Origin of the sequence: Herbaspirillum aquaticum (genome assembly GCF_002213425.1) — a bacterium.
GTDB classification, from domain to species: Bacteria; Pseudomonadota; Gammaproteobacteria; order Burkholderiales; family Burkholderiaceae_D; genus Herbaspirillum; species Herbaspirillum aquaticum.
This window is the reverse complement of record NZ_NJGV01000007.1, coordinates 1-115343: the sequence shown is the minus strand read 5'-3', so window position 1 is coordinate 115343 and position 115343 is coordinate 1. Positions and strand designations below refer to the sequence as shown.

Annotated in this window: 94 protein-coding genes, 1 tRNA gene and 1 pseudogene (1 of these 96 running past the window's edge); 45 read left to right on the top strand and 51 right to left on the bottom strand. The window is 63.0% G+C overall.

What is annotated here, in order from left to right; genetic code table 11:
- The 3 genes from thiL to CEJ45_RS09370 form a co-directional block, all read left to right on the top strand.
- Positions 1-546 carry the 3' portion of a thiamine-phosphate kinase gene (gene thiL, locus CEJ45_RS09380; RefSeq protein WP_088754876.1) on the top strand. 420 nt of this gene lie to the left of the window's left edge, so only the last 546 of its 966 coding nucleotides appear in the window; its start codon lies beyond the left edge, outside the window; the stop codon is at positions 544-546.
- Complete coding sequence (locus tag CEJ45_RS09375) at positions 543-1088, top strand: phosphatidylglycerophosphatase A family protein (RefSeq protein WP_088754875.1); 546 nt, start codon at positions 543-545, stop codon at positions 1086-1088. The genes thiL and CEJ45_RS09375 overlap by 4 nt, the downstream gene beginning before the upstream one ends.
- Positions 1089-1495: 407 nt before the next feature.
- The gene (locus tag CEJ45_RS09370; RefSeq protein WP_088754874.1) at positions 1496-1978 is read left to right on the top strand and encodes a CinA family protein; all 483 of its coding nucleotides are present in this window, start codon (positions 1496-1498) and stop codon (positions 1976-1978) included.
- A gap of 73 nt (positions 1979-2051) precedes the next feature.
- Here CEJ45_RS09370 and pyrF read toward each other — a convergent pair whose 3' ends face one another.
- Positions 2052-2870, bottom strand: a complete 819-nt coding sequence (pyrF, locus tag CEJ45_RS09365; protein WP_088754873.1) for an orotidine-5'-phosphate decarboxylase — start codon at positions 2868-2870, stop codon at positions 2052-2054.
- A gap of 164 nt (positions 2871-3034) precedes the next feature.
- On the opposite strand from pyrF, the gene CEJ45_RS09360 reads away from it, so the two are divergent.
- Genes CEJ45_RS09360 through CEJ45_RS09350 form a run of 3 tightly spaced genes read left to right on the top strand, consistent with a single transcriptional unit; the run spans position 3035 to position 5042 of the window.
- Entirely contained in the window at positions 3035-3628 is a 594-nt protein-coding gene (locus tag CEJ45_RS09360; RefSeq protein WP_088754872.1) for a LemA family protein, read from the top strand.
- An 18-nt stretch (positions 3629-3646) separates the two neighbouring features.
- A complete protein-coding gene (locus CEJ45_RS09355; protein WP_187697652.1) occupies positions 3647-4507 on the top strand; it encodes a TPM domain-containing protein in 861 nt (286 codons plus the stop codon).
- A 1-nt stretch (position 4508) separates the two neighbouring features.
- Positions 4509-5042: a TPM domain-containing protein gene (locus CEJ45_RS09350; RefSeq protein ID WP_088754870.1), complete on the top strand. Its 534-nt coding sequence runs from the start codon at positions 4509-4511 to the stop codon at positions 5040-5042.
- A gap of 62 nt (positions 5043-5104) precedes the next feature.
- Here the strand turns inward: CEJ45_RS09350 and dacB are convergent, their stop codons facing one another.
- Positions 5105-6544 (bottom strand): D-alanyl-D-alanine carboxypeptidase/D-alanyl-D-alanine endopeptidase, encoded by a 1440-nt coding sequence (dacB, locus tag CEJ45_RS09345; protein WP_088754869.1) that lies wholly within the window; start codon positions 6542-6544, stop codon positions 5105-5107.
- A gap of 392 nt (positions 6545-6936) precedes the next feature.
- Here dacB and CEJ45_RS09340 point away from each other — a divergent pair, with 392 nt between their 5' ends.
- Positions 6937-8184, top strand: coding sequence for a diguanylate cyclase (locus CEJ45_RS09340; protein ID WP_241517315.1), 1248 nt, complete (start codon positions 6937-6939; stop codon positions 8182-8184).
- A gap of 212 nt (positions 8185-8396) precedes the next feature.
- Here CEJ45_RS09340 and CEJ45_RS09335 read toward each other — a convergent pair whose 3' ends face one another.
- The gene (locus CEJ45_RS09335; protein WP_006462830.1) at positions 8397-8579 is read right to left on the bottom strand and encodes a hypothetical protein; all 183 of its coding nucleotides are present in this window, start codon (positions 8577-8579) and stop codon (positions 8397-8399) included.
- 889 nt (positions 8580-9468) lie between these two features.
- Between CEJ45_RS09335 and mgtA the strand changes: the two genes are divergently transcribed.
- Entirely contained in the window at positions 9469-12231 is a 2763-nt protein-coding gene (gene mgtA, locus CEJ45_RS09330) for a magnesium-translocating P-type ATPase (protein WP_088754868.1), read from the top strand.
- Positions 12232-12306: 75 nt separating this feature from the next.
- Here mgtA and CEJ45_RS09325 read toward each other — a convergent pair whose 3' ends face one another.
- Positions 12307-13212, bottom strand: coding sequence for a LysR family transcriptional regulator (locus CEJ45_RS09325; RefSeq protein ID WP_088754867.1), 906 nt, complete (start codon positions 13210-13212; stop codon positions 12307-12309).
- A 99-nt stretch (positions 13213-13311) separates the two neighbouring features.
- On the opposite strand from CEJ45_RS09325, the gene CEJ45_RS09320 reads away from it, so the two are divergent.
- Positions 13312-14262: an SDR family oxidoreductase gene (locus tag CEJ45_RS09320; protein ID WP_088754866.1), complete on the top strand. Its 951-nt coding sequence runs from the start codon at positions 13312-13314 to the stop codon at positions 14260-14262.
- Positions 14263-14492: 230 nt separating this feature from the next.
- Here the strand turns inward: CEJ45_RS09320 and CEJ45_RS09315 are convergent, their stop codons facing one another.
- The 12 genes from CEJ45_RS09315 to CEJ45_RS09260 form a co-directional block, all read right to left on the bottom strand.
- Positions 14493-15479, bottom strand: coding sequence for a malate dehydrogenase (locus CEJ45_RS09315; RefSeq protein WP_162292101.1), 987 nt, complete (start codon positions 15477-15479; stop codon positions 14493-14495).
- Between the two features lie 372 nt (positions 15480-15851).
- Positions 15852-16352: a cupin domain-containing protein gene (locus CEJ45_RS09310; protein ID WP_088754994.1), complete on the bottom strand. Its 501-nt coding sequence runs from the start codon at positions 16350-16352 to the stop codon at positions 15852-15854.
- 38 nt (positions 16353-16390) lie between these two features.
- The gene (locus CEJ45_RS09305) at positions 16391-16948 is read right to left on the bottom strand and encodes a TetR/AcrR family transcriptional regulator (RefSeq protein ID WP_088754864.1); all 558 of its coding nucleotides are present in this window, start codon (positions 16946-16948) and stop codon (positions 16391-16393) included.
- Between the two features lie 9 nt (positions 16949-16957).
- Complete coding sequence (locus CEJ45_RS09300) at positions 16958-17428, bottom strand: nuclear transport factor 2 family protein (protein WP_008331044.1); 471 nt, start codon at positions 17426-17428, stop codon at positions 16958-16960.
- Positions 17429-17678: 250 nt separating this feature from the next.
- Positions 17679-18794, bottom strand: a complete 1116-nt coding sequence (locus tag CEJ45_RS09295) for a hybrid sensor histidine kinase/response regulator (RefSeq protein ID WP_088754863.1) — start codon at positions 18792-18794, stop codon at positions 17679-17681.
- Positions 18791-19426: a chemotaxis protein CheB gene (locus CEJ45_RS09290; protein ID WP_088754862.1), complete on the bottom strand. Its 636-nt coding sequence runs from the start codon at positions 19424-19426 to the stop codon at positions 18791-18793. The genes CEJ45_RS09295 and CEJ45_RS09290 overlap by 4 nt, the downstream gene beginning before the upstream one ends.
- Complete coding sequence (locus tag CEJ45_RS09285) at positions 19423-20274, bottom strand: CheR family methyltransferase (RefSeq protein ID WP_088754861.1); 852 nt, start codon at positions 20272-20274, stop codon at positions 19423-19425. Before CEJ45_RS09285 ends, CEJ45_RS09290 begins: the two co-directional genes overlap by 4 nt.
- Positions 20259-23747 (bottom strand): response regulator, encoded by a 3489-nt coding sequence (locus CEJ45_RS09280; protein WP_187697658.1) that lies wholly within the window; start codon positions 23745-23747, stop codon positions 20259-20261. Before CEJ45_RS09280 ends, CEJ45_RS09285 begins: the two co-directional genes overlap by 16 nt.
- A 276-nt stretch (positions 23748-24023) precedes the next feature.
- Positions 24024-24683 (bottom strand): DUF1345 domain-containing protein, encoded by a 660-nt coding sequence (locus CEJ45_RS09275; RefSeq protein WP_088754859.1) that lies wholly within the window; start codon positions 24681-24683, stop codon positions 24024-24026.
- A 107-nt stretch (positions 24684-24790) separates the two neighbouring features.
- On the bottom strand, positions 24791-25009 hold the full coding sequence (locus CEJ45_RS09270) for a hypothetical protein (protein ID WP_088754858.1): 219 nt from the start codon (positions 25007-25009) through the stop codon (positions 24791-24793).
- A gap of 106 nt (positions 25010-25115) precedes the next feature.
- Positions 25116-26555: a sensor histidine kinase gene (locus tag CEJ45_RS09265; RefSeq protein ID WP_088754857.1), complete on the bottom strand. Its 1440-nt coding sequence runs from the start codon at positions 26553-26555 to the stop codon at positions 25116-25118.
- A 16-nt stretch (positions 26556-26571) separates the two neighbouring features.
- Positions 26572-27234, bottom strand: a complete 663-nt coding sequence (locus CEJ45_RS09260) for a response regulator transcription factor (RefSeq protein ID WP_088754856.1) — start codon at positions 27232-27234, stop codon at positions 26572-26574.
- A 365-nt stretch (positions 27235-27599) separates the two neighbouring features.
- On the opposite strand from CEJ45_RS09260, the gene CEJ45_RS09255 reads away from it, so the two are divergent.
- Positions 27600-29822: a TonB-dependent receptor gene (locus CEJ45_RS09255; protein WP_088754855.1), complete on the top strand. Its 2223-nt coding sequence runs from the start codon at positions 27600-27602 to the stop codon at positions 29820-29822.
- 17 nt (positions 29823-29839) lie between these two features.
- On the top strand, positions 29840-30526 hold the full coding sequence (locus CEJ45_RS09250) for a Fe2+-dependent dioxygenase (protein ID WP_088754854.1): 687 nt from the start codon (positions 29840-29842) through the stop codon (positions 30524-30526).
- 7 nt (positions 30527-30533) lie between these two features.
- Here the strand turns inward: CEJ45_RS09250 and mdtD are convergent, their stop codons facing one another.
- From mdtD to CEJ45_RS09225, 5 genes are all read right to left on the bottom strand, one after another.
- Positions 30534-31886 (bottom strand): multidrug transporter subunit MdtD, encoded by a 1353-nt coding sequence (gene mdtD, locus CEJ45_RS09245; protein ID WP_088754853.1) that lies wholly within the window; start codon positions 31884-31886, stop codon positions 30534-30536.
- A gap of 176 nt (positions 31887-32062) precedes the next feature.
- Positions 32063-32917 (bottom strand): ABC transporter permease, encoded by an 855-nt coding sequence (locus CEJ45_RS09240; protein WP_088754852.1) that lies wholly within the window; start codon positions 32915-32917, stop codon positions 32063-32065.
- Positions 32918-32973: 56 nt separating this feature from the next.
- Complete coding sequence (locus CEJ45_RS09235; protein WP_088754851.1) at positions 32974-33801, bottom strand: ABC transporter ATP-binding protein; 828 nt, start codon at positions 33799-33801, stop codon at positions 32974-32976.
- Between the two features lie 125 nt (positions 33802-33926).
- A complete protein-coding gene (locus CEJ45_RS09230; protein WP_088754850.1) occupies positions 33927-34940 on the bottom strand; it encodes an ABC transporter substrate-binding protein in 1014 nt (337 codons plus the stop codon).
- 66 nt (positions 34941-35006) lie between these two features.
- Entirely contained in the window at positions 35007-36062 is a 1056-nt protein-coding gene (locus tag CEJ45_RS09225; protein ID WP_088754849.1) for an ABC transporter substrate-binding protein, read from the bottom strand.
- Positions 36063-36220: 158 nt separating this feature from the next.
- On the opposite strand from CEJ45_RS09225, the gene CEJ45_RS09220 reads away from it, so the two are divergent.
- The 14 genes and pseudogenes from CEJ45_RS09220 to CEJ45_RS09155 all read left to right on the top strand — a co-directional run bounded on the left by CEJ45_RS09220 (position 36221) and on the right by CEJ45_RS09155 (position 50942).
- Positions 36221-36892 (top strand): response regulator, encoded by a 672-nt coding sequence (locus CEJ45_RS09220; protein ID WP_088754848.1) that lies wholly within the window; start codon positions 36221-36223, stop codon positions 36890-36892.
- Positions 36885-38264, top strand: coding sequence for a sensor histidine kinase (locus CEJ45_RS09215; RefSeq protein ID WP_088754847.1), 1380 nt, complete (start codon positions 36885-36887; stop codon positions 38262-38264). The genes CEJ45_RS09220 and CEJ45_RS09215 overlap by 8 nt, the downstream gene beginning before the upstream one ends.
- A gap of 208 nt (positions 38265-38472) precedes the next feature.
- A complete protein-coding gene (locus CEJ45_RS09210; protein ID WP_088754846.1) occupies positions 38473-39744 on the top strand; it encodes an ABC transporter substrate-binding protein in 1272 nt (423 codons plus the stop codon).
- Between the two features lie 77 nt (positions 39745-39821).
- Complete coding sequence (locus CEJ45_RS09205) at positions 39822-40700, top strand: carbohydrate ABC transporter permease (protein ID WP_088754845.1); 879 nt, start codon at positions 39822-39824, stop codon at positions 40698-40700.
- Positions 40688-41500: a carbohydrate ABC transporter permease gene (locus tag CEJ45_RS09200; RefSeq protein WP_088754844.1), complete on the top strand. Its 813-nt coding sequence runs from the start codon at positions 40688-40690 to the stop codon at positions 41498-41500. The genes CEJ45_RS09205 and CEJ45_RS09200 overlap by 13 nt, the downstream gene beginning before the upstream one ends.
- A gap of 9 nt (positions 41501-41509) precedes the next feature.
- Complete coding sequence (locus CEJ45_RS09195) at positions 41510-42547, top strand: NAD(P)-dependent alcohol dehydrogenase (protein ID WP_088754843.1); 1038 nt, start codon at positions 41510-41512, stop codon at positions 42545-42547.
- A gap of 2 nt (positions 42548-42549) precedes the next feature.
- Positions 42550-43770 carry an ABC transporter ATP-binding protein gene (locus tag CEJ45_RS09190; protein WP_088754842.1) on the top strand — a complete coding sequence of 407 codons (1221 nt, stop codon included), beginning with the start codon at positions 42550-42552 and terminating at the stop codon, positions 43768-43770.
- Positions 43706-44587: an AraC family transcriptional regulator gene (locus CEJ45_RS09185; RefSeq protein ID WP_088754841.1), complete on the top strand. Its 882-nt coding sequence runs from the start codon at positions 43706-43708 to the stop codon at positions 44585-44587. The genes CEJ45_RS09190 and CEJ45_RS09185 overlap by 65 nt, the downstream gene beginning before the upstream one ends.
- Positions 44588-44619: 32 nt before the next feature.
- Positions 44620-46101 (top strand): xylulokinase, encoded by a 1482-nt coding sequence (gene xylB, locus CEJ45_RS09180; RefSeq protein ID WP_088754840.1) that lies wholly within the window; start codon positions 44620-44622, stop codon positions 46099-46101.
- 178 nt (positions 46102-46279) lie between these two features.
- Complete coding sequence (locus CEJ45_RS09175) at positions 46280-47506, top strand: type VI secretion system Vgr family protein (protein ID WP_241517314.1); 1227 nt, start codon at positions 46280-46282, stop codon at positions 47504-47506.
- Complete coding sequence (locus CEJ45_RS09170) at positions 47389-48501, top strand: T6SS effector BTH_I2691 family protein (protein ID WP_277622415.1); 1113 nt, start codon at positions 47389-47391, stop codon at positions 48499-48501. Before CEJ45_RS09175 ends, CEJ45_RS09170 begins: the two co-directional genes overlap by 118 nt.
- A gap of 3 nt (positions 48502-48504) precedes the next feature.
- On the top strand, positions 48505-49581 hold the full coding sequence (locus CEJ45_RS09165) for a DUF6708 domain-containing protein (protein WP_088754839.1): 1077 nt from the start codon (positions 48505-48507) through the stop codon (positions 49579-49581).
- A gap of 9 nt (positions 49582-49590) precedes the next feature.
- A pseudogene (locus tag CEJ45_RS09160) lies at positions 49591-50669 on the top strand (DUF6708 domain-containing protein).
- A 9-nt stretch (positions 50670-50678) separates the two neighbouring features.
- Entirely contained in the window at positions 50679-50942 is a 264-nt protein-coding gene (locus CEJ45_RS09155; protein ID WP_034340905.1) for a PAAR domain-containing protein, read from the top strand.
- 31 nt (positions 50943-50973) lie between these two features.
- Here the strand turns inward: CEJ45_RS09155 and CEJ45_RS09150 are convergent, their stop codons facing one another.
- From CEJ45_RS09150 to CEJ45_RS09130, 5 genes are all read right to left on the bottom strand, one after another.
- Positions 50974-52383: a DUF2130 domain-containing protein gene (locus CEJ45_RS09150; RefSeq protein WP_088754838.1), complete on the bottom strand. Its 1410-nt coding sequence runs from the start codon at positions 52381-52383 to the stop codon at positions 50974-50976.
- Positions 52384-52524: 141 nt separating this feature from the next.
- Positions 52525-52599 (bottom strand) — tRNA-Val (locus CEJ45_RS09145).
- Positions 52600-52747: 148 nt separating this feature from the next.
- Positions 52748-53482 (bottom strand): DNA polymerase III subunit epsilon, encoded by a 735-nt coding sequence (dnaQ, locus tag CEJ45_RS09140; protein WP_039784504.1) that lies wholly within the window; start codon positions 53480-53482, stop codon positions 52748-52750.
- Positions 53483-53543: 61 nt separating this feature from the next.
- Positions 53544-53978, bottom strand: coding sequence for a ribonuclease HI (rnhA, locus tag CEJ45_RS09135; protein WP_034340887.1), 435 nt, complete (start codon positions 53976-53978; stop codon positions 53544-53546).
- Positions 53979-54066: 88 nt separating this feature from the next.
- Positions 54067-54861, bottom strand: coding sequence for a class I SAM-dependent methyltransferase (locus CEJ45_RS09130; RefSeq protein WP_088754837.1), 795 nt, complete (start codon positions 54859-54861; stop codon positions 54067-54069).
- A 62-nt stretch (positions 54862-54923) separates the two neighbouring features.
- Here CEJ45_RS09130 and gloB point away from each other — a divergent pair, with 62 nt between their 5' ends.
- Together gloB and CEJ45_RS09120 are read left to right on the top strand one after the other, a co-directional pair.
- Complete coding sequence (gene gloB / locus CEJ45_RS09125) at positions 54924-55718, top strand: hydroxyacylglutathione hydrolase (RefSeq protein WP_088754836.1); 795 nt, start codon at positions 54924-54926, stop codon at positions 55716-55718.
- A 340-nt stretch (positions 55719-56058) separates the two neighbouring features.
- Positions 56059-57591, top strand: a complete 1533-nt coding sequence (locus tag CEJ45_RS09120; protein ID WP_088754835.1) for a transglycosylase SLT domain-containing protein — start codon at positions 56059-56061, stop codon at positions 57589-57591.
- A 150-nt stretch (positions 57592-57741) separates the two neighbouring features.
- Here CEJ45_RS09120 and CEJ45_RS09115 read toward each other — a convergent pair whose 3' ends face one another.
- The 4 genes from CEJ45_RS09115 to CEJ45_RS09100 form a co-directional block, all read right to left on the bottom strand.
- Positions 57742-59331 carry an ABC transporter ATP-binding protein gene (locus CEJ45_RS09115; protein WP_088754834.1) on the bottom strand — a complete coding sequence of 530 codons (1590 nt, stop codon included), beginning with the start codon at positions 59329-59331 and terminating at the stop codon, positions 57742-57744.
- Complete coding sequence (locus tag CEJ45_RS09110; protein ID WP_088754833.1) at positions 59328-60383, bottom strand: ABC transporter permease; 1056 nt, start codon at positions 60381-60383, stop codon at positions 59328-59330. Before CEJ45_RS09110 ends, CEJ45_RS09115 begins: the two co-directional genes overlap by 4 nt.
- Positions 60380-61450, bottom strand: coding sequence for a microcin C ABC transporter permease YejB (locus CEJ45_RS09105; protein WP_088754993.1), 1071 nt, complete (start codon positions 61448-61450; stop codon positions 60380-60382). Before CEJ45_RS09105 ends, CEJ45_RS09110 begins: the two co-directional genes overlap by 4 nt.
- A 70-nt stretch (positions 61451-61520) precedes the next feature.
- Complete coding sequence (locus tag CEJ45_RS09100; RefSeq protein ID WP_088754832.1) at positions 61521-63347, bottom strand: extracellular solute-binding protein; 1827 nt, start codon at positions 63345-63347, stop codon at positions 61521-61523.
- Positions 63348-63719: 372 nt separating this feature from the next.
- Between CEJ45_RS09100 and fabI the strand changes: the two genes are divergently transcribed.
- Positions 63720-64502: an enoyl-ACP reductase FabI gene (fabI, locus tag CEJ45_RS09095; RefSeq protein ID WP_013235368.1), complete on the top strand. Its 783-nt coding sequence runs from the start codon at positions 63720-63722 to the stop codon at positions 64500-64502.
- Positions 64503-64903: 401 nt separating this feature from the next.
- The gene (locus CEJ45_RS09090) at positions 64904-66451 is read left to right on the top strand and encodes a DEAD/DEAH box helicase (RefSeq protein WP_088754831.1); all 1548 of its coding nucleotides are present in this window, start codon (positions 64904-64906) and stop codon (positions 66449-66451) included.
- Positions 66452-66529: 78 nt separating this feature from the next.
- Here CEJ45_RS09090 and CEJ45_RS09085 read toward each other — a convergent pair whose 3' ends face one another.
- From CEJ45_RS09085 to CEJ45_RS09060, 6 genes are all read right to left on the bottom strand, one after another.
- On the bottom strand, positions 66530-66784 hold the full coding sequence (locus tag CEJ45_RS09085) for a DUF2442 domain-containing protein (RefSeq protein ID WP_088754830.1): 255 nt from the start codon (positions 66782-66784) through the stop codon (positions 66530-66532).
- A 4-nt stretch (positions 66785-66788) separates the two neighbouring features.
- Positions 66789-67049: a DUF4160 domain-containing protein gene (locus CEJ45_RS09080; RefSeq protein WP_088754829.1), complete on the bottom strand. Its 261-nt coding sequence runs from the start codon at positions 67047-67049 to the stop codon at positions 66789-66791.
- A gap of 110 nt (positions 67050-67159) precedes the next feature.
- Entirely contained in the window at positions 67160-67795 is a 636-nt protein-coding gene (locus CEJ45_RS09075; RefSeq protein WP_088754828.1) for a PqiC family protein, read from the bottom strand.
- Positions 67792-69420: a PqiB family protein gene (locus CEJ45_RS09070; protein ID WP_088754827.1), complete on the bottom strand. Its 1629-nt coding sequence runs from the start codon at positions 69418-69420 to the stop codon at positions 67792-67794. The genes CEJ45_RS09075 and CEJ45_RS09070 overlap by 4 nt, the downstream gene beginning before the upstream one ends.
- Positions 69417-70178: a paraquat-inducible protein A gene (locus tag CEJ45_RS09065; RefSeq protein ID WP_088754826.1), complete on the bottom strand. Its 762-nt coding sequence runs from the start codon at positions 70176-70178 to the stop codon at positions 69417-69419. Before CEJ45_RS09065 ends, CEJ45_RS09070 begins: the two co-directional genes overlap by 4 nt.
- On the bottom strand, positions 70175-70816 hold the full coding sequence (locus tag CEJ45_RS09060; RefSeq protein ID WP_088754825.1) for a paraquat-inducible protein A: 642 nt from the start codon (positions 70814-70816) through the stop codon (positions 70175-70177). Before CEJ45_RS09060 ends, CEJ45_RS09065 begins: the two co-directional genes overlap by 4 nt.
- A gap of 787 nt (positions 70817-71603) precedes the next feature.
- On the opposite strand from CEJ45_RS09060, the gene leuA reads away from it, so the two are divergent.
- Both leuA and CEJ45_RS09050 read left to right on the top strand, forming a co-directional pair.
- Entirely contained in the window at positions 71604-73307 is a 1704-nt protein-coding gene (leuA, locus tag CEJ45_RS09055) for a 2-isopropylmalate synthase (RefSeq protein WP_088754824.1), read from the top strand.
- Between the two features lie 335 nt (positions 73308-73642).
- Positions 73643-75382 (top strand): methyl-accepting chemotaxis protein, encoded by a 1740-nt coding sequence (locus CEJ45_RS09050; RefSeq protein ID WP_088754823.1) that lies wholly within the window; start codon positions 73643-73645, stop codon positions 75380-75382.
- A gap of 60 nt (positions 75383-75442) precedes the next feature.
- Here CEJ45_RS09050 and egtB read toward each other — a convergent pair whose 3' ends face one another.
- Both egtB and egtD read right to left on the bottom strand, forming a co-directional pair.
- Positions 75443-76822: an ergothioneine biosynthesis protein EgtB gene (egtB, locus tag CEJ45_RS09045; protein ID WP_088754822.1), complete on the bottom strand. Its 1380-nt coding sequence runs from the start codon at positions 76820-76822 to the stop codon at positions 75443-75445.
- 59 nt (positions 76823-76881) lie between these two features.
- A complete protein-coding gene (gene egtD / locus CEJ45_RS09040) occupies positions 76882-77856 on the bottom strand; it encodes an L-histidine N(alpha)-methyltransferase (RefSeq protein WP_088754821.1) in 975 nt (324 codons plus the stop codon).
- A 310-nt stretch (positions 77857-78166) separates the two neighbouring features.
- On the opposite strand from egtD, the gene CEJ45_RS09035 reads away from it, so the two are divergent.
- Positions 78167-80008: an ABC transporter transmembrane domain-containing protein gene (locus CEJ45_RS09035; RefSeq protein ID WP_088754820.1), complete on the top strand. Its 1842-nt coding sequence runs from the start codon at positions 78167-78169 to the stop codon at positions 80006-80008.
- A gap of 97 nt (positions 80009-80105) precedes the next feature.
- Positions 80106-81224, top strand: coding sequence for an NADH:flavin oxidoreductase/NADH oxidase (locus tag CEJ45_RS09030; RefSeq protein ID WP_088754819.1), 1119 nt, complete (start codon positions 80106-80108; stop codon positions 81222-81224).
- Positions 81225-81311: 87 nt separating this feature from the next.
- On the opposite strand, the gene CEJ45_RS09025 is transcribed toward CEJ45_RS09030, so the two are convergent.
- Positions 81312-81953, bottom strand: a complete 642-nt coding sequence (locus CEJ45_RS09025; RefSeq protein WP_088754818.1) for a DedA family protein — start codon at positions 81951-81953, stop codon at positions 81312-81314.
- A gap of 377 nt (positions 81954-82330) precedes the next feature.
- Between CEJ45_RS09025 and CEJ45_RS09020 the strand changes: the two genes are divergently transcribed.
- The 4 genes from CEJ45_RS09020 to CEJ45_RS09005 all read left to right on the top strand — a co-directional run bounded on the left by CEJ45_RS09020 (position 82331) and on the right by CEJ45_RS09005 (position 86352).
- Complete coding sequence (locus CEJ45_RS09020; protein WP_088754817.1) at positions 82331-83116, top strand: SDR family oxidoreductase; 786 nt, start codon at positions 82331-82333, stop codon at positions 83114-83116.
- 53 nt (positions 83117-83169) lie between these two features.
- On the top strand, positions 83170-84102 hold the full coding sequence (gene kce, locus CEJ45_RS09015) for a 3,5-dioxohexanoate:acetyl-CoA acetone transferase (protein WP_088754816.1): 933 nt from the start codon (positions 83170-83172) through the stop codon (positions 84100-84102).
- 162 nt (positions 84103-84264) lie between these two features.
- Positions 84265-85236, top strand: a complete 972-nt coding sequence (locus CEJ45_RS09010) for a thymidylate synthase (RefSeq protein WP_088754815.1) — start codon at positions 84265-84267, stop codon at positions 85234-85236.
- Positions 85237-85290: 54 nt separating this feature from the next.
- Complete coding sequence (locus CEJ45_RS09005) at positions 85291-86352, top strand: NAD(P)H-dependent flavin oxidoreductase (RefSeq protein ID WP_088754814.1); 1062 nt, start codon at positions 85291-85293, stop codon at positions 86350-86352.
- A gap of 15 nt (positions 86353-86367) precedes the next feature.
- Here CEJ45_RS09005 and CEJ45_RS09000 read toward each other — a convergent pair whose 3' ends face one another.
- From CEJ45_RS09000 to CEJ45_RS08985, 4 genes are all read right to left on the bottom strand, one after another.
- Positions 86368-87846, bottom strand: coding sequence for an efflux transporter outer membrane subunit (locus CEJ45_RS09000; protein ID WP_088754813.1), 1479 nt, complete (start codon positions 87844-87846; stop codon positions 86368-86370).
- A 46-nt stretch (positions 87847-87892) separates the two neighbouring features.
- Entirely contained in the window at positions 87893-89092 is a 1200-nt protein-coding gene (locus tag CEJ45_RS08995) for an efflux RND transporter periplasmic adaptor subunit (protein WP_088754812.1), read from the bottom strand.
- 109 nt (positions 89093-89201) lie between these two features.
- The gene (gene mdoH / locus CEJ45_RS08990; protein ID WP_088754811.1) at positions 89202-91868 is read right to left on the bottom strand and encodes a glucans biosynthesis glucosyltransferase MdoH; all 2667 of its coding nucleotides are present in this window, start codon (positions 91866-91868) and stop codon (positions 89202-89204) included.
- A complete protein-coding gene (locus CEJ45_RS08985; protein ID WP_088754810.1) occupies positions 91841-93466 on the bottom strand; it encodes a glucan biosynthesis protein G in 1626 nt (541 codons plus the stop codon). Before CEJ45_RS08985 ends, mdoH begins: the two co-directional genes overlap by 28 nt.
- Before the next feature lie 345 nt (positions 93467-93811).
- Between CEJ45_RS08985 and CEJ45_RS08980 the strand changes: the two genes are divergently transcribed.
- Together CEJ45_RS08980 and CEJ45_RS08975 are read left to right on the top strand one after the other, a co-directional pair.
- Positions 93812-94306: a dihydrofolate reductase gene (locus CEJ45_RS08980; protein ID WP_088754809.1), complete on the top strand. Its 495-nt coding sequence runs from the start codon at positions 93812-93814 to the stop codon at positions 94304-94306.
- 211 nt (positions 94307-94517) lie between these two features.
- Positions 94518-96770, top strand: coding sequence for an arginine/lysine/ornithine decarboxylase (locus CEJ45_RS08975; RefSeq protein WP_034330200.1), 2253 nt, complete (start codon positions 94518-94520; stop codon positions 96768-96770).
- A gap of 76 nt (positions 96771-96846) precedes the next feature.
- Here the strand turns inward: CEJ45_RS08975 and CEJ45_RS08970 are convergent, their stop codons facing one another.
- Both CEJ45_RS08970 and CEJ45_RS08965 read right to left on the bottom strand, forming a co-directional pair.
- A complete protein-coding gene (locus CEJ45_RS08970) occupies positions 96847-97377 on the bottom strand; it encodes a chromate transporter (RefSeq protein WP_088754808.1) in 531 nt (176 codons plus the stop codon).
- Complete coding sequence (locus CEJ45_RS08965) at positions 97374-98006, bottom strand: chromate transporter (RefSeq protein WP_088754992.1); 633 nt, start codon at positions 98004-98006, stop codon at positions 97374-97376. Before CEJ45_RS08965 ends, CEJ45_RS08970 begins: the two co-directional genes overlap by 4 nt.
- A 100-nt stretch (positions 98007-98106) precedes the next feature.
- Between CEJ45_RS08965 and CEJ45_RS08960 the strand changes: the two genes are divergently transcribed.
- Complete coding sequence (locus CEJ45_RS08960) at positions 98107-99033, top strand: LysR family transcriptional regulator (RefSeq protein ID WP_088754807.1); 927 nt, start codon at positions 98107-98109, stop codon at positions 99031-99033.
- A gap of 104 nt (positions 99034-99137) precedes the next feature.
- On the opposite strand, the gene dcd is transcribed toward CEJ45_RS08960, so the two are convergent.
- Entirely contained in the window at positions 99138-99707 is a 570-nt protein-coding gene (gene dcd, locus CEJ45_RS08955) for a dCTP deaminase (protein WP_039784915.1), read from the bottom strand.
- A gap of 110 nt (positions 99708-99817) precedes the next feature.
- Positions 99818-103879, bottom strand: a complete 4062-nt coding sequence (hrpA, locus tag CEJ45_RS08950) for an ATP-dependent RNA helicase HrpA (protein WP_088754806.1) — start codon at positions 103877-103879, stop codon at positions 99818-99820.
- 185 nt (positions 103880-104064) lie between these two features.
- Between hrpA and argA the strand changes: the two genes are divergently transcribed.
- The 3 genes from argA to CEJ45_RS08935 all read left to right on the top strand — a co-directional run bounded on the left by argA (position 104065) and on the right by CEJ45_RS08935 (position 108662).
- The gene (argA, locus tag CEJ45_RS08945; RefSeq protein ID WP_008331208.1) at positions 104065-105378 is read left to right on the top strand and encodes an amino-acid N-acetyltransferase; all 1314 of its coding nucleotides are present in this window, start codon (positions 104065-104067) and stop codon (positions 105376-105378) included.
- 97 nt (positions 105379-105475) lie between these two features.
- Entirely contained in the window at positions 105476-105748 is a 273-nt protein-coding gene (locus CEJ45_RS08940; RefSeq protein WP_008331210.1) for an oxidative damage protection protein, read from the top strand.
- A 148-nt stretch (positions 105749-105896) separates the two neighbouring features.
- Positions 105897-108662 (top strand): M16 family metallopeptidase, encoded by a 2766-nt coding sequence (locus CEJ45_RS08935; protein WP_088754805.1) that lies wholly within the window; start codon positions 105897-105899, stop codon positions 108660-108662.
- Positions 108663-108750: 88 nt separating this feature from the next.
- On the opposite strand, the gene rpiA is transcribed toward CEJ45_RS08935, so the two are convergent.
- The 3 genes from rpiA to CEJ45_RS08920 all read right to left on the bottom strand — a co-directional run bounded on the left by rpiA (position 108751) and on the right by CEJ45_RS08920 (position 112271).
- A complete protein-coding gene (gene rpiA / locus CEJ45_RS08930; protein WP_039784469.1) occupies positions 108751-109431 on the bottom strand; it encodes a ribose-5-phosphate isomerase RpiA in 681 nt (226 codons plus the stop codon).
- 85 nt (positions 109432-109516) lie between these two features.
- Positions 109517-111280, bottom strand: coding sequence for a cation:proton antiporter (locus CEJ45_RS08925; RefSeq protein WP_088754804.1), 1764 nt, complete (start codon positions 111278-111280; stop codon positions 109517-109519).
- A gap of 478 nt (positions 111281-111758) precedes the next feature.
- Positions 111759-112271, bottom strand: a complete 513-nt coding sequence (locus CEJ45_RS08920; RefSeq protein WP_008331218.1) for an Lrp/AsnC family transcriptional regulator — start codon at positions 112269-112271, stop codon at positions 111759-111761.
- 202 nt (positions 112272-112473) lie between these two features.
- On the opposite strand from CEJ45_RS08920, the gene CEJ45_RS08915 reads away from it, so the two are divergent.
- Entirely contained in the window at positions 112474-113616 is a 1143-nt protein-coding gene (locus CEJ45_RS08915) for a branched-chain amino acid ABC transporter substrate-binding protein (RefSeq protein WP_088754803.1), read from the top strand.
- A 243-nt stretch (positions 113617-113859) separates the two neighbouring features.
- On the opposite strand, the gene CEJ45_RS08910 is transcribed toward CEJ45_RS08915, so the two are convergent.
- Positions 113860-114186 (bottom strand): plasmid stabilization protein, encoded by a 327-nt coding sequence (locus CEJ45_RS08910; protein WP_088754802.1) that lies wholly within the window; start codon positions 114184-114186, stop codon positions 113860-113862.
- A 294-nt stretch (positions 114187-114480) separates the two neighbouring features.
- Between CEJ45_RS08910 and CEJ45_RS08905 the strand changes: the two genes are divergently transcribed.
- Positions 114481-114987 carry a hypothetical protein gene (locus CEJ45_RS08905; RefSeq protein ID WP_088754801.1) on the top strand — a complete coding sequence of 169 codons (507 nt, stop codon included), beginning with the start codon at positions 114481-114483 and terminating at the stop codon, positions 114985-114987.
- Positions 114988-115343 lie beyond the last annotated feature (356 nt).

Below are 115343 nucleotides of genomic sequence, written 5' to 3'. Positions count from 1 at the left end.
CAGGCGCTGCGCCGCGATGCCGCCCGCGCCGGGGATGACATCTGGGTCTCCGGCACGCTGGGCGATGCCCGCCTGGCATTGGCCGGCTACCGCCAGGAATTCGACATCAACACCGAAGAACTGCAGCTGGCCGCCCCGCGCATGCATGCGCCCACCCCGCGCGTGGCGCTAGGCCTGGCCCTGCGTGGCATTGCCCATGCCGCGATCGACATCTCCGATGGCCTGACGGGCGACCTCGGCCACATCCTCGAACGTTCACATGTGGGGGCGACGCTGGACGTGGACGCCCTGCCGCCCGGCCCTGCCTTGCAGCAGCGCGACCTGCACCTGCGCCGCCGCTTTACCTTGTCCGGCGGCGACGATTACGAACTGTGCTTCACTGCCCCGGCACGCCAGCGCGAGGCTGTCCTCAAGGCCGCCCAGTCCGCTGGAACCACCGTCACCCGCATTGGCCAGATCGATGCGCAAGCCGGATTGCGGCTGCTCGATGCCGCCGGTGAACCGCTGCAGGACACGCCGGATTCCTTCGATCATTTCCGTTCATGAACCAAGCTTCTTCGCCCTTCCCGCCGCCGCCTTCGGCCTCGCCCCGCAAACGCAAGCCGACCCCGCACTTCATGCTGGCCCATCCGGCGCACTGGATCGCCCAGGGCTTCGGCAGCGGCCTCTCGCCCATCATGCCGGGCACGGCCGGAACCCTCTTTGCGTGGCTGTCCTATGCGGTGCTGTCCACACGCTGGCCGCATGTCTTCACGGCAGCGAACTGGCTGGTGATCATTGCGGCCGGCTTCATCATCGGCATCTGGGCCTGCCACCGCACGGGGCAGGCGCTCAATTCGCCCGATGACGGCAGCATGGTGTGGGATGAAATCATCGCCTTCTGGCTGGTGCTGGTGCTGGTCATGCCGGCCAGCCTGAAGACGCAGTTTGCGGCCTTCCTGGTGTTCCGCTTCTTCGACATGGTCAAACCGCCCCCGATCGCCTGGTTCGACCGCCGCTTCAAGGGCGGTTTCGGCGTGATGTGGGATGACATCGTGGCAGCCTTCTATACGCTGCTGGTGTTTGCGTTCTGGCGCACTTATTGGTAACCGGAAGTGAACAATCGGAGCTTGTCCGATACAACATTTCCTGACATCGGAGTATGCTAGGGCCTGTTCACATTCAATCTGTGAGATGCGTTGCCCCCAGAAGGCGTGTTGGCAAGGCGCGCGTCAGGGCTGGTGGTGGTGCCACCAGCCCTGACGTGCAACGCGGCCAGCGCGCCTTCTGGGGGCAACCCTCCGGGAGAGGCCGCCAAGCGTCGCCTGCCGTTGTTGCAGCTCCTTGCCGTGGCACCACCACGGCGCGTCGCCGCGCCTAGGCAGCCAACGCTTGGCGACCTCTCGCACTCACAGATTGAATGTGAACAGGCCCTAGCCCACGCACTTCGTTGATCAACCGACCGCAGCGCGCCCACCTCCCGGCGCCGACTGCGGCACAGCCGAGGATGACACTCATGGACAGCACCCTGGACCTGGCCACCCGCGTGGGCCACACCCTCAAAGCCAAAGGCCTGCTCCTGGCCACTGCAGAATCCTGTACCGGTGGCGGCATCGCCCATGCCATCACTGAAATCGCCGGATCCTCGGAATGGTTCGATTGCGGTTTCGTGACCTATTCGAACGCCTCCAAGAACGAATTGCTGGACATCTCCGAAGCCCTGATCGCCCAGCATGGCGCGGTCAGCGAGGAAATCGCCGGTGCCATGGCCGAAGGGGCGGTGGCCAACAGCAGTTCGGATGTGGCCGTCTCCACCACCGGCATCGCCGGCCCCGGCGGCGCGGTGCCGGGCAAGCCGGTCGGCACCGTCTGCTTCGGCTGGCGCGTGGGCGACAAGACCTATACGGAGCGCCTGGTCTTCAAGGGCGACCGCCAGCAGGTGCGGGCCCAGACGGTGGAACATTCACTCAAGGGCCTGCTGAAGCTTTTGGCAGACTGACGCGGCGAACATGAAGAAAAAGGCGGCGCTCCCATGGAGTCGCCGCCTTTTTCTTCATCTGTGCTTGCGCAGCTCAGCGGAAGCGGTTGATCGCGTCCCGCGTCTCGATGGCCACCCGGCGCGCCGCAGCGGCGAAATCTTCGCCGGCTTCGGGCTTGGCGTAGAGGATGGCACGTGAAGAATTGATCATCATGCCCGTACCCGAGGCCGTCTTGCCGGCCTTGACCGTGGCTTCCACATCGCCACCCTGGGCCCCCACGCCCGGCACCAGCAGCGGCATGTCGCCGATGATGGCGCGCACCTGGGCCAGCTCGTGCGGGAAGGTGGCACCGACCACCAGGCCGCACTGGCCGTTGGTATTCCACTTCTCGGCCACCAGGCGCGCCACGTGCTGGTACAACGGCTTGCCATCGACTTCCAGGAATTGCAGGTCGGAACCGCCGGCATTGGAGGTACGGCACAGCACGATCACGCCGCGATCCTTCCATTCCAGGTAAGGCGAGACCGAGTCCCAGCCCATGTAGGGGCTGACCGTGACGACGTCGGCGTCATAGCGTTCGAAGGCTTCGCGGGCATACTGTTCGGCGGTGGCGCCGATGTCACCGCGCTTGGCATCGAGCACCAGCGGGATCTCGGGGTAGTTGGTGCGCAGGTAGGCGCAGATGCGCTCCAGTTGCTCTTCCGCACCGAGGGCAGCGAAATAGGCGATCTGCGGCTTGAAGGCACAGGCGGCTTCGGCGGTGGCATCGATGATGGCGCGGCAGAATTCGAAGATCGCGTCCGGCTTGCCCTGCAGCTCGGCGGGGAATTTCTTGAGGTCGGGGTCCAGGCCGACGCACAGCAGGGAATTGCGCGAAGTCCACGCAGCGTTGAGTTTCTCGATGAATGTCACGGTGGTGCCTTTAACTGAAAGATGCGCTATTGTAGCGCGCCGGCCTGCCCAGACCTCGATTTTTGACTGATGTTCAGGGGTTTTCACGGAACATCGGGCACTTCATGAGGTTTGCATGGTCTCATGCGCTCCCTTTGCTTCACTTTTGCTACGAGGAAAACAACATGAAAAAACTCTTCTCCTGGCTGGCCATCGCCATCACCGCCCTCACCCTCTCCGGCTGCGGCTACAACGAATTCCAGGCCAAGGATGAAGCCACCAAGGCCGCCTGGGGCGAAGTGGTCAACCAGTACCAGCGCCGCGCCGACCTGATCCCGAACCTGGTCAACACCGTCAAGGGCTATGCCTCGTACGAGAAGGACACCCTGGAAGCCGTTACCCGCGCCCGTGCTGCGGCCACCAGCTTCCAGATCACCCCCGAAGTGCTCAACGATCCCAAGGCCTTCGCCAAATTCCAGGAAGTGCAGGGGCAATTGTCGTCGGCGCTGTCGCGCCTGATGGCGGTCTCCGAGAATTATCCGCAGTTGAAGGCCGACACCAGCTTCCGCGACCTGCAATCCCAACTCGAAGGGACTGAAAACCGCATCACCGTGGCCCGTCAGCGCTACATCGCCGCTGTGAAGGATTACAACATCCTGGCGCGCAGCTTCCCCACCAACATCACGGCCAAGCTGTTCAGCTATGAAGTCAAACCTTCGTTTACGGTAGAAAACGAAAAAGCCATCTCGACCGCGCCCACGGTCAACTTTGGCAAGTAAGCGCCCGCCCCATTGGCCATGCGCAAACTGCTCCTGACCTGCTGGCTGCTGGCGTGGATCGCGCTGGCCGGACCGGCCCGTGCCGATGACGGCCTGGTGCCGGTACCGCCGCTGACGGCCCACGTCGTCGACCAGATCCACCTGCTGCAGCCGCAGCAGCGCCAGGCCCTCGACGGCGTTCTGGCCGACATCGAACAGCGCACCGGCAGCCAGATCGGCGTGCTGCTGATGTCCTCCACCGCACCTGAAGCCATCGAGCAATACAGCATCCGCGTGGCCGAAGCGTGGAAGCTGGGCCGCAAGGGCGTGGATGATGGCGTGATCCTGATCGTCGCCAAGGACAACCCAAAATCCCTGCGCCGCCTGCGCATCGAAGCCGGGCGTGGCGTACAGGGTAGCCTCACCGATGCGCAATCCAAGCGCATCCTGGAAGACGTGATCGCCCCGCATTTCCGCCAGAACGATTTCTATGGCGGCCTAGCGGCGGGCGTGACGGCCATCACCACCCTGCTGGAACAGGAAAAGCTGCCACCGGCCAAACGATCCTCCGGCGCAGTACAGAGCGACGATGGCGCAGGCTGGATCACGCTGGTGGTGATCGGTCTGTTCCTGGTGGTGTTCTTCACGGTATTGCTCAAGTCGCGCCGCAGCAACCGCAATGCGCTCAACAACAATGACTGGGGACGCGGCGGCAGCACGACCGCCGGGGTCATCATCGGCAGCCTGGTCGATGAGGCCTTGCGGCAGGCCAGTTCCGGCCGGGGCGGTTCGCGTTCGGGTGGCGGCGGATTCGGTGGTGGATTTGGCGGTTCGTCCGGTGGCGGCTTCTCCGGCGGTGGCGGTACATTCGATGGCGGCGGCGCCTCGGGAGACTGGTGACATGGCGCACAACAATGCATCCCCTTCCCTGTTTGCGCGCCTGCTGCGCCACCTGCGCATGACGCGTGCGGCGGCACGGCGCATCTTTCCCTCTTCCACCCTCAAGGCGATCCAGGCCAGCATCGGTGAAGGAGAACGGCAGCACCGTGCGCAAGTGCGCGTGATCGTCGAAGCCGCGCTGACGCTGGGCGCAGTGCGGCGCGGCGAAAGCGCACGCCAGCGCGCGCATGAGCTGTTTTCGCACTACCGCATCTGGGATACCGAGGAAAACTGCGGCGTGCTGGTCTACCTCAACCTGGCCGACCGCAAGGTCGAAATCGTCGCCGATCGCGGCATCAATGCGCGTGTCACGCGGGAGCAATGGCAACAGGTGTGCAGGCAGATGACTGCCGGGTATGCCGCTGGCCACTACGAGGCCAGCACCCTGCAGGCATTGGCCAGCCTGCATGCGATCCTGGCGAAGGCCTTGCCGCGCGCCCCGGATGGCGCCGGCGACCTGCACAACGAACTCTCCGACAAACCCCTGCTACTTTGATGCGATGTGAACAGGCCCTAGTGGGTGGCGGCGGCTGCGATTGAAGCCGCCCGCTGCTCAACTCAACCGTTCTCGTACACCCACTGCAACAAGGCATCCTGCGCCTGCTGCCCATTGGGCGCAGCAGCGTGATTGATCAGGAACACCACCACATAGGTCTTGCCCGAGGCCGCCTGCACATAGCCCGCAATCGAACGCACGTCATTGAGCGTGCCGGTCTTGATATGCGCCTGCCCCGCCACGCTTTGCGTCTTCAGGCGACGGCGCATGGTGCCGTCGTAACCCACCAGCGGCAGCGAAGATACGAACTCCGGCATCAGCGGGGAACGATAAGCCTGCACCAGCACGCTGGCCAGCAGCGCCGGCGTGACGCGCTCCACGCGGGAAAGACCGGCACCGTTCTCGATGGCCAGGCCATTGGTATCGATGCCCTTGTCATTGAGCCAGCCACGCACCGCGCGCGCGGCATTGACGGTGTCCCCGGGCTGGCCGGTCATCTCCGCCCCCAGCGTGAGCAGCACCTGGCGCGCCATCACGTTGTTGCTGTACTTGTTGATGTCGCGGATGACTTCCGGCAACGGTGGCGACTGCACTTCCACCATCAGCCGTGCCGAAGGCGTGACCTGTCCGTTGAGCACGCGTCCGGCAAAACTGCCGCCGAGGTCGGCCCACATCTGTGCAAAACTCGCGCCTACATACTGCACATTATTCATGCGGTAAGGATGGACATACCACACACGCGGCCCGCAATCTGCGCTGTAGCTGCCGGTGAAACTGACGGCGCTGGGGTCGTTGTTCATCTTCAGCTTGCCCTGCCAGTCGCCGCAAGGCTCCTGCGACAGGCGCGGCGGCGTGAGGGTGACACCGGCCATGGGCGGATCCATGCTCACGTTGACCACGCCATTGGCCGCATCCGGTTCAAACCGGAAAGCCTGGGTGCGGTAATTCATCAGCAGCGCATCGGGACCGGCGTTGTAGGGCTTCTGCGGATCCCCATCGAACTGCGAGGGGTCATAGCTGGACTCCGCAAAATAAGTGCGGTCCAGCACCAGGTTGCCGCGAATGTCCTTGATGCCGCGTGCGCGCAACTGGCGCAGGAACAGCCAGAAATTCTCCAGCACCAGCTTGGGATCGCCCCCGCCCTTGAGGATCAGGTCGCCATTGAGCACGCCCCCGGAGAGCGTGCCGTCGATATAGGCCTGGGTCTTCCAGGTATAGGTCGGACCGAGGATCTCCAGGGCCGCATCGGTGGTCACCAGCTTCATCACGGAAGCGGGATTGAAGGGCTGCGCGGTATTGTTGGCCGCCAGCATGCGCTTGCCGCTTTCGGCATCGACCACCACCACCCCCGTGTTCTGCTGCGGGATATGGGCCACCCGCAGCGCGCCGACCACGGCCGGCGGCAGGCCCTGCGCGCAGACGGCACTGCTGGCCAGGAGCGAAACGATGAACGAAGAAAAACCAAACCGGTGACACTGCAGGAGGCGGGGAAAGCGGAGCATGATTCAGACTGGAATGAGGAGCAGGCATTATAGGGGATGCATGGCAGGCCGCTGGCGCGCCCGGTGCGGCCCGCCGTCAGAGGACATCGGCGCGTCACCTTGCCATGCGACACTAGGGCCTGTTCTGGACAGGCCCTGAAGGCTTTACACCTGCCGTTTGCAACAGGGAAGATGCACAAGCCCGGCCTGCCAATGACCAATGCCAGCAGGAAACGGTTCCCCGTGCGCGACCGACCGGGGTCAAGGCAAGGGCAGGCCAGGCTTGCGAAGAGCCGCCGGAAGGCGTTACGCTGCGTGACCGATAATCATGCTTTCCATGTAACCAGTACGTACCATCCGCCTGACCGGCGCGGTCGCCCTGGCAGCACCTGCGGTCCCGACGAAAGAAAAACATGAACATGTCATCCCCCTCCAACCCCGATTGTTCACCCGCGCCCCCGGCCCCTTCAGGGTGGCCGCGCCTGCGGCGCCTGCTGCTCAATCTCGTCGATCCGCTGGCGCTGTATCGCCCGCGGGCAACCGGTACGGTTGAGGCCGCTACAGCCGCACTGGCCGGCAAGGGTGTGCGCTTCGTGCAGCGTATCTATCGTCTGCGGGTGATCGGACTGGGTGTGGGATTTTTCTGCGTCGCGGCCGGTTTTCTGCAACATCCCGTGCCGTGGCCGCTGTGGCTGCTGCTGGCGGCGCATGGCTACGTATGGCCCCACGTCGCCCGCCATTGGGCGCTGCGCAGTGTCATTCCCTATCGCGCCGAGCGGCGCAACCTGGTCATCGATGCCGCCTTCGGCGGCTTCTGGATCGCGGCCCTGCAGGGCAACCTGGTGCCCAGCGCGGTCATCATCTCGATACTGTCCATGGATAACATAGCCGCCGGCGGCCTGCGCCTGTTCCTGCGCGGGCTCTATGCCAGCATCCTTGCCTGCGCACTGGGATGGTGGCTGCTGGGGGCGCACTTCCTGCCCCAGTCGGACCTGACCACCATCCTCGCCTGCCTGCCCATGATGGCGCTCTATCCCTTGGCGCTGGGGCAATCCACCTACCTGATGTCGAAGAAACTGGCAGAACGCTCACGCCAGTTCGAGATTGTCAGCCAGCTCGATGGCCTCACCCTGCTCTTCAACCGACGCTACTGGGAAAGCCTGCTGATGGAAGAATTCGAACGCCGCCATCGCCAGCCATCGGGACAGACCCAGACCTTCCTGCTGTTGCTGGACCTGGACTACTTCAAGAGCATCAACGATACCTGGGGCCACCTGGTCGGTGACGAAGTGCTGCGCAACTTCGCGCGCCTGCTGCGTTCAAGGCTGCGCGAACAGGACTGGATCGGGCGCTACGGGGGAGAAGAATTCGGGGTGATCCTGCGGGACATGCACCCCACCGACGCGCTGGCGCTGGCGCAGGGCCTGGTCGAAGCGGCGCGCCTGCACAATGATATAAACAATTTATATGGCTGCACCGTCAGCGGAGGACTGGTGCCCTTCTCGCCCGACATGGAGGCCCATTTCGTCTGGCTGCAACGGGCCGACCATGCCATGTACTGTGCCAAGGAAAGCGGACGGGACCGGCTGGTGGTCTGGCATCCCGGGCTCGAACGCGCGGCCGGCTCGCCCAATCAAGCGCCGCCGCCCTGCTGCGTCTGAACTGGCGCCGATGAACCCACGAAAACGATGGACGCAAAAAAGGCCGATGTTTTCGGGGCCGCCACGAGACCACTGTGAAAACATCGACCTAGGGAAATCAAGGCGGGGCGATCGGCATGACGGAATGATAGGCGTACTTCCCTAAAAAAATGCCTGCGCCGATGCCCCGGCCACTGCCGCAACGAGCGGCAAAGCGGGCCGCAGAAAGCCCGCTAAATTAGCACTGGCAGTGCTTCCAGTACTAAAAGGGCGAGCAATGCGCCGAAGACCGCGCCCACTGCTCTCAAACTGGTACGGACCATCCTTGAGGCCACCGGAACCTCCCCGCATAGCAACAAACCCGCCAGCGCCATGGGAATAAAGAACATCAGGTTGTTCATGATGAGGTTGGGCATGATGCGTCTCCTGGTCGAGTTTATTGGTTTTGCGCGGGGCTGCTGCGCGTACTCTGTTCGGGCTTGCCTCGTATCGAGTATAGGCCGTACACCATGGAAGACAAGCCGCTGCGCACGAGAATCGGTGCTGCAGAGCAGCGTCCAGGGCGGCAAAAATCAGCTTCCTGATCCCCACCCTGAAGCAGAAAGCTTCCATTCCGGCTTGTTGCAGATGCACAAATTTTCGGCAACGGGGGCGGATTTGCCTTGACCCTGTTTTCCGCGCGGGCGTAGAATTCGCCCGTTCTCATTTTTTGGAGTCCCTCTCATGGGCACTTGTTCGGGTGACAGTTGTTGCCGGTTAATTCCGGGTTAAGCCTCAGCAAGGATTTCAGCAGGACTTCATCCTGTCGTCATCTTGCACCAGGCAGATGACGGCAATTCATGTCGGCAGCGCGCGGTCTTTGCAGATCGGGTTTTCAGCAGCGCCGCTGACAACGACATTCCCTCACAACGACAGATCGACGATCGACCGCCGCAGACACGGCGTCAGAACGCAGCTGCATCGCGACCGCATTGCCCGCTCCTTCGAGCCGGCAACCGGCCGGCCTGATGCCGCGGGCGCCATGGCGCACCGCCTTCCGCATGGCCAGCCGCCATGCGGCTGCACGTCTGCTTGCGCCTTCAGGCGCCGATGACAGGGTCTCCGCTCAACCAGGCGGAGGCTGCAATGCGACTGACACATCCATCATGAACACGCGAAGACCCAGCGCGCCGCGTCCGGCCGCCCGTCTTTGGCGGGGGCCGTCCACACGGCGCTGACCCCGATGCCGGCCTGCCCTGCTGCAGGCCGACGCGATGCAAACCGCTTCGTCCACGGGACGAGGCCCAACAAGAAAAGAAGCACGCCATGAACCTGAACCTGCTGAAAGAAACCTTTGTCAGCTTCATCCGCGCACGCGGTATGGACCGTCACTTCCGCCGCCTGGGCATGGACATGTTCCGCAGCGCCCCGGTGACAAAGGAAGTCCCGCCAACCCTGGCCGAGCAATTGAGCGAAGCCTCCCGCAGCCAAGCCCAGGCGCTGCTGCAGCGCCTGCGGTCGCGCCCCGATGGCCTGACCGAAGCGGAAGCCGATGCCATCCGTGAACACAGCGGCCCCAACGAAGTCGAGCACGAGAAGCCGCTGACCTGGTATGTCCACCTGTGGCACTGCTACAAGAACCCGTTCAACCTGCTGCTGACCCTGCTGGCCGCCGTCTCCTTCTACACCGAGGACATGAAGGCCGCCATCGTCATCGGTACCATGGTGGTGGTCTCGACCTTGCTGCGCTTCGTGCAGGAAGCGCGTTCCAACACCGCCGCCGACAAGCTCAAGGCCATGGTCAGCAACACCGCCACCGTGATGCGCCACGACCAGGTCGAAGAGATCGCCGCCGAAGCGCAGCGTTACTTCGACGTGCTGCTGCACCCCAAGGGCGCGCGCCGCGTCGAAGTGCCCATCCACCAGCTGGTACCGGGCGACATCGTGCTGCTCTCGGCGGGCGACATGATCCCCGCCGACCTGCGCCTCTTGGCCGCCAAGGACCTGTTCGTCAGCCAGGCCGCGATGACCGGCGAATCGCTGCCGGTGGAAAAATTCGTCACCCCAAGCAACCTCAATACCAGCAGCCCGCTGGAGCTGGACAACCTCTGCTTCATGGGCACTAACGTGGTCAGCGGCTCGGCCACAGGCGTGGTGCTGACCACCGGCAAGCGCACCTATTTTGGCGCGCTGGCTGAGCGCGTCACCGCCACCGACCGCACGCCCACGGCCTTCCAGGCGGGCGTCAACAAGGTCAGCTGGCTGCTGATCCGCTTCATGCTGGTGATGACGCCGGTGGTGTTCTTCATCAATGGTTTCACCAAGGGCGATTGGGTCGAAGCTTTCCTGTTCGGCCTCTCCGTGGCCGTGGGCCTGACGCCCGAGATGCTGCCCATGATCGTGACCTCGACCCTGGCCAAGGGCGCGGTGGCGCTGTCGCGCAAGAAGGTGATCGTCAAGCGGCTCGATGCGATCCAGAACTTCGGTGCCATGGACGTGCTGTGCACCGACAAGACCGGCACGCTCACGCAGGACAAGATTTTCCTGGAACGTCATACCGACATCCACGGCGCACCCGACGACGAAGTGCTGCAATACGCCTACCTGAACAGTTATTACCAGACCGGCCTGAAGAACCTGCTGGACGTGGCCGTGCTGGAGCACGCCGAACTGCAACGTGAAATGTCCATCGCCTCGGCCTATCGCAAGGTCGACGAAATTCCTTTCGACTTCCAGCGCCGCCGCATGTCGGTGGTGGTGTCCGAGCGCGAGGATCACCACGAGCTGATCTGCAAGGGTGCGGTCGAGGAAATCGTCTCGGTGTGCTCGCGCGCCCGCGTCAACGGCGAAGTGGTGCCGCTGACCCCGGCCCTGCTGGACGAGATCCGCGCCACCACCGGCAGCCTCAACGCCGAAGGCCTGCGCGTGGTCGGTGTGGCCGCCAAGGACCTGCCGCCGACCAAGGAGGTCTATAGCCTCGCGGACGAATCGGACCTGGTGCTGATCGGTTACATCGCCTTCCTCGATCCGCCCAAGGAATCGACCGCCCCTGCCCTGGCCGCCTTGCGTGCCCATGGCGTGAAGGTCAAGATCCTGACCGGCGACAACGAGCTGGTCACCGCCAAGATCTGCCGCGAGGTCGGGCTGGAGGTCAAGGGCATGCTGCTGGGTTCGTATGTCGAGAAGATGAGCGATGCCGAACTTTCCGAAGCGGTGGAAACGGTGACCGTCTTCGCCAAGCTCTCGCCAGCGCACAAGGAACGCATCGTGCGCGTGCTGCATGACCGTGGCCATGTGGTCGGCTTCATGGGGGATGGCATCAATGATGCGCCGGCCCTGCGTGCGGCCGACATCGGCATCTCGGTGGATACGGCCGTGGATATCGCCAAGGAAGCGGCGGACCTGATCCTGCTGGAGAAGAGCCTGATGGTGCTGGAAGAAGGCGTGCTGGAAGGCCGCAAGACCTTCGCCAACATGCTGAAATACATCAAGATGACGGCCAGCTCCAACTTCGGCAATGTCTTCTCGGTCCTGATTGCCAGCGCCTTCCTGCCTTTCCTGCCGATGCTGCCCTTGCATCTGCTGGTGCAGAACCTGCTGTATGACGTCTCGCAGATCTCGATTCCCTTCGACAACGTCGACAAGGAATTCCTGGAAAAGCCGCAGCGCTGGGATGCCGGTGATATCGGCCGCTTCATGGTCTTCTTCGGCCCGATCAGCTCGATCTTCGACATCACGACCTTTGCGCTGATGTGGTTTGTCTTCGGCGCCAGCTCGCCGGAACATCAAACCCTGTTCCAGTCCGGCTGGTTCATCGAAGGGCTGCTGTCGCAGACGCTGATCGTGCACATGATCCGCACGCGCCGCATCCCCTTCTTCCAGAGCCGCGCCTCGTGGCCGCTGATGGGGATGACGCTGGTCATCATGGCCATCGGCATTGCGATCCCGATGACGCCGCTGGCGCATTACTTCAAGCTGGAGGCGCTGCCGCTGTCTTACTTCCCGTGGCTGGTGGCTATCCTGGTCGCTTATGCGGTGCTGATCCAGGGGATGAAGGGGTGGTATGCCAAGCGGTATGGGTGGCAGTGACATGTAGTTTGAGTGCTGAATTGAAAATGCCTGCTCTTCGGAGCAGGCATTTTTTTTGACCAAGGCGGACGCGCATCAGCCACCACGTATATACGCCCCCAATCCCGCCACCAACGCCGCAAAGGTCACCGCACAACGCGGACTGGCGCGCAGATCCTCATGCATGGCGATCCAGGTTTCCATCTTGACCGAGAATTTCCTGGGCAGCAGGTGCACCAGCGCCTCTTCCCTGGCCGCCACACCGACCTGGCAAATCCCGATACCGAAGCCCGCACGAATGGCCGCCAGTTGCGCCAGGTCACTATCGGCCCGAAACGCAAGGCCGGCGCGCGCGAGCCAAGGGAATTGCTCCAGCACCTTGCGCACGTAGGCGTTCTCCTGGTCGAAGCCGATGAGCGCATGGCCGGCCAGCGCGGCAATCGAATGCGGCACCCCGTGCGCAGCCAGGTAACGCTGGTGCGCATGCAATCCGACTTCGATGTTGCCCAGCCGCTTGGCCACCAGCGCATCCTGGGCCGGCTTGAACATGCGCACGGCAATATCGGCCTCGCGCTGCAACAGGTCATCGGCCCGGTTTGACATCACCAGCTCGATGCACAGCCCCGGATGGCGATGCTTGAGTTCGGCCAGGATGGGCGGCAGCACTTCCACGCTGATGACCTCGCTGGCGGTCAGCCTCACCGTGCCCCGCACTTCCCTGCCATGGCTGCTGGCGACCCGGCGCAGCGCGGCCGAGGTGGCCGCGATGCCGGCCGCATAGGGCTTCAATTCCAGCGCCGCATCCGTAGGCGAAAACCCATCAAAGGAACGCACGAAGAGTTTGAGCCCCAGTACTGCTTCCAGTTGCTCGATGTGGCGGCCGACGGTGGGTTGCGTCAGGCCCATCTCGCGCCCCGCCGCCGAGAGCGATCCCGTTTCCAGGACCTTGAGGAAACTGCGGTACCACTCCCAGTTGGGTTCGATGTCGGCCGGGGTATTCATTTATGTATAGGGGCTAGGCTAAATTATGCAATTTTCATTTATACCGCAATTTTGCATACTGGGGATGTTCGCCCTCATACCCTCACCCAGGAGAACCCCATGTCCAGGATTGCCCTCTTCGGCGCCGCCGGCGCCATCGGCCAAAGCATCGCCTCTGCCATCCGTGCCCAAGGGCAGCCCTACCGCGTGGTCGGGCGCAATGAAACCAGCTTGCGCCAGGCCTTCGGCGCCGATCCCCTGGCCGAGATCATCACCTGGGATCCCGATTCCCCGGCCTCGGTCGAAGCGGCGGCACACGGCATCGATACGCTGATCTACCTGGTGGGCGTGCATTACACGCAGTTCGAACTGCATCCGGAACTGATGCGCAAGACCCTGACCGGTGCCATCCGCGCGGGCGTCAAGCGGATCCTCCTCATCGGTACGGTGTACCCCTACGGTCTGCCGCAGTCCTCGCCGATACGGGAAGATCATCCGCGCCAGCCGCATACCTTCAAGGGCCGCATGCGCAAGGCGCAGGAAGACCTGCTGATGCAAGCGCATGAGGAAGGCCACCTCCGTGCAGCCGTATTGCGCCTGCCGGATTTCTACGGCCCTGGCGTCGAAGCCAGTTTCCTGCATGGCGCGATCAAGGCCGCAGCCCAGGGCGGCACAGCCGACCTGATCGGGCCGCTAGACCGTCCGCACGAGTTCGTCTTCGTGCCCGATGTCGGGCCGGTAGTGGCCAGGCTGGTCAGCACGCCTGCCGCCTTCGGCAAGGTGTGGCACCTGGCCGGTGCCGGCGTGACGACACAGAAGGCCCTGGTTGCGGAAATGGAACGCCAGACCGGACGCAAGCTGAAAAAACGCGTGGCAGGCAAGACCATGCTGCGGCTCATCGGACTCTTCCATCCGATGATGCGCGAGCTGGTGGAGATGCACTATCTGCAGACGCAGCCAGTGATCATGGATGATACGGCGCTACAGCAATTGATCGGGCCGATCAGGAAGACGCCTTATGGTGAGGGGATAAGGATGGCGCTGCAAGCCCAGGGCGGGAGGCGCTCCTGAGCGGGCGACAAGGCCGCACGACTTGATCGCTGGCTGAGCTTGAGCGCGCACCGACGCCATCGCGGGACGCCCCCCCCTTGGATGCCGATAGCGAACGTCTCAAGCATGGCCTGCTTGCGCGACCATCAGCCACCATTCTCACCTTGCCGTGCGTCAGCAAGTCGGCGGCTTGCGAATCGCACGGCATCAAGGCGTTTTTTGGTGACCGGAAGCGGGAAGGACAGAACAGTTCAGCTCTGCAGCAGGTGGCGGATGGCGTCACGCTCTTCCAGCAACTCATTGACGGCACCCTGCAGGCGTTCGCTCGCGAATGTATCGATGGACAGACCATTGACGCGTTCGATACGGCCGTCCTCGCAACGGACGGGCACGCCAAAAAAGATCCCTTCCGGAATCCCGTAATCGCCATTTGAGGGCAGGCTCATCGATACCCAACGCCCCTGGCTGCCGCACACCCAATCGCGCATGTGATCCACCGCAGCACTGGCGGCCGATGCCGCCGATGACTTGCCGCGCGCCTCGATGACCGCACTGCCACGCTGCGCCACCTGGGGGATGAAGATCTCGCGGTTCCATTGCTCGTCCTGGATTCTCAGCGGTGCCGGCTCTCCTCGAACCAACGCGAAACGGTAATCGGCATACATGGTGGGCGAATGATTACCCCACACTACCACCTGCTCCAGGCTGTCCACCGGCTCACCCAAGCGCTTGGCCAGCATGGCGCGGGCGCGGTTATGGTCCAGCCGCATCATCGCGCTGAAACAGGACGGGTCGAGATTGGGCGCGGCGCTCATCGCGATGAGGGCGTTCGTATTGGCCGGGTTGCCCACCACGAGCACCTTCACCGTGCGGCTGGCAACTGCATTGAGTGCACGCCCCTGACGCACGAAGATGTCGGCATTGGCGGCCAGCAGGTCTCGTCGCTCCATGCCCTTCTGACGCGGCTGCGCGCCCACCAGAATCGCATAGTCAACCTGAGCGAAGGCCTGCTCGGCATCGTCGGTACAGACTACGTCGCGCAGCAGCGGAAAGGCGCAGTCCTGCAGTTCCATTTCCACGCCGCGCAGCGCGGCCTGAGCCGCCGGGACATCCAGCAGCCGCAAGCTGACGGGTTGGTCGTGGCCGAGCATGTCGCCGTTGGCGATGCGAAAGACCAGGGAATATCCGATTTGACCGGCGGCGCCAGTGACGGCGATGTGCTTGATAGGTTTCATGATGGGACCCGTTGAATGTGGATGGACTTGCGGTGCGACCTCTCGTGGGCCACACCGTGAGGCCACTCTACGCAAAGAGAACAAAGCTGTAAAACAACTTAATTTTGTTATATCGATCAATAAATCAGGTAGATCAATTTTGCAGTGCCTCTTGACGGCGCCCGCGCATCACCACGTTGGGCTATGTGCATAACCCGCCGGCACCGGTCTGGGTTATCTGATTTTTATATAGCTTTATCCACTGGCACGTCTATTCCCGATCAGGAGCTCCGAATGCAAAAACGCCCGCGATATGCAGGCGCTTTCTTGGAAAGACGAGTTCCGCTTCCGGCCGTCAGCCGACTTCCGTGGCACTTCTGTCGATGAACACCATAGTCACTTCCGCGCCAACCGTTCAATCAGTTCTTTGTGCTGCGACCAGTCTTCCAGCAGCTGATCTGCCTGCGCGATTTCAAACGCATCAAATTCGAAGCCCGGCGCCACCGTGCACCCGACCAGGCTATAGCCCTCCCGAACCGTGCACTCGGCCGCAAACCAGGCGCCTGCCGGGACCAGCGCCTGGAAATGGGCGCCCTCATGCTCCAGCGCATTGCCCAGGCACAAGGTCTGAAGCTCCCCCTGCGGCAGCAGGACATGGACGTGCAGGGGGTCGCCTTCATAGAAGTGCCACATCTCTTCCGAATCGATCCGGTGCCAGGTTGACCTGTCCCCGCCAGCAAGCAGGTAGTAGATGGCCGTCGCCGCCGAGCGGCTCGAACCGCCCGATGAGCGCGCTACACGCTCCGTGCTGCGATGGGTCTCCCGAAAGAAACCGCCCTCCGGATGGGGTTCAAGATTGAGGTGTGAAATCAATTCTTCGAGGCGATGTCGGGACATGTTCTGGGTGATGGACGGGTTGAAGGGGGATATCAATATCAGCTTAAAAGCCGTTTCTCAAAGCGCTTCAATGTCTCCGCAAACACATCGGTACTGTCCAGCGCGCGCGCCAGCACCAGCGCCCCCTGTATTCCCCCCACGACCTCTTCGGCCAGCGCACGGGCTTCCTTGGGCTTGCGCCCGGTGCGTACCAGCGCCGAGGCCAGCGCCTCGATCCAGGCGGCAAAGTAATCGCGCACCATCACCGCAAAGCGGTCGCGCTCATTGCCCAGCGCGAAGACACCCACCAGGCAAACCCGCTGTCCCGACAGGAAATAGCGGCTCACATCGGCGAACATGGCCTTGATGCCCGCGACCGCATCGTCGCTGTCGTTCAACGGATCAAACACATGCCGCCTGAACCACGCATCCACATGGCCCAGCACGGCCTCGGCCATCTCTTCTTTGCCACCAGGGAAAAAGTGATAGATGCTGCCCCTGCCCAGCTTGGTCCCTTCGCTGATGCGCGCCAGGCTCGCCCCCTCGAAACCGTAGGTGCGAAACACCTCCGCCAGCAAGGGGATCACATCGTCTTTTTCCGCAATGACTCTAGCCATTCATTTTCCTCAGATACCGAAATCGCTCAGCCCGGGATGATCGGCCGGGCGTGGGCCGCTATTGTCCCACAGGAATTTGCGTTCTTCCGGCTTGATCGGATGCTCGTTGATGCAGGCGTGACGATGATGCATCAGGCCGTTCTCGTCGAATTCCCAGTTCTCATTGCCGTAGGCGCGATACCACTGGCCGGAATCGTCATGGTACTCGTAGGCGAAACGCACCGCGATACGCGCACCGTCAAAGGCCCACAGCTCCTTGACCAGACGGTAATCCAGCTCGCGCGTCCATTTGCGCTTGAGCAAGGCGGTAATCGCTTCGCGGCCCTGGGCGAACTCGGCGCGATTGCGCCACCAGCTGTCTTCGGTATAGGCAAGCGCGACCTTTTCGGCATCGCGGGTGTTCCAGCCGTTTTCGGCAAGACGGACTTTTTCGATGGCGGTTTCACGGGTGAACGGCGGAAGAGGCGGACGGATCGACATGGTTATTTTCCTTTAGTGTACCGCTCAACACACAATGTACTGTTCGGTCCAGACAATATAGACCGATCAACTTTGATTGGCAAGCATTTTTTCTTGCCATGTCGCATTGGCGACACCTGCTTCGTGAGGCTTTCGGCCAAGCCTGGCGCCTGCTGCAAACGCGCAGCAACGCCAGCAGCAATGAAAAAGGCCTGCTCCGTGGAGCAGGCCTTCATCTCATGCAGTGGCGATCAGCGGGATTGCGCATTGCTCAGCGCCGCGGCAACCTCACCGTCACCATCGTCTGCACCTGGTCATCCGACGTCATGGTGATCGTGCCGCCATGCGCCTTGACGATCTGCTGCGCGATGAACAGTCCGAGGCCCAGCCCTTCCTTGCGGCCGATTTCGCCTCCGCCACGGAAGGGGTCGAAGATCACCGGCAGCAAGGCCGCCGGGATCACGCCGCGATTGGCGATGGTCATGACCACTTCCTGCTCGCTGCGGCCATCGATGCCGATGCACACCGGGCTGCCCGCCACGCCGTGCTGCAAGGCGTTGCCCAGCAGGTTGGCTGCCACCTGAGCCAGGCGGTCGCCGTCCCAATAGCCGTTGTCATCGCCTTCGATGCGGCGCTCCACGACGCTGCCCGGATAAGTGGTCTGGTATTCCTGTACCACCCGTTCGGTAATCTCGCCCAGGCATGCACTGGCACGGGCCAGCGGGATGCCGCCGGCCAGGCGCGCGCGCGCCAGGTCGAGCATGTTCTCGATCAGCTTGGCCATGCGTTTGCCGCCATTGAGGATCTGCTGCGAGGCCTTCTGCGCCACCTCTTCCTTGTAGGTCCGCTGCAGCAGGGTCGCCGCCATCACCACCGAACTCAAGGGATTGCGCAGGTCGTGGCCGAGGATGGCCACGAACATCTCGTTCATGCGCAGGGTTTCGGTGCGCTCCTGCAACTCCAGCGCCAGCAACTGCTTCTGGCGATACAACTGGAAGAACACCTCGGCCTTGTTGCGCAGGATGTGCGGTTCGATGGGCTTGTAGAGGAAGTCCACGGCACCGCTCTCATAGCCCTTGAACAGGCGGCGCTCATCGCGTACGCCGGCCGTGACGAAAATCAGCGGCACGTTGCGGGTACGCTCGCTGCCGCGGATCAGTTCGGCCAGCTCGAAGCCATCCATGTCCGGCATCTGCACGTCCAGGAAAGCCAGCGCCACCTCGTGCTGCAACAGCAGTTCAAGCGCTTCCAGGCCCGAGCGCGCCAGCAGCAGTTCGACATCGTCCCGCTGCAGCAGGGCAGAGAGGGCCAACAAGTTTTCGTCGAGATCATCGACCAGCAGGAATTTCACCCGCGGCAGGTCTCTGTCTTTGTATTTTTCTGTCACCTGCGTTCCTTTTCCTGGTCATTCCCCGATACGCCCAGGGTGCGCAGCAGATCGGCGATCTGCGGGAGCGTGAGCACATAATCGATTTGTCCGAGTGCCAATGCCTGTGCCGGCATGTAAGGCACCTGCGCCTGTTGCGGACTTTGTACCACGGTCACGCCACCGGCGCGCGCAATGGCCTGCAATCCGGCCGCGCCATCATGATTGCCACCGGTGAGCACGATGCCCAGCAAGCGCTCGCGGTAGACATCCGCGGCCGACTCGAACAGCACATCGATGGCCGGGCGCGAAAAATTCACCAGTTCATCATTGGACATGGCCAGCACCGGCCCTTGGTCGCTGCGGTCCACCAGCAGATGATAATCCGGCGGCGCAAAATAGATCACGCCGGGCTGGGCCGGATCCTTGTCCTGCGCTTCCACCACGGGCTGGCCACAGCGGTCAGCAAAGATGGTCGCCAGCAAGCTGGGCCGCTCACGCGGGATGTGCAGCACCACCATGGTCGCCACCTGCGCACCACGGCGCAGCGCCGGCAGGATCTCCGACAAGGCTTCCACGCCACCGGCAGAGGCACCGATGACGATCGCATCAATCGCTCGGCCACCCAGGGCCGGCAGCGGGACGGGGCTCACAGCTCCCCCTTCTTCTGGAAGATGCGGTCTTCCCGCACCACTTCATCGAAGGCCGGACCGTGCGTGGAAAAGCGCATCGACTCCTTCGAACCCAGTCCCAGGAAACCCTTGCGGACCAGCGATTCGCGGAACAGGCCTAGCGCGCGTTCCTGCAAATGGCGGTTGAAATAGATCAGCACGTTGCGGCAGGACACCAGGTGCATCTCGGCAAAGACACTGTCGGTGGCCAGGCTGTGGTCGGAAAAGACCACGTTCTTGCGCAGCGACTTGTCGAAGACGACGGCACCGTACGCGGCCGTATAGTAATCCGAAAGCGATGTCTTGGCCCCGGATTTCTGGTGGTTGCTGGTAAAACCGGGGATACGGTCGAGCTCGTAGACGCCGGCCTCGGCCTTCTTCAGCGCGGCCTGGTTGATGTCGGTGGCGTAAATGATGCTGCGCTCGAGCAAGCCTTCCTCGCGCAGCAGGATCGCCAGCGAATAGACTTCCTCGCCGCTGCTGCAGCCGGCCACCCAGATCTTCAAGGAAGGATAGGTGCGCAGGAGCGGAATGACCCTCTCCCGCAGCGAGAGAAAATAGCTGGGATCGCGGAACATCTCGCTGACCTGCACGGTGAGGTAATCCATGAGCGCCGGAAACACGGTCGCATCATGCAGCACCTTGTCCTGCAATTGCGACAGCGTCTCGCAGCCGAAGCGGATCATGGCCGTGGCCAGGCGGCGCTTCAGCGAAGCGCCGGCATAGCCGCGAAAGTCGCAGTGATATTTGAGGTAGATGGCGTCGAGCAACAATTGCATCTCGATATCGAAATGCTGGTTGGCCAACGCCTGGTTTATTTCGGCATCCATACACGTACCAGGGACAGCAGTTTTTCCACATCCAAGGGCTTGGCGATGTAATCGTTGGCACCGGCGGCCAGGCATTTCTCCTGGTCATCCTTCATGGCCTTGGCGGTCAGGGCGATGATGGGCAGGCGCTTCCAGATGGCTTGCTTGCGGATCTCGCGCATGGCGGTCAGGCCATCCATCTCCGGCATCATGATGTCCATGAGCACCAGGTCGATCGGCGCACCAGGCTGCTCCTGGCTGCGCTGCAGGGCGTCCAGGGCTTCACGGCCGTTGCGGGCGATGTCGACCTTCATGCCCTTGGGTTCCAGCACCGAGGATAGCGCAAAGATGTTGCGCACATCATCTTCCACCACCAGGATGCGGCGGCCTTCGAAGACCGTTTCGCGGTCGCGCGCCACCTTGAGCATGCGCTGGCTCTCCGGCGGCAGTGTCGTTTCCACCTGGTGCAGGAAGAGCGTCACTTCATCGAGCAGGCGTTCCGGCGAACGCGCATCCTTGATGATGATGGAGCGCGAGAAGCGGCGCAGGTGCTGCTCTTCCTCGGCCGACAGCGAGCGGCCGGTATAGACGATCACCGGCGGGAAGGCTACGTGTTCCTGCTCGGCCATCTTCTCCAGCAACTGGTAGCCGGACAGGTCGGGCAGGTTCAGGTCCATCACCATGCAATCGAAGGTGGTCTCGCGCAGGCGGGCCAGCGCATCGGTGGCGGTGCGTACGCCGACCAGGTTGATGTTCTCGCCGGCCAGCAACTGGCGGATGCTGTCGAGCTGGCGCGCATCGTCTTCCACCACCAGCACGTGGCGCAGGCCCTGCAGGAACTTGGCTTCGAGCTTGCGGATGGCGCCGACCAGTTCCTCGCGCTGCACCGGCTTCAATGCGTAGCCGATGGCACCGCGCTCCAGCGCCTCGTGCGAGTAATCGGCCACCGACACCACGTGCACCGGGATGTGGCGCGTCTTGGGATTGCGCTTGATCTGGTCCAGCACGCCCAGGCCGGAGAAGTCGGGCAGGTTCATGTCCATCAGGATGGCACTGGGGCGATACATCTCGGCCGCCGACACGCCTTCATTGGCCGAATGCGTGACCACGCACTGGAAGCCCATCTCGTGCGCCAGGTCGCGCAGGATCATGGCGAAGGCGGTGTCATCCTCGATCACCAGGATCAGGCGGGAGGACGATTCGATGCGGTGACGATCATCATCGATGGCGATGTCCTGCAGTTTTGCCGGCGCGCCCGGCACCACCTGGGGAGCGGGAATGCGCACATCAGGCGCGGTCGCCACTTGTGCCGCCTGCAGGGTCGCAGCCGCCGCCGAAGGGGCGGCCACGGCCGCAGGCGTGCGCATGACGGCCTGCTCGCCACTGTAGACCTGCGGCAGCGAGAGCGTGAAGATGCTGCCCTCGCCCACCCGGCTCTGCACCTGGATGTCGCCGCCCAGCAGATGCGCCAGGTCGCGCGAGATCGACAGGCCCAGCCCGGTGCCGCCGTACTTGCGATGCGTGCTGCCATCGGCCTGGCGGAAGGCTTCGAAGATGAACTGGTGCTGGTCAGCGCCGATGCCGATGCCGGTATCGCGCACGGCGAAGGCGATGCGGCCACCGGCATCCGCATAGATGCGCAGGCTGACCTCGCCCTTCTCGGTGAACTTGATGGCGTTGGAGAGCAGGTTCTTCAAGATCTGGCCCAGGCGCTGCATGTCCGTTTCCATGCGCTGCGGCACGCCCGGATCGACCTCGACCTTGAAGCCCAGGCCCTTCTGCTGGGCCGTCATGGCGAAGCTGGCCTTGAGCTCCTCGGCCATCTTGCTGACCACGAAGGATTCGGAAACGATATCGAGCTTGCCCGCTTCCATCTTCGAGAGGTCGAGGATGTCGTTGATCAGGGCCAGCAAGTCGTTGCCCGCAGAGGAAATGGTCTGCGCGAATCGCACCTGCTCGTCGGACAGGTTGCCCTGCTTGTTGTCGGCCAGCAGCTTGGCCAGGATCAGGGTGGAGTTCAGCGGCGTGCGCAGCTCGTGGCTCATGTTGGCCAGGAACTCGCTCTTGTACTGGTTGGCGCGTTCCAGCTCGGTGGCTTTTTCCACCAGCACCACCTGGGTCTTGGCCAGGTCATCCTTCTGGATTTCCAGCAACTGGGTCTGCTCTTCCAACTGGGCATTGGTTTCTTCCAGTTCGGCCTGCTGGGTTTCCAGGCGCAGTTGCGAGGCCTTCAAGGCCTGGCCCTGCTCTTCCAGCTCTTCATTGTTGACGCGCAGTTCTTCCTGCTGGGCCTGCAATTCCTCGGACTGGCGCTGGGTTTCTTCAAGCAGTTCTTCCAGGCGGGTACGATCCTTGGAAGAGCGCACGGCAATGGCGACCTGGTCCGACAGGCGTGCCAGCAGTTCCTCTTCCTCCGGCCGCACCTGGCGCAAGAAGCCGAGTTCGAATACCGCCTGCACCACGCCATCGGCGGAGGCCGGCACGATCATCAGCTCGCGCGGGGCATGGCGGCCGACGGCGGAGGACACGGTGAGATAGCGTTCCGGCACGTCCTTGATGTGCATGGCGCGATTGAGTTTGGCGGCCTGGCCCAGCAAGCCCTGGCCATCGCGCAGATGCGGCGGCTGGACACTCTCATCCTCTTCCAGCGCATAGGCGGCGAAACGCTCGAAGTCGCCACTGTCGGTGCGCAGGTAGATGGCGCCGACTTGCGCATTCAGGTAGGCCGTCAGGAAAGCCAAAGTATTCTCGCCCAGCGTACCCAGGCGCTGCTCGCCCTGCAGGCGCTCGGCCAGGCCCATCTGGCCGTTGCGGATCCAGGTCTGTTTTTCACGGGCGCGATAATCGCGCGAGGTGGTCATGGCCGCGGCAATGATGAGTACCAGCAGCAAGCCCGAGCCGCCCCAGGCCACGGCAGTGGAAAACACCACGGCGTCGCGCCAGTCCGACTGGCGGCTGGCCAGCAGGTCGCGTTCCTGTTCTTCCATGTCGCGCGTGAGCACGCGCACGCGGTCCATGAACATCTTGCCGCGATCGGATTGCACTACTGCCAATGCGCCCGCCGTATCGCCATTGCGGCGGCGGCTGACGGTCTCGGCCAGTTCTTCAAGTTTGTCGGCGACCACGCGCTCGATCTGCGACAGGCGCTGCAACTGGTCGGGATTGTCGGAGAGCAGCTCGCGCAGCTTGGCGATCTCGCCGGGCAGCGCGGCACGCGCCTGGTTGTAAGGGCTCAGATAGGACTCGGTGCCCGTGAGCAGGAAGCCGCGCTGGCTGGTCTCGGCATCCTTGAGCGTGGAGACCAGTACCTGCAGCTGCTCGCGCACCTTCATGGTGTGCGACACCGCATTGGCGGCCTCGCCGCGGCTGACCGAGGCTTCCCAGGTAAACAGGGCAATGAGCACCACCGCCAGGATGGCGACGGAAAAACCGATCAGCGGCCCCAGGGGCAGCGGTGGTCCGGAAAAGGCGCCCTTGCCCTGGCGCTTCAACATGGCAATACGTTCTTCAGCTTGGCTGGAATAAACCCGCACGGTGCGCTCCGTTGTTCGAATCGTTGGTCGAGCTCTGGGGGTTCTGTGTGTGGCTGTGTCCCCCTCCCCTTGGTCTTGCCTCCGGGAAAGCCGTGGATTATACGGGCGGCTCCCGGTTTGCGCAGAGCACCGATGACGGCGGGCTCAACCCGCTGGCACCTGCCTCCGAACTCGGCTAGGACAAAGCGCTGACAGTTCGGTTCCGCAGCGCTGTCATCCTGGCACTGACACTCGCTTTCAGCTCCCCGCCAGGCCGGCCGCGATATTGATGGACAGGCCGATGATGGCCGCATTGAAGACGAAGCAGATCAGCGAATGGGCCAGCACCGACTTGCGCACTGCGCGCGAGGCTACGCCCACGTCGGAGGTCTGCACGGCCACGCTGATGGTGAAGGAGAAATACAGGAAATCCCAGTAGCCGGGATTGCGGATGCCATCCGGGAAGCGCAGCGGCAGGGCGTCAGGGTCGTCGTCATCGGCATAGAAGAGGCGCGCGTAATGCAGCGTGAAGATGGTGCCGATCAGGGCCCAGGAGCCGAAGACGGTAGAGGCCGTGAAGGCATAGCGCAAGAGCCGGCCGCCCTCGTCGTGATGGCTGCTGCCGCCCAGTTCCAGCAGGATGGCCAGCAAACTCGCAATGGCCGCCACGCAGACCATCACCAGCACCACGTGGGCGCTTTCATCCTCGGTCTCGGCCAGGCGCTTGACGGCCTTGGCATCGGCCCGCAGCATCATCACCCACAGGCTCAGCAAATAGAACCAGAGGCCGGCATTCCAGCCGATCAGGCTGCGGCCGATCCAGGTGCTGGCAGGGATGAGGACGGAGGCGGCGGTCCCGATGCCGATACCGATGAGCAAACGCGGGTGGACCTGGACGATGTGGCGGGCGACGGACATTGTTCTTGTTGATGTTGTGAGTCTTCTGAAAGGGCGCCATCACACTGCACGCCCAAGATGGGCAGGACATTAGCACGCCCTGCCCGCGCCCGCCAGCCATGCGCGCTTCAGAATTCGTGCTCCTTCAGCGCACGCTGCGCGCGTTCGCGGGCACTGGCCAGGGCTTCTTCCTCGGTCGGGAAGAGGCCTACCGGAATGTAGGTTTCCGCAATCTCGGGTTCGCGCGCAAGGCGCACGAAGACTTGCGCCTCGAAGCCTTCATCGGGTTTTTCCACCGCGTCGTAGCGGGCGATATGGGTACCACTTTGCAGGACCTTGTCCGTCATGCTGCCTCCTGTGTCGTTCACGATGAAGCCCGTTTGACACAGGGGCAGGCATGAGGTTCTGCACAAGCGCGATGCCGTGCGGCAAGTGCCGCCGTGGCCGCAGGCGTCAGGCGGCCAGCGGGAAGCGCACCGTGAAGATGGTGCCCTGCCCCTCTTCCTTGCAATCGACCGTGATGACTCCACCATGGTCATGCGCGATCTCGCGCACGATGGCCAGTCCCAGGCCGCTGCCGGCGATCTTGTCGTTGGCGCGGTAATAGCGGTCGAAGATGAGCTCGCGATGCTCGGGGGCAATGCCGGGACCGGAGTCTTCCACCGACAGCACGGTGGCGCCCTCTTCTTCGAGGCAGCGCACCGTCACCGTCCCGTGCTGCGGCGAATAGCGCACCGCATTGTCGATGAGGTTGTCGATCAGGTCGGCGAGCAGGAAACGGTCGCCGCGCAGGCGGGCTGGCTGCAGGTCAAAGCCGAGGTCGATCTGCTTCTTATCGGCCTCTTCGATGAAGTGCTGCACCGACTCTTCCACCAGCTTGTGCAGCGAGAGCTCCTCCAGCTTGCGGCTTTCAAACAGGCCAGGTTCCGAGCGCGCCAGCGCCAGTAGTTGCCGGCTCTGGCGGATCATGCGTTCCACCGAGGAATTCATCATCGCCAGCGAACGGGCCGTATCGGGCTGGTCCTGGTGCTTGTCGTGCAGCAGTTCCAGCTGCAGCTTCAGGCCCGTCAAGGGCGTGCGCAATTGATGGGCCACGTCGGCCATGAAATTCTGCTGCGCCTGTTCGCCCTTGCTGATGCGGGCCATCAGTTCGTTCATGGCCACGATCAGGGGCTGCAGCTCCACCGGCGCACCGATGCCGTCGATGGCGCCCAGCTTGCCGTGGCCGCGCTGTTCCAGGTTGCGCTGCAAGCTCTTCAGGGGACGCAGGCCACGCCGCACGGCGATGAGTACCACCGACAGCGAACCGAAGGTCAGCGCCCCGTCCAGCAGCAGGAAGGACAGCAGGATCGTGTAGTGCGCGCGGTCGCGCTTGCGGATGGTTTCGGCCACGGCCACCGAGATCACGCCGTTCTTGACCCGCACCTGCATGGCTGAAATACGCACCGGTTCGCCGCGCATCTCGCCGTCATAGTTGAAGGGCCGGTCGAAGATCTCGGTCTCGGGCAATTGCGGGAATCCCTTGTCGCCGACCAAGATCTCCCCCTGCGTATTGCGCACGGCAAAGAAGGTGGTGTCGGAATGATTGCTGCGCAGGATCTGCTCGGCCTGCTGGGTCAGCTCGGCGGTGGTGCGCTCCTGGCGATGCCGCACCTGGGCATACAGGCCCCACGTGGAATCCATCAGGTTCTGGTCGAAGGCGTGCTGGGCCGGCAGCCAGGCCAGCCAGTAGGTCAGGCCGGCCCCCACCAGGTTCAGCAGCAGCAGCGGCGCGATCAGCCACTTGAGCAGGTCGCGCCGGATGCTGGCGTGGGTGGCGGCTGGCGGTGTGGCAGGCGCAGCAGTGCCGGCGCTGGCCGCGCTGTTGGCCGGCTGCTGGTTGATGACCGTCATGATGCGGCCTGCCGGCTCAGGTCTCGCTCTTTTCGAGCATGTAGCCGAAGCCGCGGATGGTGCGGATCACCACGCCCGAATCAGCGATCTTGAGGCGGATGCGCGAGACGTAGACCTCCACCGCATTGATCGTGAAATCCTCGCCCCAGGGCAGGACGGCATCGATGATCTGCTGCTTGGAGACCACGCGCGAGGCGTGTTGCATCAGGTATTCCAGCACCGTCCATTCACGCAGCGACAGTTCGATCTTGCGGCCGTCGATGTCGGCGCGCTTGGTGGCGTTGTCCAGCGACAGGCCACCCACGGTCAGCTGCGCAGGCTGCGGCGTACTGCGGCGGATCAGCGCCTTGATGCGGGCCACCAGTTCGGGCGTGGCAAAGGGCTTGACCAGGTAGTCATCGGCGCCCAGTTCCAGCCCGTGCACGCGGTCGGGAATGGTGTCGCGTGCGGTCAGCAGCAGCACCGGGGTGTTGTTGCCGTTGGCGCGCATGCGGCGCAGGACTTCAAAACCGTCGATGCCGGGCAGGCCGATGTCGAGCACCAGCACGGCGGCATTGAAACGCTGCGACAGCGCATCGTTGCCGTTGTTGACGGTATGCACGGTGAAGCCGTGCGAATTGAGTACCCGCGACAGACCGTCGGTGAGTACCGGGTCGTCTTCGACCAGCAGAACATTCATAGGGGACTTCTTGGAAAATAAACAGCGCAAAAACTCTGCGTGACGCTGCATCGTATTGCAGCCCAGGCCATGCTGCAAATCAGGCGGTCCCCCAGGCGGGGCGCGGCACGGCCAGAGTGTTTCTTTTTTGTCACACTCAGTTCTGCGTCAGGCAAATGACAGCATTTTGTCAGGCTCCAGCCTTACTCTTGCCAGCCATGCGAATGAGAATCCAAATCATTAGCATGCAATAAAAACTGGTCACCAGCCAGCCAAACGGACTTCCTTGTTGCCATTGAAGGACGGAGTAGCCAGCCATTCGAGCCGCTCCTGCGCAAGCGGGATCGGCTCATCGTTTCCTACTCCACTTCACTGAAAACAAGAACATGAACCGTCTCACGCCGATTGCCGCCGCATTGGTCGCCACCTTTGCCGCTCCCCTCTCCGTCCACGCACAGCAGGCCTCTGCGCCCAACGCCACCGCAGCCACCGGCAGCCAGCTCGCCCCGGTCACGGTGGAAGGCCGCCGCGATGATTTCGCCAGTAGCGGCACGGCCATCACCAAGCTGCCGGCCGACCTGCACGACGTCGCGCAATCGGTGACGGTGGTCAACAAGGCGCAGATGCAGTCGCAAGGCGTGAGTTCGCTGGCCGATGCGCTGCGCAACGTCTCCGGCATCACGCTGGGCGGCGCCGAAGGCGGCCAGATCGGCAACAACATCAACCTCAACGGTTTCTCGGCGCGGACCGACATCTATCTCGACGGCTTCCGCGACCGTGGCCAGTACTACCGCGATACCTTCGCCATCGAGGAAGTGGAAGTCCTGATGGGCCCGTCCTCGATGCTCTTCGGCCGCGGTTCGACCGGCGGCATCATCAACCAGGTCAGCAAGAAGGCCAACCTCAAGGCCGCCACCGAAATCTCCGGTTCGGTCACCACCAATGGCCTGGTGCGCAGCACGGTCGACGTCAACCGTCCGCTGTCGGATACCTCGGCCCTGCGCATCGAGGCCATGGCCCAGAACGGCGCGGCCAGCACGCGCAACCAGACCGATGTACAGGACTTCGGCCTGGCCGGCTCCTATGTCTGGGGCATCGGCACTTCCACCGAGATCACGCTCTCGGCCCTGCTGCAGCACAACCAGGACCAGCCCGACTACGGCCTGCCGCCGCTCAACGGCCACCCCGTCAATGTCGACCGCAACACCGCCTATGGTTTGAACAGCGACCGCACCATCCAGGATGTGGCCGCGTTCAACGCCGGCATCAAGCACAAAATCGCCCCCGACGTCACACTGCGCAACCAGACCCAGTTCAACTACGTGCACACCAATGCCGTGGAGACTGCGCCCAATACCATCGGTACGGTCTCTTCAAGCGGCTTCACGGCGCTCACCAATGCGGCCAGCAGCCTGCCGCTGTCCAGCCTCTTCGTGCGCGGCCAGAGCCATGACCGCAACATCAACGACTACTCCATCTTCAACCAGACCGAACTGGCCGCCAAGTTCAGCACCGGCAGCGTCAAGCACGATGCGCTGGTGGGCGTGGAAGTTGGTCACGACGGTTACGACAACCAGAATTACTACCGCAACGGCAGCTGCAACGGCCGCTCGCTCAACGCAGCCGGCGCCACCACCGGCTACATGGATTGCGTGAGCCTGGTCAATCCTTCCTACAGCGCGGCCGGCAGCAGCGTGGCCGATACCGCAGGCAACCGCGCCGGCGGCAGTGCCAACACCATCGCCGCCTATGTCGGCGACACCATCGAGCTGGTGCCGCAATTCAAGCTGGTGGGTGGCCTGCGCTATGACCGCTATGTGGCCAGCATCAGCAACTCGATCAACTCGGGCAATACCAGCGGCTCCACCGCGCTGGGCTATGCGCAGCAGAGCGTGAACTTCGTGAGCGTGCGTTCGGGCGCGATCTGGCAGCCCAGCACGGCGCAGTCGTATTACGTTTCCTACGGCACTTCCTTCAATCCCTCGCTGGAGCAATTGACCGGCACCGCCGGCCAGCAGAACCTGGACCCGGAAAAGAACCGTTCCTATGAACTGGGCGGCAAGTGGGATGTGGCCGAAGGCCTGGCGCTGACTGCCGCCGGCTTCCAGATCACCAAGGAAAATGCGCGCAGCCAGGTCGCCACCGGGGTCTACGCGCTGGCCGGCACGGTGCGCGTCAACGGCGCGCGTGCGGGCGCAACCGGCCGCATCACCCGCGACTGGCAGATCGCCGCCAACTACACCTACCTGGATGCCAAGGTGGTCGGCGGTGCCGTGGCCGATACCTCGGTCGGCAAGATCCCGGTCAACACGCCCAAGCACACCTTCACCACCTGGACGACCTATGACCTGGCACCGCACTGGCAGGTCGGCGGCGGCGCCACCTACATGTCGCAGCGCTATGCCAATGCCACCAACACGGTGCAGGTCGGCGGCTACACCCGTTACGACGCGATGCTGGCCTACACCACCAAGGCCTACGACATCCGCCTGAACCTCTACAACCTGACCGACAAGATGTATTACGATGCGCTGATCCAATCCGACGGCGGCCGTTCGGTCCCGGGTTCGGGCCGTACCGCCCTGCTGTCGCTGACCTACCGCATGTAAGGAAAGAGGACGCGTCCATGCTCATCACCATCCCCCAGCTGCTGGACCCGCAAGCCCTGCAGACCGTGCGCAGCCTGCTGGACAACGCAGGACCGGCCTGGGTGGATGGGCGCGTGACGGCGGGCTACCAGGGCGCGCCGGTGAAATACAACCAGCAGATCGACGAACAGTCCGACGTCGCCCTGCAATGCCAGCGCATCATCGTCTCCGCGCTGGAGCGGCATCCGCGCTTCATCAGCGCAGCGCTGCCCAACCTGATCTATCCGCCCATGTTCAATCGCTATGGCGAGGGCATGACCTTCGGCGCCCATGTCGATGGCAGCGTGCGCATCCATCCGCACAGCGGACGCAAGCTGCGTACCGATGTCTCGGCCACGCTGTTTTTGGCCGATCCGGAGGACTACGATGGCGGCGAACTGCAGATCGATGACAGTTACGGCATGCACAGCGTCAAGCTGGCCGCGGGCGACATGGTGCTCTATCCTGCCACCAGCCTGCACACCGTCACGCCGGTCACGCGCGGCGTGCGGGTGGGCTTCTTCTTCTGGGTGCAGAGCCTGGTGCGCGACGACGGCCAGCGCCAGATGCTGTTCGACATGGACAACGCCATCCAGCGCCTGAACCAGACCGATGCCGATGCGCTCGCACGGCGCACGCTGGTGGGCTGCTATCACAACCTCCTGCGCCAGTGGAGCGAGACCTGAGCCGCGCTCAGCTGAAGTAACGCGGATCCATCTTGCGGAACACCCAGGCCGAGACCAGGGTAATGAGCCCCACGATCACGAAGGTGATCTGGAAGCTGGCATTGGTGGCGATGCCCGCCTCGCTCTTGAAGACATTGACCATGGTGCCGCCGATGGTCACGCCCAGGCCGATGGCCAGCATCTGCACCATCGAGAAGAGACTGTTGCCGCTGCCCGCATCTTCCTTGCGCAAGCCCTTGAGCGTGACGCTGTTCATGGCCGCAAACTGCATCGAATTGGACGCCCCGAACACCGCCAGCTGCACGATGGACGCCGCCAGCGGCCAACCCGGCGTGATCAGCGCGAACGATACGATGGACATCCCGACGATGGCGGTATTGACCAGCAGGAAGCGATCATAGCCAAAGCGCTTGACCAGCGGCGCGATCCACGGTTTGGCAATGGTGCCGGCAATGGCCGCCGGCAGCAGCAGCATGCCTGCGTGCAGCGGTGAATAACCCAGCCGCACCTGCAACAGCAGCGGCAACAGGAAAGGCACTGCCGATGAACCGATACGGCAGACCAGGTTACCTGCCAGTCCGATGCTGAAGTTGGGTTCCCTGAACAAACCGAGCCGAAACAGTGGGCGCGGATGAACGGACGCATGGCGCCAGTAGACCAGTACAGTTGATGCTGCCACAGCAGACAGTGCGAAGCTCCAGCCAGTACGGTGGGTATCGAAAGGCACGTCCAGCGCCAGCGAGAAGGCCACCATGCAAGCGGACAGCAAGGCACAGCCGACTAAATCAAAACGGGGTGTACCGGTAAGGCTGTCATCGGGCAGGAAGTACAGTACGGCCCCCATCCCCAGTACACCTACAGGAAGGTTGATCAGGAAGATCCAGTGCCAGGACAGGCTCTCTACCAGCCACCCGCCCAGTACAGGACCGACCACCGGACCGAGCTGCCCGGCAATCGAGATCGAGGCCAGTGCAGCGATGTATTGCGCGCCCGGCACTGCCCGCAGCACGGCCAGGCGCCCGACCGGCAGCAGCATGGAGCCACCCAATCCCTGTATCACGCGAGCGGCCAGCAACATCGGCAGGGTCGGCGCCATGGCGCACAGCGCCGAGCCCAGCGCGAACAGCAGGATCGCCGCGAAATACACGCGGCGCGTGCCGAAGCGATCGGCCAGCCAGCCCGAGGCGGGCGTGAGCGATGCCATCGTCAGCGTGTAGGCCACCACCACCGGATGCATGTTCAGCACCGGCTCGCCCAGGCTGCGCGCCATGGCGGGCAAGGCGGTGTTGACGATGGTGGTGTCCAGCGTCTGCATGAAGAAGCCGGAGGCCACGATCCACAGCAGGGCACGCTGGGTCACGGGATCGTTGAGGGAGGCTGGGGCGGACGGGGTTGCAGCGGGGTCACTCGGGCGAGGCGGCTGGTTGGCGGACATGACGGAAGGGAAGTGGAAACGCGCGGATCAAAACACGGCGGGGACACGTTGCCGTGTCCCCGTTTGCTGGCGTCACATTTTACGCCCTCAGGCGTTTGTCTTCAGAAGGCCTGCGGACGCCACTTCAGCAGGCGCCGTTCCAGCGCATGCAGCAGCCAGTCCGCCGCCAGCGCCACCACGGCCAGCACGATCATCGCCGCAAACACGCCGCTGGCATTGAAGGCGCCCTGGGCGGTGGAGATCAGCAGGCCAATGCCCTGCTTGGAACCGAGGAATTCGCCGACCACCGCCCCCACTAGCGCAAACCCGAAGCTCACATGCAGGCTGGCCAGGATCCACGACAGCGCCGAGGGGATCACCACCGCCATGGTCACCTGGCGCGGCGAGGCGCCGAGGATCTGGGCGTTGGCAATCATGTAGCGGTCGGCTTCCCGCACGCCCTGGAAGGCATTGGCGAACACCACGAAGAACACCATCACCACCGCCAGCGCCACCTTGGAGGCCATGCCCAGGCCAAAGGCGATGACGAAGATGGAGCCCAACACCACGCGCGGGATCGAATTGGCGATCTGGATGTAGAGGCTGAAGACATCCGAGAGCAGCTTGTTGCGCCCGAGGATGATGCCGGCGATGACCCCGGCTACCGAGCCGATCAAAAATCCCAGCACGGTTTCTTCGAGGGTCACGAGGACCTGGGTCCAGAGCGGGCCCTGGGAGGTGCCCTCGACCATCCACTCGACGATCTGCGCCACGATGGCCGACGGTTGCGAGAAGAAGAAGGGATCGATCCAGCCTAGACGCGCGCCGCCTTCCCAGCCGCCCAGCACGATCACCAGGATGGCGATGCGCAGGCCGACGACCAGTTGTTTTCGTGCGCGGATCTTGCGCCGGGCCTCGGCTTCGACGCCGGCGATATCCATCGTCGCGGCGCTGTGGCTGGCTTGTGCTTGTGTCATGGGAGTCCCCTGTATTTCAGAATTGGATAGGCGATGTGGCGCAACGGCACGGGGCATCAGGCGATATGCACTTCCTCGCGCAGATCGGCCCAGATGCGCCGCGAAATATCGATGAAGCGCTGCTCGTAGCGCACCTCCTCCATCACGCGCGGACGCGGCAGGTCGATCGGGTAGACGCTCTTCAAGGTGGCCGGGCGGGCGGTGAGCACATAGACCTTGTCGGCCAGCGCAATGGCCTCCTCCAGGTCATGGGTGACGAACACCACCGAGCCCGAATGCGCCGACCACAGGCGCAGCAGTTCATCCTGCATCAAGGTGCGGGTCTGCATGTCCAGCGCGGAAAAGGGTTCGTCCATCAGCAAAATCTCGGGGCTGTTGATGAAAGTCTGCGCCAGCGCCACGCGCTTGCGCATGCCGCCGGAAAGCTGGTGCGGATAGTGGTCGCCGAACTTGTCCAGGCCCACGCGGCGGATCCATTCGTCGGCCAGCGCATGGGCCTGCTCCCTGGACTGGCCCCGGAACATGGGGCCGGCCGCCACGTTGTCGCGCACGCTGCGCCAGGGAAAGACCGCATCGTTCTGGAACACGAATCCGATACGCGGATCGATGCCGTTGACCGGCTGTCCCATCACCCGCACCTCCCCCAGCGTCGGCTTGAGCAGGCCGGTGATGAGCGAAAGCGTGGTCGACTTGCCGCAGCCGGTGGGGCCGACCACGGCCACGAATTCACCGCGCGCCACGCTCATGGAAAAATCGCGCAGGGCCACCGTCGCCCGGCCATCGGCCGTGATGAAGCGGCAGCTCACGTTGCGCAATTCAATGGCCGGCGTGGCCTGGGCCGCCTGGCCGGCGGGGGTGAAGGCCTGCTGGTTGATGGCGTTCATCGTGGGGCTCTTTCGTGGCTTGGGGTTGAATTCGGGTTGAACGCGCCCCTGACGCGCTGCCGCGCATCATGGCGTATATCGTTTATATAATTTTCAGGAAGACCGGCCCGCAGCCAGTCCCCGCCTCATTTCACGGCGTTGACGAATTCATCCGTGTAGGTCTTGGACAAGTCCACATGCTTGCCCTTGACGTTGGGATTGAAGCCCGACAGTACCGACAGCACCGTTTCCGGCCCGCCCTTGGGCATCTTGCCGTCCTGCGAATACATGGGCAGCGAATTGTTCAGGGCCTGTATATACAGCGCCTTGTTGCTGCCGTAGTAGTCCTTGGGCATCTTCTCGGCGATCTGCTCGGCGCTGTGCGTGTTGATGAACCTGAGCGTCCTGACGAAGGCGCGTGCCAGCTTCTGCGCTTCCTCCTTGTGGCTGTTGAGCCAGCTGCGCTGTACATACACGCTGGAGGCCGGGTACAGCCCGCCGAGCGCCTTGACGGTTCCCTCCACGGTGCGCATGTCCACCAGCACCTGGGCGTCGCCGGTCTTGAGCAGGAGCGAAGCGGTCGGTTCGGTGGTCATGCCGGCGTCGATGCGGCCCTGCTTCATGGCGGCGATGAAGGTATTGTCCGCGCCCACCGGCAGCACCGAAAATTGCTTGGAGCTGATGCCGTGGCGCGAGGCCAGGTATTGCGTCAGGAAGTTGGTGGACGAACCCAGCCCGGTCACGCCCAGGGTCTTGCCCTTGGCATCGGCCATGCTCTGGAAGTGCGGTGCCGCCTTGGTCGAGACCAGTTCCACCTCGCCCGGTACCTGGCCCAGGATGGTGATGGCAGTGATTTCCTTGCCCTTGGTCTGCAGGTCGATGGCGTGATCATAGAAGCCCACGACGGCCTGCACCGCACCGGCCAGCAGTTCGTTCTCGGCATCGACCCCGGCCGGCTGCGACTGCAGCTCCACGTCCAGGCCCTCTTCCTTGAAGTAGCCCAGTTGTTCGGCCAGCTTGGCGGGCAGGTAGACCATCTTGTTGATGCCGCCCACCATGATGGTGACCTTGGCCGCAGCCATGGAGGGGATCGGCAAGGCGGCCAGTACGGTGCCGGCAACGGCCAGCGAGAGCAGGCCACGGCGGAGGTTTTTGTTCACGTCAGCTCCTGGAAATCGATGCGAAAGCCCGTGGATTCTACGGTGCCTTCATATCAGCGGCAAAATTCACTTTACCGCGTCGACAAACTCGTTGGTGTAGGTCTTGGCAAGGTCGATGTTCTTGCCCTTGATGTTGGGGTTGAATCCGGCCATCACCTTCAATACCTGTTCCGGCCCGCCGGCGGGCATCTTGCCATCGGGCGAATACATGGGCAGCGAAGCCTTGAGCGCCTGCACGTAGATGGCCTTGTTGCCGCCGTAATAGTCCTTGGGCATCTTCTCGGCCACGTCTTCGGCCGAATGGGTCTGGATGTATTTCAGGGTCTTGACGAAGGCGCGCGCCAGCTTCTGCGCTTCGGCCTTGTGGCTCATCATCCAGGAGCGATGCACGTAGAGGCTGGAAGCCGGATACAGTCCGCCCAGCGCGGCCTTGGTGCCTTCCACGCTGCTCATGTCGACCAGCACCTTGGCCGCACCCGAGGCCAGCAGGATGGAAGTCGTGGGCTCGGTGGTCCAGGCCACATCCACGCGCTTCTGCTTCATGGCGGCGATCAGGGTATTGCCGGCACCGACCGGCAGGATGGAGTAATCGCCCGCCTTGAGGCCGGCGCGGCTGGCCAGGTATTGCGCCAGGAAGCTGGAGGACGAACCCAGCCCGGTCACGCCCAGGGTCTTGCCCTTGAGGTCGGCCATGCTGCGCACGGTGCCGGCCAGGTCGGCGCGCACCATCTCCATGCCGCCCGGCACCAGCAGCAGCTGGGTGATGGACGTGACTTCCTTGCCCTTGCTCTGCAGGTCGATGGAGTGATCGTAGTAGCCGACCACGGCCTGCACGGCCCCGGCCAGCAGTTCATTCTCGGCATCGACCCCGGCCGGCTGCGACTGCAGCTCCACATCCAGGCCTTCTTCCTTGAAGTAGCCCAGGCTTTCGGCCAGCTTGGGCGGCAGATAGATGAGCTTGTTGATGCCGCCGACCATGATGATGATCTTGTCGGCTGCATGGGCTTGCGGGGCGGCCAGGCCCAGGGCGCAGGCAGCGATGGCGGTGGCGCCCAGGGCCAGCAGGCGGCGGCGCAGGGGCTGTGTTCCGAGGGGCGGGAACACGCGCAGGTCGTGACGCATTATGATTGTCTCCATATTTTGGTTGGATGGTCTGTCGCCATCTCTTGTAGACTGCGGGCCTATTCTAAGAAGCCGAAACCTTCATCCAGCTTTCCAAATTCCGGCTTTCTGCTTTGCAGCGCAACAAAAAAGAACCTCCAGAAACACGAGACCATCGCATGAAATTGCTCCTGATCGAAGACAATCCCCAGCTCGCCCACTGGCTGGAGCAGATCCTCAAGGAACACAAGTTCAAGGTCGATATCGCCGCCGATGGCGAGATCGCCGACCAGGTCCTGCGCGACGAGAACTACGACGTCGTGCTGCTGGACCTGATGCTGCCCAAGCTGCACGGCAAGAACGTGCTGCGCCGCCTGCGCGAACGCCACAACGGCGTGCCGGTAATGATCCTCACCGCCAGCGGCTCCATCGATGAAAAGGTCGAATGCCTCGGCGCCGGCGCCGACGACTACCTGGTCAAACCCTTCGAGATCCGTGAACTGGTGGCCCGCATCAAGGTGCTGGTGCGCCGCCAGACGCCCGACAAGGCCGCCGAGATCCATTGCGGCGACCTGGTCTATGACAGCAACACGCGCCAGTTCGCCGTGGCCGGCGTGACGCTGGCGCTCCCGGCGCGCGAGCATGACGTGCTGGAAGTGCTGATGTTGAAACAAGGCAAGACGGTCTCCAAGACTGCGCTCATGAAGGGGGTCTTCAGCCTTTCCGAAGAACCGAGCGCGGACGCCATCGAGATCTACATCTCGCGCCTGCGCAAGAAGCTGGAACAGTCGAGCGCGGCCATCATGACCCTGCGCGGCCTGGGCTATCTGCTCAAGCAGAAAGATGATTGACAGCCTGCGCCTGCGGCTGCTGTGGTGGCTGCTGATCCCGATGGCGGTCTACGTGGGCCTGTCCACCGGCGACGCGTATGACAATGCCGTCTCCAGCGCCACCCTGGTGCAGGACCGGGCACTGCTGGCCTCGGCCCGCATGATGGCTGGCCAGGTCGGCTGGAACGATGGCGCGCCGGTGGTCTCGATTCCCCCTGCGGCGCTGGAACTGTTCGCTTCCCCGGCGCAGGATGCGGTGTATTACCAGGTGCGCATGGATGACGAGACACTCCTGGCCGGACGCCCCGATTTCCCTGCCGAGCCTGACTTTGCGGCGCTCTATCCGGTCTATACCACGACCACCTTCGAGGGCAAGCCGCTGCGCGTGGTCAGCTACATCCGCGCGCTGTTCGATGAAGGCACGCTGCGCATGGTGGCCGTTTCGGTGGGCCAGACCATGCAGGGACGGCAGGAGATGATCGACGACCAGTGGCACGCCTCGCTGCGGCGCCAGATCGTGCTGCTGCTGCTGGCCATCAGCCTGGTGGTGCTGGGCCTGACGATGGAGTTGCGCCCGCTGCTGGCGCTCAAGGACGAACTGGCCACGCGCGAGCCGGATTCGCTCACGCCGCTGCGTGCCGGCGGCTTGCAGCAGGAATTGCGGCCCATCGTGGAGGCCATCAACCAGTACATCTTCCGCCTCAATGCGCAAGTGACGGTGCAGAAGCGCTTCGTGGCCGATGCCGCGCACCAGTTGCGCACGCCCCTTGCCGTGATCGATTCGCAGATCCAGTTCGCCCGCCAGCTGGACGATCCGGCGCGGGTCAAGCAGGTGCTGGCCTCCTTGCAGGAGGGCAGCCGCAGCATGACCGACCTGACCAACAAGCTGCTGCTGCTCTCCCAGGCCGAAGCCTCCAACAGCAGCGCCTTCCCGCGCGCGCCGGTGGACCTGCTGGCGGTGGCCGCCATGGTGCTGGAGGAACTGGCCGGACTGGCGCTCAAGAAGGGCATCGACCTGGGGCTGGAGACCACGCTGGAGAGCGCCATGGTCAACGGCAACGAGGCGCAGCTGATGGGCTTGCTGATGAACCTGATCGACAATGCCCTGCGCTATACGCCCGAGGGCGGCAAGGTCACCGTGGGACTGGAGAAGAAGCGCAACCAGGTCATCATCACCGTGACCGACAATGGCCCCGGCATCCCGGCCGAGGTGCGCGAGCGCGTCTTCGAACGGTTCTATCGCAATGCCGCGCCGGATCAGCCGGGCTCCGGCCTGGGACTGGCCATCGTGCGCGAGATCGTGCAGGCCTCCCAGGGCGCAATCCGGCTCGACGCGCCGGCCCGGGGCAGCGGCCTGGTGGCCACGGTGAGCCTGCCGGCGCTGGCGAGCTGACACCCCTCTTTCCCATGCGGCGGTAATACAAAAACGCGCCGCCGCCACAACAAACGATCAAAAAGTATCAGCCCGCTGCACGCTTTTGGCGTGGAGCGGCGCGCCCTGCCCTCGTACTCTTGCTCCTGCCTGTGAAGGCAAAGGGTGCTTGCGACTCCCCCCGCATCTGCGTCCGACCTGAACGATAAAAAATACCAGGAGACAACCCGTGAACAAGATCTGCTTGGGCGCCGCGTGCGCCGTCCTTGGCGCTGCCCTGCCCTTGGTGGCATCGGCGCAGTCCTGCAATGTCCCCGTGCTGAAGGTGCTGGCGCAGAAGAGCCTGGGCCTGACGGTGATGGAAAAATCGCTGGCCGATTACCAGAAGCGCACCGGCACCCGCGTGGAGATCAGCTACTTCGGCGAGAACGACCGGCGCGCCAAGTCGCGCCTGGATGCTTCCACCAAGGCCGGTTCCTACCAGGTGTATTACGTCGATGAGGCCAACGTGGCCGAGTTCGCCTCGGCGGGCTGGATCGTACCGCTGCTGAAGTATTTCCCCAAGGAGGCCGACTATGACGACTTCCTGCCCGGTCGCCGGGCGGTGGCCAGCTACAAGGACGTGGCGTATTTCGCCCCGCTGATCGGCGGTTCCGATTTCCTCTTCTATCGCCGCGACCTGCTGGAAAAAGCGGGCCTGCCGGTCCCGCGCACGCTGGACGAACTGGTGGCCGACATCAAGAAACTGCATTCGCCGCCCGGCGTCTATGGCTGGGTGGCGCGCGGCCAGCGCGGCTCGGGCATGAACGTGTGGCGCTGGGCGCCCTTCATGCTGGCCCAGGGCGGCCAGTGGACCGACAAGAACAACCAGCCGGCCTTCAATTCACCGGCCGCCGTCAAGGCCACGCAGCTCTATGCGGAACTGTTCAAGTACGGTCCCCCGGGCGCGGCCACCTATGACTGGAGCAATGCGCTGGAAGCCTTCCGCTCGGGCAAGGTGGCCTTCATGATCGAGTCCACGCCCTTTGCCGACTGGATGGAGGACAGCAGCAAATCCAGTGTGGCCGACAAGGTCGGCTACGCCCGCCCGCCGGCACCGCTGCCCTCGGCCGCCTACGGCCACGGCCTGGCCATCTCCGCCATCGGGGCCAAGGACGAGTGCACGCGCCAGGCGGCCGGCAAGTTCATCGCCTTTGCCACCGGCAAGGAGCAGGAACAGGCACGCCTGCGCGAGAAGGTCTTCAGCGACTACAACCGCACCAGCACCATCCAGAGCGATTACTTCCAGAAGAACGTCAAGCCGCAGATCCTGGCGGGCCTGAAGGACACCACACCGGTCTCCAAGCTGACCATCTGGCCCAGCCCGCAGTGGCCGGACATCGGCGACAACCTGGGCGTGGCGCTGGAAGAAGTCTTCACCGGCACCCAGAAGGATATTCCCCGCGCCCTGGACGAAGCCGCCCAGTATGCGCAGGACGCGATGGAACACCCGCGTAAATAATTTCCTTCATTCAACCGCGTCAAACGATGTAGCCGCCCCGTTCCCGTGCCGGAACGGGGCGGACTCCGGAGTCCTGCATGTTCAATCGTGGAAAGACCTCGCTGCCCTACCTGTTCCTCGGCCCGTCGCTCCTGGTGATGCTGGTACTGGGGCTGGTGCCGACGGTGGCGGCGATCAACCTGGCACTGAAGAACCGCGTGCTGCGCTATCCCGACAGCGACTACGTCTGGTTGCGCAATATCGAGCGGCTGATGTCGGACCGGCGCTTCCTCAACGCCATCGAAGTCTCGGCGATCTGGGAAGTGGTCACCGTGCTGGGCGCTGTGGTGGCCGGCATCCTCATCGCCATCTACCTGTTTGAAAACGTCCATGGAAAATGGCGGCAAGCCATGTGCGTCTTGCTGATCACGCCGGTGCTGCTGCCGCGCGTGTCGGCCGCCTTCATCTGGAAGTTCATGTATTCGCCGCTGACCGGCATCCTGGGCTGGCTGCTGGGGCTGGTGGGCATCCATGACACGGCCTTCCTGTCGGACCCGCTGCTGGCGCTCTATGCGGTGGCGGCCGTGGATATCTGGCAGTGGGGATTGTTCTTCGCAGTGATCGTCTTGAAGCTGCTGGAAACCCTGCCGCCCGAACCGCTGGAAGCGGCGCGGCTGGATCATGCCCGCACCTGGCAGGTGTATGCCTACATCGCCCTGCCGATGTTGAAGGCCCCGCTCATCAGCCTGGTCTTCATCAAGATGGTGGAGTCGCTGCGCTCCTTCGACCTGATCTACGTGATGACCAAGGGCGGGCCCGGTGTGGCCACCGAAACGCTGGACATGTATGCCTATGCGCAAGGCATCGGGCTCTCCGGCAAGGTCTCGTATGCCTCCACCATGGCGGTGCTGATGATGGTGGCTACCACACTGATCTTTACCCTGATCTGGAAACGGGTGAGCAAATGGGAAGACTGATCACACGCTGCGCCGTCTGGGGCGTGGGCATCCTGCTGGTACTGGTGGCGGTGTTTCCGCTGCTGTGGGCGCTGCTCAATTCCTTGAAGACCTTGCTGGACATCGTCACGCCCACGCCGCGTTTCCTCTTCACGCCGACGCTGGAGAACTATCGCCAGGTCATCGGCAGTCCGGAGGTACTGGTGGGCCTGACCAACAGTGCCGTCATCGTCGGTAGCGCCGTACTGCTGGGGACGCTCATGGGCGTGCCGGCAGCCTACGTGATTGCGCGCTACCACGTGCCCGGCAAGCGCGACATCCAGTTCTTCCTGCTCTCGCTGCGCTTCCTGCCGCCGGTGGCGGTGGCCATTCCGCTCATTGCGATCTGGGTCGACCTGGGGCTGTATGACACGCGCTTCTCCATGATCGTGACTTACCTGCTGACCACGCTCTCCACCATTACCTGGCTGTCGATCCCCGTGTTCCAGCGCATGCCGCGCGAGATCGAGGAAGCCGCCACCCTCGATGGCTACGGCCCCTACGCGGTGTTCTGGAAGATCGCCCTGCCCAACTGCGCCGGCACCTTGCTGGGCGGGATCATCTTCAGCTTCGTGCTGGTGTGGAACGAACTGATGATCGCCCTGGCGCTGACCTCCTCCAACAGCGCCACGCTGCCGGTGGTGGCCTCGGCCTTTACTTCCATGGGGCAGGAAGTGCCGTGGGGCGTGATCAACGCGTCCACCGTCCTGCTGGCGCTGCCGCCCCTGATCTTTGTCGGCGTCTTGAGCCGGCTGTTGAATTCCATCCTCACCGGAAAATAAGGAGATCCCATGCAAGCCCTCGTACTCGAAGCCACGCGTGAACTGGCCCTGCGCGACATCGACCTGCCGCAGGAACTGGGTGCCCAGGATGTGCGCATCCGCATCCACACCGTCGGCATCTGCGGCAGCGACCTGCACTACTACACCCACGGCCGCATCGGTCCCTTCAAGGTGGAAGCACCCATGGTGCTGGGGCACGAGGCCTCGGGCACCATCATCGAAGTCGGCAGCGCCGTCACGCAACTCAAGGTCGGCGACCGCGTCTGCATGGAGCCGGGCATCCCGCGCCTGGACTCACCGGCCACGCTGCGCGGCCTGTACAACCTCGATCCCTCGGTGCGCTTCTGGGCCACGCCGCCGATCCACGGTTGCCTCACCGGCAGCGTGGTACATCCGGCAGCGTTCACCTATCGACTGCCGGACAATGTCAGCTTTGCCGAAGGGGCCATCGTCGAACCCTTGTCCATCGGCCTGCAGGCCGCCACCAAGGCGCGCATGAAGCCGGGCGATACGGCTGTGGTGATCGGCGCCGGGACCATCGGCGCCATGACTGCACTGGCCGCCCTGGCCGGGGGCGCGGCGCGTGTGATCCTGGCTGATGTGGTGGCGGAGAAGCTGGCCCATTTCGCCAGCAATCCCGCCGTCATCACGGTGGACGTGACGCAGCAGCACTTGAGCGCGGTGGTGCAGCAGGTCACCGAGGGCTGGGGGGCCGATGTGGTGTTTGAGGCCTCGGGCCATGCCGGCGTCTACCAGACGCTGCTGGACCTGGTCTGTCCCGGTGGCTGCGCGGTGCTGGTGGGCATGCCGCCGGAACCGGTGGCGCTGGACGTGGTGACCATGCAGACCAAGGAAGTGCGGCTGGAATCGGTCTTCCGCTATGCCAACATTTTCCCGCGCGCACTGGCGCTGCTGAGCTCGGGAATGATCGATGTGAAGCCTTTCATTTCACGCAGCTTCCCCTTCTCGCAGGGGATTGAGGCCTTCGAAGAAGCCGCGCGCGGCCTGCCGCAGGATGTGAAGATCCAGATCGAGATGGAAGGCTGACCATGGCCGACATCCACTGCCAGGGCTTGTCCAAGCACTACGCCGGTGGCCCGCCGGTATTGCATCCGCTGGACCTCACCATCGGTGACGGCGAATTCGTGGTCCTGCTGGGCCCCTCGGGCTGCGGCAAATCGACCATGCTGCGCATGATCGCCGGCCTCGAAGAGATCAGCGGCGGCACCCTCTCCATCGGCGGCAAGGTCGTCAACGACCTGCCCGCGCGGGATCGCAACGTGGCCATGGTGTTCCAGAACTACGCGCTCTATCCGCACATGAACGTGTATGACAATATCGCCTTCGGCCTGCGCCGCCTGAAGCGCCCGGCCGACGAAATCGACCGCCGCGTGCGGGAGGTGGCGGCGATGTTGAATCTCGATACCCTGCTCGAACGCAAGCCGCGCGCCATGTCCGGCGGCCAGCAGCAGCGCGCCGCGATTGCGCGCGCCATCATCAAGACGCCGTCGGTGTTCCTGTTCGATGAACCGCTCTCCAACCTCGATGCCAAGCTGCGCGCGCAATTGCGCGGCGACATCAAGCGCCTGCACCAGCGCCTGCGGACCACCACCGTCTACGTTACCCACGACCAGCTGGAAGCCATGACCCTGGCTGACCGCGTCATCCTCATGCAAGGTGGGCAGATCGTGCAGGCGGGCTCGCCAGCCGAACTCTATCGTTATCCGCGCACGCTCTTTGCGGCGGGATTCATCGGCACGCCCGCCATGAACTTCCTCGATGGCGTGGTCGAACGGGATGGCGCAACGCTCTCCGTGCGCTGCGAAGACCAGCGCTGGATCCTGCAAGATGAAAGGTTTTCACGCTTGGTTCCGGGAATGTCGGTAAAGTTGGCGGTGCGTCCTGACTATGTCCGCCTGGCCGGCGAGCAGGACGCCGCCCACAGCCTGACCTGCGCGGTCGATGTGGAACTGGTGGAGATCCTGGGTGCCGATGCCCTGCTCACCACCCGCTGGGGCGCACAGACGCTGACTGCCCTGGTGAGCGCGCAGCACCTGCCGCAGGCGGGACAGCGCCTGCACCTGGCCTTCGATCAGCACGCGTTGCACGTGTTCGATGTACAAAGCGGAGAGAACCTGTCGCTGCCACCCGCCGCCTTCGCGGCCCGCGGCCATGACGACGGCCCGCATGGCAAGGAGACAAAGCATGAGTCCGGATCTGGAGCTGGTCCATACCCGCCAGGACGAATCGTTCAGGGCGTGGGTGCATGACTACCCGCACACGGTGGCCAAGTGGCATTTTCATCCTGAATACGAAGTCCACGTCATCACCGCATCCAGCGGCAAGTTTTTCGTGGGCGATTTCATCGGCGACTTCGGTCCCGGCAACCTGGTGCTGACCGGTCCCAACCTGCCGCACAACTGGGTCAGCAACCTGGGCGCGGGCGAACACGTGGGCGCGCGCGACCTGGTACTGCAATTTTCGCGGCCCTTTGCCGACCGCATGCTGGGCGCCATCCCGGAGCTCTCGCCCTTGCAGGATCTGCTGGAGGGGGCGGCGCGCGGCCTGCAATTTCCTGATGCATTGGGCAGGTCGATCATCCCGCTGATGCAGGACCTGGCACAGGCCAGCGGCGCGCGCCGTGTGGTACTGATGATGAGCGTGCTGGAACAGCTGGCTTCCTGCCGCGAACGCAAGCCCCTGGCCGGGCCGGGCTACGACCTGGATGCCCAGCGGCACATGTCCTCCACCATCAACCAGGTGCTCTCCTGCATCCGCCAGAACCTGGGCGGCAACCTGCGCGAGAGTGATGTAGCCGAACTGGCGGGCATGAGCGTGAGCAGCTTTACGCGTTTCTTCAAGCGGCATACGGGCTGCACCTTCATCCAGTACCAGAACGGATTGCGCCTGAACGAGGCCTGCGAATTGCTGATGTGCACCGAATTGAGCGTCACCGAGGTGTGCTACCGGGTCGGGTTCAACAATCTTTCCAATTTCAATCGCCAGTTCCTGGCCCACAAGGGCATGCCGCCCTCGCGCTTTCGCGCGCTGCACCGGCTCAACGACGAAGTCCGGGCGGTCGCGTAGCGCCTCTCCACTTGCACGCAAAGGAAAATGATTTGAGCTATCTCGGCATCGACCTCGGCACTTCCGAAGTCAAGCTCGTCCTCACCGACGACGACTCCCGCGTCATCGCCACCAGCAGCGCCCGCCTGCGGGTGGACAACCCGCATCCGCTGTGGTCCGAACAGGCACCGCAGGCCTGGTGGAACGCCACGCTCGACGCCATCGCCGCGTTGCGCGCCGAGGCCCCGCAGGCTTTCCAGGCCCTGCGCGGCATCGGCATCTCCGGTCAGATGCATGGCGCCACCCTGCTGGATCGCAACCGCAATGTATTGCGCCCGGCCATCCTGTGGAACGACATGCGCGCCCATGCGGAATGCGTGGAACTGGAAGCGCTGGTGCCGGATGCGCCCGCCATCACCGGCAATCGGGCCATGCCGGGCTTCACGGCACCCAAACTGCTGTGGCTGTCGAAATACGAACCGGCGGTCTACCGCGCCATCGACAAGGTCTTGTTGCCCAAGGATTACCTGGGCTGGAAACTGACGGGAGAATTCGTCTCCGAGATGTCGGACGCGGCTGGCACGCTGTGGCTGGATGTGGCGCGGCGCGACTGGTCCGACCGCATGCTGGCGGCCACCGGGCTGGATCGCAGCCACATGCCGAGCCTGGTCGAAGGCAGTGACGTGGCCGGCCAGTTGCGTGAGGAGTTGCGGCGCGAATGGGGCATCAATGGCCCGGTGGTGGTGGCCGGTGGTGCCGGGGACAATGCGGCCAGCGCGGTGGGCATCGGCGTGATCCAGGCGGGCGATGCTTTCCTGTCGCTGGGTAGTTCGGGCGTCTTGTTCGCCGCCACGGCGCGGCATGCTCCCAATCCGCAGCAAGGTGTGCATGCGTTCTGCCACTGCCTGCCTGGTCAATGGCACCAGATGAGCGTGATCCTGTCGGCAGCAGCCAGCCTGCATTGGCTCTCCGGCGTGACGGCGCGGCCGGTGGCGGAGCTGGTGGCGGGGGCGGAGCGACTGACGGCGACGCAGCAGGCACAGGCGCCCTTGTTCCTGCCGTATCTCAATGGCGAGCGCACGCCGCACAATGATGCGACGGCAAAGGGCGTGCTGTTCGGCATGACGCCCGCGCATGAGACTGCGCATCTGGCCTATGCGGTGATGGAGGGCGTGGCCTTTGCGATGGCCGATGGCTATGCGGCCTTGCAGGCTGCGGGCACCACGCTGGAGAGTGCGGCTTTTGTGGGGGGCGGGTCGCGTAGTGCGTTCTGGGGAGAGTTGTGTGCGACCGCCTTGGGGATGCCTCTGCGGCGGCATGCGGGGGCGGAAGTGGGGGCGGCGTTGGGGGCGGCCAGGTTGGGGAGGTTGGCGCGGACGGGGGAGGATGTGGCCAGCGTGTGCGTCCCGCCCGAGGTACTGGAATGGTATCGCCCTGATGCTGCAAGGCAGGCACAACTGCAGCGCAGGCTGGCACAATATCGGCGCCTCTATCGTAGTCTCGCAGACGAATTCATCGCGTTCTCGCAGTCCTGAAATCGGCGGACTGCCGGCGTCCGGCGGGATCCTCATCCAAACAAATACACGGCATTTATCGAAGCAATTCAACAGACTTCAAGCAAGCCATCGTGCAACATCTGCGCTTCCCGATTTGGCTTGCTGAAGTCTTCCCTGCCTTCTTCGGGACATTCATTTTTCCCGCAGAAGGACACGCATGCATTCCCGCACCACCGGCTGGGACAGCCTGACCCGGCAGCGCCAGCATCACCGCATCCTGCAACTTCACTTCGTCAATGACGATGCCCCCGACGTCGAACTGCTGATCAATCGCCTCGACGCCAGCGAGGCCTTGAGCCGCGATTACGCTTACACGCTCGAACTTCTCAGCAACGACGCCTGCATCCCGCTGGAGGCGCTGATGGGCAAGCTGCTGCGCGTGGCGTTGATTCGCGCAGACGGCACGCCGCGCCATTTCACCGGCCACGTGGACCGCTTCCGCTTTGTACGCACCGATGGCGGCATCGCCTTCTACGAGGCACGCCTGGTGCCGTGGATGGCCTTCCTGGCCGCGCGCCGGAACAATCGCATCTTTCATCATCTCAGCCTGCAAGGACTGAGTACCGAAATCTTCCGCGCCTATCCTTTGCATGCGCGATGGGACTGCCTGCTGCGCCATGGCGACGCACAGCGCACCGAGATGTTCCAGTTCGACGAGAGCGACAGCAACCTCCTGCATCGGCGCTGGGAAGACGCTGGCTGGTACTACCACTACGAACACCAGGCAGACGGCCATCAATTGAGACTGTCGGATGATTCGACCTATGCCCAGCCGATCGACGGCACAGGCCTGGTCCCCTTCCAGCATCATGGAGGCGCCATCGAAGAAGATGGCATGGCCCAATGGTCTGCGGTGCGCCAGTTCCAGCCGTCCAGCACGCGCCTCTCCAGTTACGACTTCAAGGCGGCGCGGCCACAGGATGTTCAAATACCGACCCTGAACAAGCAAGGCGCCGTGCCGCTGGTAGAACATTACGAGTATGCAGGCGCCTATGGCTTTTCCAATCGAGACGACGGCGACCGCCAAAGCCGCTTGCGCATGGAGGAGTTCGAGGCGGCGGCGCAACTCTTCGAAGGTATCGGCAATTGCCGCTTTCTCCAGCCGGGCCGGACCTTCCGCCTGACGGGACATTTTTCGGCGCCCGCCACCTCGCATGATCACGACCGCGATCCGGAATTGCTGATCGTCAGCGTCGAGCACAGTGCGACCAACAATTATCTGCAGGACTCGGATATGCCCGCGCCTTGCTGCTCAACCAGGCAGACATCATCGCGGCTACCGAGACGCAGCTCAAGGGTAGCGACTTCCAGTTCGAAAACATTCTCAACGTCTACAAAGGTGCAATCCTGCGCTTGGACGATCCGAAGCAGGCGGAGCAAATGATTGATCGCTTGGCGCTGACTACAGGCAATGTACTTGTCAAAGCCATTAGCGGGAGCAGTACTGCCCTCGCACGAGCAATTGCACTGACTCACCTTCAGCTTTTGGGTGGAGTTGGCATCAAGGTCAGCAACATGAGCCGTGTCGATGTAGCGCAATGGGCTATCGCACAAGCGAAAGAACAAGGCATAAAACTGGAGACAGACCGTAAAGAAACCAGAGCCGATGCGCGCACCCAAGCGCGAGAGGCTGTCAAGCGGGCCAGAGTTCAGAACCACTTCTACTATGAGCTGGACATCGGCGCTCTTGAAAAGGATGGCCGCATCGCGCCAGGAAGCATCAAGGGCATTGGTATTCCTGGGGTTACCACGGCGAAGAATTGGCTGGGGTCGGGATCACCGCGAGACTTCAAGCTTGGCGTCGTGACCATGATCGTACAAATGGCGGCGCTGAATTTTGCCATGACGGATCTCGATAATAATGATCAGTTCAATCAGTGGGAAACGCGCACAAAAGCTACGTTAGCAATTATCAGCCTGAGTGCAACGATGGTCGAGATTGCGATGGTAAGCGTTGAGAACTCGGTGGAGCACCCGTTGGCAGTATTTATCCGGAATCAATGGGCGGTAGACGCAGAACTCGTTAGCACTATCCTAAAACGTGCTCGTAAAGCCGGAATGGTAGCTGGCGTCTTAGCAGGACTTTATGACCTCTTATTTAATGCTCCGCAAGCATTCAAAGACGAAAACTACCGTCTTATGGCGCTTTATGTACTGAACGGGATATTAGGAATAGGCATCGCCTTGGCAGCCTATTATGCAATCACATCCATATGGGCTCCGCTTCTACTTTTATCCTTTGCCGTAGGAATCGCCCTCGCTTTGGTTAACAACAGTCAGCTAAAGACTTGGATTTCCCGATGTGACTTTTCTCTTGGGGAAAAATATAGTTCTTTCGAGGACCAGATTAAGGCCTTCAACCGGATAGCTGGAACTTGACTTATGGACGAACGCATCTTTTCCTATAAGGCTGGCGCCCCCATTCCAGCTTGGGATTTGAAACACAGGCTATCTGTTCACGAACCAGTCGGTCCGGAATGTAAAGATACTGGCACGGTGTTTAGAGTCAATTCCACGTACATGGATGTTACCGATCAGCCGTATAGAGATAGGCAGTGGCACGCAGGTGGAGTCCTTACCTCCTGCATCGGCGTTGTCGCCCCATTGGGGCTCATCGGCTATATGTTGATCCATCCAGCGAGAGAGTTTGTCTTCAGTTTGGCAATAGTCTGGTTAATACTTCTGGGAAGTTCCGCCGCCTTTGCGTATCTGACTTGGAGGTACGGCAAGGATGAGTTCTTTGCATTGAAACGCCGCCCAATCCGATTCCACCGAAAGGAGAAAATAATATATGCGATCCGTCATCGCCGATTTTTTTCCAAGCCGGGCCAAGGTGATTTCACATGGGAGATTGCTTGGAACGAGAACGCGATCTTCTGCATCCACAAACGGATAGTCAACCACGGGCCCAGCTACCATATAAGGCACTACGAAGTGGACCAAGACGGCAACGTCATTCGCGCCATGGCGATTGGCCGGACGTGGGAGGGGAAACGAAATCTCCAAGGCTTGCTATCGCAGTGGAACTATTGGTGCTGGTACATGAATCACGGACCAGCCGATTTACCCAGGCCGCCGCTCTACTTCAAAGAACGCGAAACCGCGCTGGAGAGCTTCCTGTTCTGCCTTTACGACTTCGGCACACGCGCCAGCGTAGCTTATCGTATTTCGGTAATGCCGTTCGTCCTGCTGATGACCAGTCATCGTCTCATGGCATTGTGGACTTGCCGTGACCCCGTCTGGCCACAGGCCATCGAGGCACTCAGCACCATAGAACCTGGCGATCCTTTCGATGAACCAAAGGGAGGAACACCAACAGGCTGGGGAGAAACCGCGCAGGCCATTGAGCGGGGCGAGTACCCCTATGACCCGAAGAGCGACATGAAGGCATGGCGCGGTCAAAAAGATCCGGCGCGGAATACCTTGCTTTGGGCTGAAGACATTCCTCCCCGGCATTAGGATATTTCCATGGATGAACGCGTGTTCCCACACAAAGCTGACCAGCCTATTCCCGCGTGGGATCTCAGGCATCGTCTACCCATCGATAAGCCGGTCAGTTCAGAGCGCAGAGATACCGCAACCATCTTTAGAATCAACTCGACTTATATGGATGTTACAGATCAGCCATTTAAAGATCGGCAATGGCTGGCAGGCGGGGTATTCATTGCCGCTTTCTTTTCAGCATTATTCGCTGTGACATTAATAAGGATTGTCCTAATTCCTGTACCGTCGATTGGCATAGGGGTAGTTGCTGTCTACTGCGCATTAATCGGCTCATTGATTCGCGTGACATATATGGCGTTCAAATATGGTCGCGACGAATTCTTTTCGCTAACCCGCCGCCCCATACGTTTCAATCGCAAAGAGAAAAAAATCTATGCCATCCGCCGACGGAGATTCTTCTCCAAGCCGGGACAAGGAGATATCACATGGGAAATTCCTTGGGATGAAAATGCCATTTTTTGTATTCACCGTGGCGTGGCCCATCACCGCCGTTTCTACGATATTCGATATTACGAGGTTGACCATGACGGCAACGTCACGCGTACAGTCGCAATTGGTAAAAATGGGAAGACGACGAAAGTCTGGAAGATCTCCTCTCCCAATGGAACTACTGGTGCTGGTACATGAATCATGGTCCGGCAGAATTACCCAAGCCTTTGTTGTTCTTCAAAGAGAAGGAGAACAGCCTGGAGAGCTTTCTGTTCTGCATGTACGGATTCGGCATGCGCGCCAGCGCAAATTATCGCATCTCCATGATGCCGTTCATCTTGCTAATGACCGGATTCCGCCTCATGGCGCTCCGGACCTGCCGCGATCCCATCTGGTCTGAGGCAGTCGCCAAAATCAGCATCATCGAACCCGACGCCCCATTCGATCAACCCGCAGGAGACACGCCAGTGGGTTGGGCGGAAACGGCGCTTGCTCTTGAACGCAACGAGTATCCAGATGGCGACAAAAGAGAAATGAAAAACTGGCACGGCAAAAAAGACCCCGCCGCAAACGCCCGTCTCTGGGCACAAGACGTCCCTCCCCGCCTCCACTGAAAGCCTCACATGAAAGACGAACAAGGCCGCGCCGTCATCCGCCTCGGCGACAAAACCTCCCACGGCGGCGAAGTGATCTCCGCCAGCGACACGCTCAAGGCCATGGGTAAAGGCGTCGCGCTCGAAGGCGACATGACGCAATGCCCCCAATGCAAAGGCCAGTTCGCCATCCAGCCCAACGGCGGCGGCAGCACCCGCAAGCACCACGGCAAGCAGGTCGCCTATCACGGTGACACCACAGCCTGCGGCGCCAGCCTGATCGCTTCCTTATGAAGGAGTCAGCCCCTCACTGCATACGCGACATTCACTCCACGCCGTCCGACTGCTCCTTCTTGACCTCCGCAAACTTCGCCGCCATGGTCGGATTGCCGCGCGTCAGGCGCTTGATGGTCACATCCTGCGCCTTGTCATTGGCCAGCCGCAGGTTGCGGTCGGTGCCGAGCAGAGCTTCCTTGGTCTTCTGCAAGTGGTCGATGGACTTGTCAATCTCGTCGATGGCCGTCTGGAAGCGGCGCGAGGCCAGGTCGTAGTTCTTGGCAAACGCCGCCTTGAAGGTATCCAGCTCGGATTCGAAATTGGTGATGTCGATGTTCTGCGCCTTCACCACCGCCAGCTCATTCTTGTATTTCAGCGAATTGAGCGCGGCGTTCCTCAGCAGCGTGATAATGGGAATGAAGAACTGCGGACGTACCACGTACATCTTCGGGTAGCGGTGAAATACATCCACAATCCCGGTGTTGTACAGCTCGCTCTCCGGCTCCAGCAGCGAGACCAGCACGGCGTATTCGCAGCCCTTCTCTTGGCGGTCCTTGTCCAATTCCTTGAGGAAGTCTTCATTGCGATTCTTGGTCGCGGTGCGATCGCTCTCGTTCTTCATCTCGAACATGATGGAGACGATCTCGGTTCCCCCTTCATCCGTATCACGGAAGATGTAGTCACCCTTGCTGCCGCTGCGTGCATCGTTGTCCTTCTCGAAATACGCACGCGGGAAGGCGGTGGCGCGGATGCGGTTGAACTCCGTCTCGCAGTGCTGCTCCAGGGTCTCGCCCACCATCTTGGTGGAGAGCCGCGCCTTCATGTCGCGCAGGCGCTCGATCATGTCTTCACGATCCTTCAGCTGGGTCTCGTATTTGTCCTTCAGTGATTTCTCGGCCAGCTGCTTTTCCAGCTCGGCGTGCATCAGCTTGCTCTTGAGTTCGTCGCGCTGCTTCTCCACCGCGCCGACGGCTTCGTTGACGGCCAGCTTCTGGGTCAGGGCGATGGAATCCATCTTCGCTTTCAATGCCTGGATTTCGGCATCCTTCTCGCTGGCGGTCTGCAGCAGCTGCTGGGCCAGGCGCGCCTGGGCCAGTTGCTGGTCGGCGAGCTTTTCCTTCCTGGCCTGCTCCAGGTCGTGGGCCAGCTTGTCGCGCTCGCGCTCCACGTTGGCCATGGCTTCGGCCACGGCCATCTTCTGCGCCATCTCGCCGGCTTCCAGGCGCGCTTTCAATTCCTGGATCTCGGCATCGCGGGCCGCGGCCGCCTTCTGCAACTCGGCTTCAGACTTGGCGCGCGCCAGTTCGATGGCGTTGCGCTTGTCCTGCTCGGCCAGTTCCAGACGCTCATGTAATTGCTGCTCGAAGGCGCTGTCGCGCACTTGCGAGAGGATGTCGGCGTAACCGGCTTCATCAATCTTGAAGGCTTTGCCGCAGTGGGGGCAGATGATGTCGTGCATGGCTGTTGGGGTCCTGTTCTTGACGAATGGCCGCTAGCTTAACGGATCACGCCCGCCATGCAGAGAGAGAAAACGTGGAAAGAAAAACGGAAGAAAGCGCAGAAATGCGAAAAGCCCGCACAAGGCGGGCTTTTCTGAATTTGGTGGAAAGTGCAAGGTTTGAACTTGCGACCCCTGCAGTGTGAATGCAGTGCTCTACCACTGAGCTAACCTTCCGTACCTGACTGGCTTTTTGCTGCAGCGCCAATCGAGAAGCGAGATTATGCCAACGTTTTTCGGCCTGCGCAAGTGCTTCGTAAATAATTCTTCATTTTTTATCGACATCGCTGCCGGACGACGACAAAGCCCCCTGCACTGCCTAGCGTCAGGCCGCCTCTGCAGCCGCTTCCGGCGGCGGCGGTTCAAAGCGCCACACGCAGCTGCCACGCGCCTCCTTGTCGAGCTGGTTGAGCACGTCTTCGTGCAAACCCAGTTCTTCCTCGCTGGCCGCCACCACGATCACCTCCGCCAGCGGGGCCAGTTCCAGCTTGCCTTCGCCTTCGCTCACTTCTTCTTCGGCGCCCAGGTCCATGGTCAGCGAATTCTGGCCGCGCGTCATCGACAGATAGACTTCGGCCAGCAGCTCCGCATCCAGCAGTGCGCCGTGCAGCACGCGATGGGCGTTGGAAATGCCGTAACGGTCGCACAAGGCGTCGAGCGAATTGCGGCGGCCCGGGTGCAGCTCCTTGGCCATCTGCAACGAGTCCACCACGTCGGAAACGTGCTCCTTGAACGGTGGCAGGCCCAGCAAGGCCAGTTCCGCATCGAGGAAGCCGACGTCGAAGGGCGCGTTGTGGATGATGATCTGGGCCCCGCGCACATAGTCCAGGAACTCGGCGGCGATCTGCTTGAAAGTCGGCTTGTCGGCCAGGAATTCGGTGGTCAGGCCGTGGACGGCCAGCGCGCCTTCTTCGGAGTCACGCTCGGGATTGATGTAGAAGTGAAGGTTCTTGCCCGAAAGCTGGCGGTTGAGCACCTCCACACAACCGATTTCCAGGATGCGGTTGCCGTTGCGCGGCGAAAGGCCCGTGGTTTCGGTATCGAGGATGATCTGACGCATGCTTGCTCCTGCTGATATGGATGCTGCTAAAACACTGATATGAAAGAAAACGCCGGAACGGTCAGCCTATGCTGTCCACGCCCCGGTTGGCCAGCTGGTCGGCCCGTTCATTGCCGGCGTGGCCGTTGTGGCCACGCACCCAGCGCCATTCCACCTGGTGCTGCTGCTGGGCGGCATCGAGCGCCTGCCACAGGTCGGCGTTCTTGACCGGCTCCTTGCTGGAGGTCTTCCAGCCGCGCGCCTTCCAGCCGTGGATCCACTCGCTGATGCCCTTCTGCACGTACTGGCTGTCGGTATGCACCACCACTTCGCAAGGACGCTTGAGGGCGTTCAGGGCCTGGATCACCGCCATCAGTTCCATGCGGTTGTTCGTGGTGTTGGGCTCGCCACCGAAGATTTCCTTCTCCTTGCCACCGGCCACCAGCAACGCGCCCCAGCCACCACGGCCGGGATTGCCCTTGCAGGCGCCATCGGAATAAATCTCTACTTTGTCCATGCTCTTCACTTCAATCTGGTTGCACATGCGCATTTGCGCATGACAGGCGGGCCGCGATGATACCTGATCGCGCCGACACGCCCTCGTTTCAATCGGTTTTGTGGATGCGGTTGGTCACCGGCACGCCGCGCGGGGCCTTGAGTTTCTGCCGTTGCAGGGCCGGGCCGATCAGGCGCATGCCGGGCACCCGCTTGATGGCCTGGACGATGTAGACCGCACCGAAATACGGCCACCAGCGGTCGCCGGCCTTTTCCATGAAACCGAAGCGGTCCAGCCATTGCGCCGTCTCGCAAGGCGGCGCGTAGCAGCCGAAGTGGCCGCGGTTGACTTCCATGTTCAGCAGCTTCAGCCAGTCCTTCAGGCGCGGCAGGCGGATGAATTCACCATCCTGCGGCAGGAAGTGGGCACCGGTCAGGCGTCCGGCCACCTGGCGCATGCCCCACAGGCTGCTGGGATTGAAGCCGCAGATGATGACCTGTCCTTCCGGGATCAGCACCCGCTCCACCTCGCGCAGCACCTGGTGCGGTTCGGCGGCGAATTCCAGTACATGGGGCAGCACCACCAGGTCCAGGCTCTGAGTGGCAAAAGGCAGTTCGCCGAAATCCTGCGTCACCACCTGGGGAATTTCCAGCTCGGACTGCCCTTCCACCGGCATGCGGTTGTCGGCCAGCCAGCGATAGGGCATGCGGTTGGCCTGCAGGGCGTGGATCTGGGGGGAACCGATCTGCACGGCGTTGAATCCGAAGATGTCGGCCGTGAGCGCATTGAGGTGCTGCTGCTCCCACTGGCGCAGGTAATCGCCGATGGGCGTCTGCAACCAGGCGGCCAGGTCTATAATTTCCGCGTTGTTCGCAGTCACAGCAGTTTCAGCCTTGTCAGCCATCTCTTCTTTCGCGCCTCATGACCCAGCCAGCCAAGCCAGATCAAGCAGATCAGAAAACTTCATTGGACGTCCTGGCCGTACCGGCGTTCGACGACAACTACCTGTGGATCATCCATGACGGGCGCCATGCCGCCGTGGTCGACCCCGGCGACGCGGTCCCAGTCCTGGCCGCATTGCAGGCCGAGGGCCTGACGTTGGCCGCTATTCTACTGACTCATCACCATGCTGACCATGTCGGCGGTGTGGTCGAGCTGGCGCGCAGCGCCGTGAGCGACGAATTCCCGGCCATCCCGGTCTACGGGCCGGCACGCGAGCAATCCCGCATCAAGGGGATGACGGTCCCGCTGCATGGGAACGACGAAGTGAAGATCCCTTCGCTCGGCCTGTCGCTGCAAGTCATTGACGTGCCCGGTCATACGCTGGGCCATATCGCGTATTACTCGCCGCAAGAGCAACTGGTGTTCTGTGGAGATACCCTCTTCGCCGGCGGTTGCGGCCGCCTCTTCGAAGGCACCCCGGCACAGATGGTGGAGTCACTGGCCAAGCTCAGCAGTCTGCCGGGCGATACGCGGGTGTATTGCGCCCACGAGTACACCCTCTCCAACCTCAAATTCGCGGCCGAGGTCGAGCCCGGCAATGCCGAGCTCAGCACCCGCATCCAGCGCGAGCGTGCCAAGCGGGACCAAGGGGAAGCCACTGTGCCGACCAGCATCGCACTGGAGCGTGCCACCAATCCCTTCCTGCGCGCAAAGGAAAAAGAAATTCAGGAATCACTGCAAAAGGCTGGCCGTTTGACGGAGTTGAATGAAGTTAGCAGCTTTGCAGCCCTGCGCGAATGGAAAAATACCTACAGATAACGCCAAATTGAGGGCCAGTTAGCCGCAAAAACCAGCGAAATCAAGGACTTGGCTTTGTAACAGAGGCCAATTTCTGCTTGACTGGCGAAAAGGGTCTTCCGTACACTCCCTCAATTCCCCAAAATGGGCACCAGCGTTTTTACGAACTTTTACGAAACGCTGTCCTCTCTGCACCACGCCGGGGAAACTCGCAGCTTCCGACCTTGCATTACCGTCAACCTGCACGCGCCCGTGATCGGACTGATCCGGACTCCGCCGGCAGGAGGTGTTGAGCTTCATCACAGCTCTGCAACGGAAGCGCCGCACCCAACTTTTGCCTCTGGCACAGGATATCGCCCACATGCAGCGTACTTTGAAACAATTCGCCATTGCCGCCCTGTTCTGCGCTGGTACCCCGCTGCTCTCCCACGCCAACGATATCTCGATCTACCCCGCCCCCTTCAATGCGATCAATCCCGAACTGGCCGGCAATGCCCTGCCCGGGATGAATGACATCGACATCTGGACACGCATCCGCAAGGGCTTCGGGATTCCTGATCTGGACAATTCGCTTGTGGAGAGCCAGACCCAGTGGTACAGCTCCCGTCCCGACTATATCCAGCGCACTACGGTGCGCGCTTCGCGCTACCTGTTCCACGTCGTGCAGGAACTGGAAAAGCGCGGCATGCCCACCGAACTGGCGCTGCTGCCTTTCATTGAATCGGCCTTCAACCCGGAAGCCCTCTCCACCGCCAAGGCCGCCGGCATGTGGCAGTTCATTCCCTCCACCGGGCGTGACTACAACCTCAAGCAGAACATGTTCACCGACGAGCGCCGCGACGTGCTGGCCTCGACCGATGCCGCACTGACCTACCTGCAGAAGCTCTACGGCATGTTCGGCGACTGGCAGCTGGCACTGGCGGCCTACAACTGGGGCGAAGGCTCGGTGCAGCGCGCGGTGAACCGCAACCTGGCGGCCGGCCTGCCGATCGACTTCAATACGCTGTCGGCGCAGATGCCCAACGAGACCCGCAACTACGTGCCCAAGCTGCAGGCGGTCAAGAACATCATCGCCAACCCGGCCGCCTTCGACATCGCCCTGCCCAAGGTGGACAACCAGCCCTACTTCGTCACCATCGGCAAGACCCGCAACATCGACGTGAAGGTCGCCGCGCAACTGGCCGAGCTGTCGCTGGACGAGTTCAAGGCGCTGAACCCGCAATTCAACCGCCCCGTCATCATCGGCGGCGAAGACACCAAGATCCTGCTGCCGGAAAGCAATGCCGAGAAGTTCAAGTCCAACATGTCCAAGTGGACCCAGGCTTTCTCGACCTGGACGGCGCACACCGTCTCCAGCGCCCGCGAGCGCATCGAGACCATCGCCAGCAAGTTCGGCACCACGCCTGAGGTGATCCGCAGCGTCAACCAGATTCCGCCGCGCATGGTCCTCAAGGCCGGCTCGACCATCCTGGTACCCAAGAACGAAGAAACCGCCTCGCTCGATACCGACCTGACCCCGGAAATCGCCGACAACGCCCGCCTGGCCATCGCACCGGATGTGCCGGAAAGCCGCCGCATCTACGTGAAGGCCGGCAAGCGCGACACCCTGGCCGGCATCGCCAGCCGTTACCGCGTGAGCGTGGCACAGATCAAGGAATGGAATGGCTTGAAGCGTGACACCCTGGCCGCCGGCCAGAGCCTGCAGCTGCAAGTGCCCAACACCGCGGCCCACGCTGCGCCCACCCGCGTAGCGGCGACCCACCACGCTGCCCCGGCACGCCGCCAGGTGGCCTCGGCCAAGGCCCCGGTACGCAAGGCTGCGCCGGCCCCGGCGCGCAAGGTCGCCGGCAAGCCGCTGACGCTGGCCTCGGGCAACGGCGCCCGCAAACAATAATCCGGAGGAAACCGGAGGAGACCCGGGCGGCTTGACCGCCCATCACAACAAGACGCGCCTTGAGCACGGAACAAGAAAAAGATTGCAGTCTGCATGGACCCGAAGACCCGGAGCTGATCCGGACTTCGGGTTTTCTTTTTGGCGAGACCTTCAGCGCGCGGCTTCGGCGTAGGTGGCGGCGGCCACCAGGCGGCGCGTGTATTCCTGCTGCGGCTGCTTGAGGACCTGTTCGACCGGACCGCTCTCGACCACCTTGCCATCCTTCATCACGATCACCTGGTGCGCCATGGCCTGCACCACGGCCAGGTCGTGGGTGATGAACAGATAGGCCAGGCCATGCCGGCGCTGCAGGTCGGCCAGCAGTTGCAGCACCTGCTGCTGTACGGTCACGTCCAGGGCCGAAGTCGGCTCGTCCAGCAACAGCAGTTCCGGCTGCAGCACCAGCGCGCGGGCGATGGCGATGCGCTGGCGCTGGCCGCCGGAAAATTCATGCGGATAGCGTTCCAGCACCGCCGCCGTGAGGCCCACCTCTTCAAGTGCGCAGACGATGGCCTCGCGTTGCTGCTCCGGCGTCTTCCCGGGATGATGCAGGGCCAGCCCTTCGCCCACGATCTGCTCCACCGTACGGCGTGGCGAGAGCGAAGCGAAAGGATCCTGGAACACCACCTGCATGCGCGCCCGCAAGGGCCGCAGCTCCCGGCTGCTGCGATCGGAAATCGGCGCGCCCTCAAAACGGATGCTGCCCGCCACGCTGGCCGCCGACAGCCGCAGCAAGGCCATGCCCAGCGTGGATTTGCCGGAGCCGGATTCACCGACGATGCCGATGGTCTCGCCGCGCCGCAATTGCAGGTCGATGCCATCGACTGCATGGAAGGCGCGCTTGGCGAACCAGCCCTGCTTGATGTGATAGGTGCAGCGTACTTTCTCCGCCTGCAGGACGACGGGCGCTTGCGCCGATACATCGTCCGCATTGCGCTGCGGACGACTCTGCAGCAGCTTGCGCGTGTACGGCTGCTGAGGATTGGCGAACAGTTCGGAGACGCTCGCGCTTTCGACCAGCTTGCCCTTTTCCATCACGCCGACGCGATCGGCGAAGTGGCGCACCAGGTTCAGGTCGTGCGAGATGATGAGCACGGCCATGTTCTCTTCGCGCTGCAACTGGTTCAGCAGCGCCAGGATCTGCACCTGGATGGTCACATCCAGGGCCGTGGTCGGTTCATCGGCGATGAGCAGCTTGGGCTTGCAGGCCAGGGCCATGGCGATCATGGCGCGCTGGCGCTGGCCGCCCGAGAGTTCATGCGGATACGACAGCGCCCGGCGCGCCGGTTCCGGGATGCCGGTCTTTTCCAGCAGCGCTACCGCCCGCGTGGCGGCATCGCGCGCATTGAGGCCCTCATGCAGCATCAGCACCTCGGCGATCTGGTTGCCGATGGTGAAGAGCGGGTTGAGGGCCGTCATCGGTTCCTGGAAGATCATCGCCACATCGTTGCCGCGTACCTGCTGCATCTGGCGCTCGTTCTTCTTCAGCACGTCCTGGCCGTCGAGCAGGATGCTGCCTTCGTAGCGGGCATCCTGGTTCAGCTGCATCACCGCCAGCGAGGAGACCGTCTTGCCCGAACCCGATTCCCCGACCAGGGCGAACTTCTCGCCGGGGGCAATCGTGAAGCTGACGCGATCCACTACCACGGTGTCGCCGAAGCGCACCGTCAATTCCTTCACTTCCAGCAGCGGGGCGCTCATGCCTTCCTCCGTACGTCCAGGGCGTTGCGCAGGCCGTTGCCGATATTGGTCAGCAGCAGCAGGGTCACGGTCAGCACCACGAAGGTAGCCACCGCGATCCACCAGGCATCCAGGTTGTTCTTGCCCTGGGCCAGCAGCTCACCCAGGCTGGGGGTGGACGGCGGCACGCCCAGGCCGAGGAAGTCCAGGCTGGTCAGCGCCAGGATGGCCGCACTCATGCGGAAAGGCAGGAAGGTCACCACCGTGGTCATGCTGTTGGGCAGCACGTGACGCCAGATGATGAGGCGATCGGGCAAGCCCATGGCGCGCGCGGCCTGCACGTATTCGAGATTGCGGTTGCGCAGGAAATCGGCGCGCACGTAGTCCGACAGGCTCATCCAGCCGAACAGCGACAGCAGCACCAGCAGCAGCCCCAGGCTGGGCTGGAAGATGGAGGAAAAGATGATGAGCAGGTACAGCTCCGGCATCGAGCCCCAGATCTCCAGCAGGCGCTGGGTAATGAGGTCGGTCCGCCCGGCGAAGTAGCCCTGCACGGCACCGGCCGCCACGCCCAGCACCACGCCGATGAAAGTCAGCGCCATGCCGAACAGCACCGACACGCGGAAGCCGTAGAGCAGGCGCGCAAAGACGTCACGGCCACGGTCATCTGTGCCCAGCCAGTTCTCCGAGGAAGGGGCCGCCGGATTGGGCTCTTTGGCGAAGTAGTTCAGGGTGTTGTAGCCATAGCGATTGAGCGGATAGATGACCCAATTGCCGTCCTTGCGGAATTGCTGCTCGATGAAGGGATCGAGGTAGTCGGCGGGCGAGTCGAAGTCGCCCCCAAAATGCTTGTCTGAATAATCCTTCAGCATCGGGAACATCAGCTTGCCCTGGTAGCTGGCCACAAGCGGCTTGTCGTTGGAGACCAGTTCGGCGCCCAGGCTGACGATGAAGAGAATGGAAAAGATCACCAGGCTCCAGTAGCCGGTTCGGTCGGCACGGAAGCGCAGCCAGATGCGACGGCTCGGTGAAATGGAACGGGTGGAGGCAGTGGCGGGGGTCGTCATGCTCATTTCGCCAGGCTTTCGAATTGGACGCGCGGATCAGCCCACACGTAGCAAAGGTCACCGACCAGCTTGACCACCAGGCCGATGAGCGTAAAGAGATACAGCGTGCCCATCACCACCGGATAGTCACGGCGAATCGCCGATTCATAGGCCAGCAGGCCCATGCCGTCCAGCGAGAACAGCGTCTCGATCAACAGGCTGCCGGCGAAGAAGGAGGCGATGAAGGCCGAGGGGAAACCGGTCACCAGCGGGATCAGGGCATTGCGGAACACATGCTTGTACAGCACCTTGCGCTCGGAGAGTCCCTTGGCGCGCGCGGTCAGCACGTATTGCTTGCGGATCTCTTCGAGGAAGGTGTTGCGGGTCAGCATGGTGATGACGGCAAAGGCACCGATCACCGAGGCCGTGACCGGCAAGGTGATGTGCCACAGGTAGTCGGTGATCTTGCCCGTCAACGAGAGGCTGGCCCAGTTGTCCGAAGTCAGGCCGCGCAGCGGGAACCACTGCACGAAGCTGCCGCCGGCAAACAGCACCAGCAGGAACACGCCCAGCACGAAACCGGGAATGGAATAGCCGACCAGCACCAGCCCGGTGGTGGCCGTATCGAACCGGCTACCCTCGCGCACCGCCTTGGCGATGCCCAGCGGCACCGAGATCAGGTAGCTCAGCAGGAAGGTCCACAGCCCGATGCTGATGGAGACCGGCAACTTGGATTTGACCAGGGTCCAGACATCGCCATGGTGATAGAAGCTCTTGCCGAGGTCGAAGGTGAGGAAGCCCTTGAGCATGGTCCAGAAACGTTCCACCGGCGGCTTGTCGAAACCGTAGAGCTGCTTGATCTCGGCGATGCGCTGTTCGTCGATGCCCTGCCGTCCGCGATAGGCCGAGGCGCCACTGGCCGCGCCGCCACCGGAGGCTTCACCACCGCCCCCCCGCCCTTTCATCTCCAGCATCGCTTGCTCCACCGGGCCGCCCGGCACGAACTGGATCACCGCAAAGGTAATGGCCACCACGCCAAAGAGCGTGGGGATCATCAGCAGCACCCGCTTCAAAATGTAGGACCAGATATTCATGCCTGCCACCATCCTCGTTCTTCTCCGGCGCGCGGGGCGCGGGTCTTGGTCTTTTCATTCATCTCTTGCCTCATCGCGCCTTCTCCTCCCACCAGGTGCTGATGACGTAGGGATCGGCCTGGTAATACAGCGGCGCCACCGCCGGAATGCCGAAGCGGTTCTGGTAGGCGATGCGGTGCGTGGACGAATACCAGTGCGGCACCACGATGTATTTGTGCAGCAGCACGCGGTCCAGGGCGCGGGCCGCCGCGGTGAGCTTGACCCGCGTATCGGCGGCCACCACCGTCTGCACCAGCTGGTCCACCACCGGGTCCTTCAGGCCCCAGGCATTGTTGGAACCCTTTTCGTCGGCTGCGCGCGACCCGAACATGTCGAACAGTTCGTTGCCGGGACTGCTGGTATCGGGGAAGCGCACGCTGGTCATGTCGAAATCGAAGTCTTCCATGCGCTTGGCCACCAGCGCGTAATCGGCACTGCGCTGGACCACATCGATGCCCAGCGTGCGCAGGTTGCGCGCGAAGACGCTGATGACGCGCGACATCGAACTCTGGTCATCGAGGATCTCGAAGGACAGCGGCACACCCTGGGCATTGCGCACGGCGCCATCGCGATAGACCAAGCCAGCCTGGGCCAGCAGTTCGCGCGCCTGGCGCAGGTTGGCGCGCAAGGAAGACGGCGGGTTGGTCGAGGGAGGAACCGGTGCCGGACCGAAGACGGCCGGATCGACCTTCAGGCCCTTGGCCTGCAGCGACTTCAGCAAGGCCAGCTCATCGCCCTGCGGTTCGCCGGTGGCTGCCAGCTGGCTGTTGTTGAAGAAGGAGTAGATGCGCGTGTACTGGCCGTAGAACAGCTGGCGGTTCATCCATTCATAATCCAGCGCCAGCCCGATGGCCTGGCGCACCCGTACATCCTTGAACTGGTCACGCCGCAGGTTCATCACGAAGCCCTGCATGCCGGCGCCGTTGGAATGCTTGAATTCCTTCTTGACGATGCGCCCGTCGCGGAACTGCGGACCGGCGTAGCTGCGTGCCCAGTTCTTGGCACTGTATTCCACCACCACATCGAACTCGCCGGCCTTGAAGGCCTCCAGCCGTGCCAGGTCATCCTTGTAGAAGCGGTAGACGATGCGCTCGAAGTTGAACATGCCGCGCCGGGCCGGGACATCCTTGCCCCAGTAGTCCGGATTGCGCTTGTAGATGATGCTGCGGCCGGTGTCGTAGCTCTCGATCAGATAGGGGCCGGTGCTGATGGGCGGCGTCAGCTGGATCTGGTCGAAGGGCGTGCCCTGGGCCCATTTCTTCGAGAAGACCGGGACGCTGGAAACGATCAGCGGCAACTCATGGTTGTTGCTGGCGAAGTCAAAGCGCACCGTGGCGGCATCGACCACCACGCAGCCCTTTACATCGGCAAAGACCGACTTGTATTGCGGGGCGCCCTTGGCAATGAGGGTGTCGAACGAATACTTCACATCCTCGGCGGTGACCTTGTCGCCATTGTTGAAACGCGCCTTGGGATTGAGGTGGAAGGTCATCGACATGCGATCTGCAGCCAGCTTCATATCGTCGGCCAGGAGGCCATAGACGGTAGCGACCTCGTCGGCGGAGGAGACGGCCAGCGTCTCCAGCATCAGCTGGTCCAGCCCGGCGGCGGCCACGCCCTTCATGGACATGGGATTGAACTTGTCAAAGCTGGTGCGGCGGTCAGGATTGGCCAGGTACAGCGTGCCGCGCCGGGGTGCATCCGGATTGACGTAATCGAAATGGGTGAAGCCGGGCCCGTATTTGGGCGTGTCATACAGGGAAAAGGCAGGCTCGGCGGCGGCCGGGGTGCCATGGGCCAGGGCGGCGGCCAGCAGGCAGGAGAGGAAAATCTTGGCTGTCTTCAGGGGCGGGACCATGCGGTTGTCTGTCTGCACTCTCGTGGGCTGTGATGTCTCGGGGGCAAGCAAGTCCCGCGCCTGATGGGCTCCGGCCGAATGCCTGCAGCCTGCAGGACGGGATCTGGAAACGATTTCCGTGTCGGGGCATTGTAAAGAGAGCAGCGATTACAGGGAAGCAATTAAAGCAACTTAACAAATGCGGCCTGGCTCGCCGCGCCCTGCCCTGGCAGCGCTGCAAAGGTTGCCGCGCCTGCCGCAAGCCCCTACAATCCGGGTCTGTCCCACCCCGGCTGCCGCCACTGCGCGGCGCCGCTATCACTTACCGGCCGCACCGTGCCTGCTTCTGCCCGCCAGAGGCGCGCCGCACGCGGCGGACCCTACGGAGTCAACATGGCATTTCTGCAAGGCAAAAAAATCCTGATCACCGGCTTGCTGTCCAACCGTTCCATCGCCTACGGCATCGCCCAGGCGTGCAAGCGCGAAGGCGCTGAACTGGCCTTCACCTATGTCGGTGAACGCTTCAAGGACCGCATCACCAAGTTCGCCGAAGAATTCGACAGCAAGCTGGTCTTCGACTGCGACGTCGGCAGCGATGAGCAGATCAATGCCCTGTTCGCCGACCTCGGCAAGTCCTGGAGCCAGCTGGACGGCCTGGTGCACGCCATCGGCTTCGCCCCCTCCGAAGCCATCGCCGGCGACTTCCTGGAAGGTTTCTCGCGCGAAGGTTTCAAGATCGCCCACGACATCTCCGCCTACAGCTTCCCGGCCATGGCCAAGGCGGCCATGCCGCTGCTGTCCTCCAACGCCGCCCTGCTGACCCTGACCTACCTGGGTTCGGAGCGCGTGGTGCCCAACTACAACACCATGGGCCTGGCCAAGGCGTCGCTGGAAGCCTCGGTGCGCTACCTGGCCGAATCGCTGGGCCCCAAGGGCGTGCGCGTCAATGGCGTCTCGGCCGGCCCCATCAAGACCCTGGCCGCCAGCGGCATCAAGGGCTTCGGCAAGATCCTGGGTGCCGTGGCCGCGACCGCCCCGCTGCGCCGCAATGTCACCATTGAAGACGTCGGCAATGCCTCGGCCTTCCTGCTCTCCGACCTGGCCTCGGGCATCACCGGCGAAATCACCTATGTGGATGGTGGCTTCTCCCGCGTCGTGGGTGGCATGGCAGAGTAATTGCCGCAATTAGCAAGCGTCCCCCACAATAAAGAGACAGTTTCTCGAAATAGCTTCGTGCTAATTTCGATGTTTTAGGGTATGATTCGCCTTGTGCATTGCAATAACCAATGCACAGGCGAATCGGGCGTGAAATCTGCCCTGCAGCGTTTCCAGCCGTATTTGCCCAAGCAGCTTCGCAAGCCTTACCTGTCATTACGACAAGTTCCCAGTAAAAGCCCCCCGCCCCTGGCATTCCTCGATGATGCCGTCCCGGCGCAAAGCTTTTGTGCCGAAATTTCTTTGTATTTTTCATAGTCATTTCGTCGGTTGGCGTTGCTTTTTTTCGTTCAGGCACTCGATGCCCGGCGCGCTTGCGTGCGCCCGTCTCGTGCCTGGCGTTCACTTTCACGAAAGAGATTATGACTTTTGAAGCACTCGGCCTGAACCCTTCGATCATCAAAGCCCTGACCGAAGCAGGCTATACCTCCCCGACCCCGGTCCAGGAAAAGGCCATCCCCGCCGCCATCAGCGGCCAGGATCTGCTGGTGTCCTCGCAGACCGGCTCGGGCAAGACCGCCGCTTTCATGCTGCCGTCGCTGCACCAGCTGGCAGACCTGCCGCAGGCGCCGCAAGCAGCCCGTACCCCCAACCAGGAACGCCAGGCCAGCCGTGCCCGTGGCGAGCGTCCGCGTTACCAGCCGGCACAGCCGAAGATGCTGGTGCTGACCCCGACGCGCGAACTGGCCCTGCAAGTGACCACCGCCACTGACAAGTACGGTGCCTACATGCGCCGTGTGCGCGTGGTGTCCATCCTGGGCGGCATGCCTTATCCGAAGCAGATGCAACTGCTGTCGCGCAACCCGGAAATCCTGGTGGCGACCCCGGGCCGCCTGATCGACCACATGGAATCGGGCAAGATCGACTTCTCGCAGCTGCAGATCCTGGTGCTGGACGAAGCCGACCGCATGCTGGACATGGGCTTCATCGATGACATCGAAAAGATCGTCGCTGCGACCCCGGCCACCCGCCAGACCATGCTGTTCTCGGCCACGCTGGACGGCGTCGTCGGCAACATGGCCAAGCGCATCACCAACAACCCGCTGACCATCCAGATCGCCAGCTCGTCGACCCGTCATGAAAACATCATGCAGCGCGTGCACTTCGTGGATGACCTGTCGCACAAGAATCGCCTGCTGGACCACCTGCTGCGCGACACCAGCATCGACCAGGCCGTGATCTTCACCGCCACCAAGCGTGACGCCGACACCATCGCCGATCGCCTGAACATCGCCGGTTTCGCTGCTGCCGCACTGCATGGCGACATGCACCAGGGCGCCCGCAACCGTACCCTGAACAGCCTGCGCCGCGGCCAGGTGCGCATGCTGGTGGCCACCGACGTGGCAGCGCGCGGCATCGACGTGCCGGGCATCACCCACGTGTTCAACTACGACCTGCCCAAGTTCGCTGAAGACTATGTGCACCGCATCGGCCGTACCGGCCGTGCCGGCCGCAATGGCGTGGCGATCTCGCTGGTCAATCACGCCGAAGGCATGCAGGTCAAGCGCATCGAGCGCTTCACCAAGCAGACCATTCCGGTGGATGTGGTCGAAGGTTTCGAGCCGAAGAAGTCGGCTGCACCGCGCAGCCCGCGCAAGCCGGGCGGCTGGCGTCCGGGTGATGGCCGCAGCAACAACGGCCCGCGTTACGGCGCCGGCAACCGCGAAGGCGGTTTCGGTGGCAATCGTGAAGGTGGCTTCGGCGGCAACCGTGAAGGCGGCCATCGCGAAGGCGGCTTCGGCGGCAATCGTGAAGGTGGTTTCGGTGGCAACCGCGAAGGCCGCAGCTTCGGCGGCGCCAAGCCGGCCGGCAACGGCCCGCGTCGCGAAGGTGGCGGCGGTGGTGGCTACAAGGGCAATGGCGGCGGCTTCCGCGCCGACGGCCCGCGCCGCTCCTACGGCGATCGCTGATTGCTGCAAGCTGTCCTGATGTTGAAAAGCCGCTTCCTCGGAAGCGGCTTTTTCTTTGGTACGGTCATCGTGGCTTGATCATGCAAGCAGCCATTGGCCATTGCGCTTGATCTCATCATGCATGGCGTCCGGTGCCAGATCCAGCTCACCAGGCCAGGTCACCACGCCATCGACCAACCGCACCTGGCTGAATTGCTCGGGATCCTGCAGGTCAGCAAAGACCCCGCGAAAGAAACTCGGAAGAAACCTGACCGGCCCTTCCACGCCATCCCTGAAGCGAACCTGCAATGCATATTCGCCGGAAAGTTTGACTTCAACGACATCCCATTCCATGACATCACTCCAGTGGCGCTATCGGCTTGGGAGCCTGCATTTCCTGACACAGCATCCAGTCTTCCATCAACTCTGCCTGATGCAGTTCAGCCCAATCAAGCACCAATTGCAGGGCTCTTCGAGGTAATCGGCCATCCATCAGCGCTAACTTCCTCACATCAATTACTGCCTTGTATTCGCCATATCGCACATGAAAATGCGGCGGTGCGTGATCTCTATAAAACATCTGGATCACAATTCCATAAAACATGCTGATCGTCGGCACGGGTCACCCTCAAGTAAATCGGTTCAATCCGATTTGGGTTATTCCCTCCCGTCGGGGATTCTACATGCATCACAGAACGCCAGCGATTTCTGCAAACCCTCAATATCAATTCACGCGGAGCACTGCCCACCCTGCCCCGCCTGCAAAGCTCGCACGCTATCGGCAATCGCCTGCACCGCCCGCCCCACTGCCTTCTGCGTGGCCGCGACGACGTCGGCATTGGCACCGCCACCCACCGGCTCCACCACGGTCAGGCGGCAGGCCCCGCCGCGACGGTCATCCGAGCGCGTGATGGTCCAGCCAAAGCTGGCCTGGACCTGGCCGTTGCGGGCTGCGTCGAAATCGCGCAATTCCACATTGATGCGATAGCTGGCCTGGTCCGCCGGCCGGCCGCCGCGCGAGACGTCGATGGCTCCCAGCCTTGCGGCCACGCCAGCGGCCAGCGCATCGCGCAACTCATTGTTGAAGGGCGAGGACCAGCGGTCCTGCTCCAAGACCTCCACCCGGGTGGCATCGCTGCGCACCACCAATTGCGGCCGCGCCAGGCGATCCGGCACCGACACCGGCATCACCTCGATGAAGGTCTGCGGTCCCTGGCTGGCCGTGCAGGCGGCGGCACCATCGGCCGGTACCGCCAGCGTGTAGAACTGCGTCGGCGGCGAACTGCCGCAGGCGGCCAGCAATGCTGCGGCCAGTGCGGCCGCCGCCAGGGTCTTGAGGGAGAACGAAGTCTTGTCGTGCATCATGGCTCCTGTTTGCCCCGGATCAGCGATTCCGGATGCTGTTGCAGGTAATCGGTGAGGATACGGATCGAGGCCGCAGCCTTGCTCAGTTCCTGCATGGTCTGGCGGATATCGGACTGCAGCGGCGCGTCATCCGAGAGCGTACGCTCGGCCGCATTCAAGGTCTTGCGCGCATCCTTCATCGCGGCCTGCATCTCGGGTGCGATGTCGTTGTTGATGCGGGCTGCCGTCTGCTCGGCCGTGGTCAAGGTCTTGTTCAAGGTCTTGAGCGTGGTCTGCAGGTCGCGGCCGATCTCGTCGAACGGCACCTTGGAGAGCTTGCCGGCAATGTCGGAGAGCTGCTGCTGCAATTCATCCAGGCTGCCCGGGATGGTCGGCAGTTCCAGCGGGACCTTGTCCGGATCAATCTGTGCCGGCTTGGCCTTGGGGAAGAAATCGATCGCCACGTACAGCTGGCCGGTCAACAGGTTGCCGTTGCGCAGCTGGGCACGCATGCCGCGCTTGACCAGCATGCGCAGCAACTGTGCGTTGGAACGGCGCTGTTCGCCGGTCTCTTCGTGGAAGCGACGGCCCAACCGATCCGGATAGATCTGGATCAGCACCGGCATGCGGAATTCGCCGCGTGCCTTGTCGTATTCCACCCCGATGCTCTTGACCTCACCCAGCACCACGCCGCGGAAGTCCACGGTGGCGCCCGGTTGCAGGCCGCGCAGCGACTGGTCGAAATACAGCAATGCGGTCTGCGGTACGCCGTCCGGTTCCTTCATGGCCGCACTTTCGTCTTCCACCAGCGCATATTCGCTGCCCTCCTTGGCTGGCGGACTCACGCGCTCTTCATCGCGGTCGCGGAAGGCAATACCACCCAGCACCACCGTCGACAGCGCCTGCGTATGCAGCTTGAAGCCGCTGGCGTTGAGTTCCATGTCGAAGCCGCTTGCATGCCAGAAGCGCGAGGCCTGGGTGACGAATTTGTCGTAGGGTGCATTGACGAAGATGCGCAGCGTCACGCCCCGGCCATCGCTGTCGAGGTCATAGGCGACCACCTGCCCGACCTTGATGCGGCGATAGAAAATGGGAGACCCGATATCGAGCGAACCGAGGTCATCGGTATGCAGCACGAACTGGCGCCCCGAGGCATCGCGGGTGACGATGGGAGGCTGCTCCAGGCCGACGAAGTTCTTCTTGGTCTCTTCCGAAGCACCCGCATCGGCACCGATGTAGGCACCGGAGAGCAAGGTGCCCAATCCCGAAATACCGGAGGCGGCAATGCGCGGACGGACCACCCAGAAGCGCGTGTCTTCGGCATTGAAGCCGGAGGCATCCTGGTTCAACTGGATACCGACCAGCACATGCGAACGGTCGGCCGCCAGCTTCAGGCTCTGCACCTGGCCGATTTCGACATCCTTGTATTTCACCTTGGTCTTGCCGGCTTCCAGTCCTTCAGCGGAGCGGAAGCTGACGGTCACCACCGGGCCACGCTCGACCAGGATCTTGGCCACCAGGGTCAGGCCGACGATGGCGGCAACGATGGGAATGAGCCACACCAGCGAGGGCAGCCAGTTGCGCTGGCGTGCGCGGCGCGGCTGCAACAGCGCCGGTTTGTCATCGGAATGGTCGGGTGGAGTCATGCGGTTTCCTGTGGCTTGTTGGCGTTGTCATGGGGAGAAACTGGTCCTGGGTGAGGCTTGCTCGGGGCGTCCGATAACGGATCGATTACGCGCTCATCCCAGATCAGGCGCGGATCGAAGGCCAGCGAGGCCAGCATGGTCAGCACCACCACCGCACCGAAGGCGGCGATGCCGATGCCGGCGTGGATGTTGGCAAACCCGTGGATCTTGACCAGCCCGGTCAGTACCGAGACGACGAAGACGTCCAGCATGGACCAGCGTCCGATGGCTTCGACCACGCGATACAGTTTGGCGCGTTGCAGGCGGCGCCAGCGGCTGCGACGGCGGGCCGAGAACACCAGGATGCCCAGCGCCACCAGCTTGAACAGCGGCACCAGGAAGCTGGCCACGAATACCACCAGCGCCAGGCCCCATTCGCCGGAGGTCCAGAAATAGATGACGCCGGAGAGGATGGTGTCGCGCTGCTCATCGAACAAGGTGCTGGTGACCATCACCGGCATCATGTTGGCCGGGATGTACATGATGCAGGCGGCAATGAGGAGCGCCCAGGTACGCGTGAGGCTATCTATCCTGCGCACGTGCAGGGGTGCGTGGCACACGCCGCAGGGTTGATGGGGCTGGGCGCCTTCCCATACGGTGCCGCAGTGATGGCAGCCGATCACGCCCAGGGACGCGGCATCCTGCACCTGCAGGTCTTCATCCGGCTCCTGGGTGATGTCGGGCGCATGCGGGGCGGCCTGGCGCTTGAAGAGGCTCATGCACCAGCCTCGTTGTCACCGTATTGCTCGGCTTGCTGCTGTTCCCACAGGTGCCACAGGTAGCGCGGATTGAAGGACACCACGACCGTCAGCAGCACCGTCAATCCGCCGAAGGACCATAGTGCCGGACCGGGGATCACCTCGGCCATGTTGGAGAGTTTGATGAGCGCTACTAGCACGCCCAGCATGAAGACTTCGATCATGCCCCATGGGCGGGCCGCCTGCATCAGCCGCACCAGCAGCACGAAGCCGGGTGGCCGGGCATCCCGTGCTCCGGGCAGCAACAGGTAAAGCAGCACACCGAGCTGGATGAGCGGGAACAGCAAGGTCGTGGCCAGCACCAGCAGCGCCACTTCGGACATGCCATCGCGGGTCAATGCCACCACCGCACCGATCAACGTGGTCTGGCTGGACAAGCCCTGCAGCTCGATGGTGACGATGGGGAAGGTATTGGCAATCACGAACAGGATCAGCGCCCCGATGGTCAGCGGCAGCAGGTGCTGCAGGCGGCGGCCGGTATCGCGCTCCAGCTCGGCGCCGCAGCGCAGGCAGCGGGCAATCTCGCGCTCGCCCAGCGTCATGCGCTGGTAGACGGCGTCGCATTCTTCGCAAACGATGAGGTCGGTGCGTTTTTGCATGGATGATCAGGGTTGCTGGCGATGCGCTCCCGGGGTGGCAGAAGCGTCGCCCTACTTTGTTTGTTGTTCGTGGCAGGCGCTGGTGCCGGTACGACAAGTGAGCCTGCTATTGATATTGAAAAAGGACCACTGCAGCGCTTGTTTTGGAGCATTTTCGCCCGGCAGCGTTCCATCCTCACAAGGAATTGATGCGCCAGCAATACAAATAAATGACCGGCCGGTTATTAACAAGACGATTCTAGCAACGAAATTATTGGAATGCGCTCTTCTTTTACGCTTGTAAAAAAGATAGCCCTTGACAGACGCCAGCCCGATCTTCTACATTGCACGGATGACTTCCGCAGCAATCACTTCCATCCGCCACAACAGCGCCAGCGCCCTGCTAGCGTTGCTATCGGTGTCGCTACTACTAGCCTCGCGCTAAAATCCGTAGTTCCTGCCGTTTCCGCTGACTCCACGCGATCCGGCAACTCCAAAAAATCCAGCAGCATCCGGCAGTACAACCAGGCAGTGACGGGCTATCCATAATGGGAGCTGGTGTCGCCGCCCACCAGGCGAAGCATATGCATTCGATGATCCGCACAATCCGCAACCAGCGCACGCAGCCCTTGCAGGCTGGCCGCGCGCTGCGGGAGATGCCGCCTCTGGCTCTATGAAGGGTTGCCTGGCCACGCGCTCGTGGCAGCCAGGCAACCCGATCCGCCACATCTGACGCACTGAAGCATTCCAGTAATTGAACTGAATGAACTGAAGCATTCCACGCCATCCGGAAACCAAGAGGTCCATCATGATGTTAAGCAACCCCGCCGCCAAATACCGTGCCTTCCCCGCCATCGACCTGCCCGACCGCACCTGGCCCAGCAAGGTCATCGACACGCCGCCGATCTGGATGAGCACCGACCTGCGCGATGGCAACCAGGCCCTGATCGAACCGATGAACGCCGAGCGCAAGCTGCGCTTCTTCGAACTGCTGTTGAAGACTGGCCTCAAGGAAATCGAAGTCGGCTTCCCCTCCGCCTCGCAGACCGATTTCGATTTCGTGCGCAAGCTCATCGTCGAGAACCGCATTCCCGATGATGTCACCATCATCGTGCTGACCCAGTCGCGCGAAGAACTGATCCGCCGCACCGTCGAATCGCTGGAAGGCGCCAAGAAGGCCATCGTCCACCTGTACAACTCGGTGGCCCCGGCCTTCCGCAAGATCGTCTTCAACATGTCGCGCGAGGAGATCAAGAACATCGCCGTCACCGGCACCCGCCTGGTCAAGGAACTGACCGATGCGCGCCCGGGCACCGAATGGCGCTTCGAATACTCGCCGGAATCCTTCAGCACCACCGAACTGGATTTCTCCAAGGAGATCTGCGATGCCGTCTGTGAAACCTGGGGTGCCACCCCGCAGCGCAAGATCATCCTGAACCTGCCCTCCACCGTGGAGTGCGCCACCCCCAACGTCTATGCTGACCAGATCGAATGGATGTGCCGCAACCTGAAGCATCGTGACAGCGCCATCATCTCGGTGCACCCGCACAATGACCGTGGCACCGCCGTGGCCTCGGCCGAACTGGCCGTGATGGCCGGCGCCGATCGCGTCGAGGGCTGCCTGTTCGGCAACGGCGAGCGCACCGGCAACGTCGACCTGGTCACGCTGGCATTGAACCTGTACACCCAGGGCGTGAACCCGGGCCTGGACTTCTCCGACATCGACGTGGTGCGCCAGGTCGTGGAAGAGTGCAACCAGATCCCCGTTCACCCGCGCCACCCGTATGTCGGCGACCTGGTCTTCACGGCCTTCTCCGGCTCGCACCAGGATGCCATCAAGAAGGGCTTCGCCAAGCAGCAGCCCGACGCCATCTGGGAAGTGCCCTACCTGCCGATCGACCCGGCCGACCTGGGCCGCAGCTACGATGCCGTCATCCGCGTCAACAGCCAGTCCGGCAAGGGCGGCATGGCCTACCTGCTGGAACAGGAATACGGCCTGGCCCTGCCGCGCCGCCTGCAGATCGAGTTCTCGCGCGCCATCCAGCGTGAGGCCGATGCCACCGGCAAGGAAATCGCCGCCTCCGACATCCACGCCATCTTCCAGCGTGAATACCTGGAGCGCGTCGAACCCTACGTCTATCGCGCGCACCGCATGTCGGAAGACACCGCCAAGGCCGAGTCCATCAACATCGAAGTCGACATCGTGCGCAATGGCCAGCCGGTCACCGTGCGCGGCAGCGGCAACGGTCCCATCGATGCCTTCGTGCACGCACTGGGCCTGGACATCAAGCTGATGGACTTCCATGAACACGCCATCGGCGCCGGTGCCGACGCCAAGGCCGCCAGCTACATCGAGCTGCGCCTGAACGAAGCGCCGACCGGTTTCGGTGTTGGCATCGATGCCAACATCGTGACTGCCTCCTTCAAGGCCGTGCTGTCTGCCGTGAACCGCCAGATCGCCATCAGCGAGAGCGCCAACCAGGGTGGCTCCGCACAGGCCAAGGCTGCCTGAAACGGAATCCGGCCGGCGATCCCGGCCAGTTCCTGAACCCGACGCCGTCCTACCGGGCGGCGTTGTTGCGTTAACGGCTTGGCGCTTGCACCAAGCTCAGCCGTTGATCTTGTCCTCCTGCCATTGTGGCTTGCCCACCACGTTGACGCGCGGAAATCCGCGCCCACCGCGCCTTTTCTTGACGCCGGACAATTCTGCAGAATTTGCTTGAGTCAAACGTCCTCAATGAACGTAACTGGCTTATGATAGATTTTCTGGTCGTCACACCAGTTCAAGGCCGCGCGTCCCGGCCCCAATACAAGCAAGCCGCAGCCACATTTTTCGGGGGGAAAATCATGCGCTTCAACAACTTCAACATTTCTACACGTCTGGCCATCGGATTCTTGGCCTTGATCGTGGTGATCGCTGCCATCGTCACACTGAGCCTGGCGCGCCTGGGTGACATCAACAAGACACTGGATCTGGTGGTCAATGACCGCTACAAGAAAATCAACATCATCAACAGCATATCCGGCAAGGTGGATGATGTCGCCATCTCGCTGCGCAACCGGTTGCTGATGACCGATCCGGCGCAGGTTGCCAATGAGCAGAAGCTCATTGATGAGCTCTCTGCAGAGAACACCAAGCTCTACGATGAACTGGGGCGCCTGATTGCCAATCCGGAGGCCCGTGCCAAATTCGACAAGGTCACCGAAACCCGCAAGAGCTACGCGGCCCTGCGCAGGGAGATCGAACGGCTCGCCACTACTGGGGATAGAGATACGGCCATCAAGCTGATGCTGGAAAAGATGGTGCCACTGCAAAAGGTGTATTTCGGCCAGCTCGATGATCTCTCCAACATGCAGCAGAAGCTGATGGACCAGTCAGTTGAGGATGCCGAAGCCACTTACACCACCACGCGCAACATCATGCTGGTGGCTGGCATCGTCTCGGCACTCTTCGCCGCCTTCATCGCATGGACCATTTCGCGCAGCATCACCCGCCCGCTGAGCCGCGCGGTGGCAGTGGCAGAGACCGTCGCCGCCGGGGACCTGACCGCCGTCATTGACGCCCATTCCACCGATGAAACCGGACGCCTCCTGCAAGCCCTGGCCGCCATGAACCAGAAGCTCAAGGCCATCGTGCTGGAAGTGCGGCGCGGCACCGACTCCATGGTCACCGCTTCAACCCAGATCGCTACCGGCAACCTCGATTTGTCCTCGCGCACCGAAGAACAGGCCAGCGCCCTGGAAGAAACCGCCTCCTCGCTGGAACAGCTGACCTCCAGCGTCAAGCAGAATGCCGATCACACCCGCAAGTCCAGCGAGCTGGCCGGCAATGCCACGCAGGTGGCCAACCAGGGTGGCGAGGCCGTCAAGCAGGTGGTGCAGACCATGGGCGCCATCAACGACTCCTCGCGCAAGATCGTGGACATCATCTCGGTCATCGATGGCATCGCCTTCCAGACCAACATCCTGGCCTTGAATGCCGCCGTGGAAGCGGCCCGCGCCGGCGAACAGGGACGCGGCTTCGCCGTGGTGGCATCGGAAGTGCGCGGCCTGGCGCAACGCTCGGCGACCGCCGCCAAGGAAATCAAGGAGCTCATCAATGACTCCGTCGGCCAGGTCACGGCCGGCACCGAGCTGGTCGCCCAGGCCGGCAGCACCATGGATGAGGTCGTGCAGAGCATCGAGCAGGTCAGCCACATCGTCGGTGAGATCTCGGCTGCCACGCGCGAGCAAAGCGATGGCATCGAACAGGTCAACCAGGCCATCATGCAGATGGACAACACCACCCAGCAGAACGCCGCCCTGGTGGAAGAAGCCGCAGCCGCCGCACAGGCGCTGCAGGATCAGGCACAGCGCCTGCTGGAACTGGTGAGTGTGTTCCGTCTCGATGATGTGGGCGCAGCGCCCTCGCCGGCACTGCGCACTGCCCCCCTGCGCGCAGCTGCACCGGCACCAGCATCAGCCCTGCCTGGCAAACCCGCTGCCGCCAAGCCGCAGGCAGTGCGTGCTGCGCCTGCCACGCCGGCGCCGCGCGCGCTGCCGGCCAGCACCAAGGAAGACAAATCGGAAGAGTGGGAGACCTTCTGAGCCGTTGCCGCCCAGGGTCGCTGACGGCCCCGGGCTGCAGGACCGCAGGGTCGAAGACGATCAGCCCTGGCGGGCCAGGCGGATACCGCTGACCTGCCAGCGCGCAGTGGCGGGGAAGAAGTTCCGATAGGTCAGCCGTGCGTGGTTCAGCGGCGTGGCCGACGAGGACCCCCGCAACACGTACTGGTTGACCATGAATTTGCCATTGTATTCACCTACCGCACCGGCGGCGGCCGTGAAGCCCGGATACGGGGCATAGCTGCTGCTGGTCCATTGCCAGGCGACGCCAAAGAATTCACGTCCGCCTCCCTGCAGGCGAGCCGCGGCATGTTCCCATTCGGCTTCGGTCAGCAGGCGCGCGCCAGCCCAGCGAGCGTACGCGTCGGCCTCGTAATACGAGAGGTGAACGGCGGCGCGATGCGGCTGCAACGGCTGCACACCGTACTCGGTGAATTCCTGCCACCTTCCTTCGCTGCCCCGGCGCCAGTACAGCGGATGCGACAGGCCCTCCCGCTTCTTCCACTCCCAGCCTTCGGAGAGCCACAGTCCGGCATCCTCATAGCCGCCAGCCTCGACGAAGGCCAGGTATTCGGCATTGTTCACCAGACGCGAAGCACACTGGTAAGCCTCGACGAACTGGCGATGGCGCGGTGTCTCGTTGTCGAAACAGAAGCCGTTGCCAGCGTGGCCGATCTCGACCACGCCCGCTTCGATACGATGCCACTGCAAATCCAGCTCAGCCGGATCATCCAGCCGCAAGCTCATCGGCAGCGGCTGGTAAGCTGGCTGCAACGGGTTCATCGACAGTAGCACCTTGATGTCGGTGAGCATGAGCTCCTGGTGCTGCTGCTCGTGTTGCATGCCCAATTCCAGCAGGGACAGGAAGCCGGCCAGTTGCGGGTGTTCGCTGCCGCCCTCCCCGGCGTCTGCATGGGCATCCGCTTCCAGCGCATCGATGAGCAACAGCATGCGCGCATCGACCTGCTCGCGGTAAGCCAGCACCTCCTCCAGCGAAGGACGCGTGAGCAGGCCGCGCTGCGGGCGCGGGAATTTCTCCCCTACCCCTTCGTAATACGAATTGAAGAGCATGCGGAACTGCGGATGGAAGGGCGTGAAACCACTCTGGAAACGTTCCAGCAAAAAGGTCTCGAAGAACCAGGTGGTATGCGCCAGGTGCCATTTGATGGGGCTGGCGTCGGGCATGGCCTGCACGCAGCAATCCTCCGCCGACAGCGGTTCGGCAATGAGCAGCGACTGCCGGCGCAGCCGCCGGTAGCGGCCCCCCAGGCGCTCGCGCGGACGGTGGTTGACCTGCTGCACGGCGGCATCGATGACGGCATCGATGGTGGCCGCCGTGGCGGCTGCCACCACTGCCATGGGGCCGATGTTCTGCTCTTCATCTTGCATGGCGTCGGGGGCGTGGGTGATGACGGAAGGCATCCGGTCTCCTGCAAATATCGGTGAATCATTGATCGCGCATCCAGCAACGGCAGCGGCTCTCAGCGCGCCTGCGCATGGCAGACCGCAAACCAGCGCCGCTGGTCGAACCACATGCGGCAGTTGCCGAACCCGGCTTGCTCCAGCAGGCCGAGAATGTCCTGCTCGGTGAATTTGTGGCTGTATTCGGTATGGATGCGCTCGCCCTGGCGGAAGGTGCGACGCCCATCCGGCCAGCGCACGATCAGGTCGCGCCGCGCTTCCAGATACATTTCGATGCGCTGCTGGCGGGCGTTGTAGAAGGACACATGGCGCCAGTCGCGGGGGTTGAAATCGGCGCCAGTCAAGGCGTTGACGTGGTTGAGCACGTTCAGGTTGAAGGATGCGGTCACGCCGATGGCGTCGTCATAGGCCGCCTCCAGCACCCGCACATCCTTGACCAGGTCCAGACCGATCAGGATGCCGCCATCGCCCTTTCCGGGCGGCAAGGCGGCGCGCACGCGGCGCAGGAATGCCAGTGCCTGCCGGGGATCGAAATTGCCCAGGGAAGAGCCGGGATAGAAGAACAAGCGGCGCTGCCCATCGACGGAAGCGGGCAGTTCCAGCGTGGTCGAGAAATCCATGGCCAGCGGCAGCATGGGCAGTTGCGGGAAGCGCTCCTGCAAACCCGCCACCGACTGATGCAGGAAATCGGCGGAGATATCCACCGGCACATACTGGCGCGGCTGCAAGGCCGCGAACAGCGAGGCCGCCTTGGCACAGTTGCCCGCACCCAGGTCGATGAGCGTACAGCCCTGGCCCACCGAGGCAGCAATGGCCTGCTGGTGGGTGGCATGGATGGCCGCTTCGGTGCGGGTGGGGTAATACTCGGGCAAGGCGCAGATGGCCTCGAAGAGCTTGCTGCCCAGCGGATCGTAGAAGTACTTGGGAGAGATGACTGCCTCGGGGGCGGCGAGCCCGGCCAGCAGTTCGGCCTGCGGTGCGCCTTGGTCTGGCGCGTCCTCCCAGCGGGAGGGGATCAGTGCGGGTTGGGCCAAGCGATTCTCCTTGCCTGTGATGGGGTTGGGATGATGCTGATGCCTGCTGCTGCGCTGCTCCGGTCGAGCTGATGCCCTCGAATCCGCATAATGTAGCAGGGGGATGCAGGCAGGCAATGGCTGACGAACAACATCGCCCGGATGCGCAAACTGCGCTCAATGCGCGGACTGTCTATACTTATGCCTCTTCCGACTAAGGCAGCCGCCCGGTGGTTCAACGCAGCAACAAGATTTTCTCTGCGCTGCAGAGCGACTGGCCGTGTGGCAACATGCACGGCGCGCTTCATCTGGCTGTCTCAACCGCTCATCCATGTCCATGTCATCCACGACTCCTCCCCGCAATGCCTCCCCTGCTGCAGACGTGACGCTCGCCACCGATTCGCCCACCGCCCGCAAATCGGCCCTGGCGGCGCTGCGCGGACTGAGCCCCTTTCTCGCCCCCTACAAGAAGCAATTCCTGCTGGCCGGCCTGGCGCTGCTGGTGGCGGCCGGCGCCACGCTGGCGGTACCCTATGCCTTCAAGCAGATGATCGACCTCGGCTTTGGGGCGGCCGGCAGCAAGAGCGCCACTCATATCAACCTGTATTTCGTGGCCCTGTTCGGCGTGGCCTGCGTGCTCGGAGTGGCCACGGCGGCGCGCTTCTACATGGTGTCCTGGCTGGGTGAACGCGTCACGGCCGACCTGCGCAGCGCGGTCTATGCCCACGTGGTGACGCAGAGTCCCGAATTCTTCGAAACCACCAAGACCGGCGAAGTGCTCTCGCGCCTGACCACCGACACCACGCTCATCCAGACCCTGGTGGGCACCAGCATTTCGATGGCGCTGCGCAATGCCTTGCTGTTCCTGGGCGGCATGAGCATGCTCTTCATTACCAGTGCCAAGCTGACCTCCATCATCATCGTCATGCTGGCCGCCGTGGTGCTGCCCATCGTGTTCTACGGCCGCCGCGTGCGCAAGCTCTCGCGCGCCTCGCAGGACCGGGTGGCCGACGCCGCCGCCATGGCCGGTGAAATCCTCAACGCCATGCCGACCGTCCAAGCCTTCACCCATGAAGAGATCGAGGCGCGCCGCTTCGGCGACTCGGTCGAGTGCGCCTTCCAGACCGCCATGGACCGCATCCGCGCGCGTTCGCTGCTGACGGTGGTGGCGATCCTGCTGGTGTTCGGCGCCATCGTCTTCGTGCTGTGGCTGGGCGCGCATGCGGTCATGCAAGGCAGCATGAGCGGGGGCGAGCTGGGCCAGTTCATCCTCTACGCGTCCCTGGTCGCAGGTTCGCTCGGTGCACTCTCGGAAGTAATGGGCGATACCCAGCGTGCTGCCGGTGCCACTGAACGCCTGCTCGACCTGCTGGCGGCCCAGTCTCCGGTGCAGTCGGTGCTGCTGCCGGAAAAATTGCCGCCGCGCACCGCCAACGGTGCCGCACTGCAGATCGAGGCGCTGGACTTCCACTATCCCTCGCGCCCCGGGACCGCTTCGCTGTCGGGCTTTTCGCTGGACGTGCGTGCAGGAGAAACGGTGGCCGTGGTCGGTCCGTCGGGAGCCGGCAAGACCACCCTGTTCCAGCTGCTGCTGCGCTTCTACGACCCGCAGCAGGGCAGCATCCGGCTCGATGGCGTGGACATCCGCTACCTGACCCTGCAAGACCTGCGCAATGCGATCGGCATCGTGCCGCAGGACACCGTGATCTTCTCGGCCAATGCCATGGAAAACATCCGCTTTGGCCGCCCCGGTGCCAGCGACGCCGAAGTGATCGCCGCCGCCCAGATGGCCGCAGCCCATGAATTCATCGAACGCCTGCCGGACGGCTACCAGTGCTTCCTCGGTGAACGCGGCGTGCGTCTCTCCGGCGGCCAGCGCCAGCGCATCGCCATTGCCCGCGCATTGCTGAAGAACCCGCCGCTGCTGTTGCTGGATGAAGCCACCAGCGCGCTGGATGCCGAATCCGAACGGCTGGTGCAAAGCGCCCTGGAAGCCGCCATGGTCGGCCGCACCACGCTGGTCATCGCGCACCGGCTGGCCACCGTGCAGCGGGCCGACCGCATCATCGTGCTGGAACACGGGCGCATCGTCGAGACCGGCACCCATGCCGAACTGGTGGCGCGCGATGGGCTCTACGCCAGCCTGGCGGCCCTGCAGTTCGAGACGCAATGAGGGAACACAGCGGGGACCGCCGACGCATTTTCCGGAAATCCCCTAGACTGCGCATCTCGGCATCTCCCGGATGCCACGACATGACAGGAGTTCTTGCATGAGCAGTCAATTGTTTTCGCCCCTGACCCTGCGCGGAGTCACCTTGCCCAACCGCATCGCCGTCTCACCGATGTGCCAGTACTCGGCCGAGGACGGCTTCGTCAACGATTGGCACCTGGTGCACCTGGGCAGCCGCGCCGTGGGCGGGGCCGGCCTGGTCATCATGGAGGCCACGGCAGTCGTCCCGGAAGGCCGCATCACCAGCGCCGACCTCGGTATCTGGAAGGATGAGCACATCGCGCCCCTGCGCCGCATCACCCGTTTCATCGAACAGCAGGGTGCGGTGCCTGGCGTGCAGCTGGCGCATGCCGGCCGCAAGGCCAGCGCCCTGCGCCCCTGGGATGGCCCGGCCGGCAGCGTCCCGGTGGCCGAGGGGGGCTGGCTGCCGCAGGCGCCATCGGCCCTGCCCTTCGACACCACCTATACCGAACCGCACGCCTTGACAGTGGCCGAGATCACCGCGCTGGTCCAAGCCTTTGCCGATGCCGCACAACGCGCACTGGCGGCCGGCTTCAAGGTGATCGAACTGCACGGTGCACACGGCTACCTGGGCCACCAGTTCCTCTCGCCGCTGAGCAACCGGCGCACAGACCAGTACGGCGGCAGTTTTGAGAATCGCATTCGCTTCCTGCTGGAAACGGTGCAAGCCACCCGCGCCGTCTGGCCGGCCGAGCTGCCCCTGCTGGTGCGCCTGTCGGCCACCGACTGGACCGAAGGCGGCTGGAACGCCGATGATACGGTCGCCCTCTCGGCCCGCCTGCGTGACATGGGTGTCGATCTGGTCGATGTCTCCACGGGCGGTAACCTGCCCTCGGCGGCCATCCCTGTCGGCCCCGGTTACCAGACCGGCTTTGCCGCGCGTGTGAAAAACGAGACCGGCATCGCCACCGGCACGGTCGGCATGATTACCGAAGCGATCCAGGCCGAACACGTGCTGCGCACTGGCCAGGCCGACCTGGTGCTGCTGGCGCGCGAACTGCTGCGCGATCCCTACTGGCCGCTGCATGCCGCACAGCAGTTGCGCGAAGACGTGGCATGGCCGCCGCAATATGTGCGGGCCGCGTCCAGCAAGACGCCGTTGCGTCCGGATGTGCAATACGGCAGCAAGCAGGACTGAGCCGCTCCCACCCGGATCGCGAAAGAAAAATGCCGGTCAGCTCTGCGCTGACCGGCATTTTTTATTGCCTCGGCGTCGGTGGAGCAATCAGCCCGGACGACGCTTGTGGCGGAAGTACTCGATGATGCCCGGGAGGATGGACAGGACCACGATGGCCACGATGAGCAGGCTCAGGTTTTTCTTGACGATGGGCAGGTTGCCGAAGAAATAGCCGGCATAGCCGAAGCTGGCCACCCAGGCGATGCCGCCGATGACGTTGTAAAGGAAGAAGCGCGAATAGGTCATCGCACCCACGCCCGCCACGAAGGGCGCGAAGGTGCGCACGATGGGGGCGAAGCGGGCAATGATGATGGCCTTGCCGCCGTGCTTTTCGAAGAAGGCATGGGTCTTCTCCAGGTACTCCTTCTTGAAGATGCGCGAGTTTGGCTTGTCGAACACCTTGATGCCCAGCATCTTGCCGATCTGGTAGTTGGTGCTGTCGCCCAGGATGGCAGCCACGATCAGGGTCAACAGCATCAGGTGGATATCGTAGGCGCCGGTAGCGGCCAGTGCGCCGGTGACGAACAGCAGCGAATCGCCCGGCAGGATGGGCGTGACCACCAGGCCGGTTTCGCAGAAGATGATCAGGAACAGGATCAGGAACAGCCAGGGTCCATAGGAAACGGCCAGTTCGGCCAAGTGACGGTCGATGTGGACGATGAAATCGACCAGGAACAGAAGGATATCCATAAGCCTGTGTGAAAGAGGGAAGGTGGCGAAAAGTGGGCATTGTACCAACAGCGCGCCGTCCCCCCGCGAAAATTGATGCAGTGCCACAGCGGCGCCCTCCCCCCTCGCCATCCCCTGCCATTGATGAAAGTTTTTCCCTGCGGCGCAATCTGTTCATCCTCGCCAAGCCCCGCACTGCACGCCGCTGCGCGCCAGCCCTTTTGCCACGGGCTGCGGCGGCGGGATCAGCGGATTTGCCCGTGGGCACCAGGTCAGGATGCTGTCGTTGACGCTGCGGCCCGGCTCTACTACAGTCGTCCGCACCCAACCGCCCCACCACGACAAGACCAGCCCGCGCTGGCACCCGGGACGGATGATCCCCCTCAGGAGACAAACCCATGGAACTGAATCTGCAGGACCAGAAAGTGATCGTCACCGCCGGTGCCCAGGGCATCGGCCTCGCAATTACCGAAACGTTCATCAAAGCAGGCGCGCAAGTGCATGTCTGCGACATCAATGAGGCTTTCCTGGCCGATGCCCGTGCCCGCCTGGCAGGTGCGGCGGTGAGTTTCAGCCGCACTGACGTGGCCAGGCCGGAGGAGGTCGACGCCATGTTTTCCGACCTGGCTTCGCGCTGGGATGGCCGGCTGGATGTGCTGGTCAACAACGCCGGCATCGCCGGCCCGACCCTTCCGGTAGAAGACATCGCCCCGGCCGAATGGGACCAGACCATCGCCATCAACCTGACCGGCCCCTTCCTCTGCACCCGGCGTGCGGTGCCGCTGCTCAAGTCCAATGGCGGCGGCGCCATCATCAACATCTCCTCGGTGGCTGGCCGGCTGGGCTTTGCACTGCGCACGCCCTATTCGGCGTCGAAGTACGGTGTCATCGGGCTGACCGAAACCTGGGCCATCGAACTGGGGCCGTCCAACATCCGCGTCAATGCCGTCTTGCCCGGCATCGTCGAAGGGCCGCGCCAGGAGCGTATCGTGGCGGCCAAGGCGGCGGCCTATGGCATCGAACATGAAGAAATGCGCGCACGGCTGCTTTCCAAGGTCTCGCTGCGGCGCATGGTCAGCGCCCAGGATATCGCCAACCAGATCCTCTTCCTCTGCTCGCCCGCCGGTGCGGCCATCAGCGGCCAGAGCCTGTCGGTGTGCGGCAACGTGGAAACGCTGGCCTGAGCCAACGCAACCACCTGCTTTCTTTTCCTTCATCCTCTCCAGGAGCTAGCCCCATGGCCCAGCCTCGCAAAGTCATCATCACCTGCGCCGTCACCGGTGCCATCCATACCCCCTCGATGTCGCCCTACCTGCCCGTCACGCCCGAGCAGATCCGCGATGAAGCCCTGGCCGCAGCCGACGCCGGCGCGGCCATCGTGCACCTGCATGCGCGCGATCCGCAGAACGGCAAACCGACGCAGGACCCTGCCGAGTTCCGCAAATTCCTGCCGCAGATCAAGGCTGCCTCCAACGTGGTCATCAACCTCACCACGGGCGGCGCGCCGACCATGGGGGTGGAAGAACGCCTGCAACCGGCCTTGCAGTTGAAGCCCGAAGTGGCGTCGCTGAACATGGGCTCGATGAACTTCGGCCTGTATGAAATGCTGAACCGTTTCAAGGAGTTCAAATACGACTGGGAACAGCCCTACCTGGCAGGCTCCGACGACCGCATCTTCCGCAATACCTTCAAGGACATCGCCTACATCCTTGAATCCTGCAGCGCCAACCAGACCCGCTTCGAGATCGAGTGCTATGACATCGGCCATCTCTACACGGCCGCGCACTTCATCGACCGCGGCCTGATCAAGCCGCCCTTCCTGATCCAGTCCGTATTCGGCCTGCGCGGGGGCATCGGCAACGATGTCGAAGATGTCATGCACATGAAGCGCACCGCCGACCGCCTCTTCGGCGATGCCTACTTCTGGTCGGTGCTGGGTGCCGGGCGCGGCCAGATCCCGATTGCCACCATGGCCGCCGCCATGGGCGGGCATACCCGCGTCGGGCTGGAAGATTCACTCTGGGATGGCCCCGGCCAACTGGCCAAGAGCAATGCCGACCAGGTGCGCCGCATCCGCACCGTGATCGAGGCGCTTTCCTTGCAGGTGGCCACCCCTGACGAAGCGCGCGCGATGCTGCAGCTCAAGGGCGGACAGAACGTCGGTTTCTGAGGCAGGCGCTACCCCGTCGATGACACCGGAGCGGGTGACCACCTCCGGTGTTTTTCTTCATATTGCTGCGATGACAAGCTGTTGCGACAACCGATGTTCAGGCCGTCGATAGGCTACAATCCCCCATCCTTCGGCCTCCCGGCCAGCCTCCCGAACATTGCAATGAAACAATACCAAGACCTCATCCAGGACGTGCTCTCCAATGGCTCCTGGCAAGACAACCGCACCGGCATCCGCACCCTGAGCATTCCCGGCGCCATGATGCGCTTCGACCTGCAGAAGGGTTTTCCGGCGGTGACCACCAAGCGCCTGGCCTTCAAGTCGGTGGTGGGCGAACTGTGCGGCTTCCTGCGCGCTACCCGCAGCGCGGCCGATTTCCGCGCGCTGGGCTGCAAGGTCTGGGACCAGAACGCCAACGAAAATGCCGACTGGCTGGCCAATCCTTTCCGCACCGGCACCGATGACCTGGGCCCGGTGTATGGCGTGCAGTGGCGAGAATGGCCGGCCTACAAGCTGATCGATGCCGCCCTCACCGCGCAGATCGACGCGGCCCGGGCCAAGGGCTTTGCCATCGTCTCCTCGCTGCAGGACAAGGGCGTGGAAAAAGTCCTGCTCTACAAGGCCGTGGACCAGTTGCGCGAGTGCCTGGACACCATCGTCAAGAATCCCGGCAGCCGCCGCATCCTCTTCCACGGCTGGAACTGCGCGGTGCTGGACGAAATCGCCCTGCCCGCCTGCCATCTGCTGTACCAGTTCCTGCCCAACCAGAGTACCGGCGAGATATCGCTTTGCCTGTACGTGCGCAGCAACGACATCGGCTTGGGTACGCCCTTCAACCTGGCCGAAGGCGCGGCGCTGCTGCACCTGGTGGCACGCCTGACCGGCTACAAGCCACGCTGGTTCAGCTATTTCGTGGGCGATGCACACATCTACGAAAACCATATCGACATGGTCAAGGAGCAGTTGACGCGCGAGCCCTATCCGCTGCCGCAACTGGCCATCGCCGAGCGCGTCCCGGAATTCGCCAACACCGGGGAGTACGCCCCGCAATGGCTGGAACTGGTCGAGCCAAGCGACTTCTCGCTGGTCAACTACCAGCACCACGCCCCGCTGACCGCGCCCATGGCGGTCTGATCCACCTCGGCAAGCCGGTGCCGTGGCGCGCCGGCCTGCGCTTCCGGAGTTCGCATGTCCAACGCGCTGCTGCAACGACTGGGCCTGGCCCATCCCATCATCCAGGCCCCCATGGCGGGCACTTCCACCGTGACCATGGCCGCTGCGGCGTCCAATGCGGGCGCGCTGGGCTCGCTGGCGCTGGGCGCCTCTACGGTGGCGCAGGCGCGCGAAGCCCTGGCGCAATTGCATGCACTGACCGACAAACCCTTCAACGTCAACGTCTTCTGCCATCAGCCGGCCGCGCTGGATGCCGCCCGCGATGCGGCCTGGATCAAGCACCTGCAAGGCCATCTGGATGAGTTCGGCGGCAGCATCAGCCTGCCCCTCAAAGAGATTTACCAGAGCTTCATCGTCGATAGCGACATGCAGCAACTGCTGCTGGAACAGCCCCCGGCTGTGGTGAGCTTCCACTTCGGATTGCCGGATGCGGCCGTGATCCGGTCACTGAAAAACGCCGGGGTCTTCCTGATGGCCACCGCCACCAACCTGGACGAAGCCCGCCAGATCGAAGCAGCCGGGCTGGATGCCATCGTGGCGCAGGGCATTGAAGCCGGCGGCCATCGCGGCATCTTCGATGAACACAAGGATGAAGAGATCGGCACCTTCGCCCTGGTGCGCCTGCTGGCCACGCAGTGCCGGCTACCGGTGATCGCCGCCGGCGGCATCATGGATGGTGCCGGCATTGCGGCGGCCCTGCGGCTGGGCGCGCAGGCGGTGCAATTGGGCACGGCCTTCCTGCTCACGCGCGAATCGGGCGCCAACGCGGCCTACAGGAATCTGCTCAAGAGTTCACGTGCCCAACACACGCGCGTGACCGCTGCCATCTCCGGCCGCCGCGCACGGGGCATCGTCAACCGCTTCATGGAAGAAATCGACACACCGGCTGCAGCCCCCATTCCTGCGTACCCCGCCGCCTACGACGCCGGCAAGCAGTTGCATGCCATGGCCACCGCCAGGGAGGTGCACGAGTTCGGCGCCCACTGGGCCGGCCAGGGCGCAGCGCTCATCCGGGATGGTTATACGGTGGGGGAACTGGTGCACCTGCTGGTGCAGGAGTGGCGGGCGCAGGCCTGAGCCTGCAGCCTGCGCTCAGGAGACCGTGTCGGTACTGGTGCCGGTATCGCCCGGCACCTGCTTGTCCTGCCAGCCGCCGCCCAGGGCCTTGTAGAGCGAGACGGTCGCCTGCAGGCGCTGCAGCTTGATCTGGCCCAGCTGGTTCTGCGCCTCCGACAAGGTGCGCTGGGTATCGAGCACCACCAGCAGGTCCTCCGCCCCGGCGCGATAACGGATTTCGGCCAGTTCGAAGGCGAAGCGCGCCTGGTCCACTTCATTGACCTTCAGGCGATAGCGCTCTTCCAGACTGCGGATGGCCCCCAGTGCCTTTTCCACTTCCGACAGCGAGGTAATGACGCGCTGGCGATACACCTGCACCAGTTCTTCCTTCTGCGCCTCGGCCAGCGCCTGCTGGTTGCGCAGGTTGCCGCCGTCGAAGATCGGTGCGATCAGGCTGGTGCCGAGATTGGCAAACAGATTCGGACCATTGAAGAGCGACAGCAAGGCATTGCTCTGCGCACCGGTGGAACCGGTCAGCGAGATGCTGGGGAAAAGCGAAGCCCGCGCCACGGCCACATTGGCATTGGCCGCCGCCAGATTGGCTTCGGCGCGGCGAATGTCGGGCCGACGCGTCAACAGTTCCGACGGCAGGCCCGCCGAAATGCGCGGCATCTGGATCCTGGCCAGGCCCTTTTCCTCGACCTTGAAATTCTGCGGCGGACGGCCCAGCAGGATGGCCAGCGCGGTCTGCGCATCCTGCTCCTGCTGCTGCAGGTCGGGGATCAGCTGGCGCTGGTTGGCCAAGGCAGAACGCTGGCGCGCCAGGTCCAGCGGCGAGGCCGAACCGGCACGACTCTGCGCTTCCACCAGGCGCAGCACGCGTTCGGCATTGTTGACGTTCTGGCGCGCAATCTCCAGCCGGTCGCGCAGCGACAGTACCTGCAGGTAGGTGGAGACGATGCCGCTGGTGACCGTCAGGGCCACGGTCTCACGGTCGTAGCGATTGGCGCGCAGGGTCGCTTCGGCGGCTTCCACGCCCGCGCGGTTCTTGCCCCAGAAATCGATTTCGTAGCTCACCTGCAGGCTGGCATTGGCGCTGTTGGTGGGCGTGCCGCCGGAGATGGGCATCTCGCGGTTGGCGCCGGCGTTCAGGCCCACATTGGGCAACAGGGGCGCACCGGCAATGCGGGCCTGCGCCTCGGCCTGCTTGATGCGCGAGAAGGCGGCGGCGATCTCGTAATTGTTGTTCTGGCCTTCCTGCACCAGGCTCGACAATTCGCTGCTGCCGAACTGCTTCCACCAGTCCGTATCGGGCCAGAGCTGCTCGGCATGGGCCACGTCAGCCGAGGCACCGCCATTCCACTTGTCAGGCACCTGCATTTCAAGGATGGGATCAGGCTGCGCTTCGCGGGTCACGCAGCCGCCCACGGCCAAGGCCAGCGCGACTGCCATCGCCACACGCGCCGCGCGTAGCGATGGAGAAGAATTGAGCAGCAGTGAACTACGCAGTGTCATGGCCTTGAACGTCGACGGACGGAAACGAATGAAAAACGGGGCGCGACTACCTGGTGCCGGCAGCAGGCGCCGGCGGATTGGCCGGCAGCAGCACCTGCTCGCCTTCCTTGAGACCGGACAGCACCTGGGCACGTTCGCCATCGCGAATGCCGATCTTGATCTTGCGGCTCTCCAGGGTGCCATCGGCTGCCACCACCTTGACGGTCTGGGTGCCATCCATGCCGGGCTTGGTCACCAGCGAGCGCGGAATGGTCGGCACGTTTTCCGCCCGCGCCAGCACGAAATACACGTCGGCACTCATGCCGCTCATCAGTTCGCGGCTGGGATTGGCCACATCGAAGAGCACGGTGTAATACGCCTTCTTGCCCTGGCGGCCGGAGTCGTCAGTGGGCAGCAGCATGATCTGGCGCAGCTTGCCGCTCCAGCGCTTGCCGGGATAACCGGGGGTGGTGAAATACGCGGTCATGCCCTTTTGCAGGCGCGTCACGTCCTCTTCCGACACCGGCACCTGCACCGTCATGCGAGACAGGTCGGCGATGCGCATCAGCACTTCCTGGTTGGCACTGACCATCTGGCCGGGACGCGCATTGAGGGTGACGATGGTGCCCCCGCTGGGCGCTTCGATACGGGTCTGCTTCTGCACGGCCTCATCTTCACGGATGGCCGCTTCGGTCTGCTGGATCTGGGCGTTGGTGGCGTCCACGCGGGAGGCCGCCGCATACATGTTCATGCGGCTGGATTCGTAGGATTCTTCGCGGGTGGCGTTCTCGGCCTTCAACTGGGTCTGGCGCTGGAACTGCAGTTGCGCAAAGTCCAGCTGGGCATTCTGCCCGGCCAGCTCGGCCTTCAGGCGCGCCAGCGTGGCGCGGTTGCTCTCGATGCGGCTGTTCTGCACGGCCGGGGCCACGGTGGCCAGCAGGCGTCCGGCCTTGACCGCCTCGCCGATCACCACTTCCACATCCGAGATCTGCCCGGCCACCTTGGAGCCGACATCCACATAATCCTGGGCCACCACATTGCCGGTGGCATTGACCACCTGCTCCAGGTCGGCACGTTCGACGGCGACCGTCTCCAGCTTCACCGGAATCGGCTTGGGCGGGGCCGGAGGCGGCGACTGCCGCGCATAGAGCGCATAGCCGCCGCCCAGCAGCAGCACCAGCGCGACGACGCTCCACCAGGCTTTCTGCCGGGCAGGCGCATGGGTGGTCGGGACAGCGTGCGGAAGATGGTCGTGCGGCTCGGTCATGTCACTGGCGGCAAGCGTTCATTCAGGGTCAACAATGCGTGATGATCCCTGCAAAAGATGACGGCCGAATGTCTTCGGCCGTCCCCTGTTCCGGTCGTGGCCCGCCCCCTCAGGCGGCCACTGCCGATGATGCGATGGCGATGGCGGGCGCCGGCAGCTGGCGGGCGGCATGCCAGTCCGGATGGACCTCGGCAGCACCGCTCCAGACCGCCTGGTGCAGTTGCGACAGCAGGCCCGGCTCTTCCAGGATGCTGTTCTTCTGCTTGTCGTTCAGCGCATCCGGTCCGTCCTTGAGCGCGGTGCGCACCAGCTTCTCGCGCAGATGCTGCGTCAGTTGGGGCACGTGCGGGTGTGCATGCGCGGTAGCGCAGATCAACGCATTGACGGACGGATCGACCACGGCCTCAACGAAGCCCGGCAGTGGCGGTGTCTCTTCGTGATGGCGCACGGTTTCGCGCAGTTCAAACGGTGGCGTGGTCTCTTCGGGGATCTTGAACAGCCCCGCACGGCGGAAGCCACGGCCATACGTCACGCGTGACGACAACACCGACACCGGCACCGACACGGCCAGCGAACCGGCAATGGGAATGAGCCAATAGATGAAGGACGGATTGAGCCAGTACACCAGCGCGCCCCAGGCTACGCCCAGCACCGAATGCCAGCCGTGGCGGCGCACCGCCTCACCCCAGCCGGTTTCATTGTCGGCACGCGGCGGCGACTTCCAGCCGGCGTTCCAGCCGAGGAAGGCGCCCAGCACGAAGCGGGTATGGAACAGCATGCGCACCGGAGCCAGCGCCATCGAGAACAGCAACTCGATCACCATGCTCACGAACAGTGCCAGCGCACCGCCGAAGCCGCGCGCGCCCTTCACCGCAAACAGCAGCACAGCCAGGATCTTGGGCAGGAACAGGATGGTGGCGGTGGCCGAGACCAGCGCCAGCGCCTTCTCCGGATGCCATTCCGGCCAGATCGGGAAGAGCTGGCGCGGTGCCGTGAAATACTGCGGATCGATCAGCGTATGGGCCGCCAGCAGCACCGTGGAAAGGATCAGGAACAGCCCCCACAGCGGCGCCGACACGTAAGCCATCACACCCGTGACGAACACGGCGCGATGCACCGCGTGCATGCCGCGCGCCAGGAACAGGCGGAAGTTCATCAGGTTGCCCTGGCACCAGCGGCGGTCACGGCTCAATTCATCGAGCAGGTTGGGCGGCATTTCCTCGTAGCTGCCGTCCAGGTCATAAGCGATCCACACCGACCAGCCGGCACGGCGCATCAGCGACGCTTCCACGAAGTCGTGCGACATGATCGGACCGGACAGGTTGCCCTTGCCCGGCAACGGCGCCAGCGCGCAATACTTCATGAAGGGCTGCAGGCGGATGATGGCGTTGTGCCCCCAAAAGTGCGACTCGCCCAATTGCCAGTAATGCAGGCCAGCGGTAAACAACGGGCCATACACGCGGGTCGAGAACTGCTGGATGCGCGCATACAGCGTATCGCGGCCGGCTGCGCGCGGCGCGGTCTGGATGATGCCGGCGCCCGGATGCGCTTCCATCAGGCGGGTCAGCTTGGTGAGGCATTCACCGGTCATGACGCTGTCGGCGTCCAGCACCACCATGTAGCGGTAGTCGGCGCCCCAGCGGCGGCAGAAGTCGTCCAGGTTGCCGCTCTTGCGCTTGACGCGGCGACGGCGGTGCCGATAGAAAATGCGTCCGAAGCCGCCGGTCTCGCGGCACAGGCGGTCCCATGCGGCAACTTCGGCGGCGCAGATGTCGGCTTCGCCGCTGTCGCTCAAGATGAAGAAGTCGAAATGCTCGATCTGACCGGTGCGCTCCAGCGACTCGTAAGTCGCGCGCAGGCCGGCATAGACGCGTGCCACGTCTTCATTGCAGATCGGCATGACGATGGCCGTGCGGGCCTCCGGGGCGATCTCGGTATTGCCTGCCTTCTCGTGCGAGATGAGGTACTTGTCGTCACCGCGCATGAGGAGCAGGAAACCGGTCATGGCCGTCCAGAAACCGGCCGAGACCCACAGGAACAGCAACCCGAACAGGAACAGCACCACCATCTCCAGCGGCTTGGTGCCGTGATACGGCAGCACGTCGCTCATGAAATAGGTGGCCATCGAGGTCTGCAGCGCCATCAGCACCAGCAGCGTGACACGGCGGATGTTGCCCGTATGCTGCCAGTGGCCCTTGGGATCGGGGGCCTCGGACTGGTCCAGGTGATCTTCGATGTAGCGCGGTTCATCGTCCACCGGCGGAGCGGCTTCAGCCACCTTGGCGCGGCCCTTGCGGGCGCGGCGCCAGCGGCTGGGACGACGTTCCAGGCGGCGGTTTTCTTCTTCCACCCAGCGCGAGAACGGATTGAGTTCGCCCCACGGGCGCGGGACCATCGATTTGCGATGCATCGGCGGGCCCACCGGAATGCGCGGCTGGCCGCGCTCTTCACCGATGGGGGGAACGGGCGCACCCTGCACCGCTTGTGCCGCTTGCGCAGCAGGCACGGGTGCCGGCTGCGCGGCGGGATACATGAGACGCAGGCGGGCATCGACCGACGCTTGCGCTGCGGCCGGCACCAGGCTGGCATCGCGCCCGGAGGCCTCGGCCAGCACACGGTGCAGGTCAACGACCGGATCGTCGGAGCCGATAGCACCCGCGCGCGCGGCCAGGTCCTGGCGTTGCTCAGGCGACAGCGGCAGACGCGCGAGGTATTCCTCCAGCGTCTGCGAGGCTGCCGCAGTCTGCCTTAGTTGGGGGGTAATATGTAGCTCCACGTTTCAGACAAGGTTGTGCCGCCGTTACCGTTGCGCAGGAAACCGCGCAGCTCGACGGGCTTGTTTTCTTCCAGGCGACGCAGCTTGACTTCCACGCGCCAGCCGCCGGTTATTTCATTCTTGCGAGTGGTGACGCTGGCCAGCTTGCCATTGGCATCGGCCTCGACCACGCCTTCCACACGCGCATTGGCGGGCAGCTTCTTGAGGTTGCCGCCATCGAAATCGATCGCCAGCTGTTGCACCTCATCCGGCTTGCCCTCCTGCTTGGGACGATAGCCGTGGCCGAACAGGGTCTGGGTGACGAAGGCCAGCGGCGGACGCTTCTCGTTGTCCTTCTGCCAGGACAGGCGGTATTCCACATTCAAGGGCTGGCCCGGCTTGGGCAGCGTATTGGGAATCCAGTAGGCCACGATGTTGTCGTTGGTCTCGTCGGGCGTAGGGATCTGTACCAGCTCCACGCGGCCCGAACCCCACTTGCCCTTGGGCTCGACCCAAGCACTGGGGCGCGACTGGTAGTTGTAGTCCAGGTCTTCGTAGTGCGAGAAGTTGCGGTCGCGCTGCATCAGGCCAAAGCCCTGCGGATTGTCGAAGGAGAACGACGTCACCAGCAGGCGCTTGGGGTTCACCAGCGGACGCCACAGCCATTCGCCGGTACCCGATTGCATCGACAGGCCATCCGAGTCATGCACTTCCGGACGGAAGTCGTCGGCCGGACCCGGCTGGTTCTCGCCGAAGAGGAACATGCTGGTCAGCGGGGCAATGCCCAGCTTGGTGACATTGCTGCGCAGGTAAAGCTGGGCCTTGACGTCCATGGCGGTATCCACGCCGGGCTTGAGGACGAAGCGATAGGCCCCGGTGGCGCGCGGCGAATCCAGCAGCGCATAGATCACCAGTTCCTTGGCATCGCCCGAAGGACGCTCCAGCCAGAATTCGGTGAAGCGCGGGAATTCCTCGCCCGAATAGAGCGCGGTATCGATGGCCAGCCCGCGCGCGGAGAGGCCATAGCTCTGCCCCTTGCCCATGGCGCGGAAGTAGCTTGCGCCGTGGAAGGTCAGCACGTCATCCTTGACCTTGGCCGAATTGAGCGGGAACCGAATGCGGAAACCCGCAAAGCCGATATTGCGCAGGGTGCGCGGATCGACGCTGCGGTTGGCGCTGTAATCGAAGAGTGCCGGATTGAAGTGGATCTCGCGCACCGAGTCGCCGACCACTTCATTGATCTTGACCGGCTCGGTGTAGCTGGCACCCAGATGGATGAAGGACAGTTCGAAGGGCAGCTTCTGGGCTCGCCAGTAGGACTTGTCATCGCGGAAGTAAATCTGGCTGGCCTGCTCGTAGCTCAGGTCCTTGAGCGACTTGGGCAGGTCATCGTCGGGCTTCTTGTACGATTTGCCGGCCAGCGCCTTGGCGCGGGCGGCCACCGTGTTGAAATCGAAGGCCAGGGCAGCTTGCGGCAGGGCCAGCGCCAGCAGACCCGCCAGGGTCGCCGGAGCGGCAAGGCGGCGCCACCAGGTCGATCGTGCGGCACTACGCCGGGAAACGAGTCCCTCGCGCGGCCAGGAGGTGGTGTGAAGCAGCATTATTGTTTTGTCTGACATGCAATTTTCTGGTTGATTGCCCCGGCAGGCAGTGGAAGCAGCGCCGCACCGGAAAGCAGGCGCTAGTTTACCCAAATGTGGCGGGGATTGTTCGCTAGTTCATATGAAGATGGCATGCTTGCAGTAGGAATCGCCCCAAGAGGCAATATTTCCTGAATGAAACTTCATTCGCCTGCAAACCCGGCCCCGGCGCGCGCAAGCGGCCAGCCGGTTCAGGTATAAGGGCAGATGGCGGTGCATAAAGTTCCGTGCCGCAGCATGGCTGCTGTAACATTATGCTTCTGTCGCCCTTGCATCCGGCTGCGCGCCGGGCTGCAGGCCTTCCGTCCGAATCCAGATCCTCGCATGACCACAGCTTCCGGCTCCCTCACCATCGTCGTCGCCACCGAACTCAACAACGGCATCGGCATCCGCAACACCCTGCCCTGGCATTTGCCGGAAGACCTGGCCCATTTCAAACGCACCACGTCGGGGCATGCCATCCTGATGGGCCGCAAGACCTTCGAATCGATCGGCCGGCCGCTGCCCAACCGGCGCAACATCGTCATCACCCGCAATGCCGGGTGGCAACACGCGGGCGTGGAGACGGCGGCTTCGCTGCAGGACGCCGCCGCGCTGGCGCAGGGTGCGCCGGCCTTCATCATCGGCGGTGCGCAGATCTATGCAGAAGCCCTGCCGCTGGTGGACCGCCTCATCATCACCCGCATCCACCAGGCGTTTGATTGCGACGCCTTCTTCCCGGCACTGGATACGGCCGTGTGGCAGGAGACCGCGCGCGAGAACCACCGGTCCGAAACTTCCGGATTGGACTACGCTTTTGTGACATACGAAAGACGTTGAACCGCGCTGGCGCGAGGCTGTTGTTTTTTCCCGTTTTTGCTTAAACTGCGCACCTCTTTAGCGCAGTTGGCGCGCACGTTGCGCGCATATCTGCGACAATCCCGCTTTCATTTTTCCGGCGCGCAAGCACTGCCAGCCCAGGCGCTTTTCTTTTCACCCCCTGCGCGCGCCCGCCTACCCGGCCCCACGCGCGCAAAGCCTGGAGAAATCCATGAAATTCCGATTCCCCATCGTCATCATCGACGAAGACTTCCGCTCCGAAAACACCTCGGGCCTGGGCATCCGCGCCCTGGCCGACGCCATCGAAGCCGAAGGCATGGAAGTGCTGGGCGTGACCAGCTACGGCGACCTGGCCCAGTTCGCCCAGCAGCAGTCGCGCGCCTCGGCCTTCATCCTCTCCATTGACGATGAAGAAATGGGAGCGGGTTCCGACGAAGAGACCGACCATGCCCTGAAGGCCCTGCGAGCCTTCGTGAGCGAAATTCGTCACAAGAACGCCGACATCCCCATCTACCTCTACGGTGAAACCCGCACCTCGCGCCACATTCCCAACGATGTGCTGCGCGAACTGCACGGTTTCATTCACATGTTCGAAGATACGCCGGAGTTCGTGGCCCGCCACATCATCCGCGAAGCCAAGTCCTACCTGGACGGCCTGGCGCCGCCGTTCTTCCGTGCCCTGGTCGATTACGCCCAGGATGGCTCCTATTCCTGGCACTGCCCCGGCCACTCCGGCGGCGTGGCCTTCCTGAAGTCGCCCGTGGGCCAGATGTTCCACCAGTTCTTCGGCGAACGCATGCTGCGCGCCGACGTCTGCAACGCCGTGGAAGAACTCGGCCAGCTGCTGGACCACACCGGCCCGGTCGCCAACTCGGAACGCAACGCGGCGCGCATCTTCAATGCCGACCACTGCTACTTCGTCACCAACGGTACCTCGACCTCCAACAAGATGGTCTGGCACTCCACCGTGGCGCCCGGCGACATCGTCGTGGTGGACCGCAACTGCCACAAGTCCATCCTGCACTCCATCATCATGACCGGCGCGATCCCCGTGTTCCTGATGCCCACGCGTAACCACCTGGGCATCATCGGACCGATCCCGCTGGAAGAGTTCACCCTGGAAAGCATCCAGCGCAAGATCGAGGCCAACCCCTTCGCCCGCGAAGCCAAGAACAAGAAGCCGCGCATCCTGACCATCACGCAATCGACCTACGACGGCGTGGTCTACAACGTCGAGACCTTGAAGGACATGCTCGACGGCGAGATCGAAACCCTGCACTTCGACGAAGCCTGGCTGCCGCACGCGACCTTCCACGACTTCTACAAGGACATGCACGCCATCGGCAAGGACCGTCCGCGCGCCAAGAAGTCGCTGATCTTCTCGACCCAGTCGACCCACAAGCTGCTGGCCGGCCTGTCGCAGGCCTCGCAGATCCTGGTGCGCGAGTCCGAGACCGTGAAGCTCGATGAAGACGCCTTCAACGAAGCCTTCCTGATGCACACCTCGACCTCGCCGCAATACTCCATCATCGCCTCCTGCGACGTGGCGGCGGCCATGATGGAAGCACCGGGCGGCACGGCCCTGGTGGAAGAGAGCATCCTGGAAGCGCTGGACTTCCGCCGCGCCATGAAGAAGATCGACCAGGAATTCGGCGATGAATGGTGGTTCCAGGTCTGGGGCCCCAACAGCTTCGCCGCCGACGGCATCGGCGAGCGCGAGGACTGGGTCATCAAGGCCGAGGACGACTGGCACGGTTTCGGCAACCTGGCACCGGGCTTCAACATGCTGGACCCGATCAAGGCCACCATCGTCACCCCCGGCCTGGCCCTGAACGGCCAGTTCGGCGAGAGCGGCATCCCGGCCTCCATCGTGACCAAGTACCTGGCCGAGCACGGCGTGATCGTCGAGAAGTGCGGCCTGTACTCGTTCTTCATCATGTTCACCATCGGCATCACCAAGGGCCGCTGGAACACCCTGGTGACGGCGCTGCAGCAGTTCAAGGACGACTACGACAAGAACCAGCCGATCTGGCGCATCCTGCCCGAGTTCGCCCAGCGCAACCCGCGCTACGAGCGCCTGGGCCTGCGCGACCTGTGCCAGCAGATCCACGAGACCTACCGTGCCTACGACGTGGCCCGCCTGACCACCGAGATGTACCTCTCGGACATGCAACCGGCCATGAAGCCTTCGGACGCCTTCTCCAAGATGGCGCACCGCGAGATCGAGCGCGTCCCCCTGGACGAACTGGAAGGCCGCGTCACTTCGATCCTGTTGACCCCGTATCCGCCGGGCATTCCCCTGCTGATCCCGGGCGAGATCTTCAACAAGACCATCGTCGACTACCTGAAGTTTGCGCGTGATTTCAACGAGAAATTCCCGGGCTTCGAAACCGACGTGCATGGCCTGGTCAAGCGTGAAGTCAACGGCCGCCGCGATTACTTCGTGGATTGCGTCAAGCAGTAAGCCTCAGCGCTGCCCGTAAAAAAAACAGCCGATGCCTGCGAGGGCATCGGCTGTTTTGGCTCCGGCAGATGCGCCCTCAGAACGTGCCGAGATAGAAGAATCCCGCCAGAGCGCCGCCGAACAACAACCACAGCGGATGAATCTTGGTCTTGAGCGCGATGATGGCAGTGGCCGCCGTGATCGCCGCCAGGAAGCCGTGCGTGATGGATGCCTGCGTGATCAGCAGCGCCGACGCCGCGACCAGTCCGCCCGTGACGGGCAGCAGGCCTGCCTGTACGTGACGCCGCCAGGGCTTGTCCTTGAACCTCTCCCAGACGTGCAACATGATGATGGTGATGAGGGAGGACGGCCCGAACTTGGCCAGGCTGGTCACCAGCATCCCCCAGAAGCCGGCCACATGCCAGCCCACCAGCGTGACCACCATCAGGTTGGGACCGGGCGCCGCCTGCCCCAGGGCAAACAGCGCACTGAAATCCTCGGCGCTCATCCAGTGATGCACTTCCACTACCTGGCGCTGCATTTCCGGCAGGATGGTATTGCCGCCACCGAAGGCCAGCACCGACAACTGCGTGAAGATGATGGCCAATGCGATCAGGGTCTGGCTCATTGCGCGCCCTCCTTCTTGCCCTCACGCTGTGCCGGCGCAGCCTGCGGCTTGGCGGCAAAGCGATCACCGTAACGCGCGGTGAGGACCACGCTGATGGGCGTCATCACCAGCATCACCCACAGCAAGGGGATGCGCAGGAAGGCGATGGCGATGAAGCAGATCACCGCCACGGCTGCCAGCACAAAATTCTTGCGCAGCGGCAGCGCGATCTTCACGGCCATTTGAATCAGCAGGCCCGCCGCCGCCGCCGCCAACCCGGCAAACAGATGCTTGACGTTGGGATCATGCTGGAAATGCTGGTAGATCATCCCCAGCAGGATCACTACCATGGAGGGCACGGCGATCAAACCGGTGATGCCTGCCACGGCCCCCTTCCAGCCCCGGAACTTCATGCCCAGCGCCACCGACAGGTTGATGATGTTGCCCCCGGGCAGGAACTGGCACAGCCCCAGCAGCTCGACGAATTCGGGATCGGTCAGCCATTTTCGGCGCTCGACGATCATGCGGTGCGCCAGCGGCAGCGCGCCGCCAAAGGCGGTCATGCCCAGGCCGAGAAAGCCCAGGAACAATTCCCTGGTAGTGGGGATAGGCCGTTCAACGGCCGGGAGGTCAGGAGTACTCATCATCATCTCGTGCAAGCGCGGCGAGATTGCCGCATGCATGAAAGGCTACGCTTGAGGGGGGTTTTTGTCTAATATATGTCATACACCCTATCCATATTCTATCGATATGTCACCTTCCATCGACCTGCGCCTCTTGCGCTACTTCATCGCCGTGGCTGAAGAGGGCCACCTGACCAAGGCGGCCGAGCGCATCGGCATCCAGCAGCCGCCGCTGTCGCAACAGATCCGCCTGCTGGAGCGCGAACTGGGCGTGACGCTGTTCAACCGCCTGCCGCGCGGCATGGAACTGACCGACAGCGGCACCGCCCTGTTCAACGATGCCCGCGCCCTGCTGGCACAACTCGATACGACGGTGGCCAGCGTGCGCCGCATCGCCCGGGGCAAGATGGGACGCATAGGCGTGGGCTTTACCGAATCGGCTTCGTTGCATCCCTTCGTGCATTCGGTGATCCGCGCCTTCCGTACCGATGCGCCGGATGTGGCGATGACGGTGGAAGAGAGCAACACCAACGAGCTGATCGAAGCGCTGCGCGCCAAGCGGCTGGACCTGGCCTTCGTGCGTTCTCCCGTGGGGGATTCCGGCGGCCTGACCATCGAGACCATGCTGGTGGAAGACATGGTGGCCGCGTTGCCGATCGACCATCCACTGGCCGAGCAAGGCAAGCGCAAGAGCATCGCCCTGCACGCGCTGGCCGAGGAATCCTTCATCATGACGCGCCGGCCCAATGGCCCCGGCCTGTACGACACCATCATCGCGGCCTGCCATGCCGCAGGTTTCTCCCCGCAGGTGATCCAGGAAGCGCGCAAGAATCTCTCCACGCTTTCGCTGGTAGCGGCGGGTGTGGGGGTGGCCATCATCCCGGCGTCGATGACGCGGGTCAATGCGGAGGGGGTGGTCTATCTCAAGCTGACCGGCGCGCCCGAGCTGAAAGCGCCGCTGCACCTGGCTTACCGGACCGGCAGCATCAGCGGGGCAGCGCGCTTGATGCGCGAAGAGGCGTTGAAACTGAGTGCGGGACGCAAGCGACGCTGATGTCGGCAGGCATATCGCCGGGATATGGCTATCCATTGTTCGATACAAAAATGGCTTCCTTCCGGAAGCCATTTTTTGTACTGCCGATATGGTTTATATCGTTTTCAGGTCTTGGGCAAGGTCACGCCATGCTGGCCCTGGTACTTGCCGCCGCGATCCTTGTAGGAGGTCTCGCAGACTTCATCGCTCTCGAAGAACAGCACCTGGGCGCAGCCTTCACCGGCGTAGATCTTGGCGGGCAGCGGCGTGGTGTTGGAGAACTCCAGGGTCACATAGCCTTCCCATTCCGGCTCGAAGGGAGTGACGTTGACGATGATGCCGCAGCGCGCATAGGTCGACTTGCCCAGGCAGATGGTCAGCACGCTGCGCGGGATGCGGAAGTATTCCACGGTGCGGGCCAGGGCGAAGGAATTGGGAGGGATGATGCAGACATCGCCCTTGAAATCCACGAAGGATTTCTCATCGAAGTTCTTGGGATCGACGATGGTGGAATTGATGTTGGTGAAGATCTTGAATTCGTTGGCGCAGCGGATATCGTAGCCATAGGACGAGGTGCCGTAGGAAACGATCTTGCTCCCGTCAGCGGCCAGGCGCACCTGCCCGGGCTCGTAGGGTTCGATCATTCCTTCCTGCTCCGCCATGCGGCGGATCCACTTGTCTGACTTGATGGCCATGGTATTCAACGTATTCAAAGAATCCCGCATTTTACGCGAAAATGGACGAAATCGGCTGAAATGCAGACTGGAAGCGCTCTGCAGAACGCTTCCAGCCCACGGCCAGCCCATCACCGCTGCATGCTCTCCCACACCTTCTGCAAACGCTTCACCGACACCGGCATCGGCGTCTTCAGTTCCTGCGCATAGAGCGACACGCGCAGTTCCTCCAGCATCCAGCGGAACTCGGTCATCTTGGGATCGACCCGGCCGGCGCGGTCCTTCAGGGCGCGCTGATAGGGCAAGGCAACCGAATTCCACTCCGCCAGCAGCCGCGTATCGCGGGCTGGATCAGCACGCAGCTTGTCCAGCCGCACATTGATGGCCTTGAGGTAGCGCGGATAGTGGCTCAGGTTGCCGTAATCCGTTTCCGCAACAAAACGCTTGCCCACCAGTTGTGCCAACTGCGCCTGCATGTCAGCCGCAGCAGCCGCATGGGCCTTGATACCCTGCAGCTTCTTGGGCAGCGCGTGATACTCGGCCAGCACCTGTCCGCACAGGCGCGCGATCTCGTTGACCAGCAAACCCAGCCGCGCCTTGCCTTCATCACGGCGGCGATTGAATTCATCCGCGTTGCGCGGCAGCGGGTCCTGCAGGAAGGCGCGTTCCAGGCCTGCATTGAGGATCTGTTCACGCAACTCTTCCTGCGAACCCAGTGCCATGAATTGCATGCCCATCTGCTGCAGGCCCGGAATGTTCTTCTCCAGATACTTCAGCTGCTCCTTCATCTGCAAGGCAAAGAGCCGACGCAGGCCAGCGTAATGGAAACGCGCCGCCTCGGCCGGATCATCGAAAACTTCCAGATCGCAATGCGTCTTGCGATCCACCAGCGCCGGGAATCCGATCAGTGTCTGCGCCTGCTTGCCACTGCCGCGCGTGATCTCCAGCAGCTCCGGCAATTCACCGAAACTCCAACTGGTGAGATTGCTGTACTCGCCCACCGAAGCGGGGGCCGCCGGGGCTGCGCTCGGAACGGGCTTGCCGGGTGCGGCAGCGGGCGCGGGTGCGGCGCTGTCCTCATCCTCGCGCGGGGCAATGGCCACCTGCTCGGCCAGCTTCTGGAACTGCTGGCGTGCCTGTCCGCCGAATTCGGCCTGCAAGGCGGCAAGGTTGCGCCCCATCTCCAGCTGCCGTCCATGCTCATCGACGATCTTGAAGTTCATCGCATGGTGCGCCGACAGCGTCTCCTGCTTGAAGTCGCTGGGCTTGACCAGGATCGTGATCTGCTCGCGGATGTCGGCAATGATGGCGTCGATCAGGTTGCCCCGGCCGAAGGTCTTGCGCTCTTCCATGCGCTCGCAGAATCGCGCAGCGTAATCGGGCAGCGGTACGCAATGGCGGCGCAGCTTCTGCGGCAGGGACTTCAGCAGCAGGTGCACCTTCTCCTTCAACATGCCCGGCACCAGCCAGTCACAGCGGTCCGAGGAGACCTGGTTGAGCGCATACAGCGGCACGGTCAGGGTCACGCCATCGCGGGCCGCACCGGGTTCGAAGTGATAGCTCAAGGCCATGGCGATGCCCGCCACGTTCATGGTCTTGGGGAAAAGCTCGGTGGTCACGCCTGCTGCTTCGTGGCGCATCAGGTCGTCACGGTTCAGGTACAGCAGCTTGGGATCGGCGGCGGTGGCTTCCTTGTGCCACTTCTCGAAATCGACACCATTGCAGATATCGTGCGGGATCAGCTTGTCGTAGAAACCGATGATCAGTTCATCGTCCACCAGCACATCGAGGCGGCGCGATTTGTGTTCCAGGTTCTCGATCTCGCGCACCAGCTTCTGGTTGTGCGCGAAAAACGGCGCGCGCGTCTCGAAGTCGCCACCGACCAGCGCATCGCGAATGAAGATCTCGCGCGCTTCAGCCGGGTTGATCTTGCCGTAGTTGATGCGGCGCTGGCTGTACACCACCAGGCCATAGAGCGTGGCCCGCTCGGAGGCAGTGACCTGGGCGGCACGCTTTTCCCAGCGCGGTTCGCCCCAGGACTTCTTGAGCAGATGGCCGCCGAGTTTTTCCAGCCACTCGGGCTGGATGTTGGCCACGCAGCGCGCGTACAGGCGCGCAGTATCGACCAGCTCGGCCGCCATCACCCAGCGGCCGGGCTTCTTGGTCAGGTGCGCACCAGGCCAGATGTTGAACTTGATGCCGCGCGCGCCCAGGTATTGCGCATCGTCCTCGCTCTTGAAACCGACGTTGCCCAGCAAGCCGGTCAGCAAGGCCAGGTGCAGTTGATCGTAGGTGGCCGGGGCCTCGTTGAGGCGCCAGCCCTGTTCCTTGACGATGGTCAGCAACTGCGAATGGACATCGCGCCATTCACGCAGGCGCAATTGCGAAAGGAAATTCTCGCGGCAATGTTCCTGCAACTGGCGATTCGATTTCTTGTGCGCGATGGCCTCTTCGAACCACTTCCAGATCTTGAGATAGCTGGCAAATTCCGACTTCTCGTCGGCGAATTTCTTGTGGGCGTTGTCGGCCGCATTCTGCGCATCCATGGGCCGGTCGCGCGGGTCCTGCACGGATACCGCTGCGGCGATGATGAGCAATTCGGTCAGGCAGGCATTGTCTCGGCCGGCCAGGATCATTCGGCCCACGCGCGGATCCAGCGGCAGGCGGGCCAGCTGCTTGCCCAGTGCCGTCAGGCGATTGACGCCGCCCTGCTCTTCCACCGCGCCCAGTTCCTGCAGGAGCTGGTAGCCGTCGGCAATGGCGCGGCCCAGCGGCGGTTCGATGAAGGGGAAGCTCTCCACATCCGTCAGATGCAGCGACTTCATGCGCAAGATGACCGAGGCCAGCGACGAGCGCAGGATCTCGGGATCGGTGAACTTGGGGCGCTGCAGGAAATCCTGCTCGTCATACAGGCGGATGCACACGCCCGCCGCCACCCGGCCGCATCGGCCGGCACGCTGGTTGGCGGCCGATTGCGCTACCGGCTCGATCTGCAATTGTTCGACCTTGTTGCGATAGCTGTAACGCTTCACACGAGCGAGACCGGCATCGACCACATAGCGGATTCCCGGCACGGTCAGTGAAGTTTCGGCCACATTGGTCGCCAGCACGATGCGGCGGGCATTGCTGGTCTTGAAGACGCGCTCCTGCTCTTGGGCGGAGAGGCGCGCAAACAGCGGCAGGATCTCCACATGCGGCGGATGATGCTTGCGCAGCGCCTCGGCGGCATCGCGAATCTCGCGCTCGCCCGGCAGGAACACCAGCACGTCACCGGACCCGATGCGCGCCAGTTCGTCCACGGCATCGACCACGGCATCCATCAGGTCGCGCTGTTCGCGGTCCTTCTGGGCCTGGCTGGCGCGGCCCTCGGCGCGCGCACGGGCCTGCGCCACTTCGGTCGAGACGCCGCTGCGATCGGCATTGTCGATGGGACGATAGCGGATCTCCACCGGATAGAGGCGGCCCGAGACCTCGATTACCGGCGCCGGCACGATCTCGCCCTTGACCTCGCGGCCGAAATGGCGGGCGAAGCGGTCGGCATCGATGGTGGCCGAGGTGATGATGATCTTCAGGTCGGGGCGCTTGGGCAGCAGCTGCTTCAGGTAGCCCAGCAGGAAATCGATGTTGAGGCTGCGTTCATGCGCCTCGTCGATGATGATGGTGTCGTACTGGCGCAAGAGCGGATCGGTCTGCGTCTCGGCCAGCAGGATGCCGTCGGTCATCAGCTTGATCCACGCGCCCTTGGAGAGGGTGTCGTTGAAGCGGACCTTGTAGCCGACCAGCTCGCCCGGCGGGGAATTGAGTTCCTGGGCGATGCGCTTGGCGGTGGAAGAGGCGGCGATACGGCGCGGCTGGGTGTGGCCGATCAGGCCCTTTTCGCCACGGCCCAGCTCCAGACAGATCTTGGGCAGCTGGGTGGTCTTGCCGGAACCGGTCTCGCCGCTGACGATGATGACCTGGTGCGCCCGCAGGGCCTCGGCGATCTCGTGGCGACGGCCGGAGACCGGCAGCTCTTCGGGGAAAGTGACCGGCGGCAGCGGATTGCGCACGGGCGGCGCGGCGTGTGCAGCAGGCTCGGCAGCGGCGGCGCGACGCGGGCCTCGCTGCTCGCGCGGGCCGCGCGGACGATCTTGTTGCGGGTTCTGCTGCGCTTGGCCGCCGGGGGGAGTATTGGGTGCTTTGGTAACGGACATGAGGCCGACATTATACCTGCCACCGCCCGCCCGGTCAGGCTGCGTGCGGCTGGACGGCCGATGGTGCAGGTTTTTCAGCCGGCAGCGGGCCGGTTGGCTCCGCTTTGCAACATCCGTGCAAGAAATCTGCCCCGATGCGGCCCGCAAGCCTACGGCCCGCCGCGACGCTGGTTATAATGCGCGTCATGGAAAAACAGACCGAATTCGTCAACTGGCTGCGTTCCGTCGCGCCCTATGTCCACGCCTTCCGCGGCAAGACCTTCGTGGTCGCCTTCCCGGGCGAGCTGGTCACGGCCGGCGGCTTGCAGGTGCTGGCCCAGGATCTCTCGCTGCTGCATGCGCTGGGCATCCGCGTGGTGGTGGTGCATGGCTCGCGCCCGCAGGTGGCCGAGCAGCTGGCCCTGCGCAATGTCGAGGCGCGCTTCCAGAACGGCCTGCGCGTGACCGACAGCGCCGCGCTGGAATGCGCCAAGGAAGCCGCCGGCGAACTGCGCCTGGATATCGAGGCCGCCTTCAGCCAGGGCCTGCCCAATACGCCCATGGCGCATTCGGCCATCCGCGTGATCTCCGGCAACTTCGTCACGGCCCGTCCGATGGGCGTCATCGATGGCGTGGACCTGCAACTGACCGGCGTGGTCCGCAAGATCGCTGCCGACGTCATCCAGCCCATCATGAACGCGGGCGGCATCGTGCTGCTCTCGCCGCTGGGTTTCTCGCCCACCGGCGAAGCCTTCAACCTGACCATGGAAGACGTGGCCGTATCCGCCGCCATCGCGCTGCGCGCCGAAAAGCTGATCTTCCTGTCGGAGACCCCGCTGATGAAGGATGCCGGCGGCGCTGAAATCCGCGAGCTGTCCTCGCACCAGGCCGAGGCCGTGCTGTCGGCCGGCTTCCTGCCCGCGGATGCGGCCTTCTACCTGGCCAGCGTGGTCAAGGCCTGCAATGCGGGCGTCTCGCGCGCCCACATCGTGCCCTTCTCCACTGATGGGTCGGCCCTGCTGGAACTGTTCACCCACGACGGCGTGGGCACCATGGTCACCTACGAGAACCTGGAAAGCCTGCGCCAGGCCACCATCGAGGACGTGGGCGGCATCCTCAAGCTGATCGAACCGCTGGAAGCCGATGGCACCCTGGTCAAGCGCGGCCGCGAACTGATCGAACGGGAAATCGACTACTTCTCCGTGATCGAACACGACAACGTCATCTTCGGCTGTGCTGCCCTGTATCCCTTCCCCAAGGAACGCATGGGCGAGATGGCCTGCCTCACCGTCAATCCGGAAGTACAGGGCCAGGGCGACGGCGACCGTATCCTGAAGCACATCGAAACCCGCGCGCGCGAGGCCGGGCTGACCAAGCTCTTCGTGCTCACCACCCGCACCTCGCACTGGTTCCTGAAGCGCGGCTTCGTGCTGGCCGGTGTCAACGACCTGCCGCAGGATCGCCAGCAGATCTACAACTGGCAGCGCAAGTCGCAGGTACTGATCAAGAATTTGTATTAATCATTTTTCCGTCAGGACGTGAGCAGGCTCAACCGCTGACCCCCATCGCTGGCCCGCCCGTCCCAGGCATTTCAACTTAACGAACCAAGGAATCGACATGGCACGCATGGTCCACTGCATCAAACTGAACAAGGAAGCCGAAGGCCTGGACTTCCCGCCCTATCCGGGCGAGCTGGGCAAGCGCATTTATGAAAGTGTCTCCAAGGAAGCCTGGGCCGCCTGGCTCAAGCACCAGACCATGCTGGTCAACGAAAACCGCCTGATGCTGGCCGACGCCCGCGCCCGCAAGTATCTGGCCGCGCAAATGGAAAAGCACTTCTTCGGCGAAGGCGCCGATGCCGCCGCCGGTTACGTGCCGCCGAGCGAGTAAGCTGGCCGGATCGTCCAAGCATCGCCGCAACGCCGCCCTGGTTCGCCACGGCGGCGTTTGTTTTGGCTGACGCATCACGGCGGCTGGCTCGTCTACAATGCCGACTCCGGATCCCTGATTCCCTACCGACTTCCCGCTGGAGCTCATCTTGTCCCTGCGTCATCTGCGCCTTGCCGTGCTTGCCGTCAGTCTCGGCTTTACCTTTGTTTCCCCCTGGGCCCGGGCGGCCACCGCCAGTCCGGCGGCCAGCACTGCACCGACGCTGCCGCCCGGCGTCACGCAAGGCCCCAGCGCCGAGGGGATCAGCGAATACCGCTTTGCCAATGGCTTCAAGCTGCTCCTGCTGCCGGACGATTCCAAGCCCACGGTCACGGTCAACATCACCTACCTGGTCGGCTCACGCCACGAAAACTACGGCGAGACCGGCATGGCGCACCTGCTGGAACACCTGATGTTCAAGGGCTCGCCGCGCAACCCGGCGATCCCGCAGGAATTCAGCAAGCGCGGCATGAACTTCAACGGCACCACCTGGCTGGACCGCACCAACTATTACGAAACCTTCGAGGCCGGCAAGGACAACCTGCAATGGGCGATCAGCATGGAAGCCGACCGTATGGTCAATTCCCGTATCGCACGCAAGGATCTCGACAGCGAGATGACGGTGGTGCGCAACGAGTTTGAATCCGGCGAAACCTCGCCCCCGCGCGTGATGTTGAAGCGCATGCAGAGCGTGGCCTACGACTGGCACAGCTATGGCCGCAACACCATCGGCGCGCGCAGCGACATCGAGAACGTGCGCATCGAAAACCTGCAGGCCTTCTACCGCACCTACTACCAGCCCGACAACGCGGTGCTGCTCATCGCCGGCAAGTTCGATCCGGCGCAGGTGCTGCAATGGGTCAACCAGAGCTTCGGCCGCATCCCCAAGCCCAAGCGCAAGCTGCCTGAATTCTGGACCGTGGAGCCGACCCAGGACGGCGAACGCCAGTTCGCGATCCGCCGCCGGGGTGACCTGCAACTGGTGGCGCTGGGTTACAAGATGCCCTCGGCGCTGCATCCGGATGCCACCGCCCTCTCGTTTGCCAGCGACATCCTGACCGACACGCCCAATGGCCGCCTGCACAAGCTGCTGGTGGAAAAAGGGCTGGCCACGCAGGTCTATGCGATGCCGCTGAGCGGCTACGCGCCGGGGCTGCAGATGATCGTGGCGCAGGTCAAGGCAGGCGCCGACATCGAGCCGGTCAAGCAGGCCATGATCAGCGCCGTCGAGTCCTTCAGCACCGCCCCGCCGACCGCCGAAGAAATCGCGCGCCTGCGCCGCGAGAGCGCCAACAACTTCGAGACGCTGCAGAACAATCCGCAGCAGATGGCGGTAGCGATGTCCAATGCGATTGCACGCGGCGACTGGCGCCTGGTCTTCATCGAACGCGACCTGGAACAGCGCCTGACCAGTGCTGACATCGCTGCGGCTGCTGGCCGCTACTTCCGCCGCGACAACCGTACCGTCGGCCTTTATTTGCCGGAAGATCATCCGCAGCGCGCCGAGGTCCCGCCGGCACCGAGCCTGGAATCGCTGCTGGCGCAATACCAGCCGCGTGCAGCCATCGCCTCGGGCGAAGCGTTCGATCCGGCACCGGGCAACATCGAACAGCGCACCACCCGCGTGGCGCCAGGCCAGCCGCCCCACACCGCACTGAAGCTGGCACTGCTGCCCAAGCAATCGCGCGGGCAGACGGTGTCGGTCAGCATGAACCTGGAGTTTGGCGATGCCGAGAGCCTGTTCGGCCAGCGTGCCGTGGCCTCGCTGACGGCGGCCATGCTCATGCGGGGTACGCGCGATCTGGATCGCCGCCAGCTCGCCGACGAATTCACGCGCCTGAAGATCAACGGCAACGTCTATCGTTTCCAGACCACGCGCGAGAATCTGGTCCCGGCGTTTGCGCTGGTGGGCGAAGTGCTGCGCCATCCGCGCATGGATCCCGCTGAATTTGCGCAGTTGAAAAATGAGACCGTGGCCGCGCTGGAAGCCACGCGCAAGGAGCCGGACTCCCGTGCCGGCGAAGCGCTGCAACTGCATTTCAACCATTACCCGGACGGCGACTGGCGCGCCGCCCAGACGCTGGAGCAGCGCATCGCCGCCGTGCAGGCCGTGACGCTGGAACAGGTGCAGGCCTTCCATCGCCGCTTCTACGGTGCCTCGCATGGCGAGGTCGCCGTGGTCGGTGACTTCGATGCGCAGGCTGCGCGCAAGGCGATCGATGCGGCCTTCGGCGGCTGGGCCAGTGGGGCGCCCTACGCGCGCGTCCTGCAGACCTGGGCCGACATTGCGCCCAAGCGCATCGTCATCGATACGCCGGACAAGGAAAACGGTGTCTACCTGGCCCGCCAGAACATCCGCCTGCGTGATGACGATCCGGACTATCCGGCCCTGGCCGTGGCCAATTACCTGCTCGGCGGCTCCAGCCTGAAGTCGCGCCTGGCTGACCGCATCCGCCAGAAGGATGGTTTGTCCTATGGCATCAACAGCGGCTTGCAGGTCGGCGCCATCAGCGATGCGGGTTACTTCAGCGTGCGCGCCATCGCTGCCCCGCAGAACTTGGACAAGGTCGACGCGGCCGTGCGCGAAGAAATTGCCCGGCTCATCAAGGATGGCTTTACCGAAGAGGAACTGTTGCGCGCCAAGTCCGGCATCCTGCAACAGCGCAACCAGCAGCGCGCCGGTGATGGCGGCATCGCTACCAGCTGGAGCGCACTGATGAACCTGGACCGCAGCTTCCTGTGGCAGCAGCAGCTGGATCTCAAACTGGCCGATCTCACGCTGGCACAACTGAATGCGGCCGTGCGCAAGTACATCGATCCGGCACGCATGACCGTGGTGATTGCACGGGATGAGGCCAAGGCCAGCCAGCCCTGACGCATCCGCCTGAAATCATCGAGATGAAAAAAATGCCCATGTCCTGCGACACGGGCATTTTTGTCTGGGGCTCAGAAAACCGAAGTCTTCAGAACTCCAGTTTCTTGACCCCTTCGGCGGTACCCAGCAGGCATACGTTGGCGCCCTGGCGCGCGAAGAGGCCGTTGGTGACCACGCCGACGATGTTGTTGATCTTGTCTTCGATGTCGGCCGGATCGGTAATGGCCAAGCCCAGCACATCGATGATGTAGCAGCCGTTGTCGGTGACCAGCGGCTTGCCGTCGCCATTCTTGTTCAGGCGCAGGCGCGGCTCGCCGCCCAGTGCGGCCAGCTTGCGGGCCACCACGGCGTGCGACATGGGGATCACCTCCACCGGCAACGGGAAAGTACCCAGCACATCAACCAGCTTGGAGCCATCGGCAATACAAACGAACTTCTGCGCCACGGACGCCACGATCTTCTCGCGCGTGAGTGCAGCGCCGCCGCCCTTGATCATGGCGCCGCTGCCATTGATTTCATCGGCGCCGTCGATATAGACCGGCATGGTCTCGACCTCGTTGAGATCAAACACGGTGATCCCATGCGAGCGCAGGCGCTCGGCAGTGGCTTCGGAGGACGCCACGGCGCCCTTGATGCGGTGCTTGATCTTGCCCAGTTCATCGATGAAGAAATTGGCCGTGGAGCCGGTGCCCACGCCGATGATTTCGCCGTCGACCACGTAGTCGATGGCGGCCTTGGCCACGGCTTGCTTGAGTTCGTCTTGAGTCATGATGGTTCAGTTCAACGTAAATAAAAACGGGGGCGTTCCCTTTTTGGCAACGCAAAAAATTCTCATCTTGCAGGATCAGCAATGCTCAATGCACGTCGTCCGGCTGTTCGTCCAGGGTTTCGAAGAGCGCGATCTGCAGGCGTGAATGCAGCTTGACCAGCTTGCTCCACAGCAACCACAGCAACCCGGCAGCGGCGGCCAGCACGAAGGCCAGCAGGTTCAACGGGGGCAGGATGCTGGCGCTGAGCACGAAGATCAGCAGCATGATGCCCACGATGGACATGATGGGCAAGACCTCCGAGACCACCTTGCGCACCCCGGAAGTATACGCTCCCGCGAACTCCGGCTTGACGCTGACCTCCGCCAGCAGCATCGACAGCGCCTGCAGCTTGCGGTAAGTGGCGATCAGGAAGGGCAAGGAAATCACCAAAGCGCAGCCCCAGATGATGGCCTTCTGCACATCCGGATCAGGCGTCCAAGCCGAGAGCTGGCGCGACAAACCGTCCACAAAGAAAGCGCCCGCCAGGAATACCGCAATCACCAGCGCCAGGTTCACCATCACCTGCATGAGGATGCGGCGGATGATGCGCGTGAGTTCGGCGCGGTCGCCGGTCGGCTGCAGGCTTTCCAGCCAGCGCGAATACATGCCCAGCAAACCCGAGACGCGCGCCGGCACCAGCGTGACGGCCTTGGCCGAGAGCGGATCGGCGGCCTTGATGAGGTAAGGGGTGAGCAGTGCCGTCACCGCCGAGACCGCCACCACGATGGGATAGAGGAAATCGCTGGTGACCTTCAGGCTCTGGCCGAGCGCGGCGATGATGAAGGAGAACTCGCCGATCTGCGCCAGGCCCATGCCCACGCGCATGGGCGTGCGGCCGCCCTGCCCGGCCACGAAGGTGCCCAGGCCGCAGCTGATGAGTTTGCCGAAGACCACGGCCAGCGTGATGATGGTGATGGGCATCCAGTACTTGACCAGCACGTTGGGATCGAACAGCAGCCCGATGGCCACGAAGAAGATGGCCGAAAACATGTCGCGGATCGGCTCCACCAGGCGCTCGATGCGATGCAGCTGGCGCGATTCGGCCATGATGGCGCCGACCAGGAAGGCCCCCAATGCGACGCTGTATTGCAGCTTCATCACCAGGAGGCAGAAGCCGAACAGCACGCCCAGCACGGCCACCAGCAGCATCTCGTTGCTCTTGAAGCGGGCGATGAAGCTCAGCAGGCGCGGCACTGCGACGATGCCCACCACCAGCGAGACGGTCATGAACAGCACCAGCTTGCCCACCGTCGTGAAGACCTCGGTGGAATCCACCGAGCCGCTGGTGGCCACGCCCGAGAGCAGCGCGATCATGCCGATGGCCAGGATGTCTTCCACGATCAGGATGCCGAAGATGATCTGGGCGAACTTTTCGTTCTTCATGCCCAGTTCATTCAAGGCCTTGACGATGATGGTGGTCGAGGAGACGGCCAGCATGGCGCCCAGGAAGATGGCATCCATGCGCTTCCAGCCGAAGTAGAGGCCGATCTCGTAGCCGATCCAGATCATCAGCAGGATCTCGGCCGCTGCCGCGATGAAGGCGGTGGCACCGACCTTGGCCAGTTTTTTCAGGCTGAATTCCAGGCCCAGCGAGAACAGCAGGAAGATCACCCCGAGCTCTGACAGAATGTGCACGGTCTTCTCATCCTGGATCAGGTCATAGGGCGGCGTATGCGGGCCGATGATCACGCCGGCCACGATGTAGCCCAGCACCACCGGCTGCTTCAGCTTGTTGAAGACGACGGTGACAATGCCGGCAATGAGCATGATGATGGCCATGTCCTGGATGAATAACTCGACTTCGTGCATCGTGCGGGATTTCCTTTCTGTGGTTCTGCAGCGTGCTGCAGGGGTTGGCTGGATGGCGTCGCAGGCGCTGCGACACCGGGCAAGGCTGCGCCCTGCGGCATGGGCCGCGGACGGTGGATGATAGGGATTGCGGGTGCTGCTGGCGGGCCGGCCACACGGTCGCCGGCGCTGGGTGCTGATCTGTGTCCGCTCTTGTTGCTGGTGACCACGGTACTGCTTCAGCGTAGACGCAGTGGCGCTAGACCTCTTCATTGCACACTGCGGGATGCCCCGAAAATAACACAACTGACAACCGCACTGCAATGCAAAGTGCGTGCCTGCCCCGCCGCGAGAAGACTCCCGCATGACGGGATCCCCCGTCAGCAAAATGAAAAAGTTAGTAAATTCCGGACGATTCCCTCTGGATGGACGCCCTGGAATCTAACAAAACGCAATGGATGAGCTTGGCCCCCAATCCGCGCGGGAAGCTGGCTGGCGTTCAGCCGGGCACGCGCACCTGCACTTCGACCGCCTTTTCATCGAAGGCGATGCGGGTGGTGAACTTGGCCCGCTTCATGGGGAAGCGCGACTGGAAGTGGCGCACATTGCCTGATCCCGAGATCACACGTCTGACGAACTGATAGTAGGCATCCATGTCGATGACGTGGACCGCCAGGAAGTAATCGTATTCGCCCGAGACGAAGTAGCACTGCATCACCTCGGCCTCCTTGGCCATGCGCTGCTCGAAGTCCTGCATGTGCTGGTCGGACTGGTTGTTCAGCGAGATCTCCAGGAAGGCCAGCATGCCGTAGCCGAGCGCGAAGGGATCGACCATGGCCACTTCGGCGCTGATGATGCCGGCCTCGCGCAGTTCGCGGATGCGGCGCAGGCAGGTCGGTTGCGAGATGTGCAGTTTTTCAGCCAGCACCCGAGTGGAGATCTGGTTGTCTTTCTGCAGCATGTTGAGCAGTTTGCGATCCACCTTGTCGAGGGTGTGAAGTTTGGCAGCCATGGGACAGAGTCGAGGATGATTGTTCAGGCCGGCCACTCAAAAATTGCTTGGCTTGGCCGATTCTTATGTTGTACCGTCGCATTATTCAGAAAGTCGGGGACGAAAGCAAAGCAGTCCGCCTGGTCACCGCAACAAGGATCTGAATAACTGTGTTGTGAGACAAAACATTAAAAGTGGTCAATCCAATCTACAGAGGAGTGTTATGAAATTCAAGAGCGCCATTATTCCATTAACTGCCGCCATCGGTCTGGCATTCGCAGGCGCCGCGCATGCCCAGGAAGTCGTCAAGATCGCCCACGTGGGCCCGCTCTCCGGTCCCAACGCCCACATGGGCAAGGACAACGAGAACGGTGCGCGCATGGCCGTCGACGAACTCAACGCCAAGGGCTTTACCATTGGCGGCAAGAAGGTCAAGTTCGAACTCATGGGTGAAGACGACGCTTCCGATCCCAAGCAAGCCACTGCGGTCGCCACCAAGCTGGTCGACCAGAAGGTCGCCGCCGTGATCGGCCACCTCAATTCCGGCACCACCATCCCGGCTTCGAAGATCTACAGCGATGCCGGCATCCCGCAAGTGTCCCCCTCGGCCACCAATCCGAAGTATACCCAGCAAGGCTTCAAGACCACCTTCCGCGTGGTTGCCAACGATGCGCAGCTGGGCGCCGCACTGGGCAAGTATGCCGTGCAGAAGCTGGGCACCAAGCAGATCGCCGTGATCGATGACCGTACCGCCTATGGCCAGGGCGTGGCAGAAGAATTCGCCAAGGGCGCCAAGGCGGCCGGCGGCACCATCGTCGGCACCCAGTTCACCAATGACAAGGCCACCGACTTCAACGCCATCCTGACTTCGCTCAAGGGCAAGAAGCCGGACGTGATCTTCTTCGGCGGCATGGACGCCGTGGGCGGCCCGATGCTGCGCCAGATGAAGCAGCTGGGCATCGGCGCCAAGTTCATGGGCGGTGACGGCATCTGTACCGGCTCCCTGCCGGGCCTGGCCGGCGATGGCCTGGGCGAAGACCAGGTGATCTGTGCCGAAGCTGGTGGCGTGGATGCCTCGGGCAAGAAGGGCATGGATGACTTCCGCGCAGCCTACAAGAAGAAGTTCGGTATCGACGTGGTCTACAACGCAGCCTATGCCTACGATGCCACCATGACCGTGGCGGACGCCATGGCCAAGGCCGGCTCGGCCGATCCCAAGAAGTACCTGCCCGAACTGGCCAAGATCAGCCACAAGGGCGTGACCGGTGTGATCGCCTTTGATGCCAAGGGCGATATCAAGGATGGTTCGCTGACCTTGTATACCTACAAGGGTGGACAGCGCACCGTGCTGGCGGTGACCAAGTAAGGTCGGTCGCCCTGCCCTGCTGGCTGGCTTGCGAGCTGGTTTTCAGGGAAGGTAAAGAATGCAGCGCCCCCGATTTATCGGGGGCGTTGTCGTTTGAAGGAATTGTATATCGTGCGTATTACGCAAAGCCGGTCGCGCCAATTTCGCATATTGTTTTAATTATTTACGGCTGCCGCCGGTTTACTTAGTTTATGGATGCAGGACCACGGACTGGTTTCTTAGTTTTTTTCTCCGTGGTGCCATTCAGCGGGACAGGGCCTTTTCCAGGGCGGCTTTGTTCATTGACGAACGGCCCTTGATCCCGCGTTCACTCGCTTCTGCATAGAGCTGCTTGAAGGTCCGGCCGCCTGCGCCGGAATGCGACCGCAGGCCGCCTCGGCGCGACGGCGCCATGTCTTGCGTGGACGTCTTGCTGGCTGTTTTGGATTCGCCGTGCTGGGCGCGCTCCTTGTTGACGGTCCGGGCGGCGATCTCCTCGGCACGCCGGGTGCTCGTGCCGCGTTTGACGGCGCTGGTCTTGATGTGTTCGTACTGGCGTTCACGTTTGTTGCTCCATGCGGTCTGCGGCATGATGGCCTCCTGTCCGGTTGCGCCCGCGGCGCGATGCTCTGCGGGCAGGTAAAGGATACGTTCACTGCGGGTGATTCGATCTTGCGCCGACCTGCCCGGGCCCGCCATCCCGCCTCGTCTGAAAACGCTGTAAGAATGATGGAAGACGGGCTCATCAGCAGGCCTGCAATGCCCGCCGTACGGCGATGGCGCCTCATCGATTCCACAAAGCAACATTCAAGATCGCGTCATTGCGACAACCTTTGTACGCCTCATCAGTCCAACCGCTCATCAAAAACCAGACGGGAGGAATCAATGAAACAGATCACGGCGGTATTTGGCGTGGTGCATGCGGTGATCGCGGTGTTGTTTGCGCTGGGCGCGCTGGCGCTCATTGCCATTGCCGCGAGCATGGGATTTGAGGCGGTGACGGAGGGCCTGGGCCTGCCGCAGGCGCAGGCGTTGATCGAGGCTATCGGTATTTTGGCGGCGGCGGTGGTGGCGTTTCAGATTGCCGAGACCATTACCGAGGAAGAGGTGGTGCGCGACGCCAACATCAGCGCCCCGACGCGGGTACGCCGCTTCCTGTCGCGTTTTTTTGTGGTGGTGATCGTGGCGCTGGCCATCGAGGGGCTGGTGATGACCTTCCGCGCAGCGCATGAAGAAGCGGCTGACATGATCTATGCAGCGGCGCTGCTGGTGGGTACGGGCGTATTGCTGGCGGCCTGGGGATACTTCATCTATTGCAACCGCGCGGCCGAGGAGCTGGAGCCGGACGCCATGGAAGAGGCCAAGGAAGAGGACAAGAAGATTGATGGCTGAGGGGCGTTGCGCCCTGTGGTTTGCGATTTGCGATTCGCGGGCCGAAAGCAGCGGTGTTCGCCCTGTACTGCCCGTCGGGGCCGACCCTCGGGAAATGTTCCGAGGGTCGGACAGGCAACGTGTGCGAACATTACGCCAATCAAGATTCCGATAAAAAGCCCGCGTTTAGCGGGCTTTTCATTTCCTGTTCAATCAATCGCAGCCGAATCAAACACCTGGATTGGCATTAAAAGCGCGGCGTCGGTGGATCGACATACGCCTCATTAAAGTGGACCCATCCGTCAAGACAGCGTTTGCCAGAATTTAAGCTGCATCCATGACTTCACTTGCAGCAGAACAGCGCTGCCCTGATCCTG

Excerpts from the sequence above, each read along its gene's own strand:
- CEJ45_RS09375 (WP_088754875.1), top strand. The coding sequence starts at position 543 with ATGAACCAAGCTTCTTCGCCCTTCCCGCCGCCGCCTTCGGCCTCGCCC.
- CEJ45_RS09370 (WP_088754874.1), top strand. The coding sequence starts at position 1,496 with ATGGACAGCACCCTGGACCTGGCCACCCGCGTGGGCCACACCCTCAAA.
- CEJ45_RS09360 (WP_088754872.1), top strand. The coding sequence starts at position 3,035 with ATGAAAAAACTCTTCTCCTGGCTGGCCATCGCCATCACCGCCCTCACC.
- CEJ45_RS09355 (WP_187697652.1), top strand. The coding sequence starts at position 3,647 with ATGCGCAAACTGCTCCTGACCTGCTGGCTGCTGGCGTGGATCGCGCTG.
- CEJ45_RS09350 (WP_088754870.1), top strand. The coding sequence starts at position 4,509 with ATGGCGCACAACAATGCATCCCCTTCCCTGTTTGCGCGCCTGCTGCGC.
- dacB (WP_088754869.1), bottom strand. The coding sequence starts at position 6,544 with ATGCTCCGCTTTCCCCGCCTCCTGCAGTGTCACCGGTTTGGTTTTTCT.
- CEJ45_RS09340 (WP_241517315.1), top strand. The coding sequence starts at position 6,937 with ATGAACATGTCATCCCCCTCCAACCCCGATTGTTCACCCGCGCCCCCG.
- CEJ45_RS09335 (WP_006462830.1), bottom strand. The coding sequence starts at position 8,579 with ATGCCCAACCTCATCATGAACAACCTGATGTTCTTTATTCCCATGGCG.
- mgtA (WP_088754868.1), top strand. The coding sequence starts at position 9,469 with ATGAACCTGAACCTGCTGAAAGAAACCTTTGTCAGCTTCATCCGCGCA.
- CEJ45_RS09325 (WP_088754867.1), bottom strand. The coding sequence starts at position 13,212 with ATGAATACCCCGGCCGACATCGAACCCAACTGGGAGTGGTACCGCAGT.
- CEJ45_RS09320 (WP_088754866.1), top strand. The coding sequence starts at position 13,312 with ATGTCCAGGATTGCCCTCTTCGGCGCCGCCGGCGCCATCGGCCAAAGC.
- CEJ45_RS09310 (WP_088754994.1), bottom strand. The coding sequence starts at position 16,352 with ATGTCCCGACATCGCCTCGAAGAATTGATTTCACACCTCAATCTTGAA.
- CEJ45_RS09305 (WP_088754864.1), bottom strand. The coding sequence starts at position 16,948 with ATGGCTAGAGTCATTGCGGAAAAAGACGATGTGATCCCCTTGCTGGCG.
- CEJ45_RS09300 (WP_008331044.1), bottom strand. The coding sequence starts at position 17,428 with ATGTCGATCCGTCCGCCTCTTCCGCCGTTCACCCGTGAAACCGCCATC.
- CEJ45_RS09285 (WP_088754861.1), bottom strand. The coding sequence starts at position 20,274 with ATGGATGCCGAAATAAACCAGGCGTTGGCCAACCAGCATTTCGATATC.
- CEJ45_RS09280 (WP_187697658.1), bottom strand. The coding sequence starts at position 23,747 with ATGTTGAAGCGCCAGGGCAAGGGCGCCTTTTCCGGACCACCGCTGCCC.
- CEJ45_RS09275 (WP_088754859.1), bottom strand. The coding sequence starts at position 24,683 with ATGTCCGTCGCCCGCCACATCGTCCAGGTCCACCCGCGTTTGCTCATC.
- CEJ45_RS09270 (WP_088754858.1), bottom strand. The coding sequence starts at position 25,009 with ATGACGGACAAGGTCCTGCAAAGTGGTACCCATATCGCCCGCTACGAC.
- CEJ45_RS09265 (WP_088754857.1), bottom strand. The coding sequence starts at position 26,555 with ATGACGGTCATCAACCAGCAGCCGGCCAACAGCGCGGCCAGCGCCGGC.
- CEJ45_RS09260 (WP_088754856.1), bottom strand. The coding sequence starts at position 27,234 with ATGAATGTTCTGCTGGTCGAAGACGACCCGGTACTCACCGACGGTCTG.
- CEJ45_RS09255 (WP_088754855.1), top strand. The coding sequence starts at position 27,600 with ATGAACCGTCTCACGCCGATTGCCGCCGCATTGGTCGCCACCTTTGCC.
- CEJ45_RS09250 (WP_088754854.1), top strand. The coding sequence starts at position 29,840 with ATGCTCATCACCATCCCCCAGCTGCTGGACCCGCAAGCCCTGCAGACC.
- CEJ45_RS09240 (WP_088754852.1), bottom strand. The coding sequence starts at position 32,917 with ATGACACAAGCACAAGCCAGCCACAGCGCCGCGACGATGGATATCGCC.
- CEJ45_RS09235 (WP_088754851.1), bottom strand. The coding sequence starts at position 33,801 with ATGAACGCCATCAACCAGCAGGCCTTCACCCCCGCCGGCCAGGCGGCC.
- CEJ45_RS09225 (WP_088754849.1), bottom strand. The coding sequence starts at position 36,062 with ATGCGTCACGACCTGCGCGTGTTCCCGCCCCTCGGAACACAGCCCCTG.
- CEJ45_RS09220 (WP_088754848.1), top strand. The coding sequence starts at position 36,221 with ATGAAATTGCTCCTGATCGAAGACAATCCCCAGCTCGCCCACTGGCTG.
- CEJ45_RS09215 (WP_088754847.1), top strand. The coding sequence starts at position 36,885 with ATGATTGACAGCCTGCGCCTGCGGCTGCTGTGGTGGCTGCTGATCCCG.
- CEJ45_RS09205 (WP_088754845.1), top strand. The coding sequence starts at position 39,822 with ATGTTCAATCGTGGAAAGACCTCGCTGCCCTACCTGTTCCTCGGCCCG.
- CEJ45_RS09200 (WP_088754844.1), top strand. The coding sequence starts at position 40,688 with ATGGGAAGACTGATCACACGCTGCGCCGTCTGGGGCGTGGGCATCCTG.
- CEJ45_RS09195 (WP_088754843.1), top strand. The coding sequence starts at position 41,510 with ATGCAAGCCCTCGTACTCGAAGCCACGCGTGAACTGGCCCTGCGCGAC.
- CEJ45_RS09190 (WP_088754842.1), top strand. The coding sequence starts at position 42,550 with ATGGCCGACATCCACTGCCAGGGCTTGTCCAAGCACTACGCCGGTGGC.
- CEJ45_RS09185 (WP_088754841.1), top strand. The coding sequence starts at position 43,706 with ATGAGTCCGGATCTGGAGCTGGTCCATACCCGCCAGGACGAATCGTTC.
- CEJ45_RS09175 (WP_241517314.1), top strand. The coding sequence starts at position 46,280 with ATGCATTCCCGCACCACCGGCTGGGACAGCCTGACCCGGCAGCGCCAG.
- CEJ45_RS09165 (WP_088754839.1), top strand. The coding sequence starts at position 48,505 with ATGGACGAACGCATCTTTTCCTATAAGGCTGGCGCCCCCATTCCAGCT.
- CEJ45_RS09155 (WP_034340905.1), top strand. The coding sequence starts at position 50,679 with ATGAAAGACGAACAAGGCCGCGCCGTCATCCGCCTCGGCGACAAAACC.
- CEJ45_RS09150 (WP_088754838.1), bottom strand. The coding sequence starts at position 52,383 with ATGCACGACATCATCTGCCCCCACTGCGGCAAAGCCTTCAAGATTGAT.
- dnaQ (WP_039784504.1), bottom strand. The coding sequence starts at position 53,482 with ATGCGTCAGATCATCCTCGATACCGAAACCACGGGCCTTTCGCCGCGC.
- rnhA (WP_034340887.1), bottom strand. The coding sequence starts at position 53,978 with ATGGACAAAGTAGAGATTTATTCCGATGGCGCCTGCAAGGGCAATCCC.
- CEJ45_RS09130 (WP_088754837.1), bottom strand. The coding sequence starts at position 54,861 with ATGGCTGACAAGGCTGAAACTGCTGTGACTGCGAACAACGCGGAAATT.
- CEJ45_RS09120 (WP_088754835.1), top strand. The coding sequence starts at position 56,059 with ATGCAGCGTACTTTGAAACAATTCGCCATTGCCGCCCTGTTCTGCGCT.
- CEJ45_RS09115 (WP_088754834.1), bottom strand. The coding sequence starts at position 59,331 with ATGAGCGCCCCGCTGCTGGAAGTGAAGGAATTGACGGTGCGCTTCGGC.
- CEJ45_RS09110 (WP_088754833.1), bottom strand. The coding sequence starts at position 60,383 with ATGAGCATGACGACCCCCGCCACTGCCTCCACCCGTTCCATTTCACCG.
- CEJ45_RS09105 (WP_088754993.1), bottom strand. The coding sequence starts at position 61,450 with ATGAATATCTGGTCCTACATTTTGAAGCGGGTGCTGCTGATGATCCCC.
- CEJ45_RS09100 (WP_088754832.1), bottom strand. The coding sequence starts at position 63,347 with ATGGTCCCGCCCCTGAAGACAGCCAAGATTTTCCTCTCCTGCCTGCTG.
- fabI (WP_013235368.1), top strand. The coding sequence starts at position 63,720 with ATGGCATTTCTGCAAGGCAAAAAAATCCTGATCACCGGCTTGCTGTCC.
- CEJ45_RS09090 (WP_088754831.1), top strand. The coding sequence starts at position 64,904 with ATGACTTTTGAAGCACTCGGCCTGAACCCTTCGATCATCAAAGCCCTG.
- CEJ45_RS09085 (WP_088754830.1), bottom strand. The coding sequence starts at position 66,784 with ATGGAATGGGATGTCGTTGAAGTCAAACTTTCCGGCGAATATGCATTG.
- CEJ45_RS09075 (WP_088754828.1), bottom strand. The coding sequence starts at position 67,795 with ATGATGCACGACAAGACTTCGTTCTCCCTCAAGACCCTGGCGGCGGCC.
- CEJ45_RS09070 (WP_088754827.1), bottom strand. The coding sequence starts at position 69,420 with ATGACTCCACCCGACCATTCCGATGACAAACCGGCGCTGTTGCAGCCG.
- CEJ45_RS09065 (WP_088754826.1), bottom strand. The coding sequence starts at position 70,178 with ATGAGCCTCTTCAAGCGCCAGGCCGCCCCGCATGCGCCCGACATCACC.
- CEJ45_RS09060 (WP_088754825.1), bottom strand. The coding sequence starts at position 70,816 with ATGCAAAAACGCACCGACCTCATCGTTTGCGAAGAATGCGACGCCGTC.
- leuA (WP_088754824.1), top strand. The coding sequence starts at position 71,604 with ATGATGTTAAGCAACCCCGCCGCCAAATACCGTGCCTTCCCCGCCATC.
- CEJ45_RS09050 (WP_088754823.1), top strand. The coding sequence starts at position 73,643 with ATGCGCTTCAACAACTTCAACATTTCTACACGTCTGGCCATCGGATTC.
- egtB (WP_088754822.1), bottom strand. The coding sequence starts at position 76,822 with ATGCCTTCCGTCATCACCCACGCCCCCGACGCCATGCAAGATGAAGAG.
- CEJ45_RS09035 (WP_088754820.1), top strand. The coding sequence starts at position 78,167 with ATGTCCATGTCATCCACGACTCCTCCCCGCAATGCCTCCCCTGCTGCA.
- CEJ45_RS09030 (WP_088754819.1), top strand. The coding sequence starts at position 80,106 with ATGAGCAGTCAATTGTTTTCGCCCCTGACCCTGCGCGGAGTCACCTTG.
- CEJ45_RS09025 (WP_088754818.1), bottom strand. The coding sequence starts at position 81,953 with ATGGATATCCTTCTGTTCCTGGTCGATTTCATCGTCCACATCGACCGT.
- CEJ45_RS09020 (WP_088754817.1), top strand. The coding sequence starts at position 82,331 with ATGGAACTGAATCTGCAGGACCAGAAAGTGATCGTCACCGCCGGTGCC.
- kce (WP_088754816.1), top strand. The coding sequence starts at position 83,170 with ATGGCCCAGCCTCGCAAAGTCATCATCACCTGCGCCGTCACCGGTGCC.
- CEJ45_RS09010 (WP_088754815.1), top strand. The coding sequence starts at position 84,265 with ATGAAACAATACCAAGACCTCATCCAGGACGTGCTCTCCAATGGCTCC.
- CEJ45_RS09005 (WP_088754814.1), top strand. The coding sequence starts at position 85,291 with ATGTCCAACGCGCTGCTGCAACGACTGGGCCTGGCCCATCCCATCATC.
- CEJ45_RS09000 (WP_088754813.1), bottom strand. The coding sequence starts at position 87,846 with ATGACACTGCGTAGTTCACTGCTGCTCAATTCTTCTCCATCGCTACGC.
- CEJ45_RS08995 (WP_088754812.1), bottom strand. The coding sequence starts at position 89,092 with ATGACCGAGCCGCACGACCATCTTCCGCACGCTGTCCCGACCACCCAT.
- CEJ45_RS08985 (WP_088754810.1), bottom strand. The coding sequence starts at position 93,466 with ATGTCAGACAAAACAATAATGCTGCTTCACACCACCTCCTGGCCGCGC.
- CEJ45_RS08980 (WP_088754809.1), top strand. The coding sequence starts at position 93,812 with ATGACCACAGCTTCCGGCTCCCTCACCATCGTCGTCGCCACCGAACTC.
- CEJ45_RS08975 (WP_034330200.1), top strand. The coding sequence starts at position 94,518 with ATGAAATTCCGATTCCCCATCGTCATCATCGACGAAGACTTCCGCTCC.
- CEJ45_RS08970 (WP_088754808.1), bottom strand. The coding sequence starts at position 97,377 with ATGAGCCAGACCCTGATCGCATTGGCCATCATCTTCACGCAGTTGTCG.
- CEJ45_RS08965 (WP_088754992.1), bottom strand. The coding sequence starts at position 98,006 with ATGATGATGAGTACTCCTGACCTCCCGGCCGTTGAACGGCCTATCCCC.
- CEJ45_RS08960 (WP_088754807.1), top strand. The coding sequence starts at position 98,107 with ATGTCACCTTCCATCGACCTGCGCCTCTTGCGCTACTTCATCGCCGTG.
- dcd (WP_039784915.1), bottom strand. The coding sequence starts at position 99,707 with ATGGCCATCAAGTCAGACAAGTGGATCCGCCGCATGGCGGAGCAGGAA.
- hrpA (WP_088754806.1), bottom strand. The coding sequence starts at position 103,879 with ATGTCCGTTACCAAAGCACCCAATACTCCCCCCGGCGGCCAAGCGCAG.
- argA (WP_008331208.1), top strand. The coding sequence starts at position 104,065 with ATGGAAAAACAGACCGAATTCGTCAACTGGCTGCGTTCCGTCGCGCCC.
- CEJ45_RS08940 (WP_008331210.1), top strand. The coding sequence starts at position 105,476 with ATGGCACGCATGGTCCACTGCATCAAACTGAACAAGGAAGCCGAAGGC.
- rpiA (WP_039784469.1), bottom strand. The coding sequence starts at position 109,431 with ATGACTCAAGACGAACTCAAGCAAGCCGTGGCCAAGGCCGCCATCGAC.
- CEJ45_RS08925 (WP_088754804.1), bottom strand. The coding sequence starts at position 111,280 with ATGCACGAAGTCGAGTTATTCATCCAGGACATGGCCATCATCATGCTC.
- CEJ45_RS08920 (WP_008331218.1), bottom strand. The coding sequence starts at position 112,271 with ATGGCTGCCAAACTTCACACCCTCGACAAGGTGGATCGCAAACTGCTC.
- CEJ45_RS08915 (WP_088754803.1), top strand. The coding sequence starts at position 112,474 with ATGAAATTCAAGAGCGCCATTATTCCATTAACTGCCGCCATCGGTCTG.
- CEJ45_RS08910 (WP_088754802.1), bottom strand. The coding sequence starts at position 114,186 with ATGCCGCAGACCGCATGGAGCAACAAACGTGAACGCCAGTACGAACAC.
- CEJ45_RS08905 (WP_088754801.1), top strand. The coding sequence starts at position 114,481 with ATGAAACAGATCACGGCGGTATTTGGCGTGGTGCATGCGGTGATCGCG.